Source organism: Psychrobacter muriicola 2pS (assembly GCF_904846535.1).
In the GTDB taxonomy this organism is placed as follows: Bacteria; Pseudomonadota; Gammaproteobacteria; order Pseudomonadales; family Moraxellaceae; genus Psychrobacter; species Psychrobacter aquimaris.
Window position 1 is genome coordinate 1 of sequence record NZ_CAJHBC010000010.1, and the last position, 108,873, is coordinate 108,873.

The window sequence follows — 108,873 nt, forward strand, 5'->3', positions numbered from 1 at the left end:
TTATATATGTTATAATATGAATATATAGCTTAAGTCAACTGTTTTTTGCTTGAATAAGATATTTCGTCGTTTGTTCGGCTGCAAAAAGGGAAGGTGTAAGAACCTGTTAAGCAGGTACTTATATTACGTACGTAGTTGCTTGTGAAGCTGTCAATGCGCAGAGGAATTGCCCTAGTCAGAAACCATTATGGTAGGAGCATTATGCTAAATATTTAATTCGCTGCTTGGGCTTACTCCAAACAGCCGTTTATATTCACGGCTAAATTGGCTGGGACTTTCATAGCCTACTTGCATGGCGATTTGCGATACTTGTGCCTCACCGAGTTGAATAAGCTGCCGCGCTTTCATCAATCGTAGGCTTTTTTGATATTGAAGCGGGCTTAGTTGAGTGATTTCTTTAAAATGTTGATGAAATCCCGAAACACTCATCCCGCATCGACTGGCCAAATTTTCTATGATGACTGGCTCATTTAAATGTGCTTTTAGCCAATCGGTGGCTTGGGAAATACGGTGAGTGTGACTGCCGTTAACCACCAGTTGCCGAAGCTTATGACCTTGTTGTGCTGAGAGCAAACGATAATAAATCTCTTGCTGAATTAAAGGTGATAAGAAGTCTATATCATTTGGATAATTAAGCAAGTCTATCAGTCGTTCGAATGCGGTTAATATGGTGTCTTCTAACGGCCATTTTATACCTTGATGCTCATAATCGGCATTTTTCTGAGGTGGTATTTTTGCCATGACCTCACGAATAAATGCTAAATTTAATTTCATAGATAATACAATGACAGGCTTCTCTACAGTGGCATGTTTGATATGCATGCTTATAGGAATGTTGACAGGGCAGAACATCAGGCTGCTGTCATCAAATCTCTGGCAATCTGAACCTAAGTAAATTTCACGCGTGCCTTGTAAGACGATACATATACTAGGTTCTTGGATATAGCTGACAGTCTTTCTTGGTCTGTCGGCACAATAAAAAAACAAGCCTGAAATGTCTGATTCGATGGTTTGGTTTTTGGGTAATATACTAAGTAGCTGCTCAACCGTTTTTGTTTTCATGATTTATGCTTATTTTATAATTTGCCTAATCATATAAATATTTATAGGATTAGGCAAGTATTCTGTAGTAATGCTCTACCAGATTAGCGTGTTCACTTCTATAATGATGGCATCAAAACGCAGCAAGATTGATTTGCAGCGTATTGCACAATACCAATAACAAGCCAATCCATAAGGAATATATGATGAAAATTTTCTATAAAACGCGAGCAACGGCAACGGGTGGTCGTTCTGGTCATACAGGTCTTGACGATGGTTCGCTAGGTTTTGATCTGGTCTCTTTTCAAGAAACAGACAAGGAAGGTGTTAATCCAGAGCAGCTTTTTGCAATGGGTTACGCGGCTTGTTTTGATAGTGCTTTAAACCTGACTGCCCAGCAAATGAAATTGCCAATCACTGCCTCAAAAACCTCGACCCAAGTGGGTATTGGTATGAAAGCTGATGGTAGCTATAACCTAGATATAGATTTGTATGTTGAAGTGTCTGGCATTGATGAAGCTCAAGCGCAAACCCTGGTCGAAACGGCTCATCAAGTTTGCCCATACTCTAATGCCACACGCGGCAATGTCGATGCACGTTTGCATGTGACTGTGATTTAACGGTCAGGAGTGGTTAACACCTAACAACTGATTCAATAGCTGCTCTAATAACTATAAACAAATATAAAAACGACATGACTTTCAACTGCTTGGGTACATAAAGTATTCAAGCAGTTTTTTATTGAGTGATTCAATGTTGATCATTAAGATCAAATTATCAAGCACAAAAAGTCAAGCACAAAAAAGAGCCAGTAGTTTGACTATTGGCTCTTTCGTTTTAAATAAATTTGAATAAAAACATGGAGTTTATTCAAATAACTACCACGTATTATTTATGTGTGTTTCTATGATTATTATAGTTGGCAGTTCACTCGGTATTCTTGACCATTATCTGATTTGATGGTTATGATGCCGTAATCCGCTTTGGTGTGCCAATCGTAAGTGGTTTTAGGGTTAACATTATTCACATAACGAGCGCCAGAACCGGATACCGCTTGCTCCATAGTGATTTTTGCGTTGGTTAAGCCAACTTTAGGCAAGGTCACGTTTAGGTTAGCAGTTTGACCATTGGCAGTGTAGGCAGCAGTGAGTTGACCGTTGTCTTCACAAGTGAATGATTGGACGACTGGCTGAGTATTGGTCTCTGGGGTCGTAGTAATTGGTGCATTAGTGGCGCAGGCAGACAATAATAGAGCAAAAGGTGCTACGGCTAATAATTTTTTCATAATATGCCTCAAAAGTATCGGTAAAAGCAGGTTGTTACTTCAAGCAACATGATACCGTAGAGAATGTAACTTCATGTTGTTTTTGAGGGCTATGGTAGTAATCTTATCTGTCTTTTTTATCACTAAGCCTCTATTAGCCTATTTATTTTAAATAACGAATGAGTATATTTCACGTAGGGGCTTTTTCTCTATTTAAAATAAATACCAATACTGCACCCAAGATAACTGAGCTTGCTATAACGAATGGCAATGTCAATTGCTCAGATAAAAATACCACGCCTAATATCGCAGCGAGTATAGGTACACACAGTTGTACAACTGCTGCTTGGGTGTTTTTTAACAAAGGCATGGCCATATACCATATACTGTAGCCCATACCAGATGCGATCGCTCCTGATGCACAGGCCAAAAGTACTCCTTTTATAGTAATATCACCTAGATTGATGTTTTCCAAGCCTATATTGTCTAGATAAGTCATGCTTATCACTAACAGTATGGGCGCTGCTATCAGACTCCGAATGAAATTAAAACCTGTGGCTCGCAGCGGTGACACGCATGATTTGCCGCGTATGCTATATATACCCCAAGCAGCACCACTGATTGCCATAAGCACCGCTGCTAGTAACGAAGGCACCGCTGCTGACGGTAGCATCAAATAGACAAACCCTGCTACCGCTACGATAAATGCTAGCCATTGTAAGCCGCTCAATTGCTCTTTTTTATAGATGCCCCAACCAATCATCGTCAGCTGAACCGCTGAAAATAGAATCAGCGCTCCTGTACCAGTATCCAACTCTACATAAGCAATCGAAAAGCATAGCGCATAAATCACTAAGCTCACGCTACTTAACCAGCTGCCTTTGTCGTTTAAAATAGCAGCGTGAGCAATACTATCAGGCTCTCGCACGTGCTGTCGTAACCGATAAGCATGAATGGTCATGATAATACCTAGGCAGACAGCAGCGCTCAGAAGGCGCAAGATGGTAAAGCTCCAAGCATCTATATGACCTTCTGCTAACGCCATACGGCAAAAGAGAGAGTTTGCAGCAAAGGCGATTAATGCAATAACGGTGTACAAGGTGGCTTTCAAAAATAATTCCTACAATAAAGAAGCTGGTTTTTTAATAAAATAGGCAAATTCGACTTTTAGGGATGTTGTTATTACCGCTTTTTTACCAGCAAAAATACTGGAAAAAGTGCCAAAAATTAGTTACTAGTTACTAGTTACTAGTTACTAGTTGCTAGTTGGGAGGTTTCTCACAACAGACCATATTTTATTGCACTTGCGGGCAAAAGTATTTTTTAAATTGGACTGATGATAGTTGAATTAACAATAAAGGCCGACTGCAAAAGTGATGTGATGTGGGTCAAGCGCATATTCAGAACGATTGCTTAAATGAATTGTCATAAATCAAAAAAAAACAATAGATAGGAAAAAGTAATATGGATTGGGCAAGTATCTTTATTCATGACACCACTTGGGCATTTGCGCTTGAGATATTGGTGCGTGTCAGCGTCATGTTTGTGCTGATTATCTCGTTTTTGCGTTTGACGGGCAAACGCGGCGTCCGTCAGCTGTCAATCTTTGAGTTGACCATTATTTTATCATTGGGTTCTATCGCAGGTGACCCTATGTTTAACGAGGATTTGCCGATTATTCAGGCGGTGTTGGTCATGAGCGCCGTTATCCTGCTTTATCGATTGTGCACGTGGATCATGATGGAATTCCAACCTTTTGAAGATTTATTAGAAGGGAAATCGCTCTATATTGTAGAAGACGGAATGCTGGTACTCGATAAGATTAAAAAGGGTAAAATGTCTCATGATGAGTTTTTTACTGAAATGCGCCAACAAGGGGTCGAGCATTTGGGTCAAGTGCGTACAGGCCTGCTAGAGACAGACGGTAATTTTAGTATATTGTTATATCCGCCTGAAAACACTGGCTATGGTATGCCGCTTTTCCCTAAGCAGTATCAACCTGTCGAAGAGATAGAGTCAGAAACATATTACGCATGTATGCATTGCGGCTATGTCGATCACATATCTGACCCCAATCAGCTCTGTGAACGCTGTGAGAATGGATGTCGAGACTGGGCGAAGGCCCTGAATAGTGAGATCATTAGATGATAATGAATGAGATGATAGCTATATTGAATTATTTATGAGTAGATCGAGCGGTCTTATGTTGGCAGTTTTAGCCAATTATACCAACGTAAGACCGCCCTACACTAAACGTTTTTAATATGCCCTAACTGAGTTAGGCAATTTTATACCAATCAATTTTACGCGTCATGACCATCACGCAAGCGAGTAGGACAAAACAGAAGACAGCACCAAGCAATAAATTCATATCTTCGGTGGTTAATATACCGAAAAACGACGCATACAATCCTGCCAGTGTGAAAGTAAAAATCGCCGCTCGCTTGACGCCGCCCAGTACATAATAAGCATACCAACCAATGAGTCCAACACACGCGCTGGCAGCAATGGCATATGCTTTCCAAAAGACAATTTGCTCAGCAAGTGGTAATAGTAAGACATAAAAAACCAACAGCGCACAACCGACCAACAGATATTGAATAGGGTGGATGCGGCTAGATTTAATGACTTCGAATAAGAAGAAAGTGCCGAATGATACTAAGATTAATAATAAGGCATATTTCATCGTTCGTTCAGTTTGTAAATACACGTCATTAGGCTCAGCAAAACTCACACCAAAGCTGTTCAGGCGCACGTTTCGATAGCTATCAGGTATGGCATTACCTTCTGCTGTGGCAGCGCCTTCTATTGCTGTAATCACATCATCAGAAGCCATTGACTGGCTATTGCTATCGAGACTGGCTTGACTGGTGACAATACATCGGTTGTTAGCGAGGCTGACACACTGCGACAAATCTTGATTGTTGGCTATTGTTAAATACTGATTTTGCCAACTGGCTTCAAAACCTTTAGCAGTGAGTTTTTTGGCATTGGGAAGTGCCTTGCCAATAAAGTTTGGCGCATGCCAATTACTGCGCATCGTTAAGTTAAAGTTTTGTCCAGTCGGCACGGTGTTTACATTGCTAATACCAGCTAACGGTAAATCAATGATGATTTCTGTACTGGTTAGTGACTCGCTAGCACTGTTCGTAGCAAGGATGGTATTGCCATTCTGCTGGCTCGTTATGTTTTTTACTGAACGCTGTAATATATCTTGCGGAATAGCTACTTCTACATAGGTCAGATTTTTCAGCAGCGCTGTCTGAGGGTAGGTCGCTTTTATCGGTTTTTTATCAATGGTCACCGTTGGCAGAGTCGCAACGCCGCGCAGATCTGATACTGGAATAATCAATTTTGCTGCATTCCAGTGAATGATGGTTTTTTCTGGCTGTGTGTTATTTTTATTGGCGGGTGTACTGACAGAACCTTGTGTGTCACTAGTCATGCTCGTATTGCCATACAAGCTACTGATGGCTTGATCAAATGTATAGCGTTGGTCAAATGTCAACGCACCATCATAACTGGTCGCATGATAGATGCCACGTTTGTAGGTATCAGTGCTTACTTCAAGATCTTGTATGGCTTGGGTCTGACTGGCGAAGACAATTTCATTTTTTGAGTAGGATGGTGCACACTTACTGGTTGTTTCAGGTGCTGCAACCTGACATTCAGGCGTAATTGTGGTAGGAATGATGATAAATGGAGTGATGACTTCTTGCGGATTGACGTGCTGCTGGGCAATTTCTTTGACCACCGACGCGGCATAATTTTGTCGTTCGTAGATGACCGAGCCAATCATACCGAGACCGATGGCAAAAATAATACAAAGCCCGGCGATGATGGACAATTTAGTCAATAGTGTTTTTTGCATGAAAGCTCCTCATATGAATCTTTAGTCCAAAACTGTACCTATAACAGTCAGTAGGTTCAAAGAAGAGCATAGAGGAGGAATGAAGAAAAAATATGTAAGAACGATGGAGAGTATGTGGAAAAATAAGCCTTAGTATTTTCTGGTATCAGTGTTTTTTAGTATCGCCAACCACTTTATCCATAATAGCAAATAATAAGCCAGACAATACAAAAGTCATATGAATAATGACTTTCCACATGAGTTTGTCCGCTTCACCATCACTCAATTCATTAGGAATATCCATAAATGATTTTAAAAGATCAATCGCAGAAATAGCGACGATAGCACCGATGACTTTTAGTTTTAGACCAGAAAAATCTACTTTTCCCATCCAACTAGGTCGATCAACGTGATCACCAGTGTCAATTTTTGAGACAAATATTTCATAGCCACTAAATATGATAATTAATAATAAACTGGCTACTAAGGAGAGATCGACTAACACCAATATATTAACAATGACGTCTGATACAGAAGCGCTAAATACAGTATTAAACATCATGACTGTTTTTTGAATGAATTTTATAAATAATAAAATAATCCCTAAGACCAGCCCTAAATAAAAAGGCGCTAATATCCAGCGGCTGTTAAAGATGGTTTTTTCTAAGTAGCGTTCAAGGTTTTTTAGCATGGACATCTCTTAAGGTTCTGAAAGGTTGTAGGTCACTTACTTATAACGTGGTATAGGGTGAATTTAAGACAGCCATTCGAGCACTTGTTGTACCCGCTCGTCTCTATCACCACCTATGCGATGAAACGGCTTTTGGTGACGGGTCAGCTGACTTTCAAAATAAGCACTGATCTCTTCGCGTTGATGGGGGCTATCTCGTAAGTCATCGGCGACCCATGGGATATCAACTTCGGTTAATAGAATCAAATCATAATGATGTGCTAACGCCGCATTGGTGAGCGCTTTAGGGCAATCGCCATAATACCAGTTGGCATAAACCATTAATTCAAACAGACTGGTATCACAAAATAAATAATGGTTGTGATCGGTTTGAGCTGCTTGCTCAGCAAATTTGTTTTCTAACTCAATTTGACCTTGCGCAATAGGGAGTAAATCCTCCCAAGTGCAAGTCAAGTGTTCTTTATCCCATTTCGTTTGTAGATAGGTGCGCATGTATTCTGGCACCCAAGGGCAGCCGAAATGCGCTGCCAAGTCGCGACATAGTGTGGTCTTACCAGTGCTCTCTGCCCCTAGGATAGCGACATTGATGACCGATTTAGGCGTATGCTGCTTTAGGTTGCAAGCGGTAACGTCGTTGCCATTCATAGTAAGCCCAAATTGCGATAAGAGTGAAGACTACGTATTGTAGCGCAGTAAAAGTGAGACCTTTATAAAAGTACAGTGGGACTGAAATAGCATCGGCGATTATCCAGAGTATCCAATGCTCAATTTTGCGCCGCGCCATCAGCCACATCGCCATCAAAAACAGCGCGGTGGTCAGCATATCGGTGTAATCGACCCACGTAAATAAATGCAGACCTAATACTGCACCATCAAAACTAAAGTTATTATTAATGATTGGTCTGAAGTAATATACCAATGCGACAAAGGCAATAGTCGCTGTGGCCAGTAATGCCAGTATTGGCAAATCTTTTTTATCTAGATGTTCTACGTCAATAGCATTTTGGGCAGTGGTGCCTGCTAACGATTTATTTTGCTGCTGGCCAGTAGGGTTGATATAATCCTGCTGCTTTTTTATTGCTGTGTTTTTTTTATTCTGTGTCCAATTGATCCAGCCATACAGACTCATCACCGTATAATAGGCATTGATAAACATATCGCCAAATAACTGCCATTTCCACAGCAGATAGACAAATATAGCGGTGCTGACTAGCCCTATTGGGAATACCAGAATATTGGTTCTGCTGGCGAGCAAGACACTTGCTACCCCAAATATGACGGCAACCAATTCAAGAGCAATAAAGACAGTGGGATAGTCAGCGTATTGTCCAAATAACCAGTTAAAAATTTCTACCATGAGTATTACCAAGTATGAGCGGGTTTATGTCTCGCAGTTTTATGCGCTCTAATTGTGAACGTGTCGCTACCAAAGTGCGCCAATTATAACGTAGCTGCTCCAAAATGAAGGCAAACTTTGCTTATTTTTCGCAACAAACAGATTATTTGTAACAAAGTATTAGAAAAATAATTATATTCAGGCATAATAAAGGCTCTGATTTTAAGTTTACAGTTATTCACTGAAATCAAACGACTGTTATTTTTCCACTTTTATGCTTATCCCAAGCCCTATAGTAGTAGACAAGGAAGCTTATCATGACGACTTGTATCACAGGCACTGGCCTGTATATTCCGCCTTATAGCATCAGTAATGAAGAGCTAGTAGATTCATTTAATAAGTATGTTGAGAATTATAATGCAAAGCATGCTGACGAGATAGCAGCAGGAACTTTGACTGCCCTAGAGCCTTCTTCAGCAGCCTTTATCGAAAAAGTATCTGGTATCAAATCACGTTATGTGATGGAAAAGGATGGTATTTTAGATCCTGAAATCATGGCACCAGTGATTCCTTATCGTCATTTAGGTGAAGAGCTGTCTATTATGGCAGAAATGGGTACTGCAGCTTTGAAAGACGCGCTAGCAGATGCGGGTCTTGAAGCGAATGATCTAGATGGTATCATCCTTGCCTGTTCAAACTTTCAGCGTACTTATCCTGCGGTCGCTATCGAGATTCAAAATGCAATCGGTATGATTGGCGGTTTTGCTTATGATATGAACGTTGCTTGTAGTGCCGCGACTTTTGGTCTGTCGCAAGCACACGGTTCTATCGTTTCTGGTCTGGCTAAGCGCATCGCTGTGGTCAACGTTGAGATTACTTCAGCGCATCTGAACTGGCGTAACCGTGACAGCCACTTTATCTTTGGTGATGTCGCAACAGCATCTATCGTCGAAGAGCTAGATACGCCAAAAGGTTATGAGATTCTTAACTCTAAGCTATTTACCCAGTTTTCGACCAATATCAAAAACGAATACGGCTTTATGGATCGCTCAGAATTCTTAGCGGCACAGACTGAGATGTATCCAGACATCAAAGAGCCAGTCACCGACAAGCTCTTCTTACAAAATGGTCGGAAAGTGTTCCGTGAAGTCTGTCCAAAGGTTTCAGAAGTCATCAGCGCGCATTTACAAGAAAACGATATCCCAACATCTGACGTTAAGATGATGTGGTTGCACCAAGCCAACGCCAATATGTTGGATTTAATCCTACGTACTGTCATTGGTAAAGACGCCGATAAAGCCATCGTGCCAAGTGTCATTGCTGAATTTGCTAACACCAGTTCAGCCAGTCCGATGATTGTTTTCCATCGCTATAAAGATGAGCTAGCATCAGGTGATTTGGGTGTTATTTGTTCATTTGGCGCTGGTTACTCTATCGGTTCAGTATTGGTACGTAAGGTTTAATTTCTAAAGTAAAATCTGTTACTAGGTCGTGTCCTCAATTCAATCGATTATTGTCTAAATGGGCTAAAAATGGCTAAATTTTGCCAAACATTGTCAAATAACTAGGTAATATCTCGATATTATCTGCGCTATTTTCCTTGTTTGACTGCTATTTATCTCATTTTTATCACCATTTTTAAAATGAGGATACGCCCTAATAAAAAATAGCTAAGAGCAATCTTAGCTATTTTTTTGTCTGTTATTTTTGTTATGAACACTCAATCGCACTATTTGAGCAATATATTATTCAAGAATGAAGCGCTATTTGAGAATATAACGGGCAGAATGCTTAGAATATCGACAAGAATGCTTAGAGGTTTTAATTTACCCCGAAAAATTTGCTATAATCACGGTCTTATTCCTCTCATCCAATTAAAAGTCCTTTTATGAAAGAATCCTTACGCCTGCGTTTAGACCAGATGGTAGACCGTTATGAAGAGGTCACCGCCTTATTATCAGATCCTAGTGTCATCAGCGATAATAATAAATTCCGTGAACTGTCTGTCGAGCACAGCGACTTGATGGATATCACTACTTTATGGCAGAACTATGTGCGTGCAGAGACGGATCAGGCTGATGCCGAGGCGATGTTAAAAGAAGCCTCAGATCCTGACATGAAAGAGATGATGCAAGAAGAGATTGATAACGCCCGCGAGACCATCGTAGAGATGGAAGAGGCGCTCAATGTCATGATGCTACCAAAAGATCCGAATGATAAAGTGCCTGCTTTCTTGGAAATTCGAGCGGGTACAGGTGGCGATGAAGCCGCAATTTTCTCTGGTGACTTGTTCCGAATGTACCAAAAGTACGCGCAGACACAAGGCTGGACAGTGGAAGTGCTGTCGGCAAGCGAAGGCGAGCATGGCGGTTATAAAGAAATCATCACTCGCGTATCAGGCAATAGCGTGTATGGTCGCTTAAAGTTTGAATCAGGCGTACACCGTGTGCAGCGCGTGCCTGAAACCGAAAGCCAAGGTCGCGTGCATACGTCAGCTTGTACCGTTGCGGTCATGCCTGAGGTTGAGATTGATGATACAGTGGATCTAAATCCAGCTGATATCCGCTTTGATACCTTCCGTTCAAGTGGTGCCGGTGGTCAGCACGTTAACACCACTGACTCAGCAGTACGTTTGACACACATTCCAACGGGTACCGTGGTAGAGTGTCAACAAGAGCGTAGCCAGCACAAAAACCGTGCGCAAGCGATGAAAATGCTGATTTCAAAGATTCAGCAAGTCAAAGTACAGGCTCAAGTTGATGCAGCAGATACTATCCGTAGAGACTTGGTGGGTAGTGGCGATCGTTCAGAACGCATTCGCACTTATAATTTCCCACAAGGTCGTATGACCGATCACCGTATCAACCTGACGTTATACAAGCTTGATGCCATTATGGAAGGCGACTTGGATGAGATTCTTGATGCACTGTTACGTGAGCATCAAGCTGATTTGATGGCCAGTATTGGTGGTGGTGATTAGCAACCATCAGTATATTAATGACCAGAGGCTCAATAACTGGTCGTGAATCATTAATTCATAAAAGCGTGACACTGTCTATATGACAGTGTCTGTTTGTTTATAGCTGTTTTTTTACGGCTATCGACTATGATAATAAGTATAGATTTAATTTTGCAGTTTTCGTTTATTCTTTTAATTACCTAATAATATTGAGAGTGTTATGTCAAAGCACAATAATCAGAACCAAGACCAAACCCCAGTTGTAGAAGACGCTAACGAGCTGATTGCGCAGTTACAAGCCAAGCTAGACGATATCAGTGCTTCAGGCAAACAGCCGTATCCAAATACGTTTAAACGTACTGATTATGCGCAAGACTTGCAAACAGCCTTTGACGGCGTCTCAAAACAAGAAATTGAAGAAAAAGCGGCGAATGGCGAAAAAACACAGGTCAACGTGGCAGGTCGCGTCATGCTGAACCGTGGTGCCTTTATTGTTATTCAAGACATGACGGGTCGCATTCAGTTATATGTTGCACGCAAAGAGTTGGACCCAGAGACGTTGGCGACTATTAAATCACTAGATTTGGGTGATATTGTTGGCGTATCAGGCTATATCGGTCGCTCAGGCAAAGGCGATTTATATGTGCATATCGAAGAGTTTCAGTTGTTGACTAAAGCGCTACGTCCAATGCCAAACAAGTTTCATGGCTTAGCCGATGTGGAAGCGCGCTATCGTAATCGTCATCTTGATTTGATGACCAATGAGACGACTCGTGATACCTTTATGATTCGCAGTCAAGTCATTAGCGGTATTCGCAAGTTTATGTTAAATGAGCGCTTCATGGAAGTTGAGACGCCGATGATGCATCCTATCCCAGGTGGTGCGGTGGCGCGTCCATTTGTGACCCATCATAACGCTCTAGATATGCCTTTATATTTGCGTATCGCGCCTGAGCTTTACTTGAAGCGCTTAGTCGTTGGTGGTTTTGAAAGAGTGTTTGAGATTAACCGCAGCTTCCGTAACGAAGGCGTATCAACTCGCCATAATCCTGAATTTACCATGATTGAGTTTTATCAAGCGTATGCTGATTATCATGACTTGATGGATTTGACCGAACGCTTATTTAATGAATTGGCGATGGATATTTTGGGCACGACTGAGATTACTTATCAAGAAGAAGCCATCAGTTTGAAAGCGCCATTCATACGTTTATCTATGTCTGATGCGATTGCAAAATATGCCGAAAATTTCGATATGACACGTATCAATGACCGTGAGTATCTGGCAGAGTACGCCTCGACGACGCTTAAACAGCAAGTGAAAGATGTGTTTGGGGTGGGTAAACTACAGACCATTATCTTTGAAGAAACTGCTGAGCACCAATTGCGTCAGCCAACTTTTATCACTGAATATCCAGCTGAAACTTCACCACTGGCACGCCGTAGTGATGACAATCCTGAAATTACCGATCGTTTTGAGCTGTTCATCGGTGGTCGTGAACTGGCCAACGGTTTTAGTGAGCTTAATGATCCCGCTGATCAGGCAGAACGCTTCCGTGGGCAAGTCGCTGAAAAAGACGCTGGTGATGATGAAGCCATGCATTTTGATGAAGAGTATATCGAAGCCTTGTCTTACGGCTTACCACCAACCGCAGGTGAAGGTATCGGTATTGACCGTTTAGTGATGTTGTTTACCGATTCGGCTAGTATCCGTGATGTGATTTTATTCCCGCATATGCGCCGTAAAGTTGACTAATGACTCATTAGTACTTAATCAAAGTCGCTTATCGAATCAGTAAGAAGCCAGACGAATGCGCTGGCTTTTTGCTATAATAAATATCGAAAAATAGTATTCAAAATAAGCACTCTAACTACTTGGCACAATGGATAGCTATGTCGCAGCAATATCAAGTTTTAGCTCGCAAATACCGCCCCAAAAACTTTCATGAGTTGATTGGGCAAACGCATGTTTCTCAAGCATTGATTAATGCGATTGATTATAACCGTCTGCATCACGCTTACCTCTTTACGGGCACACGCGGTGTGGGTAAGACGACGATTGCGCGTATCTTATCTAAATGTTTGAACTGCGATACAGGTATCACTAGTACGCCTTGTGGCGTGTGTGATAACTGCGTGGCTATCGATCAAGGGCGATTCATCGATCTTATCGAGATTGATGCGGCATCCCGTACCAAAGTAGAAGACACCCGCGAGTTGCTGGATAACGTGCCTTATGCGCCAAGCCAAGGGCGTTATAAAGTGTACCTGATTGATGAAGTGCATATGTTGTCCACACACAGTTTTAATGCGCTTCTTAAAACTTTGGAAGAACCACCTGAGCATGTAAAATTCTTACTTGCCACGACTGATCCACAAAAATTGCCGATTACCATTATTTCGCGCTGTTTACAGTTCGTACTACGTCCATTGCCGCAAACGCTACTCAGCGAGCATCTAGCAAATATCCTGACCCAAGAGAAAGTAGGCTATACGCAGCCTGCACTCTGGCAGTTGGCTAGTGCTGCGAAAGGTTCAGTACGTGATGCGTTGTCACTGACAGATCAGGCCATTGCTTTTGGTCAAGGTGCGCTCGATGATGTCACTGTAAACGCCATGCTTGGCTTGATTGATGCGGCTGATTTGGTCAGTTTAATTACTGATATATATAATCATGATAAGCCTGCTGTCGCGGCTCATATAGAGCAGATGCGCGCGCAAATGGTTGATGCGACGAGTATGTTTGATGGTCTTACTGAGTTACTGCATCAATTGGCATTGACCCAGCTGCTGCCTGAAGTGGCATTAAATGTGAATGAGGCACAGGCACAAGATATTAACACGCTTGCGCAGCATATGAGCCCAGACGTCCTGCAACTGTATTATGAAATTGTCGTGCAAGCACGTGAAGGTGTTAAGCTTGCCAGCACACCGATGCAGGCGCTGGAAATGTGCATTTTACGCCTGCTGGCATTTCGTCCGTTGTCAGTCGATGAGATATTAAATCATACTTATGCTGGCTCTGTATCATCTGAAATGCCAGCTATAGAAGATGTGACCGCTACACGTTCTACACAGTCATCAACTAGCCACTCGGCTTCCGCACCACCATTACAGTCTTATGATGTTGATTATCAAGCACGAGATAATGATCATTTGCAAGTCGAGAGCTATAACAATATTGAATCAAGTTTGGCTCAAAATGATGAGAAAAATTATGATGTCTTAGTTACTAACCCTGAACCAGTTGTTGAGCCTGAACCAGTTGTTGAGCCTGAACCAGTTGTTGAGCCTGAACCAGTTGTTGAGCCTGAACCAGTTGTTGAGCCTGAACCAGTTGTTGAGCCTGAACCAGTTGTTGAGCCTGATGCAAATAATTCTCAGTTAACAACGCAACTTGATGATCCACGTACTTTACTGCGTTGCCCACCGCAAGAACTGCTGGGTGAGTGGACACCAGAAAAATGGGACTATTGGTTACAAACGGCTCGCGAAGCGGAGATCTTGGCTCAAGACGAATTGGCACTTGCCCGTCAAGGCATGATGACGGGCTCATGTGATGGCAAGGCAATATTTATAACCAGTGTAGATAGTCGGCATTTACAAACTACGTTTCAGCAATTGGCGGCTAAACTGCAACAGCAGTTCACCCAAGCAGAAATTGACTTACAAATCGATGGCAGCGTCATGCAAGCAGAGGATAAGACGCCTGAGCGTCGCCAACAAAAGCGCTTGGTGCAAGCGAAAACGGTTGCAGAAGCAAGACTGCTTGCTACGCCTGTGATGCAGTATTTGAATGAGCGCGGTGAAGGAAAAATGGGTAAGATTCAGTTGTATTAAACAGTCAGAAAAACTGTTGTTAAAATTATTTAAAAGTCTATATAGTTGTTAAACGCAAATTTTATATAAGATATCAAGGCGATGTTGTACTATCGCCTTGATATTTTTGTTTTTATTGCAGATTAAATGGGCTTTCTCAAACACGAGAGAAATATTTAATAACGATAAGATGAATCAAGATTCGTTATAATGGTTAAGTTATATTAAAAACTGAAATGAAGTTTAGGTGAGAATATGTTGGATAATTTACGCGGTATGGCTGTGTTCGCCAGTGTGGTTGGACATGGCTCTTTTAGTGGTTCTGCTCGTGAGCTTGGCATTACAACCAGTGCAGTCAGTCAGCAAATCCGCTCATTAGAAAATGAGCTGGGCGTCGTGCTATTACACCGCTCAACTCGTAAGCTGAGCTTAACAGAAGCTGGCGAAAGCTTTTATGAAGCCGCAAAGGATGTGGTAAGTGCTGCTGAACAAGGCCGGATTAAGGTCAATCAGTTGCGTGATGAGTTGGCAGGAAGCTTACGAGTGGCGACAACACCAGAGCTTGGCGTTAATCATATTTTGCCTGCACTCTCTACGTGGATGGCGGCACATGATGATCTTAGCATTACCTATCTGGCAGACAACCACTATATTGACATGATTGATGAGCGGATCGATATTGCGATTCGTATGAGTCCATCGATTAATGACTCGAGCCTAAGCAGTCATCCCTTGACTGATGTGCGCCAAATGCTGGTTGCTTCACCGCAGTACCTACGCCAGCATACCAAACTGCAAACACCTAAAGATTTGGCTGATCATCAGCTGATTTGTATTGAAATCATGAAAGATGCCAATCAAATTGATCTCGTTCAGACAGAAACGGGTAAAAAAACGCGCACGAAAATGAATTCACGCATTTATACCAATAATGTCTTTATGGCGACCACCTTGGCAAAAGAAGGTCATGGCTTGGTTAGAGTGATGGAAATGGACATTAAAAAAGAGCTTGAAAATGGTGATTTGGTCGAAGTGTTGACTGGTTATCAATTGCCAAGTTTTGTACTATATGCGGTTACCTTAAATCGTGATCAACAGCCAGCCAAAATCACACGTTGTTTAGAAGTGTTAAAAAAGTACTTTCATGCCAATTAGGGCTTATCATCAATTAAGCCCGCCCATGCAAGAAATCAGATGAATTGCCTAATGCATCTGTACGAGGAGATATGTTAGTTGTCGGCCCATCTTTACTGAGATCGATAGCTTGTTCCCTTTTTTTCTTCTCAATCGTCAAAACGGTTGAGAAGAAAAAACGATTATGGACATTTTAGATATTATGATCTTATTGACTAATAATCTAACAAATAGTCTTCTGACGCATCGTTCATTATATCTTGATGGTTACCGTCGGTCTTTCTAGCTTTATTTTGGAATCTCGCAGTGATGCTAGTGCGCACGATATTTACACCGATAGTGGGATGATTTGCTACCACGATGGAGCTTAGATAGAAGACCATCTAGGCTAATCCAAATATGAGAAAGCCGACAAATCAAATAAGTGCACTGTTTACCCTAATGCTCAGGTTCAGCTATTTATCGTACATATATTGGCATAGTAACTGGGAAGGCTTAATGCTGCTCTATGGTTATCCTAAAGGTATGACAAAAGTCATTTATATCACTAATACTATTGAGCCTTTAAGTAACGTTATCCGTACTATGGTGAACAAGCGTAAGATGTTTCCGTCTGATCAAGCTGCGTTTAAAGTCGTGTACTTAGCAACCTAGCAGGCTTTCAAAACCTGCTCGATGCTAATCCGTAACTGGATGTCTGCTCTGAATCGCTTTATGACAGTTTTTGATGATGGCTTCATCAGGTACTTAATCTCAATGGCAGTTACACAGAATTCAAGATAATTTCCTATGCTGCTACGATTCAAGCTTGAACAGTCCAATCACTTCAACAGTATTAGATAATTAAGATCATCATCTGAAAGCATCGCCAATCTTTGCAAGTTTGCTTTTTGCTCAGCTTTTAAAGACGGCAACGCATTTGCTCTTTAATAACGATAAATATTTATGCCTTTGGCTGTAATAGAAAAGCTCATCAAATCTTCTCCTACAACTAATGGCCCCTTGTAATTCTCTCTAGTTCGTTCAATAAGTTGCTCATTTGGAATCCCAATATATTTTGGTGACGTACCATTCACAATATGACTGTATACTGCCATTTTCGGTTTTGTTTTAGTGAAAATTTCTCCAGCTTGGCGTGGATTGGTATGGTGTGCATATACCTGTGGCAACGCATTGATATCTTCAAACTCTGCTACTTCATGAACCAATAAATCAACGTCTTTACCATATTTAAGTACATTGGGAGTTGGGATAGTATCTCCACTTAATAAAACAGAACGGCCCGCATAGTCAATACGGAAGCCCACAGCTGGCTGTATGGCTCCGCTGTGATCATGCTGAACATCAAAAGCAGTTATGCGCACACCGTTGTTATCAAATACAACGCTATTGGTGTCAAACTCATGAGCCACCATGTTAGTAGTTGCTTCTTTAAGTTCGCCATCAGCGACACGTACTCTGATGTCATCTGCATGAGCCAGTTTTAAACCATCGACTAATGAATGTATGCCTTTAGGTCCATACACGTTAAAACTTCCCTCTCTACCGCCAAAAGCTGGTATATAACCTGTCATCCATAAATCACTTAAGCTATTTACATGATCTGAGTGATAATGGGTGAGAAATACGCCATCAATCTTACCAAGTGGCACACCTGCTTGCGTTAATCGGACTACATTGCCGCGACCAGCATCAAATACAAAGTTATAACCGTTGGCTTGCACAAGCGTTGACATGCCGTAACGGCTTGTACTTGGAACAGGACTTCCAGTACCAAGTAGCGTGACGCGTATTTCATTAGGTGAAGGAGCTAGTCTAGCTGGATGCGTACTAGGTTTATGTAGATAATCTAAATTGGTTGCTAACTTAGTAACTTTGGGTTCAATAGAACTACAGGCTGTTAATAAAGACGCCAATACTATAGTTGATAAAACCGCTTTAACGTTAATACGATTCATGATCCATCCTTACATTCTTGAGTTACTTTCATTAGGGTATGTTGAAAATTTGCTATGAAATAATGAGGTAGGAGTGAACAAGAAGTATTCCTGTCTCCATGATGTCCCTCAAAGCTGGCGGTTTAGTCACTATTATTTAGAATTTAATGAAATTTTATTCACTTTGGAGAATTTAAATAGTTAAACCACTTCAGAGTTAAAATGTATTCAATTGATAGAATAGAAATAAAAGTTACACGATATTTCTATAACTCTACACATATAAACTTAGTTCATACAATTTAACCCAAGGTAAACATTTTAGTTATACGTGTCCAACACCTATTCAGTAATAAACTATACCTTTTAGGTATTATTGGGCTTAATACCAATTAGCACTGTTATAAAAAAAGGGAGCAAGCCATCGGTTATAGTAAAGGTGGGCTGCCAACTAAAATACCTCCTTGTGTAGATACATTAGGAAAATCTCCTAGCTTTTATCTGATGTGTGGTGTAGCTCATGACATCGTGTGATTCATCTGAACCATACGATGTCAGTATTAGCCAAACTTAGCTTGTCCATTTCATAAGGCTTACGATGCTGAGGCCCGTGTCATTGAGATGATTGAATCAGTAAAAGAAATGTAATCCGTCATACCATCGAAGCGTCACCGACTGCAGAGGAGAGACTTTAATAAAGCACGCTATAAAGAACAGCATTTAATCGAGAACTTCTTTGCAAAGATTAAGCAGTACCGTACGATTGCTACTCGTTATGACAAGTTAGCTCGTCATTTGTTCAAGGCATTTCATTTGGTTGCTTGCGCGGGGTGGCGTGATTGATAATACGTTTGAGATGAAATTTACATAACGCGCTATAAAAATTAGGTTAAAGCCTCCGAAAGCAAAAAAGCCTATAGACATATTATCTATAGGCTTTTTTGGTGTTAGCATTTGATTTAAACAATCATTTAAAATGATGGCTTTAGTAAGTCAATCAAACGCTCAGCCACTTGTGTGCTTTCATCACGATTCATATTAAGCGGTGGTAGTAAGCGCACAACATGTCCACCAGTGACATTAATAATTAGCTTTTGCTCATCACGCGCACGATCAACTAGCTGACTACAGTCCATGTTTTCAGGCAAAGCGATACCAATCATCATACCTGCACCACGACTGCTGACGCCGTATTGTCCTAGTGTATCGACTAGCGTTTCTCGAATAAACAGCCCTTCGGTAACGGCATTAGTCATGATATCACTGTTAGCTAATACGTCATATACGCTATGTACCACACGACTGGCCAGCGGCGTACCACCATAAGTAGAGCCATGACTACCTGCACCAAACAGGCCATTAGCACGCCCACGTACCATGCATGCACCTACTGGAAAACCGTTACCCAAGCCCTTAGCTGTCGTCAATACATCAGGACGCGCATTACTATGTTGATAAGCGAAGTATTTACCCGTACGGCCATTACCTGTCTGTACTTCATCCAACATAAATAGCCAGTTATGGGCTTCACACTCTGCCTGTAGTTCTTCAAGATAAGTAAATCCGTTGGCAGCAGTATTCAGACCACCTTCACCTTGGATAGGCTCTACAAAGATGGCACAAATTTCATCATGATCTTGCGCGGCTTGCTGAATCGCGGCAATATCGCCAAAGGGTACACGGATAAAATCCTCATCTAATGTATAAAACCCTTCACGGGCTTTTGGATTGGCGGTGGCTGACAGTGACAGTAACGTACGACCATGGAATGACTGCTCCATAACGATAACTTTTGGGCGTTTAAAACCTTGCTGATGTGCATACAACCGTGCAAGTTTGAGCGCCGCTTCGTTCGCTTCAGCGCCACTATTAGCAAAGAACACACTGTCCATTTGGGCGGCTGTACATAGCACTTCACCCGCACGCTCTTGCCAGTCGATACCGAATAAATTACTGGTATGTATTAAAGTCGCTGCTTGCTGTTGAATGGCGTCAGTCACTTGCGGGTGGCAATGCCCTAAGCCGCATACGGCAATACCAGTCAGTGCATCTAAATAAGGCGTCTCATCTTTGGTGTATAGCCAACTGCCTGAACCGCGTGTAAAGCTGATGGGTTGACGGTTATAAGTGGGCATCAGATAAGTAGCAGACATATAAAACATCCTTAAGATGATAAGTTAGTTAAAAGAGAGTATTGATTATAGCTCGTCAGAAAAAGGTGTGGTTTCAGCAGGCAAGGTATAGTCTTCATTTGCCCATGCACCTAAGTCAATAAGTTTGCATTGACTGCTACAAAACGGTTTGTATTTATTGTCTTGCCATGCTGTTTTAGTGCCACAACGTGGGCAAGGATAGGTTTTAGGAGAAGTGTTGGGGGTAGATTCAGTCATGATAAGGGTGAGAGTATCCTCGATTTATTTGTATGATTAACATCATTAGCGAGCGGCAGTCTGTCATTGTAGCTATTCTCGTCTCGTATGCGCTTGATAGACTACGATAGCGTATTACTCGCTGTCGCTATATTACTATTGAAGTGGATTGGCTATATAATAGCATGCGCCCGAATAATGGCAAAAGACAAATACTTTAAGGATAGTAGATGACGGATAATATTGAGTTTACGCATCAGCAACAGCGTGCATTTCAACCAGAAAAGCTTTCGGCACCACGTGATTTTATTATGCCAAATATCATTCACGACAATAAAAGTAGCATCCCTTTGATATTAGAAATTGGTGCAGGGAAGGGCAAGCATGCGCTTGGTTTTGCCGCAAAAAATACCGATAAGCATTTGATTGCAATTGAACGTACACGTAATAAATTCGACGCTTTTGCGAAACTGGCAGTGCTACAAGATTCACCTAATTTAAATGCCATTCATGCTGATGCGATTGCATGGATTGTGCATGCCATTAAACCCAATAGTGTCAGTAAGATTTTCATTCTGTACCCCAATCCTGAACAGCATAATCCCAACCAGCAATGGTTAAACATGCCTTTCTTCGAGTTTCTATTGTCACGCTTGCACGTAGGTGGAGAGGTGGTACTAGTAACCAACATAGAAGCCTATATGAATAATGCAGAACAGCAAGCAACTGAGACATGGTCGTTACCTAATGAGCGCTATCAAGTGGCTGATGACAGTCAACGCACGCATTTTGAAATAAAGTATTTAGCTCGTGGAGAAGTATGCTGGGAGCTTAATATGCGTAAGCCGGAGGGTTATAAAACCAGATTTGATGAGTGGCAGGCCGATACTGTTAATCAAGTTAAATAGCCTAAGTAATAAATCAAAGTAAATCTTACCGATAATAAGTACTAGTTTGTTTTATATAGAATAGCCTAAGCAAATGATATGCTAAAAAATAAAACCGCCACAAAAAGGCGGTTCAAAAATTACTTACTATTAAAGAAAATTTACTTCAATTAAAACTATAAATAAGGTTTTACTAAAGTATCCGAATCAGTATAAGCATCAAGCACCGTTAGAAAAGTATAAGCACCAATAAATTTTCGACTAATAAACATAAATTCTTTTGGTGGTAAGTTAAACTCAAAAGACTGCATCGCTTTTGTAGCTTGTGTTGAAAGGCGAGAATGAAGTTTACTATTCGCCCAAATATAACGATCATCCTTATCTAGACAGTCGGCAGGAATGTCAGGGTTAGTCGCCGGATCACTAAACGGCTCGGTTGCCAATAAAAATAGTGACGCCATATCAGAGCGTACTTTATCACTCATACTATCAAAGAAATCATAACCCGTCATCGCAAGCATCATCGCCTGATGGTCATGGCGGTAGCCAGCTTTTAGTAAGCCATGCGCAATGGTTAAAAGGTTATTATCAAATTGACGAATAGCACCAAAATCTAGTAATACCAATTTGTCGATATCATCTTCATTTTCACTGACACGAACCAGATAATTACCGAAGTTGGGATCTGTCTGCATTTCACCCCACACAAAAATCTCTTGCATCATGATTTCGATGGCCGCCTGACCAATAGCGTTACGACGCTCATGAGGTAATAATTGTAATGCCTCAGAAACTACGGTAATACCTGGCTCATAAGACATACAGAGTAGGCGCTTTTTGGAATAAGTACGATTAATCTTGGGAACCACATAACGCGGATCTTTACTCAAGCGTTCATAAAAGCGTTCTGTCGTCGCGGCTTCAGCTTCGTAGTCCACCTCATGGTGAAGTAGGTCACGTATTTCTTCAAACCACGCATCGAGTGAACGGGTCTGCGGAACGATATTACTAACTTTTAATAATTGCTTAAATAAAGCAAGATCTGAGTTGATCGCATCAGCAACACCTGGATATTGAATTTTTAGTACAACTTGCTCGCCAGTCGCAATAACTGTGGCGCGATGAACTTGGGCGAGAGACGCAGTACCTATAGGAACCGTATCGATATCCAATTCACTTAATTTTTCGCCCAATAATTGTTGCAGGGTTTGTTGCATGGTTGACCATGATAATGTAGCGGTATCATCATTTAGCGTTTGCAAGGCACGTGTGATTTCTGGTGGCAAAATATGTTCGCCATAAATTGCTAACATTTGACCAATTTTGACAACCGAACCTTTTAGCTTACCTAGCTCTTCTGCGAGGTAGTTTGCTTGGGCCTCCATAAACACTTGGTTACGTGCTGTACGTGCTTCTTTATTTAAGAACATGCCAGACACACTATTACCCGCCCAACGGCGACCAATATTTAAGGAGGTTTTGGCAATCGACATTCGACGATCGAACCCTGAGGTTTTTAAGTTATCGATTGATTGCTTATTGCTAGAAGGTTTAGACGTATCATTTGCCATAAATATAATCATTCATCCAGTTGGTATTGATTTGTGGGTTCAAAACCTACAATACAAGGGAGATGCGATGTACGGGTACAAAATTGTATCATATAAAGCACATTTGGTTGATGAGCCTAAGCTTGCCAATAGCAGCTACTTTGTAAGACGCAGTATATATTCTCAGATTATAATCTTTGTAAAATGGATGTCAAAAAATAAGACCTAGCATGATGCTAGGTCGAATCATATAAGCTAAGAATCATTTGGTGCATTAGACTAAGGCTGGGAACAGCTCTAGCCTAATTTCTATTGGTTTCTAACTGTTTTCACGAGCAATGGCATGATGACCAATATCACGGCGATACTGTGCACCATCAAAACTAATAGCACCCGTTACTGCAAGTGCGGCTTGCTGAGCGTCTGAGATGCTATCTGCAAGAGCCGTCACGCATAAGACACGTCCGCCATTCGTCACCACTTCTTTTTCGCTGTCTATAGCATCGCTGTCAGAAAAGGCTGTGCCAGCATGGAAGACTTTGACAGCGTTGTCATTACTGGCATCTAGCTCTGGCAAGCCAGCAATCACATCACCTTTTGATGATGTTTCAGGATAGCCTTTGGAAGCAATGACAATACCGAGGGCAGGGCGGCTGTCCCATTGCGCATCACTAGGCAAGTGTCCTGCTAGACCTTGTGCAACCAAATCTACCATTGATGATTGTAAACGCATTAAAATAGGCTGAGTTTCTGGATCACCAAAACGGCAGTTAAATTCGATAACATAGGGGTCTCCAGCATCATCAATCATGAGACCTGCATATAAAAATCCCGTATAAGGGTGACCCGCATTATTCATTGCATCAACCACTGGCTGGATGACTTGGGTCATGACTTTTTCATGGACATCTTGAGTGACAACTGGGGCAGGAGAGTAAGCGCCCATACCGCCTGTGTTCGGGCCTGTATCGCCTTCAAAAGCACGTTTATGGTCTTGGCTTGTTGCCATCGGTAAGATGTTTTTACCATCAATCATACAAATAAAACTGGCTTCTTCGCCTTGCAAAAACTGCTCGATCACCACGCGGCTGCCTGCATCACCGAATTTATTGTCGGCAAGCATATCATCAATGGCCTCATGTGCTTGTTCGATAGTTTCCGCAACGATGACTCCTTTACCAGCGGCAAGGCCATCGGCTTTGATAACGATTGGTGCGCCATGTTCATCGATATAAGCTTTGGCAGCCACAGCTTCAGTAAAACCTTTATAGGCTGCTGTAGGGATATTGTTTTGCTCCATAAATTCTTTGGCGAAGGTTTTGGAGCCTTCTAACTGCGCACAGTATGCTGTTGGTCCCCACGCTTTAATACCAGCATCACGGCAGGCATCAACGATACCAGTGACCAAAGGCGCTTCTGGCCCGACGATGACCATATCAATGGCATTGTCTTGGCAAAACGCGATGATTGCACTATGTTCACTAGCATTCTCGTCTGCAGATTCTAAGACGACGTTTTGGCATTTAGGTTCAAGCGCTGTACCAGCATTACCAGGCGCGACGTAGACATTATTGACTTTATCGTCTTTTGCACACTGCCATGCTAGCGCGTGTTCGCGACCACCTGAACCAATCACCAAAATATTCATCATACGTCTTGCCCTTAGCATTAAAGTTAATTATGAGTTAGCCACACACTCTCAAATATACTGGCATATTCTAACAAAAAAGTCGTACCGATTGCCATGAGTATCCACTCGCCAGCAATTAATCGTCAAGAAAGAGTAAAACCTGTCTCATGAGTAAATGTTATCGACATGTTGCTGATTCATGAAATGATGTTGTACGCTTTAGCTGGCGCGCTATGTACGTTACACTTCACTAAATTAATGGTATTAAATCCCAATTGCGACATATTCCTAAAAATAAGGATGAAAAAAGGAGAGAAACTTAAAATATCAAGAAAAAAACAGAATAAATTGCGTAAATGGATATACTGCTCCGCAGCACCAATAATGTTCCATATATTTATGCGGTGCCATTAGTTAGTACGAATTAATAAACTTAAATAAATGATAAATCAAATCTATAAAAAAGGATGAAGGACATGCCAAACTCCCTCAGTATCGCAAAAGAGCGCATCAGCCAGATAAGCGATATTGCTACCAGTTATGTACAAAAAGACAAATCATTATTTGATCATTTTATTCATAGCTATTATCAGCCATTGCACGCAGAAGCAGCTGAGACCATCAGTAATGCTGACCTAGCGGGCATGGCACTACATCATTTTACGTTGCTCCAAGCCTACGATGGTAGCAAGCCACAACTGAAGGTGCTGAACCCCAAAGCAGAAGAGCAGCATTTTCACAGCTCACATACGGTTATTCAAATTGTCGCCTATGACAGACCTTTTTTAGTCGATACGATTTTGATGAGTCTTGAGGCTGAAGGTATCGATGTTCATCGTACTTATAACATCATTGTCAGTGTTGAGCGTGATGATAATGGTCATATTACCCATATTGAAGGTGCACATGAAAGCGCTACTTCGCATCTGTCTTTGATTCATTGTGAAATTGCTTATCAAAATGATGAGGATCTGGCTGCGCTACAGCAAATGTTATTGGCAAAAATTGATACGCTAGATACAGTCGTTGGTGATTGGAAGCAGATGCGTGCACAGCTGACGGATATCAAAGCTGAGCTATCAAAGAAACCATTACCAGAAGTCTTTTACTCGCAGCAAGAGATACAAGCGTTTTTAGATTGGATATTAGACGATCATTTTATATTCTTGGGTTACCGTGAATACCGTTTAGAAGGCGGGCAGGCTGTTGAAGTGAATTCTGAACCTGCTGATTTAGATTTGTTCGCCATTGGTAATAGCGGTCTTGGTCTATTACGCGGCGCTGAAGAAGACAAACTCTCAGAAAGTTTTAGCCAATTGCCAAAAGTATTAAAGCAACTATTGACTGAACCGCGAGTATTGATGTTGTCCAAATCAAGCCGTGTATCGCCTGTGCATCGTCCAGTATATATGGACTTTTTAGGTATTCATAAATTTGATGACAATGGTAAGCTGGTTGGTGAATATCGATTTATTGGTCTATTGACCTCACAAGCGTATCAACTGACTGTGCAACAAATCCCGCTATTACGTGAAAAAGCCAACAAGATTATGGCCATGGCGGAATTGCCACGTGACGGTCATGCGCACCATAAAATGATGCATGTGATTAACACGTTACCGCGTGATGACCTCTTTCAAGCCAGCGTAGAAGAGCTATATCCTATCGTTTCTGGTATTAGCCAGTTACAAGACAAGAAGAGTCTACGCCTATTCAGTCGTATTGATCATTATCAGCGTTTTGTCTCCTGCTTGGTCTATATCCCGCGTGACAAGTTCAACACTGAGCTACGTATCAAAGTACAAAATGTCCTAAAAGAAGCCTACGGTGGCACATCATCAGGTTTTACCACCGAATTTAATGAATCTGCTCACGCTCGTGTTCATGTCCACGTGCGTACGGTGCCAGGTCAGGTAAAAGATGTTAACACTGCTGAGCTTGAAGCCAAGTTGGCTGCGTTAATGCAATCATGGAGCGACAGCTATCAAAAAATGCTATTGGATAATGTGGGTGAGCAGCAAGCCAATGCTTTAAACCGTCGATTTTTGAATTATATCCCTGCCGCTTATCAAGAGCGTTTTGATGCCCGTACTGCGGTTGAAGATACCAAGCGTTTGGCTGTATTGACAGCAGAGCAGCCGATGATTTGGCATTTATACCAGTCAACGGGCGATGCTAGCAACCAACTCCACCTGAAGCTTTATGGTCGTGAACAGCCTGTAATCTTATCCAAAGTCCTACCAATCCTTGAAAATTTTGGTGTGTCTGTCATTTCAGCACAAACCTATGAGTTTGATCTGCCTGAGCAGCCCATTTGGATGCAAGAGTATGAGCTAACGTTAGAACATGTTGATACTGTCAACATGCAAGTGGTGCGTGGTCAGTTTGAAGACAGTCTCAAACAGATTTGGGCAGGACATGTTGAGAGTGATTCATTTAACGAGTTGGTATTGACGACCAATCTAGATACTTATGATGTGGTGGTGCTACGAGCCTTATCACGTTATATGATGCAAGCAAAAGCCCCATTCTCTAGTACGTATATTCAGCAAACTGTGGTAAAAAATAGCGATATTAGTGTGGCGCTAGGCTGCCTGTTTGATGCCCGTATGAATCCTAAGTACAGTACAGATGAGCGTACAGAAAAAACTGCGCAGATCCAACAGCAGATCACTGCTGCGTTGACAGATGTGGATAGCCTAGATGAAGACCGTATCTTGCGTTGGTACTTAGATTTAATTAATGCAATGGTACGCACCAATTTCTATCAAACCGATAGCAATGGTCAGCGTAAAGATCGCTTATCATTTAAATTTTTGGCAGCAGATATTCCTAATCTGCCAAAACCAAAACCGATGTTTGAGATATTCGTGTATTCGCCACGTGTTGAAGCAGTGCATTTGCGTGGTGGTAAAGTTGCCCGAGGTGGTCTGCGTTGGTCAGATCGTATGGAAGATTTCCGTACCGAAGTACTTGGTTTAGTCAAAGCACAGATGGTCAAAAACGCCGTGATCGTTCCGGTTGGTTCAAAAGGCGGCTTTATCGTCAAAACCAAAACCATGGCAGATGGTCGTGACGAATTCCAAGCCGAAGGCATTGCTTGTTATCAAGCATTCCTACGCGGTATGCTCGATGTGACTGATAATATCGTCGATGGAAAAATTGTCCCGCCAGCCAACACCGTGCGCCATGATGAAGATGATCCATACTTAGTGGTCGCAGCTGATAAAGGAACCGCTAGCTTCTCGGATATTGCTAATGCATTGTCTACTGAATATGATTTTTGGCTCGATGATGCCTTTGCTTCAGGCGGCTCGGTTGGTTACGATCACAAAGCCATGGGTATCACCGCACGCGGTGGTTGGGAGTCGGTCAAACGCCACTTCCGTATGCGCGGCATGGACATTCAGAACCATGATAACTTTACCGTGGTTGGTATTGGTGATATGAGTGGTGACGTATTTGGCAATGGGATGCTGCTCTCAACCCATACCCAGCTGGTTGCCGCATTTAACCATCTACATATCTTTATCGATCCTAATCCGGATGCTGCCACTTCATACGCTGAACGTGCCCGCTTATTTGATATGCCACGTTCGACGTGGGATGACTATGAAAAATCGCTCATCAGCCAAGGAGGTGGGGTATTCTCCCGCCAAGATAAGAGCATCACGCTCAGTGCCGAGATGAAACAGCGTTTTGATATCGCTGCAGACAGCCTTGCACCTAATGAGTTAATCAGTGCGCTGTTAAAATCGCCTGTTGATCTTATTTGGAATGGTGGTATTGGTACTTATGTGAAAAGCGTGAATGAGAGTCATGCTGACGTCGGTGACCGTGCCAATGACGCAGTACGGGTCAACGCTAATGAGCTACGTACGGCTATCGTTGGTGAAGGTGGTAACTTAGGCTTTACCCAGCAAGGGCGTATCGAATATGCACAAACGGGTGGTCGCATTTATACCGACGCTATCGATAACTCAGGCGGCGTAAATTGCTCAGATCATGAAGTGAATATCAAAATCTTACTTGGCAAAGTAGTCGAGCAAGGCGATATGACCTTGAAGCAGCGTAATGAATTGCTTGAGAGTATGACCGATAATGTGGCAGAGCTGGTATTGCGCCAAAACTATCTGCAACCACAAGCCATTGAGCTTAGCCACATTCGTGCAGCGGCTAACTTAAGTGATCATCAGCGCTTTATTCAGATGTTAGAAGGTGAAGGACGTCTTGATCGGGCGATTGAATATCTGCCATCAGATGAAGAAATTGCCAAACGTCAAAAATCAGATACTGGCTTGACCAACCCTGAGCTGGCAGTTGTCATGGCTTATGGCAAAATGTGGGTGTATGACAACTTATTATCATCAGACTTGCCAGATGATGTGTACTTTATCAATGAGCTGCGCAAGTACTTCCCTGATGAGCTGGCTACGCGGTTCTTTGATGAGATGACAGAACACCGCTTACATCGCGAAATTATCAGCACGTATTTGACCAATAGCGTGGTCAATCGTTTGGGCATTGAAGCACTGTTCCGCCTTTATGAGGAAACAGACCAATCGCTGGCGACCATCGTGCGTGGTTATGCGATTAGCCGTGATGTCTTCAATGTATCAAAAGCTTGGAAAACACTTGAAGCGCTGGACAATCAAGTCGATGCCAAATTACTGCTAAATCTTGAACTGCGTCTACGTGACGCGCTTGAGCATGGTGTGGTTTGGTTTATCAATGCCTTTGGTCAAGACTTGCAAGTCGCTGACATGATCAGTCGCTTTAGCGATAGTGTTGAGAAATTAACCAAATCAGGTGGCTTTATTGAGCAACAATTTGCAGAATACTTGCAAGAAGACACAACTAGCCTGATGCAGAATGATTTGTCTAATAGTGATGCCGCATTGTTTGCGATGCTGCCTTATCATGTTGATGCACTTGATGCCGCACTGCTCGCTGAGCAATATGAGCGTCCTGTTGATGAGATTGCAACGTTGTACTTTGATGCCTATCACGTCTTGCAGTTAGATTGGATGATGGACAATATCGCCACTTTACCACAGCAAGATTACTGGGATCGCCGCGCGCGCCATGCGTTGATGAACGAGCTGTCACGTAGTCTACGTCTACTGATGGATGCCATATTATCTAAACCAGATGCGAAGCAAGCATTTGGTGAATGGCGTTCACGTCACTTAGATCATTTGGAGTCAGTCACTACAGAGATGAGCAAGTTAGATCAGCTTCATGCTAATGATGCAGACAGTAAAATCAGTCTGTCTACGCTCTCAGTACTAATGAGTGAGCTAAGCGGTTTAGTGACTAAGTAACTATTCATTGAGTGAAAAACAAGATAAACGTCTTTTCAAAAAAACCACCGTTATTAATTAACGGTGGTTTTTTATTGTCTGGCTAAGCGTGAAAGTTCGACTCTTGATGACCGCTTTAACTTACGAGGCTTTTTCATTAGTAATATTGACCACTCGGCGACATCCTTGACCACTGATTTGGCTAAAACCACCGGAGATTTTTTCAACCTTGATTTGAGTCAAGATGCGATCTTTTAACGCCTGTACGTGAGAGATAATGCCAATAAGCTTACCTTCTTGTTGTAAGCTCGTTAAAGTGTCGAGCGCAATATCAAGCGACTCCTCATCAAGCGTACCAAACCCTTCATCCAAAAATAGTGAATCCACGCGAATGTTGTGACTCGCCATCTGCGATAACCCAAGTGCGAGCGCCAAGCTGATAATGAATCCTTCGCCGCCCGATAGATTCTTAGTACTGCGAATATCACCGCCTTGATAGTTATCAATCACATTAAGCTCAAGTGGATTGCTGTCATCATGAATGAGCAAATAGCGGTCACTCATTTTTTGCAATTGCGTATTAGCATGGCTAATCATGACTTCAAACGTTAAGCCTTGAGCAAAGGTACGATATTTTTTGCCATCAGCAGAACCAATTAACGTATGTAGCTGCTGCCAAACTTGTAGTTTTTGTTTTTGTTCATCGATTGCAATCAGCTGTGCAGCTTGTTGCCCTTTTTGGCTGTCGTTATCCTTGAGCTTTTGGTCAATCGCACCAATTTTTTGACTTAACTCATCGATATCTGTCTGTATTTGATGATGCTTGCCAGCAAGTGTTTCTCGGCCTTCATCTGTCATAGGTGTGGCAAGTTTTTGCTCTAATGCTTGCTGAGTATTATTTAACTGCAACTTAGCTTGTTGTAGGGCATTATCAATCGCTAGTTTACGTATATGTAATGCCTCACGCTCTTCTTTAGGCAGACGCGCACTCAAAAAATCCGCCTCATCGACGAAATTTGACTCTGCGAGTAAGTTAATAAAAATGCTGTCCTGTGTATTTACGGTAGTAGTCGCCGACTGTCGTTCTGTGGCTAGCTGTTGCTCTCTGATCTTTAATTGCTCTAAAGACTGCTGTATAGAATCTAGCTGTCTTTGCGCTATGATTTGTTTGGCTTTAGCTTCATCAGCAGCGCTGCGTAACTGGTTTTCTTCATGGTCTGTATCTTTATCTGCGAATAGCTCTTTTCTGGCTTTCTTTAATTGTTCGATATCATCTGTTTTGTTATCAATTAATTTCTCTAATCCTTTGATTGCTGTCTCATCATTGGCGAGCTGTGCTTGCTTACTCTCAATATTCGCAGTCAGGCTGCTCAGAGTATTTGTGAGTTGCTGTTGGCGGCTACTTTGCTCGTGGTGATATTGCTTTAACTGCTTCAAAGCATTACGTTGTGCCCGCAATTGGTCAATATGCTCATCATAATCTGCGCTTGCTAATACTGCTTGCTTATGAATACTTTCAATGAGTAGCTTCAGTACGCCTTGAACGTCAGTCGCTTTGAGCTCTATAGTTAAATGATTCTCGTATTTATCCGTTGGGTACTTACTCACCAAAGATGAAATATTGGTCATCATGGGTATTAGCTCAGAAAAATTAGTGGCAATCTTATCTTCGACACTTTCAATTTTTTGAGTATTTAGCTTGATATCAGTGGTTAGATTATTAATGTCGCGACTAAGTAGCTGTTGCTGCTTTTCATCGACTTCGATGGCAATACTGAGCGTTGCAGCACTTTCAGCTAGGTTGTCATATTTGACTACTATCGTTTTAAGAGACTGTTTATGCTCAGTCAGTTTGTGTTTGATGGTGTCTAATAAGGACAAGCCGTGATCAATATTAATATCAGTATCGTTCTTAATCTGCGCAAGTGGATTGATAATTGCCACAGTCGATTCCGAATAACTATTTTCAGTGTTAAATAGCGAGGAAAGGTTAGACTGAATATCAGCGTTTAAGATTTTAGATTGCTGCTGCAAGGTCGCTAACTGCTGCTGTTGATTATTGATGGCTTCTTTTTTGGTGGCATGGTCGATATGATGTTTAGATAAAGTCTGCTCAAGATTGTCAATAATAGTGTCTAATTCAGCTATGTGCTGCTGAGTTAATTGCGCCTTAGTCTGTTTTATTGTAGACGACTGGTTTTGCTCGGCATTGCCTTTGGAGTTACTATTGTCTAATAGTGGATGATGTTTACCATAAGGATGCTCATGTGCGCCGCAAAGCGGGCAGGGCGACCCATCCTCTAGCTCTACTATATAATCTTCAAGCTTAGCGACCTTTTGTAGTAGATGTAGATGCTCTTGCCTATCTTGTTTTTTGATCTTAGCGTCTTGAATATCGGACTGGTGACTAGCAATCAATCCTTCTAAAGTCTTAAGCTCTTGATTCAGTTTGGGTAACGTTGCGTTGATGTGTTGAATTTGGCTGGTACGCTCAGACAGCTGTTCTAGCTTAATATTGGCTTGCGCAATCTGGGTGCTGATTTGATCAATTTGCTCTTGCTTGCTACGCATATTAGCAATGGGCTGGTTTTGAATGAGTATTGCTTGTTGCTGTTGTACGTTGGCAAGTTGCTCACGCTGTTGTGTTATTAATAACGTATCAGCGTCTTGCTGCTTAGATAATTTATCAAAATCAGCTTGTAGCTGGCGAGCTTGATTGCTATAGGTAAGTTTGTCCGCTGTTAGGTTGGCATTATCTTCCAACAGCGCCATTAATTGGCGACAGCTGTTATCAAAGTTCTCCATATCTTTATCAAGATCATTTAGCTCTTGGTAATCGTGAAAGTGCTTTTCTATACTGCTAAGCTGAGCCTTAGTCTTCTGCTCTATTTGTCCATGGCTGGCTATTTCTTGGCGTAATCGTTTCTTACTATTGACTAATAGGTCTTTACGTTGATTATCATTGAGTAAAGAATAAGATTGCTGCTTTATATCAGCATCCAATGCACGCGTCTTTGCAATGACAGGCAAGGTGGTCTGGAGGTTGTCCCTGGCTTGCTTTGCAATGGTATTGATATTCCCTAAATGGGTTGAAGCTTGTGCCAGTACTTCTTGCTGAGCTGGAATCTTATTAAGCAAATCTTGCTGATCGAGATTCAATCTCTTGACCGTGTCTCGGCTATAGCTAAGCTCTCGAAATTGGCTATCAATCTCTAAGGCTTTATTAGCCACTTCTAAGCGCTGCGCTTCTGGAATAAAGGTTTGCTGTGCCTGCTGCGCCGCTGTAAAATCGGTCTGATAGGTTGAGAGATTTTGCTGTAGCTGCTGAACACTATCCAGCCACTGTAGCTGTTCACTTAGGGTTTTGAATGTTTGGCGCTGTGTGCTCTGCTGCTGGTTAAGGCTCTCTAAATCAGCTTTCAGTAGCTTTTCGTCTTCAATACTTAATAACGATAAGCTATTCACGCCTACCTGTAGCTTGCCAAGTATGTCTTCCTCAAAGCGTTTCTTTTCATGAACGTTTAACGATATCTTGGCATAAATAGCAGTACCCGTTATTTTCTCTAGAATCGCGGCTCTATCACCGATGTCAGACTTTAAAAACGCGGCAAAACTGCCCTGTGCGAGCATGATGGAGCGCGTAAATTGATTAAAATCCATGCCGATGAGGTTTTGTATATAGGCGGAAGTTTTGGACTTTTTCTCTTCTAAAATCTTGCCGGTCTTCACCTCGCTAATCTCATGCTTAATCGGTAATAAATTGCCCTTGGCTTTTTTGTGGGCGCGATGTTGGTACCAGTAGCATTGATAACGCTTGGAATCAATCTCTATAATGACTTCTGCAGAGCATTCGCCCGTACCTTGGGTCATTATTTCGTTCGTTGAACCAGTGATATCGCCCAGTCTTGGCGTCTGGCTATAGAGTGCTAAGCAAATCGCATCCAATATGGTCGTCTTGCCAGCACCCGTTTGCCCAGTAATGGCAAAGATGCCTTCATTAAGAAAAGCAGGGTCACTAAAATCAATGTGCCATTCGCCTTTTAAAGAATTCAAATTTTTAAGTCGTAGTTCAATCAGTCGCATGCGCAGGTCTTATTTTTATAGGTAGTAATAATAAAAGGCAATAATGAGAAATGAAGCCTTTATTCTAGTTAGCTTCGATCAAAAGCGTTTATGATTAAATAATACTATTCAGCCTGAGTGTCTTCATGACGTAAGTTATAAACTATTTGATCATAGGCGTCACGTAAAGATGATTTTTGCTCATCAGGAATATTATGAGCGGCTAGGCAGCGCTCAAACACTTCTTCCTCATTTAAATCTTGTAGCGTCTCAGAGATCTGCTGTTGGTTAAGGACTTTATTATAGGTACGCGTGTTTTTAATTTTTAACACTTCACACGGCAAATTATCTACCATTGCTTGGATATGCTCACGTAACTCGCTGATAATCTCCTCACCCGTATAAATAATTTCTAGCCACACAGACTCTGTTGCGTCAAGAGATTGAATGACTTTATCTATAGCCTGATTAATGCACTCCAAATCACCTGAAACTTGTGCTAACTTTTGAAATTTTGGAATAGGGAGGGAGATTACCTGCATCTGCGTCAAATTATCGCGATGCAGTATTTTGTTGGGAGTATCGAGATTGTTAGGCATTGATTGGTTGTTTTGATCTTGCTGATCAGGGATGTTTTCTATAGCAGCAGTTTTTGTCACCTCATTATTTTCTGATTGCTCGTCAAAACCAAACAAGTCATCCATAAATTCAGTCGTCTGACTGGCTACTTTTTTAGCGGCTTTTTCTACTGATTTTTCAATCGTGGTAACCGTATTGGCAAGCTGCGGCATAATGCTTTCAGCTGTACTATTTGATGCCAATTCTTGATTACTAACATCATTTTCTATTTCACCAAACTGCACCAGCAAAACTTGCTTTTGTTGCTTAGCTTCACCAAATCCCATCGCGATTGGCGAGCCTGAATAGCGAATGGTTTCACGCCCACCGACACGCTGCGGCACGTGCAAATGCCCAAGTGCGACATAGTCAAAACTTTCATCGAACATGTCAGCAGAGATTTTGCCGAGTGAGCCGACATAAAGCTCGCGAACACCATCATCATCGGTGGTAGTACCGCCAGCCGCAAATAGATGCCCTGTAGCAATGATAGGAATGCGATGCTGGTGTAATTCGATTAATTGAGTCTGTTTGGCTTTGGCAATGCTAGCTACTTCATCATAATGGGCACGAATGCCTTTGATGACATTGTTATCTTTGCTATCTGCGGACTCGCCAGCACTACTGCTACGGACATCACGGTCACGCAAATAGGGGACAGCCGCAATAATGCAATGTGGTGTGCCGTCTACATCATCTAACACCATTACCTCATCCTTCAAGTCTTCACAAGCCGTACCAATAACATGAACATTTAAAAACTTGAGTACGTTACTTGGTGCATCTAAAAAAGTAGGGGAATCGTGATTGCCTGCGACGATAACGATATGTTGACAGCATGATTTTGAAACTTTTCCTAAAAATTCATAATATAACGCTTGGGCTCTATTGCTTGGGGTCATGGTGTCAAAAATATCGCCAGCAACGATTAATATATCCACTTTCTGCAGGCTAATGGTGTCTTGCAACCAACCTAAAAATGCTTCAAATTCATCATAACGCATGCGTCCATAAAGCCTGCGTCCCAAATGCCAGTCGGAGGTATGGAGGATAGTGAGAGGTTTGGTAACGGATACAGGCATAATTGAACTTCATAATGAATAAAAGACAGCGATTATTCTAGCAAGAATTGGTGGGTTTTGCTTTGCTATAAACTTACTAGTAAAGCAAAGTAGATAAGAATGAGTAGTGACATTTAGCCATAATTTAAATAAGAATAACTTAAAGCATGATAAATTTTTTTAATGACTTATATTGCTTATAGCAGAAATGACTAGTACGAAAATCACACAGCATTACTTAGTATGCAAATGTATTAACAAGGCATTCATCAGTAATATATAGATTATCAACAAGGGTATGTTATGTCGTTTATCAGATTATGCACATTGGCTTTAATTGCCACTTCCTCTTTGGCTGCTTGCAGCAGTTATGAGCAAGCAAATATGAATAATGAAACCAGTGTAAGTCAAATGAAAGATAGCAACACGTTTATCCATTCGATTAAACCGAGTCATTCTGACGCAATCATTGGTCAGGTGACTGGTGTCATCTCGCAAGACAGAGAGCAGCAAAAAGTTACTATCGTGGCGCAGGATGGACAGATTTATACAACAGACATCAGTAAAGCTAATTTTGCTCAGAAAAATGCCCATCAAATGCAGAAATTAACTATAGGCGATTATGTTGAAGTGATGGGAGAGCAATCGACATCACAATCAGGCTTAGTTAGTAAGCACCAAATTACTGTCCATGCGATGCCTTATGTTTTACGTAAAATCATCATCGCTGACCATCAAGTAGACTGTGTCGGTGTTGCGCCGCAATCATGCTTACTAACTAAGCCTGCTGAACAAGCCATCGCAGACTGGGAGTATCGATATAGCGGTATAGAAGGTTTTGATTTTGAACCTAATTATGAATACATTTTGCTCATTAAAAATACACCTATTAGCAATCCGCCTGCTGACGCATCATCAATTCATAGCACGCTAATAAAAGTCATTGAGAAACAAAAGACCAAATCTTAATTATTAAAAACGAACAGCTCATAAAAGATCAATAGCGTTAAATATAAAAACCTACCAGCAATTAAGGGTAGGTTTTTTTGTGCGAGTTAAAAGCCTTGATTTAACCAATCACTAACTGCTCCAACCCATCATCAGCCGTTGCTAAGTTGGCTACCATAGATAACGCATGAGCTTGCTGGCTAGTATGGTCTGTTTTTGGGGTAGCCGCTGTGCCACCACGTAACCAGTTATTAGCTGTAGTGTCACTATTTTTATTTTTCTGCTGATTTTGCAAGTTATACCAAGCCAAATCATGATGAAGCGCGACCACATCTCCCATGATGAGCAAGGCTGGCGTGGGTAGCTGGTTTTTTTCTTGCAACTCCACGATGTCGGCAAGCGTTCCCGTTAATACTTGCTGATTGGGCATGCTAGCATTAGATACAATAGCAATCGGAGTATCGCTACTACGACCAGCATTAATCAAGCCTTCAGTCAAACGTGCCAGTGAATGCAGTCCCATATAAAATACTACTGTTTCATCAGTATTCAAAAAGTTTTTGAAGTTACTGTTGGGCGCACCCGCTTTTAAAAATCCAGTGACAAAACGTACTGACTGCGAATGGTCACGATGGGTCAGCGGAATGCCAGCATAGCTTGCGGCAGCATTGGCAGCGGTAATACCTGGTACCACTTGATACGGGATACTATGCGCACGTAGGCTTTCAATCTCTTCGCCGCCACGCCCAAAGATAAAGGGGTCGCCGCCTTTTAGACGCACCACACGGCGACCTTCTTTAGCGCTATTGACCAACAACTCATTGATGCCTAATTGCGCTACCGCATGGTTGCTGCGTTTTTTGCCAACAAATACCTTATCAGCATCGCGGCGGCATAAGTCCAAGACTTGCGGCGAGACTAGCGCATCATAGTAAACAATGTCAGCCTGCTGCATGAGACGCAGCGCTTTAAATGTGAGCAGCTCTGGGTCACCTGGGCCTGCACCAACGATATAAACTTCGCCTATTGCATTTTGCATAGTTTGGAGTTCTGTGGGTTTATCTTTTACTGCACTTTTTTCACTGATAGCAGCAGCTGTTTTATCTAAATCGGCTTGTAATTGTGCCGCCGCTTCATCTTCATTACCAGCAAACATCAGCTGACTGACTGAACCTTCAAATGCCTTTTCCCAAAACTGCCTGCGTCCAGTAAGCGTTGGTATTTTAGTTTTCACTTCGCTACGAAAATCACCTGCTAATTTGGCCAATTTTCCGTAGCCTTGTGGAATCAATGTTTCAAGACGGGCACGCAATAGACGGGCGAGCACTGGCGCTTTGCCGTTGGATGAGATTCCAATCACGATTGGATTGCGATCTATAATCGCTGGAAAAATAAAATCACATAAATGCGGGGTGTCGACGACGTTTACGGGAATATTTAGCTCAGTAGCATCTGCGTGAATTTGATGATTAAGCATTTCGTCATCGGTCGCGGCAATGATAACGCGCGCACCTGACATATAAGTTTTATCATAATTTTCATAAATCAGTTGGTGCTTGCTATCACTGAGCAAGGCTTGTAGCTCAACACTGATACTTGGCGCAAGGATAGTGATAACAGCACCCGCACGACTGAGCAAGTCAGCTTTACGTAGTGCCACATCACCGCCGCCAACGATCAGCACTTTTCGGTCTTCTAATTTAAAAAATAATGGGAAGGTGTTCATAGCATGACCAATCATTCAATGGAATATATAAAGCTATTATGAGTTATCAGGCGGGCAGGCTCACGTAGTGAATTGGCATTAGCATATTCGTTTTTGTCATGTTGGTGAGGGTTTTTGGTGGGATGTGGAATAGGTGAGGAGAGATGAAATACAGGATTAAAAAAGCCACAGGCTTACGTCAAAGCTTGTGGCTGTCATTTAGATTAGATTTTTGCATTGGCTATTAGCAATAACTAGATTTGACCACGTACAAGAACCTATTCAAACTCACTCAGCATCTTAGTCATACGGGCATCTTTTTGTTGCCAGATATCCTCTAACCAATCAAACATCATTTTTTTGGTGGTTTCATCACGGTCATAGCCACCGTCCATGATGGCAGAAAATAATTCGTCGGGTATCTTTAAGCGAGTCACATCGACACCCAAACGGCGAATATTACCTTTCCATAAATCGTCATAATCAGGCGCGCCATCTGGATAGACGATGGTCACATCTAAAATAGAATCCAATTCATCGCCTAACGCATTAAGTGCTAATGACAAACCGCCAGCGCGTGGCTTTAATAAATGCTGATAAGGGGATTTTTGCTGGTCGTGTTTTTCTGGGGTAAAACGCGTTCCCTCTAAGTAATTCAATAGGGCAAAGGGTTTGTTTTTCAATTGACGACAAGCACGCTTAGCCTCAAGCAAGTTTTGTTTTTTAAGTTCTGGATTCTTGGCCATCGCTTTGGCAGAAAAGCGCTTCATCATCGGAAAGTCTAAGAAATAAAAGGCTTGACCGATAACAGGAATATAAATCAGATTAAACTTCGTAAAAAACCGTGTCAGCGGCAGCCTGTCTTGGCTGATATATTGCACAATACTGGTATCAACCCACGATTGATGGTTACTCACGAGTAGGTACTGTTTGTCTTCGCTCAGATCGTCAGGCAGGTTAATACGCCAATCTTTATGAGGTAGTGCATGGTCAATGACGGCGTTATTACTATTAATCCAGTATTTAGTAATCGCAATCAGCGCGTCATCCGCAGCTTTCGCTCCTGTCAATACTTTCACCGCGCCCAGCGTCCAAATAGGTAGACCAACCATCGCACTATTGGCAGTAAGGACGCTAGTACCGGTCAAGAAAGACGCTGCTTTGCCTACAGATGGCAGCTTATCGTGCAGTTTTTCATAGAGTGAGTCTATTTTTTTTATAAAGGGCATAACAAATATCCATATTGAGGATGATGGCAAAACCACTACCAAGCTTAAGTGTACAAATGAGCAAAAATAGCCGCAAGAACAGGCAACTTCGTCCATAATTAGTTTTAAAGATTCAGTTTAATGGTCTGCTGCCTTCAAAGATAAGCCATAGGATACCTTAATGTTAGACAATAAGACGTTAAAAAAACGTTATTTATTCAATTGAAACCGTTGTAACAACATCTCGTTTACGTATCAGCCGGCACAATAAGCACAAAAAAGAAGCGATGACTTTGATTTGAAAGTCATCGCTTCTTTTTTTAATACTTATAATCACTCAGTGTGTCATTACTGGCTAAGTACTTACAGCTGCGTGTGCAAACCACACTCACGGCTTTCTTCTACTTTAGTCGGATCAAAGTAATCAAACTCATTTGGCAGATTATGCTCTTCAAGATATACGTCTAAATCCGCATCAGTGTTTTCGAACAATGGCGCTACTTTTAATACGCCGTCTTTTGATAAGCTGAGTACATCCAACCCTTGACGGAACTCGGTTTGATCTTTACGAATGGCATTGAACCAAACATCTGGCTTTAGCTCATCTAACGCACGGCGGAATGGCTCAAGTTTTACTTGGTCAGTGAACTCATCATGTTGTGGATTGTCAATGCCAGGAATACCATTCATCGTTGCATCGCGATAAGCTGCTGTTTGCTTAGGAATATAAGTGATGACGTTTAAGTTTAAGTCACGGATGACTTTATTAGCGAACTGATAGGTCGCATCCGTGTTGTAACCTGAGTCTACCCAAAGTACCGTGATGTCAGGGCGCTGCTTAGCAACCAAGTGCAAAATCGCTGACTCATAAGGACGGAAATTGGTGGTGATGATTGGGTTTTTTGCTTGCGTCAGTGCCCACTCAACGATTTGCTCAGGCGATTTGCCTTGCAAGTCTTGGTTGGCTTGGTCAAGATCTAGGTTTGGATGTAATTGGCTCATGATACGTTCCTTAATGGTTGTTAGTATAAAATTTCGATTAAAAAATTATGGTCAGTGCTAAAGCTGTGCGACTGAGGGTTCTGACTGTTTAGCAAACATCGGTAATGCTGCAGCATTTCTACCGTCATAGCTGCTGGCTAGAGCAGTAAAGGCTTGACTGATATCAGAGATGGACTGCAAGTCATGCTCATTCAGCACAAAGCTGGTGGCACCTGCCCGCAGTAGATAAGCAATTTGATCGCGACCAAAATTACCAGCCATACGAATATCGCCTTCATAGCCAAGCTGACGCAAGGTCTGTGCAAAACTAAAACCGCGACCATCCACAAAGCTTGGGACATGAATCACGATCAAGTTTTGCGTCAATAAAAAGTCTTTAACCTCAGCTAAGGCGTCAGCATCGGTGTTGGAAGTGATCCACACACCCAACCGGCTGCTGTGCTGCTTGAGGATATCAAATACTTGCTCTAGCAAACCGTTTGCTAGTTTGCCATCAGCATTTAATAAATCTGCTAATGGTACGAGTACATCAACTTTTTCTTGTTTGTGCAACAGCTCAAGCAAGGTAAGGTTTGATAACGCGATACCATCAGGCAGCTGCGCTGTCGCTAGTGCTTGCCAAGTATCTTCGCCACTGATGTCTGAGCCATGGCTATCGAGCACATGATGATTAGCCATAGACCTTCTCCTTAAAGGGGGCGATACCAACGCGGTCAATCACGTCACCAAAACCCTCAACATCTTGTTCGTTAGTGCCGCGTATATCCAGATAAACATCTAAAATGGTTTGTAAGGTGCTGGCCACATCATCCGCTGGCACCGCTTTTCCTAAGATTTTGCCCAATTTGGCATCGTCACTAGAATTACCACCAAGACTGATTTGATACCAATGCTCACCTTTTTTGTCCACACCCAAGATACCAATGTCACCTGTGTGATGATGGGCGCAAGCATTCATACAACCTGACATGTTTAGGCGAATATCACCCAAGTCGTATAAGTAGTCCAAATCATCAAACTGCTTTTCGATTTGTTCGGCGATATTGTACGTGGTTGCATTAGCCAGTGAACAGTAGTCCCAACCTGGGCAGACAATCATATCGGTCAAGGTATTGATGTTGGCGCGTGCTAAATGCAGATCTGACAGCTGCTGCCACAATTCATAAAGGTCATTGGTTTGCACATCAGCGAATACCAGATTTTGCTGATACGTACCGCGCAACTCACCAAAGCTATAACGATCAGACAGATCGGCAAGGGCATCCATTTGCAAGTCTGTCAAGTCCCCTGAAGGCACGTAACTACCGTCGACCAGTCCTGCTTTTAAAGAGATCACTACCGCACGGTAACCGTCCACCTTATGTGCGACGGTATTCTGGTTATACCAGTTGGCAAAGTCTTTATCAGTGCTTAGTTGTTGTTGTAGCTCAGACTGTACTGCGAGCGCATCAAATGACTGATAATCAGGCATACTGAAGTAGCTAGCAGCGGTGTCAAAATTGTCATCAGTCAAGGTAAGCGGGCCACCTTTAGTGTGTGCTTCCCATTCAGCATCCACCAATTTGGCAAACTGACTGCCGCCTAAGCTATCTACCAAAATCTTTATGCGGGCTTTGTACTTGTTATCACGGCGACCGTGCAGGTTATAAACGCGTAATATGGCATCGAGATAGCTGAGTAAATGCTCACGAGGTAAAAACTTGCGAATGGTTTTGCCAATAACGGGGGTGCGTCCTAAGCCGCCACCAACGATCACTTCAAAGCCAAGCTCGCCTGCGTCATTGGTAATGACGTGCAGACCCACATCGTGTACTTGCGTTGCAGCGCGATCCGCTTCGGTACCAATCACCGCGATTTTAAATTTACGCGGTAAAAAAGCAAACTCAGGGTGGAAGGTTGACCACTGACGAATGATTTCGCAATAGGGACGTGGATCAGCGATTTCTTCTTTATGGATACCAGCATAAGGATCCGTTGTGGTATTACGGATACAGTTACCTGAGGTTTGGATGGCATGCATCTGTACCGTTGCCAATTCTGCCAAAATATCTGGCACCTCTTCTAGTTTTGGCCAGTTCAGCTGAATATTGGTACGGGTAGTCATGTGCCCATAACCTTTATCATACTTGCGGGTAATCTCTGCCAATTTGCGCAACTGATAGCTGGCAAGTAGACCGTAAGGAATGGCGATACGCAACATCGGCGCATAACGCTGAATATACAGACCGTTTTGCAGCCGTAGTGGCAAAAACTGCTCTTCTGGCAGCTCACCCGCTAGAAATCGCTCGGTTTGGTCGCGAAATTGAGCAACTCGTTCCTCTACCAACGTCTGGTCAGCGTAATTATATTGATACATGACGTAATCTCAGTTTTGTTTTTAGTCTTAAAAGCAGCGATGTAAGCAATCTCATCTGTGTGCTCGTGTGCGATAAACTTTATCACAAATCGCAATATAAACAATTCAGCTATACATCATATAAGCTTGTACTTAGAAACATAAATTCCTTTCAGACATATCCATATCCAAACACAGCATAAATTTTCATAACGAAAGTTAGGTAGCCTATGCTTAACAAATTTAACGCCTGACTGTAGTGCTGTATTTATCGTCTATCGAGGGCTTCCTTACTAGTTTTTTACGCTTAGTAGCTTTTTGCTTTGTTTCTGATTTTCTTCGACCATTCTTTTTTAAGAGGTTTTAATAACTATATGTCTCAGACCCAAATCCAAACCCAGTCAAAACTCGTTCCTCCACATGGTAGTGCAGAGCTTAAGCCGTTATTGTTAAATGATGAAGCACGTGCTCAAGCATTAAAACTTGCCAGCACATTACCATCTATTACCCTCAGCTCACGTGAGCGCGGTGATTTAATCATGTTCGGTATCGGTGGTTTTACCCCATTAAATGGTTTTATGAATCAAGCCAATTGGCAAGGTGTGGTTGATAACATGCGCTTGCAAAGCGGTGATAATGCGGGTTTGTTTTGGCCCATTCCTATCACCTTGTCTGCGCCAAAAGCGACGGCGGATAGTCTGAGTCAAGGCGACAAAGTAGCATTGGTCGCTCAAGATGGCGAAGTCATGGGTATCTTGACGGTAGAAGAGACCTATACCATTGATAAAGAACACGAGTGTCAGCAAGTATTTACGACCACAGACCCAGAACATCCGGGTGTACAGCAAGTATTGAATCAAGAAGAAGTCAATATTGCCGGTAGCGTGGAGGTATTGAGCGAAGGCGAGTTCCCAACGTTATATCCAGAAATCTACAAAACCCCAGCAGAAACGCGTGAAATATTAGATGCTAAGGGCTGGAAAACAGTTGCTGCGTTCCAAACGCGTAACCCAATGCACCGCTCACATGAATACCTTGCCAAAATTGCGATTGAGATCTGTGATGGTGTGTTGATTCATTCCTTATTAGGTGCATTAAAGCCAGGCGATATTCCAGCCGAAGTACGTCAAGAAGCTATTAAAACGCTCATTGATAACTATTTTAGACAAGATACGGTTATTCAAGCGGGTTATCCGTTAGACATGCGCTATGCAGGTCCACGTGAGGCGCTACTACATGCACTATTCCGTCAAAACTATGGCTGTAGCCACCTGATCGTTGGTCGTGATCATGCTGGTGTGGGCGATTACTATGGTGCATTTGATGCGCAAACGATTTTTGAACAGGTTGGCAAGGACGATCTGATCACTCAGCCGCTAAAAATTGGCTGGACGTTCTGGTGTAATGCTTGTAACGCCATGGCTTCTGACAAAACTTGCCCGCATGAAGCGTCTGAGCATGTCAAAGTATCAGGTACTAAACTGCGCAAAGCGCTGTCAGAAGACGAAGAGGTACCAGATAACTTTAGCCGTCCAGAAGTCTTACAGATTTTGCGTGATTATTATGCGGGTATCGCAAAAGAAGAACGTGCTGAAGTGAAATTAGTCGGTGCCTCTGCAGTGTAAATATTATTTTTTAGTTGATGCTTTTTAGTTGATGCGCAAAATTAAAAAATACCCATAAAAAAAGGGGTCAGACAATAAATCTGATCCCTTTTTTTATCTTCCGGAGTATATCTAAATTTCTTTTCAATACTTAAATATTTAATTCAATTCTAGGTTACCTGCTAGCTTTTGATACTCTCCAACGAGCGAACCACCACCTGAGCAAAAATAGTTCAGTGCGTATTTATCTTGACTATCAATAGTCAGTTTATCATCCTTAAACTGAAAGAATGCCATGCTGTCATTGACTTTGCTTTGGAAAATAATACCGTGCGCATCGTCTTGACCCATCAAGGTTGCTTGTCCATCAAACTGACACGTCGGTTTTTTCACATCGCTACGCGCTCGTACTTTAATATTAATTTTATCATTCCCATCTGCTCGTATGATCACCCCAACCCAATCATAGCCTTGCGCGCGCTTTTCATAATCTTCATCAGCATAGTCTCCAACAACTGCTTGCACAGCTGGCGTAACGTCAGCTATCGGCTGTTTTATGGTTTGGTGCTTCAGGCTGGGCGTCACGTTATTACAGCCACTTAGGGCAAACAAAGCAGCAGATGTTGTGAAAAGTACCGCAAAAAAGCGTGAGTGACGAGCGTAACAAGGTGGAGACATGATCATTTAAATACCTTTGATAAAGGAGTGGTTAAGAGGGATGGTCGTTATCTATCTAAACGCAACGCCTGACAAGCATGGATGTCAGATTGTCAGAGATAGTATCGTTTACATAAAGGCTCGTCTATATAGTAAGCAATACCATAACTTACTCAAAAGTGTCTGCTTATCACTATACCGCAAAAATACTTGGAGAAAATAAGCATTGCAGAATAACTAATAACATTACTTATGCCAAGTTAATCACTCGATAAGCGGATTTGTCACTAAGCGTTTGACTCACATGCTGTTAGCATAGTTCTCATTATCTATAGAACTAAATCCAAAGGATTATAAGTATTAATAAGGTTATTAATACTATGGAAAACTGTTCTAACAATCTTATAGAGAGCACTCATGCAACCACATAACAAAAGTATTCAGCAAATATCTCAAAAGCTTCGTTTTGCGAACATACATACACTTATTGAAAATAAAAATACGCCGACACAGCTAACCAATGTCAGTGTTAAAGTGGGTAGCGTACTGGCGTTTGCCATGCTAATGACAGGCTGTAATCCTACCGAAGTCACTCAACAAGACGGAACAAAAGTAGCGAGTGATGAGAAAAATATCAGTCTGTTGAATGTCTCTTATGATGTATCGCGCGATTTTTATAAAGACTATAACGCTTTATTTAGCGCAGATTATCAGCAAAAGCATTCAGACAGTAAGGTCAATATCAATCAATCACATGGTGGCTCAAGCAAACAAGCGCTGTCGGTCGCCAATGGTTTGCAGGCAGATGTGGTCACCTTAAACCAAGAAAGTGATATGAATCTGTTAGTCGAAAAAGGCTTGGTTGCTTCTGATTGGCAGCAAGCATTCCCGAACAATGCCGTTCCTTACACTAGTACGATGGTGCTATTGGTGCGCGATGGTAACCCAAAAAATATCAAAGACTGGTCTGACTTGGCGCGTAATGATATCGATGTCGTGATACCAAACCCAAAAACCAGTGGCACCGCGCGTTATGCCTTTTTGGGTGCCTACGGTTACGGATTACATCAATTTAAAGAAACGGTGCAAAGCCCTGCCAAAACAAATGATTTTATTAAAAAACTGCTGGCAAACGTGGTCACTTATGATAATGGTGCGCGTGCAGCAACGACCAGCTTTACTCAGCGCGGGCTAGGGGATGTACTTATTACGACCGAAAATGAAGCACATTTAGCCGCCCAGCAATTTGCAAAGGGTAAAGTTGACATTGTCTACCCAAGCTACTCTATTGTGATTGCTAACCCAGTAGCGGTTGTAACGGCAGTGACTGACAAAGGTGGCAAGACGGAAGCGGCGAATGCTTACCTAAAAGGCTTATGGGACACCCCAGCACAAGAACTTATGGCACAGATGTATATGCGTCCAAGTAATCCACAAGTGCTGGCAGCTCACAAAGGAACCTTACCTGATATTGAGACTTTTGAGCCGGTAGCAGTATTTGGTTCTTGGGAGCAGATTATGGACACTTTCTTTATCGATGGCGGGCGTTTCGATCAGCTAGCAAGAGTGAAGTAGGGTGCTGTTTATCAAGAGCTCATTAATGGATTGATACATGCTCAAAGCAGTAAGTTTGTACGAGTAGAGGGGTCAGTTGATAGCGTGTCAGCATTATACATTGACGATGATATTTAAGTGATTGATAACCTTATATTTATATTCTTGTTATTCCATTTTGGCAATAACATACGCATATTCATCATTAAACATAATAAGATGGCACTGTTAGCATACTTGCATTACCTAACAGATACCTTTGAGGGATTTATGACATACGCTTTGCGCTATCAACAAAAAAGTAAAAAACGTAACGTCTTGAGCATTGCAGGCGTTGCATTAACCTTGGGGCTGGCTGGCTGTAGCAATAGCGAGACAGAGACGACTGCTAATGCAGATGGCACAGCAGCCGCAGAGGGTCAAAATATTGAGCTGCTGAACGTCTCTTATGATGTGGCACGTGACTTTTATAAAGACTACAACCCATTATTCGTTGAGCACTATAAAGCGGAAAATCCAAACAGCAATATCCTAATCAAGCAGTCACATGGTGGCTCAAGTAAACAAGCACTGTCTGTGGCTAATGGTCTGCAAGCAGATGTCGCTACCATGAACCAAGGCTCAGATATTGAGCTGCTTGAGAAAAAAGGTTTGGTTGAGTCAGATTGGGAAAGCAAATTCCCAGACAATGCCGTTCCTTTTACCAGCACCATCGTATTCTTAGTCCGTAAAGACAACCCAAAAGGCATCAATGACTGGGAAGACTTGACCAAAGAAGGCGTTGAGATTGTCATGGCCAATCCAAAAGTGACGGGTAATGGTCGTTATGCGTTCTTGGGCGCTTATGGTTATGGCTTGCACGCTTTTGATAACAACGAGACTAACGCCAAAAACTATGTAAAAGACATGCTCAAAAATGTCAAAGTTTATGAAAATGGTGGACGTGCCGCGACAACCACTTTCGTTCAGCGCGGTATTGGTGATGTGCTAGTAACTTTTGAAAATGAAGCCAATTTGGCAGCGACTGATTTCGGTGCTGGTAAAGTAGACATCGTTTATCCTAAGTACTCTATTAAATCAGAAAGTCCTGTTGCGATTGTAAAGTCAGTAACAGATAAAAAAGGCACAACGGATGCCGCAAAAGCTTATCTTGACTACTTATGGAGCGAGCCTGCCCAGCAATTGGCAGCCAATCTATATCTACGTCCTAGCGTCAAAAGCGTCCTTGATAAAAATGGTGATAAATTACCACCAATCGAAACATTCCGTCCAAATGATGCCTTTGGCACGTGGGATGAAATTATGGGTACTTATTTCAGTGATGGCGGCGTATTTGATCAGCTAGCCATTAACGCGCCTCAGTAATCGATTGCTAAGCACATAAGAGTAGCTACTGCGCTAGCAAGTGCAGTCAGTCATAGCGTTAGTCATGCAGAACCCCATAAAGGACATGGTCATATACGCTATGTCCTTTATACCGTAAGCAAACTAACAACTACATGACAGCATGGACAGCATCATCGTTAAGTACTTTCTGTTAAGTACTCTCTTTAAGTATCAATATTGAAAACCCACGTTAAGCAATAACAATAAATAGTAATCATCGCTAAGTATGATTGGTTAGGCAATAGGACATCATTATGAGTGCAAAAACATCTCCTGCCAGCAAAGCCCTTGCAAAAAAAGGGTGGCTAACACGTTTGCGCCAACGCAATGTGCTGCCAGGGTTCGGCCTGAGCATGGGTATCACTGTCTTTAGCTTGTCATTATTGGTGGTATTACCGTTTGCCATGATGGCCTATACCACCACACAGATGGGTTGGACAGGCTTTTGGGAGACGATTAGTCAACCGCAAGTCACCGCTGCTATCAAGCTAAGCTTATGGATGTCGTTTTTAGCGATGCTCACTAATATGGTGTTTGGTACATTGGTCGCTTGGGTGCTCGTACGCTACGAGTTTTGGGGTAAGTCGTTGATTAATGCGCTAGTTGATTTGCCATTTGCGTTACCAACAGCGGTCACGGGCATCTCGCTTGCGACCCTTTATGCGCCTAATGGTTTGATTGGACAGTGGTTTGATAAATTTGGCATTCAGGTCGCCTTTACACCCATAGGTATTTGGCTGGCATTGGTCGTGGTCAGCTTTCCTTTTATTGTCCGTGCGGTACAGCCTGTACTCGCTGAGCTATCGGTTGAATTTGAAGAGGCAGCCGCGGTATTGGGCGCCAATCGCTTGACGACGTTTCGCAAAGTAATTTTGCCAGAGCTGTTGCCCGCTTTACTCATGGGTGCTGGCATGATGTTTGCTCGTGCCACTGGTGAGTATGGCTCGGTGATTTTTATCGCTGGTAATATCCCTATGCAATCAGAGATTTTACCGCTCATTATCATTAGTAAATTAGAGCAGTTTGATGTTCAAGGTGCTTCTGCGGTTGCACTGTTTATGCTACTGATCTCATTTGTGATCTTATTGACCATTAACATCATGCAGTGGAAGCTGTCGCGCCGTGTAGGAGCTCGCTAATGCAAATATCTAATAGCTACGACTACCAAAGCAACGCAGCGACTAAAGACACGCCATGGATACGCCGCACCTTTATCGTCATCGCAGTGCTATTTATGGTCGTCATGTTGGTCATTCCGTTGCTGGCTGTGTTCTATGAAGCCTTTAAAGGTGGCTGGCAGCTGTATATTGCCTCGCTGGTCGATCCAGAAGCCTTACAAGCCATTAAACTGACATTAATTACCGCTGCTATTGTCTTGCCCATCAACATGGTGATGGGTATCGCAATTGCATGGTTGGTGACGCGCTATCAGTTTAAAGGTAAGCAGCTGGTAACCACCTTACTTGATTTACCATTTTCCGTATCACCTGTTGTCGCAGGTCTGATGTTTGTTCTATTATTTGGACTCAACTCTACGATCGGTGGCTGGCTTGAAAGCATGGGATTCCAAGTCATTTATGCGGTTCCAGGTATTGTATTAGCGACGCTGTTTGTTACTTTTCCTTTCGTTGCACGTGAGCTAATACCACTGATGCAGACGCAAGGCGACTCTGAGGAGCAAGCGGCATTGACCTTAGGCGCGACAGGCTGGCAGACGTTTTGGCATGTCACACTACCCAATATCAAATGGGCGCTACTCTATGGTTTGATTTTGACCAATGCGCGGGCAATGGGGGAGTTTGGGGCGGTGAGTGTGGTATCTGGTCATATTCGCGGTGAGACCAATACCATGCCACTGCTGGTCGAGATTGCTTATAATGATTATAACTTTACCGCCGCTTTTGCCTTATCAAGCTTACTTGCTGCATTGGCGCTCGTGACGCTGCTTATTCAACAAGTCATGACCAAGCTACAAGAGCGTAAATTTGCTAAGTCCGAGCGGCTGGCTAGTGCGCCTGAGTTACTGGTAAGCGCCAATACTACTGATGCAACGACCGCTGAAAGTTTGAATAAGTAATAAGCAACATTATCTCAACTTGGTCTGAACAAGGGCTGGCATTTAATAAAATAAATGCGGTAACCACCACAAATCTGCCACGATACCAAAGATATAATAAGAGAACCCATTATGAGCATCGAGATTCGCAACGTTAATAAAAAATTCGGTCAGTTTACCGCCTTAGATAATATCAATATCACGGTACCGACTGGCAAGCTCACCACTTTGCTGGGACCGTCAGGCTGTGGCAAAACGACGTTGCTACGCATTATCGCCGGCTTAGAGTATGCTGACTCAGGCCAGATATTGTTTGATGAGATGGACGTAACCAATACACCAGTGCAAAAACGCCATATTGGTTTTATGTTTCAGCATTACGCATTGTTCCGCCATAAAAACATTGCTGATAACGTTGCGTTTGGGCTGACGCTATTACCAAAAAATGAGCGACCCAGTAAAGCAGAGATCAATAAGCGCGTTGCCGAGCTATTGGACTTGGTGCAGTTACCACAAGTGGCCAATGCTTATCCGCATCAATTATCAGGCGGTCAGCGTCAGCGAATTGCGCTGGCACGAGCCTTAGCAGTGAAACCAAAGTTATTGCTATTAGATGAGCCTTTTGGCGCCCTCGATGCCAAGGTACGTAAAGAGTTACGCACTTGGTTAAAGAACATTCACCATGAGCTTGGTATTACCAGTATCATGGTCACTCACGATCAAGAAGAAGCTCGCGCAGTCTCAGATGAGATTGTGGTCATGAACCAAGGGCGGGTAGAGCAGGTAGGCACATCAGAGGAACTGATACACCAGCCTGCCAATGCATTTATCAGCGATTTTTTAGATTTAGCATAGTGGGATTTGCTTCAGTTCGTCTATCATCACCCATAAAAAAAGACCTACAATAAATAGGTCTTTTTTTATGGGTTAAAGCATGACTTAATTTCATTTGGCATCTAGCATTATTGAGATCAAATGTTGATAGCAATAATGCTAGATCGTCATTATACTCCAGCAGGCTTGGATATATCGCTATCTTTGCTAGATATTTGCTTATAAGTAATATCCAAAATCTCTTGGCACCATTCTGGTAAGTCATCAGCGACTTCATACCACATCCAAGTACCATCGCGAACACAGCTTAAGATACCGAGTTTCTTTAAATGGTTCAAATGACGCGATATCGTCGGCTGCGGTTGATCCAGTATTTCTACTAGCTCGCCCACACAGCGTGATTCTTTATTAAATAGAATTTGAAATATTTTTAATCGCGTCGGGTCAGATAAGACTTTAAATAACTCGATAGGTCGTATCGTAAAATTATTATCAGACATAGAACAATTCCAATTGAGCTTTGTTAATAGGGGTTCAATATAACAGTAGTTATCTACAAAATCGATTAAAAAATGAGCTAAATTACAGTTCGTCGTTAATTCACTACCTTTGACAATATTCGGTTACACGCACGCTTATATCCACTTACATCAATTAATCGCGTGTAATATAAGCGTACTTTTATAACGGTGATTTTATCTGCAATAATATATCAAATACTATTGCAAATGATAATAGTTATCGTTATTATATATCAAGCAATAAAAATGCCCGTGAGTATCGAAGCAAACACTCTATTCACCATTTTTATCATCCACGCATTGAATTTATGAGCAATAAAAGTAGTTACCGAATAGCGGTATTCAGAGGAGCCAGTCCATGTACGTATGCATCTGTAATGACGTAAAAGAAAAGCAAATCAAAGCAGCCATTGCTTCAGGTATTGATACCCTTGACGGTCTAAAAGATACCCTCGATGTTGCGACTTGCTGTGGCTGCTGTGAGCCGATGGTTAACGATTACCTAGATGAGCATCACGCTAAACTTGATATCTTGGCTTACGCCGTTTAAGGGTTAGCGATTTAGAGCTTTACTATCCATATATTCCTCACGCTAATATCACTAATGCGCCTCGACACCACATACATTCTATTTCGCACTTATCCTTTGTTCATTATACATAAAGGGTAAGTTGCGAGCGTCCGTATAACTTTACTCATACACCTACTTAAATGATATTGAGCATCATTAGCAGCCATTATTGCGGTAACCAGCGCCAACTAAAGCTAGCTAATTATGATTCTCAATTAGCATCTTATTCTTAGTTCATAACATTACAAGCTGTATAGCGCCTATATGCTACTATATCTGTCTCACGTTGTAAGACGTTTTTTTGATTTTGATCTTTACTGAGCAGTTTACCAATAGTACTATCCTTATATGGATAATTATGAATTTATGGTGGTCTGTAAAATATAAATAGGGGAGTATAGGTTATGATAGGTAGCCCAAAAGTCATTGATTATTTGAATTTTTTGTTAGGCGGTGAGCTGGCAGCGCGTGACCAGTATTTTATTCACTCAGAAATGTATGCTGAGTGGCATTATGGCAAACTGTACGATCGTATCCATCATGAGATGGAAGATGAGACACTACACGCCCAAGCTATCATTCGCCGTATTCTAATGCTGAGCGGTACGCCAAAAATGACGGTCAATGCCATCAATATCGGTGCCACTGTTCCTGAAATGCTGCAACTGGACCTTGAGCTAGAGTATCAAGTACAGCAGCACTTAAAAGACGGTATTGCTCTCTGTGAAGCAGAGCACGATTATGTCACGCGTGAGATGTTGGTAGAGCAACTAAAAGATACTGAAGAAGACCATGCGCATTGGCTTGAGCAACAATTGCGCTTAATTGATATGATCGGTCTGCCCAATTATCTACAAAGCCAAATGGCTGAAGTCACTCCCAATCTTGTCTAATGCCACGACAGATATGAACGGTCATAATATTTAGCTTATACACATATAGTAGGGAGAGAGACATAATGAAAGGGGATAAAGAGGTCATTCGCGCTTTAAACAAAGTGCTCGGACAGTCATTGATTGCCATTAATCAGTACTTTTTACATGCTCGCATTGCGCGTCATTGGGGATTAGAAGCCCTTAATGAAAGCTTTTATAAGCAATCCATCGCTGAGATGAAATGGTCTGATGAGCTGATTGCACGGATTTTATTGCTAGGTGGCTTACCAAATTTGCAAGATTACGGCAAGATGTTCATCGGTGAAGATGTGCCAGAGATTATTGAGTGCAATTTGCGCTTAGAAAAACAAAAATTCGATATCATTACCGATGCCATAGCCCTATGTGAAACTAAGTCTGACTATGTGTCGCGCCAGCTATTAGTGACGCTAAAAGATGGTAATGAAGAGTATCAAGACTGGTTAGAAACGCAGGAAGATCTAATAGAGAGTATTGGGGCTGAGCGCTATATCCAATCACAAATGGATGATGATGCGCCTTAATGGGTTATTATTGTTGCAATGAATCGTAGTATGCTCTAAAAATGCCAGCATGTGAGTGATTATAAACCACACCACACGCTGGCATTTTTATGTCTAATATTTGACAATGCTTGCTATATAAGCGTCTCAGTATAAGCCACGCCCATCTTCAGGCTTAAGTCGCAAAAAGTACAGCCCTGAGAGGATAGTTAACACCCCAAGTATCCAATAGGTGGTTTGAAACGCTGTCAGTGTATCCATTTGTAGGCGTTCACGTAACAGCGTCAGTACCGCTGCCCCAAAGGCAATACCGAAACTAATGGCCAGTTGCTGATTAACCGCCATCAAGCTATTGCCACTACTGGTTTGTGTCCCTTGTAAGTCGCCAATGGTAATCGTATTCATCGCACTGAATTGCATTGAGTTACAAGCGCCCATTATGGTCAAAATAGGGATAAACCACAGCCACTGGGAGGCGTCGTTAAATTGTGCCAATACAAGGATAAGTGAGCCCATAAACAAAGTATTGTAGACCAGAACCTTACGATAGGTATAACGCTGAATAATCTTACTTACCCACGGCTTGATACCGATGGCACCGACCGCGATAGGTGCAAGTAGCCAACCTGCCTGCGACGGTGAGTATTCAAACACCACTTGCAGCAACAGCGGTAACAAGAATGGCACCGCACTGATGCCTAAGCGCGTAAATAAGTTGCCAGTGATGCCAATACGAAAGGTGCGAATGTCAAACAAACTCAAGGGGAATAATGGTGCTTGACGACACTTGGCGTGCCAGACGTAGGCGCCTATTAACAAACTGGCAAGCAAACTAAGTAACAAACCATAAAACCCTCGACCAGCCTGTGAGCCGAATTCTACGGCAAGGGTAAACCCACAAGCCGCTGCCGCAAATAACACAAACCCTGTCCAATCAAGACGCTTAGTATCCTCAAATAATGCAGGCACCAATTTTTTGCCCAAGATAAAACCTGCAATACCCATTGGTATATTGATCAAAAATATCCAGTGCCAGCTGGTGTATTGTACGATATAGCCGCCTAAGACAGGGCCTACTAGCGGTGCTACCAAGGCAGGAATCACCGCAAAATTCATGACGGTCAACAGTTTATTGCGTGGATAGGATTTGACCAATATTAAGCGAGCCACCGGCGTCATCATCGCCCCGCCAATACCTTGGATGACCCGTGAGCCAATCAAAAAATCTAACGTAGGCGACGCGGCACATAGCAGCGAACCAATACAAAAAATAATAATCGCTGCCAAAAATACTCGGCGCGTGCCATATTTATCGGCCAAAAAACCACTGATGGGAATAAATATGGCCAAAGTTAGCGCATAACTAATCACTGCCCACTGCATCTTTAAAGGAGACTCACCCAACGCCTGTGCCATCTGCGGCAATGACGTATTTAATATAGTGGCGTCCAAAATTTGCATAAATAGCGCCACCGCTAGCACATAGGGCAAGTATTTATCTTGTGTCGGGGTTAGCGTTACCATGTAAATCTCATTAGATATCCCATCATAAAACGAGCAAAATAGTCTATTAATGACTAATTCGCTATATAAGTCGAGTAGTATAAGAAAGACTCAATCATAATAAAAGAGAATCAAAGTAACGGCTTGCCGTTGAGGTTATGGAATACTGCGTTTAGAGACAATAGTATTAACATTGCTTACAAGAGAAGACTTTAATACCAAGGCTAGTTATCGTTATAGTAAACCCTCGCTAACGACTGAAGCCAACATAAACAGAAGTAGCAACAACACGATAAAGATAAACTGAGGATATATTATGAGTCAGGAAAACAACAAAGCTTGCAATGATACCGATGGGCAAAGTGATAAATATGTACCGCCCAAAGTTTGGACGCAGGACAAAGATAACGGTGGTAAGTTTGCCAGCATCAATCGTCCAACAGCGGGTGCTCGCCATGATAAAGCGCTGCCGGTAGGTGATGCGCCCTTACAGCTGTATTCATTGAATACACCAAATGGTGTCAAGGTAAATATACTGTTAGAAGAGCTTGCCGAGCTTGGTATTAAAGGTGCGGAATATGATGCCTATAAGATTGATATCTCTCAGGGAGATCAGTTTGGTTCTGGCTTTGTGGCAATAAACCCTAACTCAAAAATTCCAGCCTTGGTTGATCACTCTAGCAGCGAGGAGCCGATCGCGCTCTTTGAGTCTGGCGCTATCTTGATGTATCTTGCAGAGAAATTCGGCCAATTTATGCCTTTATCACTTGGTAAAGCACGGGCAGATTGTTTGTCTTGGGTCATGTGGCAGATGGGCAGTGCGCCTTTCTTAGGTGGAGGCTTCGGACATTTTTATGCTTATGCGCCTGAACCACTGGAGTACCCAATCAACCGCTATACAATGGAAACCAAACGCCAGCTTGATGTATTAGATACCCATCTAAAAGCCAGCACTTATATGTGTGGCAACAACGAAGCTGATTATAATATTGCGGATATGATTATTTGGGCGTGGTATGGACAATTGGTGCTTGGTAAGCTCTATGATGCCGCAGAGTTCCTGCAAGTTGATGACTACAAGCATCTGAAACGCTGGGCACAGGCAATTGCTGAACGTCCAGCTGTTAAGCGTGCTGTAGACTTATCATTGAAGCCTATTGACTAAAGCAACCGATAGCAGATACCTCTATAAAAATAACCAGGCTGATAGGCGATGTGCTTATCAGCCTTGATTTTTTTAGCCATCTTGCTATTCTGTATTCATATATAGTTATATTTAAATAGATATACACTCACCTGTTTACACAATGGTACATTAGTACAACAGATAGAAACATCAGTGCGTTAAGATAGCAGATATTACCTTAATCAGCAGGGATTTACACTGCTGCTTTAATGGATTTAACATCGTTTGGATACCAGTAAGGCGAGTGATAGTGCTACCCAAAGTAGGCTGAGTGAGTCTGCCAGCGTATCCGATTGAATTGAGATGTGGTTGACTATATTGATGGATAACGATTATGAAGAATGATAACCGTAAACGGATCAACTTCTCACTACAGGCAATGACTAACGGTTTAAAAGTTGCCAATACGACACTCAGCGCCATTCAGAACTGTCAACAGATAGACGCTGATCAACATTCAATATTGCAAGACAAACCCGACTTAACCACGCATCCTAAAAAAATAAAAAAGATACTCTTGTTAATGATAAAAAATAAAATACGATTACCTATGTTTGCTGCTATCAGCGCAGCTTTATTTAGCACAGTGACTATGGCCAGCAATGGCGTTGAATTTACCAATCAAGACTGGCAAGTAGTCTGTGATAATACCCGTACATGCCGGCTGGCAGGCTATCAAGCAGAAAATAATAGCGAATTCCCTATATCGGTATTGCTCATACGCCGCGCAGGCGCAAATGCGGGTGTGGATGGCAAAGTAAAGCTTGGCGGTGCTAAAGAAAGCTCGTCTAAGGCCTTGATGCAACTTGGCAGTCGTCACCGTATATCGTTGTTTATCAATGGTAGAGACTATGGTGAGACCAAGCCTTTTTCAGCAGCAGCAGGAAATGCCGAGCTGACCCCAACACAAGTGACAGCGCTACTAGAGGCACTGACTAAATCAAGTAAAATTGAGCTGGTGCTACGTAACTCGCGCTGGCAGCTCTCTGATAAAGGTGCTAGTGCTGTCATGCTAAAAGCAGACGAAGCCCAAGGTCGAGTAGGGACATCATCTGCCTTTATCAATACTGATAGTGCCGCCAAACCAAATAGCACTGTATTGCCACCCAAGTCCGCACCAAAACTGCGCTTCGTAACGCCTAATCCGAAAGCCGTCTCTAGCGATAATAAAAAGTTTGTCATGAAATCGTCGCAGCTAGCTGCGCTGATGAAAGGCACCATGAAAGATGCAGATAGTGACTGTCCCAATCTATCAGATAAATCACCATGGCGTGTGAGTCGACTAAATGGCTCACAATTATTAGCACAACACGATTGCTGGACGGGTGCGTATAATGCAGGTGCAGGCATGTGGGTCATTAATGACAGTAAGCCTTATAAGCCAATCTTGGTAACCACCAACGCCACTGGCTACGATAAGGGCAAAATCACTTCCATACAAAGAGGTCGCGGCATCGGTGACTGCTTAAGCAAGACGGATTGGATATGGACAGGCAAAGCGTTTGAGAAAAGTCATGAAAGCACTACAGGGCTTTGTCGCATGATTGAAGCGGGCGGTGCTTGGCAGCTGCCAACGTATGTCACTGAAGTTAATATGGTGCGTTAGCCGCATTGCTAAGCTTATTGAATGCGCATATTTATAAGCAAATTTGCTTTATTTACCTATAATTTGAATAAATAGCTACATATAATATTTTATTGTGCTATACTGCGTCGCCACGTTAGCTTAGGCTTTCGTGAATTATGAGATTGATAACATCGCCTGCGATTTTGGGTCTAGGATGACCATAAGTAATTGTTGCCGATGATTTTGTGTACTTAAATAGCCTGTAATGAAAATATCAGTTATTTTTGACTCATATCTTATCTACCGAACCATAAATATGGTTTAAATTGGTTGTTATTCGCGATTATCTGCTTTGGACAAAGCATCAATAATACGCTTATATCAAACAAGGATGAGACACTCGGCACTACCACCAAAATACGTCAGACAGCACGAACGCATTTATTGTAGAGGCTCTAAGCTTTATTGGCTTGGCTTCTGATTATCGACACTTACATGTGGTCCGATAATTCTTTAATAAAGGCAGCGTGGTGAACGGTTATCAGTGGTATGCATCAAGCTTGCTGAATTTACAGCAACTTATACTTACCAAGGATTCTCATGACTGATATTTTATCTGCAATCGCCGCTGAAAACGGCATCATCGAAAACACTGACACTCCAAATACTGATACTAATAATCAAGCGGCTACTACTGACGCTGTTGACGAAAACCAAGTTACTTTTACTGATCTTGGCATCGCTAAGCCTATTCTAACTGCACTTGATCGCAGTGGTTACACCAACCCAACGCCTATCCAAGCACAAGCGATTCCTTTTGCTCTAGCAGGTCGTGACCTTTTGTTGTCAGCGCAAACGGGTAGTGGTAAAACAGCCGCATTCGTTATCCCAGTACTTGACCGTTTGAGCCGTGCTACTAGCTTTGACAAACTAACCAAAGCACTTATCCTAACGCCAACGCGTGAGCTTGCTCAGCAAGTACATGATAGCGTACGTACATACTCTAAAGACATGCGCGGTTTGTTCTGTGTGCCACTAGTTGGCGGCGCACCATACAATGGTCAGATCACTGCTCTAAAAAAAGGCGTTCAAGTTATCGTTGCGACCCCTGGTCGTCTACTTGACCATATCAATGCAGGCCGCGTTGACTTGTCAAACCTAGAAGTATTGGTACTTGACGAAGCTGACCGCATGCTAGACATGGGTTTTGCTGATGACATCAGTGACATCTTGCGTGCTGCTCCTACTGATCGTCAAACCATCATGTGTTCAGCAACTTGGGATGGCCCAGTAGGTAAAATTGCTGCCAGCTTCACTAAGAACCCTGAGCGCGTATCTATCAAAGTAGAATCTGCACACATCGAAGAAAAAGTGTACTACTGTGATGATTTCGAACATAAGAACCGTTTACTTGACAAAATCGTTTGCCAGCAAGATATGGAACAGATCATTATCTTTGCTGCTACCAAACGTAGCACTGAAAAACTGGCCAAACAGCTACAAGAAGCCGGTCATAAAGCCAGCTTCCTACATGGCGACTTGCCACAAAGCAAGCGTAACCGTATCGTTCAAGACTTGCGTAATGGCAAAGTAAAAATCCTGGTAGCGACTGACGTTGCTGCTCGTGGTCTAGACATTCCAGCTATCTCGCACGTTATTAACTATGATCTTCCGCGTCAAACGGAAGACTACGTCCATCGTATCGGTCGTTGTGGTCGTGCTGGTCGTACTGGTGTGGCTATCAGCTTATGTAGCATGGATGATCGTCCACAGCTAAACGCTATTAACCGTTATTTAGATCGCAAAATGGAAGTATGTATCATCGAAGGCATGGAGCCTAAGAAAACTTATGTACCTAGCGAAAACAAAGGTAATGGTCGTGGTCGCGGCCGTGGTCGCTCTAATGGTGGCGGTAATGGTCAAGGCCGTGGTCGCTCAAGCGGTGGCTATCAAGGCAATCCTGCTAATGCTCGTGGTCGCTCAAGTGACAGCAGCGCTGCAACTGGTCAACGTGCTAGCAATGACAGCGGTTATCAAGGTAAGCCACGTGACACGTCAGGCAAACCAAATGAGCGTTCAGGTGGCAAGCCTTATCAAGGTAAGCGCACTGGTGGTCCAAGTCGTGGCGACAGCACTGGCGTTCCACGTGGTGAGCGTGCTGCAACTGGTCGTGGTCGTCCAAGTGGCAGCCAAGGCCGTCCAGCTGGTCGTTCTGACAGCCGTGGCCAAGGTCGTCCAAACGGCGGAAACCGTGGTAACAACTCGTAATACGGTTATATTTGGCGATTAAAATTATTGATTCATTAATCGTCTAAAAATAGCACTAAAAAAGCCAGATACTTGCTATCTGGCTTTTTTGTGTTTACAGGTTTGATATTAATAACGATATAAAATGACGAAGACAGTCAAAGTATCTGCAAATAGTTATAATTTTAACCTCACTGAAACCTTGCATGATATGCTCAGCCTCGTATTTATGATTGATTGCTTTGCACCTACACAAATACTTAAAATCGAGTAGGGGATAATAGGGAGTTGCTTGCGTGTCTTTTTTGCCTTGTCTATACTAACAAGCTTTTATTCATCGTGTGCTGCGGAGTCAGTTGATGCCCAACATTTCCCATTTAACTATTGATAGTTTGCCATTAGCCTTTGGCATCATTATGGCTATTATCGGTTTGGTTTTTTATACCCAAGGATTACCGGGTAAATTCTGGCGGCGCTTTTATGCGGTATTGCCCGGTATTGTACTGTGTTGCTTTATACCTGCGACGCTGAATAGCTTAGGCATCTTCGCTGACGGTATTGGCTCACAGATTTATGGCTTTACCGCCACTTATTTATTGCCAGCAAGTTTGCTGTTGATGACCTTGTCTATGGACGTACCAAAGATACTCGGTTTAGGTTGGAAGGCGATTGCAATGTTTTTCGCTGCCAGTATAGCTATCATCATCAGTGGCCCCATTAGCTTAGGTATCGCTAAGTGGATATCGCCTGAAATGTTTGTCGATGATACATTGTGGCGAGGATTTTCTGCCGTAGCGGGCAGTTGGATAGGCGGCGCGGCCAACCAAGCAGCGATGAAGGAGCTGTTTGGCGTCAGTGATGATTTATTTGGCATGATGATTTTGGTCGATACCACCAACGCTTCATTATGGTTATTGGCTATCTTGGTATTGGCTAAGCATGGCGATAAGATAGATCGGCTATTGAGGGCGGATACTAGTAGTATTGATAAAGTGATTAAAGCAGTTGAGAATTATGAGCGTGATAATGCTCGTCCAGCGACTTTAAATGACTTGATGGTGATGTTTGGTTTGTGCTTTGCCATGGTAGGGGTCGCACACTTTGTTGGTGGGCAAATTGCAGGTTTTTTTGCCCCATACAAATGGGCAGTACAATATAGTTTTGCCAGTTCATTCTTTTGGATGGTGGTGATTATTACTTTGATAGGTGTTATCTTTTCTTTCACCAAAATTCGTCGTCTTGATCATGTGGGCGCATCCAAAATTGGTACGGTATTTATCTTTGTATTAATCGCAGCGATTGGTATGCAGATCAATTTGGCGGGTATCGTCTCTCAGTGGCGGCTATTGCTCATCGGCTTTTTATGGATGAGTATTCACGTCGTCATTATTTTTGCTGTGGCTAGGATGATTCGTGCGCCGTTTTTCTTTTTGGCAGTGGGTTCCAATGCCAATACTGGTGGCGCGTCATCAGCTCCGATTGTCGCGACGGCCTTTCATCCATCACTTGCACCTGTTGGGGTATTTTTGGGTATTTTAGGTTATGCAGTAGGGACATTTGGCGGTTATATCAGTACCCAATTGATGCGCTTAGTGGTGTCTTAATCTCTAAGTCACCATTATCCTAACAATACTTTATTGCTAAAAAAACCCGCATTGATGTGGGTTTTTTTTATTATTGATTATTGGGTGACTTAAGTTATTGTTTTGTCTGTCTATGATATTGATACGTAAGCCTCGCCATGGCCTTGCATAAGTACGTGTTAACATTTCTCCCAATTGTATAAATACCCCAGACTCGTTGGAAAGAAACGACGACTCAATAGGAAAAATAGCATTATGGCGAACCGAAAAAAATTAGAAGAAAAAGTGAATAAGACAAGCCCAGTGAAGAATGCTCTTTATAACCCCGACCAGGAAAGCATTCAGGTCAGAGGTGCGCGCGTTCACAATCTAAAAAACGTTGATATTGATTTACCTCGTAATGCGCTAGTGGTCTTTACTGGTATATCTGGATCAGGGAAGTCTTCTTTGGCATTCGGTACATTGTTTGCCGAGTCACAGCGCCGCTATCTTGATTCAGTATCGCCTTATGCGAGACGACTGATTGATCAAGTTGATGAGCCAGATGTCGATACCATAGAAGGATTGCCACCAGCAGTCGCCTTACAGCAGCAGCGCGGTACGCCCTCAGTACGCTCTTCCGTCGGTAGTGTGACGACGATATCTAATGGTCTGCGTATGCTGTACTCACGAGCAGGAGAGTATCCAGAAAATCAAGAAATGCTATATGCCGATGCGTTCTCTCCGAATACACCAGACGGTGCTTGTCCGACTTGTTCAGGTATCGGTCGCGTGTTTGAAGTCACTGAAGAACTGCTAGTACCAGATAGCACCAAGAGCATACGTGATCGTGCGATTGCGGCATGGCCACCAGCGTGGCAAGGTCAAAATCTCAGTCGCATCTTAACCACACTGGGTTATGATATCGATAAGCCTTGGCACACACTCCCGAAAAAAACCCGCGACTGGATTTTATTTACGAATGAAACGCCAACGGTGCCTGTCTATCCTGAATATAATATTGAGCAAACGCGTGATGCGATTGAGAAGGGCGAAAAGCCAAACTATATGGGTACTTTTACCAGTGCCAAAAACTTTATTCTGCATTCTTTTGCAACTACTCAAAGTCCGCGTACTAAAAAACGTGTCTCGCAATTTATGCAGATATCTGAGTGCCCAGAATGCCATGGCAAAAAACTAAAAAAAGAATCGCTATCGGTTAAGTTTGCAGGACTCGATATCGGAGAGCTATCACAGCTAACGCTAACTGAAATGGCACAAAAACTGGAAAAAACAGCGCGTACTAAGGTAGCTGATGAGACACCAAACCGTGAAAAAGCGATTGTTGCCCAGCGTATTGCCAGTGATATTCTCTCTCGTGTTGAGGCACTGACAAGGCTTGGTTTGGGCTATCTTTCGCTTGAGCGCACCACACCAACACTATCTCCTGGTGAGTTGCAGCGACTACGACTGGCAACCCAGATTCGCTCACAGCTTTTTGGTGTGGTCTATGTCCTTGATGAGCCATCGGCAGGGCTGCATCCTGCCGATACTCAAGCGCTGTTAGGAGCGCTGGATGAGCTAATCGCGTCTGGCAACTCGGTGTTTGTCGTTGAGCATGATGTCAGTGTCATTAGGCATGCAGACTGGGTAGTCGATGTCGGGCCAAAGGCAGGCACGCATGGTGGCGAGATTGTCTATAGTGGACCTGTAGATGGACTGCGTGACGTTGCGCAGTCGCATACTGGTCAATATCTCTTTGCCAACGATACGGCTAATGCTCAGTCAAAATCTAACACAAGACAGCCGACAGCATGGCTCAAGCTTGCAAACATCGAGCGCAACAATATAGCAGGGTTAGACGTTGCGTTTCCGCTTGGGGTGATGACAAGTGTCACCGGTGTTTCGGGCTCAGGAAAATCGAGCCTCGTCAGCCAAGCGTTGGTAGAGCTCATCAATGAAGCATTGGGTCAAAAAACAGTCGCGGAAGCACCCGTAGGTGAGGCAGACTTGCTTGAGCAGGAGCTTGAAGCAGACACAGGTGGTGAAATCGTCACTGGCATGGCGCACATCCGTCGTCTTATTAATATCAACCAAAAAGCGATTGGACGTACGCCGCGATCGAATCTGGCAACGTATACTGGATTATTCGATGACGTGCGTAAGCTGTTTGCTGCAACCAAGCAAGCAAAAGCATCTGGTTATGATGCTGGTCGTTTCTCGTTTAATACGACAAAAGGCCGCTGCCCAAATTGCGAAGGCTTAGGGTTTGTCAGTGTTGAGCTGTTGTTTTTGCCAAGCGTCTATGCGCCTTGTCAGGTATGTCACGGTCAACGCTATGATGAAGAAACGCTAGCAATCACTTATCGAGATAAAAACATTGCGGAGGTCTTGAACTTAACGGTTGAAGCAGCTCATGAGTTTTTTGTTGATGAAGCGCCTATTTTGCGGGCGCTAGACGCGTTGCTACAAGTTGGACTTGGTTACTTACGCTTGGGTCAGCCCGCCACTGAACTGTCGGGCGGTGAAGCACAACGTATTAAGCTTGCCACTGAGTTACAGCGCACACAACGAGGCGACACACTTTACATATTAGATGAGCCAACCACAGGTCTACATCCTGCTGATGTGTCCATGCTAATGGCGCAATTAAATGGTCTCGTCGATGCTGGTAACACCGTCATTATGGTTGAGCATGATATGCAAGTGGCTAGCAATAGCGACTGGATTATTGATATTGGGCCAGGGGCAGGGAATGCGGGCGGGTTAATTGTCGCTCAAGGTATACCACATGACGTGGCTCAGTCAAAAAACAGTCGTACTGCACCGTTCTTATTGGTGTAATGAAAATATATTTTTGCGCTAATATACCTCGCTGAGATAAGCATGAGTATTAGAAATGGAATTTTTCTAATACTCATTTTTGATAAATACAAACAAATATTTATGCAGGTGTCTCTTGTTGCACTTGCAAACGCTCAATTCTATCTAGATAGATATGTCCCAGCTCTGGCTCTGCTGAAGCTATCCAAGCAGCATATCCTGACAAGGTGTTAAAGGTTTCATCTGCGCGCAATTGTCCGCCTGCCTCTAGGTTATGTACGGCTGCACGCAACATTTTTTTGATTTGACGAGATACTCTTGGCACACCTTGTCCATTGACGACCATACCTGTTACTTGTTGTTGACTGCCTTTACGAATCACACGTGTTTTATCATTATTCAACGCAAAACCTTCTTCACGTAATATTTTATGGACTGAGCCGAGCAGCTGTCCGATCATCTTGTTGTGCTGCATATCAGCTTGTTTTTTTACGGTGCTGGCCGTCGCTTTAGTGCTAGATTTAGGTTGTGCGTCGTCAATTGCGGGCACACTAAAGGTCAAATCATCGGCATAACGACTATAACGTAGGCCTAATTTTTCTGCCAGTCCCGTTAAGCGGCGATCTAGATTTAAGCAAACGATGTTCGTTAATGCCGGACTGGTAGGCGCGCCCTGTGGCAAAGCTCTATCGCCCAATGCCACATAGTAGGTAACGCCATCTTGTTGCACCACTTGTCTGGGCGACTCTGTACATAGTAGTGCCAATAATGTGGCAATTTGCTCTGGGTAACCAGCATGACGAAAGACCCCCTTGACACGGCGCCAGCTCACGCTAGGGAAAAAATCTTTAACATCTAACTTGATAAGTAGTTCGCTATTGCTATGTACTGCCGCGTTAGTCACGATAGATTTACCACGTACAAACCCGTGCGCGGCACCATGCGTCGTTAAATTGTTCAAAATATTATGCAATACCCAGCGCTGCACAAACTTCAAACGCGGTATGGGTGACCAGATTTGACGCGCTGTGCCATTACGTTTGGCAATCGTGAAATGCGAATAAGATAAATTGGTGGCGACCTCTCTTTGATAGCATAGACCTTTTAACTGCGGGATGGTAAGGTTCACCGCTTCTGCCAGCTCATTATGTTTACGCAGCAGCGGCAGTTTGTTTTCAATCAGCCGATTGGCCGCATCTTTTACATCCCACTTATCGGTACTGGTATCGTCTGACCAATATACATGACGGCCAAGATGAACCATGTGATGCGCTTTGTATGCTTGCCAAGCTGATTTTTTGAGGATTCTCTCTTCTGCAGCCTCCTTTTTTAAGGCTTTTTTATAGCGCTCACGTTCTTTCGGACTCATGTTGTCGACAGGTTGACGATCGACCATAAAGCCTTGACTGACCAGCTGCTGTTGCACGTATTGGTAACGTCCGCCTGCCAGCTCGATATCTTGCCATAATTGTCGCCACTGACGCTCAAAAGGGGTTGATACTGGCTCAGGACTTATGTAATCGTTATTATTGGCTGTTTGTGTGGTCATACATTACATCCCTTGGTTTTCGATAAAGCCTTTGGCTTCAAATCTAGCAATATGTTGTAAAAAAGCGGCTTTGGCTTGGGCTGGTTGATTAAACACCAGTTGCTGGCGCGTATCCTTGTCACCTATTGTTTGTTCAATCGTAATCTTCTTATGAGCAATGGTGATGTAAACATAAGCAATAGAGGTCTCTTGTGCGGTTAACGTTTGTATCTTATCGTTTGCAGTCGCTTGCGAGTGAGCAGCTGGTTGGGCTAAGGCCGTCAAATCAAGCATCGTTTCAGAAGGCAATGTCATCAACGAGCTATTGGCTGCTTTTACTTGTACGCTTTCTTGATTATTTTTAGGCTGATTAAAGCGCTTAATTGGTACGCGTTTACTTAAGACACGAGTGTCATGCCAGCTTTCATTACCTGTGTTATTAGGGTCGTATTGGTTGTACCTAAGACGCAGCGCGATAAGATGCGCACACACACCATGAGTGAGACGATGCTGCAAGTACTGCGGGCAGCTACATTCTGCTTTGGTCACCAGTCCTTCGTCGCCTAATTGCAGCTGGCTGTGATAAGTACGTCTGTCTTCTTCGACATGAATATCTGCACGGATGGTGATACCTTTGACAGCGACAGTCTCAACGGAGAATTTCTGCACAGCATCCGTACGGCTAATCAAATCAAAAGCCTGCTTTTCTGCCTCATTGTGATAAGCGAACTGTGCCATATCAAGCGGCACTTGGGTCAAAGGTCTGTAGTGATACAGCTGCGTCGCCATCTCATAGCGAACCAATCCTTGCTGAGTGCCTGACAGTAACCATTGCTGGATTTGTTGGTGAGAAACAGGCACAGATGTTAATGAAGCATCTGCTGATAGCAACTTTACCAAATCTTCTAGAGTACTAGGAGTGTTAGCCAGTGTTTTAATTAATATAGACAAGCCATCATTGTCGTTACTATCATCATCGCTGTCATTTAAAGTTGCTTTACCACTGTCTGATAAGTCTTCACTAGCAGCTAATGTATTGTGTAATGGACGCTTGGGTAGCAGTAAGTCAAAGTTCAATGACTGCGACCAGTTGGCTTGGCTAAAGCCTGTCATGGCAAAGGTGAAATGAAAGCCCTTGCCTTTTAGTGTCCAATAGCTTGGCATGCCTTGCCCAAGTAGCGATACCGAAACGCTGTCAGTATGTGGTAACAGACGTTTTAATAGGCTGAGACGACGGCGACCCCATAAGCGAATCAGCTTCGCTTGTTGACCTTGATAGGGCTTTTGCTGTTGGCTAACTTGGCTTGTGACAGTGATATCAAAAGGCTCTAATATAATCACTGGCAGCTGCTGAGGTCTAAGCTCAATCAACAATCCGCGGCGTTTACCTTTGATATCAGCATGCATGCGCAGCTCAAACAGCACGTTGTATAGCGCGATTGGATCAAGATGAATGGTGTCTTGTGGCAATTGACCTGCAGATTGTACTTGTAACAGTGCTCTGATCCAGCTTTTAGGCACATTGATGCGCTTTTCTATGATCTGTTTTTTTACGGTGGGTTTAGTTACTGCACTATCAGTACTTGTACTGTTTACCTCACCATTATCCGTATCTGGTGTGGTTTCAAGTAACTGTAAGCAGACCGCTTCGTGACCAATGTCTAATATTGTTTGTTGGTGGTCGCGAATTTTCTCAATACCGTTAAATAAAGCCGCACTATAATCAATACTCGTAGTGCCAAGGGTGGGTTTAGCACTTTTCTCAAAAATCTCATTCGTCAATGTCAGCTGAGCATAGCAGCCTTCATCACGGCTAAATACCTCAAAGCTGACACCTTGCTCATGCACTTGAATAAGAGGGTCTAAAATACAGAAGGCCAGTGGGTCATTGTTGAACAACCACGTGAAATAATCACGCTGCGCAGTAAATAGGTTTTTGTTGCTGCTGGCACGGCGCATCTGCATAAATACCGTATACGCTGAGCGGTCTTTTGGCACATAGCGATAATCACTACTCACCACATCAAATAGTGCTAGCAAACTGTCACGAAAGACAAGGGGAGACTTGATCTTGCCGTGGAAGTTAACCTCCGGTCGATTCAGCTGAGCAAATAGTGCCACATGCTGAGTGTGTTCGGCTGTTTGCTCCTCCGACAGTGAACCTGAAGATTCATTAACGTGACTGATCTGGCTGGGTGCGGCGTAGTCCAACTGCATCATCACGCCATCAGTGTTTGCTACTTCTTCTGACGCTTGATCTAATTGGTTATCTGTAGTCATTGACTGTCTCCTTCATCCTGATTGCTTTTTTGACTGCTGTCCTGACTATTTTGTGCTGCGATGGTCGAGCTAGATTGCGACTCCATATTGCCAGATGACAACGGACGCTTTTGTTGTGCTCGTATCATGGCACGCTGCCAGCGGCGCAGTACTTTATAAGCAAGCTTTTGAATGTCTGAATTTTCATGTGCCATGAGTGTCGTCAGCCATTGTTCAATATTTGGATCATGTAGCTGCCCAAGCGCTTCTATGGCACGGATACGAACCGTCATCTCCATGTTGTCATTACTCGCACAATGATAGAGTGCATCAGAATCTTTTGCTCTGATCCACTGTAGCAGCTGTTGATTGATTGGTATCTCGGTAGACGAGCCCTTATGTTTTAGCGCATTGTTTTTCAGAGCATTCTTTACTACAGTTATTATGGATTTTTGGGTAGATGTACCGCTTTTTTCAATACGAGTTAGTAGCGTTGATAGTAAGGTTTGGTTGTCATAAGTGAGCTGCGATTGAGTTGCTTCTGATACAGCGCTCAACGTTGGCACGATGCTTGATAGCATATTATCTTCAGCGACTGGTCTGGCCAGCAATGCTAACAGCGCTTGCTGCCACCAATCACTGACGGTAGTAGAGAGTAATGGAACGGAGGTGATAGTCAGTGGTTGACGCGCATCATTGAGCCAATCAAGCATTGCCGCGATCTGCTTAGTAGCTGCTTTGTCGACAGCTCCTTTGGCTGTCGTGATGGAGACATGACGCATGATTAGCCAAACCAGTTGTTTGATGGTGCCACGCACTTGCTCAACCATATCAATCCACTGACTATTATTGATGGTCGTTGGACTGCGGTTGATGGTGTCGATAAGCGTATGCCATTGCTCGCTTGCAGTACCAAAACGCTGCTGCAACGTCGCAACCATCTCTTTATCAAGATAGTGGGTAGGATACTGGATCAGATAGCATAGTCCAATATGCTGTGTCAGAGCATTATTACTGTTAATCAATGCGGTCAGCTGCGATGTTGGCATGTCTTGCTTGGCCATAATGGCATTTTGCAGTGCCATCAAGGTATCGGCTGGCAAGTGTGCGCCATGCTGTGTAATGAATGTTGCTAGCTCATCGATGCTGCTATTATCAATGATACGTTTTAAACTCAAATGCTCTGTGTCTTCTATAAAGTCATTATTATGGCTTTGGATGGCTGCCCAATCATAAGGATAAATCTGCGCCGCGAGACTGCCCCAAGTTTTCTGTGCAGCCGTATAAGCCGCCATGAGCACAGCACGGTCTAAGTTTTTTTGCTTTAAGATATCTAAGATTAATGCTTTATTGGCATCGTTATCATTCATCTGCAGTAACCATACCGCATGTCTTTGTGGACGGAAAAATATGGCTTTATCAAGATGAATACGTATATAGCTGCGGATTTGTTCCCAAGCAGGCATTGTATCGAGCCAGCGCAGTCCATTTAACCAATGAATAATGGCTGGGTTGGTTGTTGTCAATGTTGGGTCTGACAGATGTGATTTTAGTAGCTCAAAAATATGTAGACTGTGCTCGAAGTCGCCACCTTGTGCAAGACGGCCCAATGCTTCACTGGCCACATCTTGCAGGTAATGCTCGTCATCTTCAGCCAATTTGATTAACTTATCATAGGCTTTGTATAAGATATGAACCTGTAAGTTTTTATCTACATTTTCCGCAGGTGAGTGGGTATTTTTAGCATTTTTATTTTGGTTATTATTGCCCAGCAGCTCGCCAATGGCTAACACACTACGGCTGCGTAATTGAGCATCAGGATTATAATCTATCGTGGCCATCAATATATTGATACCATCGGTATGACCGCATTTAGCCAGTCCTTCAGCCGCGACAAATTGCACATCGGCGTCTTTATTACGCAGGGCATTTTGTAATGAAGCAATGCTGCTATGTCGTCTTTCAGCACGATAGGCTAGTGCCTCGACCAATTTAAAGGTATGGTTAGCTGGCATCTGCTCGTAAGCTAGCGCTAAAGCAGCATCAATGCGCGAGGATAAATCGTTGCCGCTTGACTTCACCCATGCAAGTGACGGTAACAGCTGCGCGGCATGAGCATAATCACTGTGATTCATAAGGGTGGTAAACAATGACAACAATACTTGCGGGTCTCTTGGATATTGACATTGTAACCAACGAGTGTCTTCACACTCGTCCAAATAATCCTCAATTTTTTGGTCGTAACCACTGATTTTTACTAAGGTATCAAATAGATGTTGACGCTCCTCTTTATGCTTTTCTGGTGCGCGCTCAAACAGGTTCTCTAAACGCTGTAGTAACGGCGCAACCAAATACGTATTACGCAGGTCAGCGATATCGGAATAAATAACCTGTTTAGGTTTGTTGATATGTGGATCATCAAGTAAGGCTAATAGTCGTGAGTGTGCTTCATTGGCAACCTGTTCAGCAGCGACAATATCAAAGCTGCTCTCTAAATGACCATCTAAAGTGTTCTTATTGATGAATTGGTACGACGTGAGTGCCTCAACGAGTAAGTTCCAACTACGATATTTCTCATTGCTTGCCTGAGCGTCTTCAGCAAAATCAAACAAGTTATTAAATAGCGTGCTGTCTGCAAAGAGTACGTCATAAAACTCAACCAGTTGACTAAGTGCTTGATACTTTGCATTCCAGTCATCACTCTTGATAGCGTGCAACAAAAACGTCAGTTTGTCTTGACGTTGCGCTAAAGGCGATTGACTATTTTCAAAGGGCGTGACAATGACTTGTTTCCATTCGGCTACGATCTGAGACAGTAGCGACTGACAATAGGTTTGTAGTCCAAGTAGGCTGGCAGGCAGATGACCTAATCGACCTTTAAGCAGCTGATAAGCCTCTTCTGCTAAAGTGTGATTATTGGTTTTTAATAAATCAATGAGTTGTTGGTTTGCGCTACTAGTGACGGTGGCCGTGTCCATCGTTTCACTCTGCTGCTGTACAGCATCGTTCTTTGTGGTATCTAGCAATAAATCCAAGCCGCGTTTTACCATATCTCGATAGAGTGTACTCATGGCATAGTCAGCCAGCTTTTTGGCAGGCATGTTTAGCTTGTACAAGCATTCCCAAGCCAATTCACGAGTGTCAAAACTGTTATGGTTCAATAATGGCAATAACACGCGACTGGTACTGTCTCGCCAGTCCTCATCGTTATTAGCATCAAGCTGCGATGATTGAGTAGCAAGCCACATCAACCCTCGAATGGCTTGGTCTGTGGTACTGCTATTAGAGTAATAATCATCACCTGCGCGTATGACGCCAATCCAAGCACCAAAGGCAAGAGACTGGTATGGATAATGCACCTCAGAACTGTCTTGTTTGCCAGTAGGAGAGCTACCAGCTGCTTGCGTATCGCCTGCTACATCATTAACGATGGCCGTAACTGGGTGAGCACTTAACAATACCTGCAAACTGCGTTGCCATTTTTGTAATGTCTCAAAAATATCGTCCTCATCGTCATAGTAGTCATGGGCGAGTAATTCAGATAAGTTGCAGATAACGTCAATAGTTTGTGCGCGTACCAATGGCTGCTGATGTCGACTGAGGTTGGCGAGCTGTTGTAAGTTTTCGGTACTGACGGTTGTCAGGACACTTGCTCGGATAGAAGCCGTATTATGCGGTTTTTCTTTAGCGCTGCTTTTATCTGCCGTGTTTGGCATGGCATCCATCATCATCGTGATGACTTCAGAATGAGACGATAAAACACCGCCTAATTGACGTGATAAGTAATCACTCAGATACTGCCACGCTGACGATAGGGCTTGCTGGTTATTAGGGTGTTGTACGTCATTGGGGTAACGAGCGAGTATATTGGCATAGACTATTGCCGTGTCATTATCGGCAAAGCTTAATGCTTCTATCAGTCGGCTGGGTCTGACAGTATAAATAACGTCTGTTTCAGAAGCTTGCCTACCACCTTGTAAGTCATTGAATATCAATAATAGTCTGGCTGCTACTGCATAAGACTCTGACTTAAACAAAGGCTGTAATTGCCGTGCATGTGTAATACCTAAACCATGTTGCGCTTGTAGCCAATGAGTAGGCGTCATCGGTGCAACAAGCGTACTAAGGTTGTCTGTTTCGCCTTTCATGTCATGAGTGAGGAAGTATTGTCCTCTTGCATCACCTAAAATAGCCAAACACAAACTGGCAGATTGACTGATGATAGCGCGTTCATCTTTTTGCCATTTGACCAGTCGATCAATGTCCTCAAAAGAGACTATTTGCGTGAGTTTTGGTGCAAGTGATTTAAAATCGGCATCGGGATGATGTAAGTATTTAGTGTACCAACCCAGCGCATCATGCCTTGATGGGTATGCTAATTTAGACAAACCAAGCAGTGCTTGGCTTACCTCACTGTGCCACTGGGTATAGCGGTCATGAGGGGGCATAGGCAGTTCTAGATAGTGCTGGAATACGTGGTACGCTTGCTCATCACTCCGCTTTGCCTGTTCTTCGTTAGCATATAAGCGAGATTGGCTGGCCAGTAGTTGAGCTATTGTTAGCTGGATATCAGGATAAGGGCTATTTAAGGCTGCAGTGATTAAGGCATCGTGATGACTTGATTGATCATCGGTGCTATTTTGATCAGCTAAAATAGTCGGCTGTAAGTCAGTCAGCGCCAAAGCGACCGTCAAAGCTTGTTTGCGCAGCTCAACACTGTCATCAGCGAGCATAGCCACTAGCGCTGGCATCAGTTGTGTCAACTGACTAGTATTGGCGCGGGCTTGCACTGTCGTCAGAGCCAGTTGCTTGGTATCCGCATAAGGGCTGGCAAGCGCATTTAACATGACGTCAGTAAACCCTAAATGCTTGCTTTGCTTAAGTGCTATGTCAAAGGCTTGCTTACGGATAGCGGCAAACGTATCTGCGAAAAACAAGGTCAAAACGGCTTGATTAGTCTTTTGGTGATTAGTTTCTTCAGTGTTATTGGATTTATGTTTCGATGTCATCGACAGCAACATACGTTGCCATTCTTCTATCGCAACTTGATGCACGTCTTCAAAGAGGCTTTGCTGTAATAGTTCGATGATGTCAACGATAGCGCTGTCAGAAGCATTTTTAGAAACATTGTCAGATGACTGCTCGAATTGGCGGTTTAACAAAACTTTAACCACTTCTAACCGAATACTGGTAAAAGGGTTGTTTAACGCTTGTAGCAGTATGTCTGTCATCTCTGACGACATCTGAGCGCTTTTATCATTACTATTACGGCTACTGGAGCTATCCGGTGCGACATGCTTTAAAAACAGCGCTAAAGACTGCTCGTGAATATCTTGATGCTTAGAGGCAAAACCCGTCGCTGCCCAAGACAATGCATTGTCTGCCAATTTACCATAGGCTTGCATGGCCACTTGGCGCACGCCAGCGTCCTTATCGTCTAGTAATGTCGGTAGGACTGCTTTGGCGTCTTCTATATTTAAATGACCAAGCGCGGTGGCGACACCAGCACGGATGCTGCCGTTGTCCTCAAGGCTCATTAGACTAATCAGGGTGCCAAACGCACGTTTGTCTTGCAGACAAGCCAGCGCATAAGCCGCTCGGAAACTGATGTCTTCGTGACTATTGCTTAAGCTTTGTAATAAAGGCTCTAACGTGTCATTGCTTAGCTTTATAGATTCAGTCGGTTTAGCCTTACTCTTACTCTTACTCTTAGACTTAGGTGATTGGGTGTCATCTGCTTGTGAGATAAAATCTTGCGTGGATAAGGTTAAACGGATCGCCTCATCGGATTCTGATTGTTTAACACTCTTATTATTTTCCTCTGTGCTGTTAGCATTATCTAGTAGCGTGCCACGTAGTAAGCGAAAGTCATCAAAATCAGTTAGGGTACGTAATGTTTGGGTGTCACCTTGCTGTTTCAACGCCTCTATTAACTTGGGCTGAGACAGTAATGAGACGTAAAACGCCGTTTGCCTAATCTCTGTATCACGATGGTTTTGTAGTAGCATCAGCTGACGCGAGACTTCAAGGTGGCTTAGCATACCGCGTTGATACAGACGAATTAGACCTGATTGGACAATGTCTGATTGATGGCTGTCTAGAGCCATCAAATCTGCTCGAGGGCTATCGTCTGGCAATAGTATCTCAAGCGAGGCCAATGCTTGCTTGCGAATATTTGCAAAACTGTGTGACAACGCTTCTCTTAAGATAGGTAAAATGCGGCGCTGGCTCGAGGCATCCTTCATTGCGATCTTTAGATACCCTTGTAAAGCAGAAGCCACCACCTCTTCGTAGTAACGGTTTTTAAAGGCTTCTTCTAGATAATGCAGCGGGCGCTTCGTCGTGTCTGAGCGGTCGGCCAAGGCATGAAAAGCAGCAAGACGTACTTTTGCACTGTGCGCCGAGCTTAGTTGCTGCTCTAATACATGAGCGGTTTTATCCAGTTTGGTTGTCGCAATCCACTGTACCAATTGCAATGCTTGGTTGGCCGTGAGCGTGTCGCTATCAGTAAGTAATTTTTCAACCAGCTCTAATGTTTGGTCGTCTGCTTGCGCTTGTAGCAGCGCCAAACCTTCTTTAAACGAAACATCATTATTGTTTGAAGTATCTGTCAGTAATTGGCTGATTCTCTGATAGCCATCTTTGATGATATAAGCGACTGGTAGCAGCTTGCTATTTTGTGATGTACTTTGAGTATGGTCAATAGGTATGAAACGTAAGCTCTGATCGGCACTGACTACGATGAGCGTTAGTTGTTCAGCGTAAGAAGATACGACGATCTGTCGAGCTTTGGTTAGATCCTCTTTACAGCTATTTGGCTGACCCTTATCAAATGCCCATGACTTAACACTCTTGTCATCGGCGGCAGTAAACAACCGAGTGTCTGAGACACAAAGCGTCGTGATCATTTCGCTGTGTTGGCTAGACTTGGCTCTATTAACAGGATGCAGATCGCCTTGGACATGAGTACGGTACAAGCACTTATCTGTGCCGGCTGAGAAAAAGTACTGACCGACTGGCTCAAAACACAGCGCGTTTACTTTACCTTGATGGAGTTTTTTGCGGCTACTTAGATTGAGCTGGGTTTCATCTGAGGTCCATTGATAGCTACTAACATCTCCTGTTTTATCTGCTACCACTAGCCATGAGCCATCGTTGGAGGTTGCTAGCGCTGTTAATACGGACTCCTTACTTGATGCTGCTATAGAAGATGAATAAGGCTCGATGATGACAGTACTGCTGGCTTGACTGTCCTGATAAGGCCATACCACGATGTGTTTTGGATATAAAATAGCCAGCGCATCTTGCAGTGGCGCCATTGCTACGGCACGGCCTATAGCAGATTGTACATTACTATCACTGATATTATTGTCAGGCAGATTAACTGGTGTATCGAGCAAGGATTTAGTACTGGCCTTCTTAACTTTCTTTGCTTGCCAATCCATTTGATAAAGATGGCCATCATCACCAATCATTACCACCGTATTGTCATCTATCACGGTGATGGCTTGCATCGCACAAGGTAGCGCAGTTGTCGATAAGCTAAATTGCTCACCTTGTTGATCAAGGACGTATAAGAACGTGGCAGATGCTTGCTGCTGGCAGGTAATAAAAAAACTGCGCCCATCCTGCTTGGTTGCCTTTTGAGTTGCCGCTTGGGTACTGTTGGCCTTACTGACTAAGCCAATGATTTGACCCCAATAGGGGAGTGTTATTGTTTTCATGGTGTTATCTCAGTTGAGGTGACGTCATATTTTTTAAGTATCTTTTATCTATATCTGTTTGCCAAAGCCGTTAAGCAGATGCAACTGGCTGCAGGTTATTAGATAGTTCAGGATAGCGATGCAATAACCGTGTGACGGCAACCAAACACGCATGACGCTCCATCTTGCCTGCCGAGTGCGTAAAGGTGAACAGTGTGGGCATAATGAGCGCCGCAAAGGTGCTGTCAGCCAACGCTACATCACGAAAAGTCTCAATCAAGGCCAATTTGGCACGACTCGCAGATATGGGTTTTAGCGTGATGTTGCTATCTGACTCAGATGTCTCTACTGAGTTTTTATCTGAATAGCGTTGATGTTTTTGCTTATTACTGTCACTAGCACTTGGCTCTTGCGAACTGCCTAGACGACCAGGTGGTAACTCGAATAGACCACGACGTAGTAGCATTAGTAGCTGATCGATTTCTGCAGGTAAGCTTGCCAAATGTCTATCTGACTGCTCTGTTATGAGTGGTTGAGCGCTGCTGTCTTTATCTTTAATAGCATCTTTATCGGTACTGGTTGGCTGCCAGTTTGGGGATACGTGACGCGCCTTGTAGTGTTTCCATAGCATGGTCACGGCGGCATAACGTACTTCACGGTCTGTGCTTTGGGTCAATCGATATAAAGACTGCACATCTTGGAAATTGGCATGACGCTGCAGCAAGGTGATGCCGATTTGGCGAGCGAATCGCGCTTTGCTTTCAATCAATGCATTCAACATGTCAGCATTCAATTGTGCTGACTGGACGTGGTAGCGACGATTGGCAACAGATGGCTTGTCCAATAGCGCACGCTTTAGCAGTTGAGTGATATCCGTATAGGGAGATTCTGCCATCATCAGCCATAGGGCTGGCGTCGGTTGCCACGTCGTCATCTCATACTCACTCAGTAATAAGCCAAATTCTCGCAGCTGGCTGTTACGGTGTTGCAGTAAAGGAATGACACGCTCCGCATCAAAAAATGAAGAAGGGATAATCGCATCGGGATCGACTGGTCTGTCTGTCAATGCCATGCAGATCTGTTCATGATGATGACTGAGGTAGCTGATCGCAAGCTCACTGATAGGTGCAGTAGCGTCATCTGTTGCCATATGCCACAGTGCATTGGCACCTGCAAAAGTATCATCTTCAGATACCTCTCTCGATTGACCACTTAGCATCTGCAAAAATGCGGTTTCGGAAATAATCTTTAGAGGCGCACCATCGGCGATTAAGCTTTCGGCTTTAACTTGCTTGCTACCTTTACGGCCATTACCGTATAACGGTGAACCATCATCACCGATGACCAAGTAATCTAACTTGCCGTTGACAGCACCACTGATGGCACCATTAGCTGCTTTCACAACTTTTTCGGCCTCGCCACGAGTCATGCTTTGCATTTTGCCTGTAAATAAATAGCGTTGGCCGGTTAAATCTACTTCAGTAGTAGCATCGCTATTTGAGTCTTTATTGTCAGTGCTATTACTGGAAGCGTTGTCAGTAGAGTCGTCTTCATTGCTGTCGAGATATGCGATAAAGTCAGCAGGCAAGAATCCTTTGTTAATGCGTTCAATCGCAAATTCACGATAGAGTGCTTGTTCGCTATGCGCAAGATTCATAAGCCAGTCGAAACCTAAATCTATCGGCGCAAACCGACGCACATCAGACAGCCAATCCCTCACGTTTTCTGCTAAGTACTCATCAAAGGCCAAGTGCTTTTGCCAGTTTTTAATAGGAGTTTCAGCAGATTTTAATTGTTCAATATATTCACTCACTTGCCAATTAGGCTCATAGGCAAGTGCATGCCAATAGCTCATATCAAGCGTCGCCGCTGACAGTACATCTTCATCAAACCAATCGGTAATAGTCGCTTGCGATAGTGGATGTAATAGCAGCATTTGCCACACGGCAGCGTTTACTTGGCTCAAATCCAAACGTCTGAGCTGATCCAACGCAAAGTCCATGCAGTAGCTGTCGTTATGAGCAGAGAAGTCCTGTTGCTCTAGTATATCTAACTGCTGGGCAACGCGAATAAAGTATTCAGTCCCTAGCTCTTTGGCGCTATAAAGCTCAGGCAGTTTTTTTATGGCAAATTTTACGCTGTGTGTTCTGCCGCTAGTCAATCGTTCAAAGAACCACTCAGGGGTTAAATCGCGCCTCGTAAAGTGTTTGCTAAGTTGTTTGCTCGCGGTTTGATGGTGATGCTCTGTATCTAACAGTTGCCCCCAGCCATTGACACCAATATCCGCAATAGGGTCACGACTTAAGATATTGTTGATTGCAAATATTCTAACAGGCTCATAATCTGACATGGCCAGTAGCATCAGCTCAGTAAGCGATAAGTCTTGGGCATAGCTTTTGGCATAGCCAATCGCATACTGATAGGCAGCAGGATAGTGTGAATGGAGTAGCTGTAGTACCACTTGATGCAAGCCTAACGCTTGAAATTTAGACTTTTCAAAATGTGGTGAATTCTCTAATAGCCAAACAATCATCTCATCACGCGCTTTACTATGCACCTGTCCGGCAGATAGATATTGCAGCGTCTCACTACTCACGTCACGTAGCTGGGTCTTAAAGTCATGCTTTAGGCTATCGGTTGCGAACTGTCTGATCGCCTCGTTTTTAGCGATAGCCAGTAGCTGAATAAGTGGCTCAGCATCTCGTTGCCACGCATCGAAGAAAGCGCGGCCTTTAGCATCGAAGAGCTTGCGAGGTGAACGACTGCTAAAACGATTTACACCATAATCAAGGCTGTTGTGGAAGCAGATATGATTGAGCACCCAGCTTCTCATTTGTTCAGGGCTGCCTGCCATCATGGTTTCGTCATAGCTGGCGAGTACAGAGACGGCAGCATCAATATAGCCGATAGGCATTTGCTGACCTAGCTGCCGCAGATATCGCCATGCTCTGAGGCTCATATAGGTTTTGGTGGCAAGACTAACTGGTGAGCTAACAGTTTGGTCGAATCGCTGCAAATCAACTTTGGCGGCAATTTGTCCGAATATCTCATAATCTTGAGAAAATTCTGCTTGCTTATAAATACGCTTCAAGCCTTTCCACACACCATAGCTGACTGGTAAAGCTGTGATGGCTTGTTTTAAAATGGTTCTAGAGTATGCGCTGCCATCTTCCCACAGTGCAGTTAATATTAAATGGATTTTGTAGCGATCAGGTAGAGGGGAAACGCCTTCGTCTACCTCAAGTTTGGCAATCATTGCCACACGCTCTGCAAACTGTACGTCGGGGTGTTGCTCCCGAAACTGATGGCTAAATATCTTATCTAAAAACCGATCAAAAGTCAGTTCATGTTCGGGGATAGGTGTCTCAGGAATGGCTTCAGCTTGAGTTGCCAATGTACATAATTTATCGACCAAGCTGGGATCTTGGACTTGCCAAGCTTGTTGAATTTGTGAGAATGACAGACTCATAGAAATTTGCCTTAATTTTTATTTTGTCAGAACGCGCAATTTTGTAGCAACATAAAAGCGCGTTTCAGAGAAAATATCAAGGACTTTTGTAAGGGAATATATAGCCTGCGACACATAGTGTCGTGTGGGATTTGATTTTGTAATTATGTATTGACAGTATTAATCGTTATGAGGCAAACTTAGTCCGTTGTGAGATTTAGCGTTTCGCCGTTTACGGTGAGGGGCGACGTTGCGTCGTCCACGAGTCAAGCCATTACATTTTACCCAAGGAAGACTGTTTCAGTCCTGCTAATACCTAGATAACGTCCCTAGTGTCATTAGCTCGCTGGCGCAATCACGCAATCATGATTGAGCTAATGCACTAGGGACGTTATCTAGGTGCAGTCCAGTGAGTCTTCCATGTACCAGGTCATGAGGTAGATTACACAACACTGAATGCGATATCGTTATGATGGCATTCAAGGACGTTAAACGAAACCGGAGTAGGGCTGTTTATTCAGCGCTACTCCGGTTTTTTATTGGTTGTTGTAATACACTGTAGATCATGTATAGCTCAGGTGGCTGCCCTTTAATCTGACCACCCAATACAAACGAGCTGGTAAACGTCCCGTTATTGTTATCATTAGCGACTTTTCTATAGACCGTAAAGGTCATACCTTTGCGAGACGTATCCTTGTTAACGTTTATACTTTATGATGAATAACACTGTCTATGCTAAGCAGAGTAACACTTGTATTGCACCCAACAGGTAGTCTATCTCCTGTATTAACTATACAACGGTTGCTGAGTAATATATAACAAGCGTTTAATCATAGGCTTTTAGCAATCTAAACTAAATTCTGATAAATTTAACTCAATGGGTGTGGGGAATAGGAAAAGAGCAGACATGGAGATACGTAGTAAGTTTTTGGTGCTAGCTAGTCTAGGATTGGTAGCGACTATCAGTATGACAGGGTGTGGTAGTAAGCCACAACACGACACCTTGCCAGCTGGTAGTACAGTGGTTGCACTCGGCGACTCACTGACTTATGGCTATGGCGCTAGCACAGATACTGCCTATCCTGCGGTACTTGCTGATTTGAGTAAATGGAAAGTTATTAATGCAGGTGTCAATGGAGATACATCTGCCGATGTGCTGGATCGAGTGGTTGACATCACCAAACAAGCACCTGATTTAGTACTACTTGGCGTGGGTGGCAACGATGTCTTACAGCGCGTTCAGCCTGATACGACGCGTGCCAATATCACTGCGACTATCGATATCTTAAAATCTGCAAACATCGACGTTGTTCTTATTGCTGAGCCATATTTAAGTGCCAGTGCATTGTTTGGTAAAGTCAGTGACAATCCGTTGTATGAAGATATTGCTGAAACTAAAGATATACCTATCTATTCGAGTGGCTGGTCAGCGGTATTGTCGGATGACACGCTAAAGTCCGATCGGATTCATGCCAATGCTGCAGGATATCGTCAGTTTGCAGAAGGGTTGCATGAGTATTTACAAGAGGAAGGCATGGCACGATGAGAAATAGCCATTGATCCATATCATCAATGTATGCATAGAGGTTCTATAGATGGAAGTTACTGAAAGAACGGCTACTGAAAATAATGACAACTCGACCATTGAGATCTATGAAAGTGCTGATGGAAAGGCGCAAGTAGACGTACGTTTTGAGCAAGAGACCGTTTGGCTATCGCAAGCACAAATGACTGAGCTATTTGGTCGCGATCAATCAGTGATTTCACGTCATATTGCCAATGCTATAAACGATGAAGAAGTGTCCGAAAAAAGCAATATGCAAAAAATGCATATTGCAAATTCCGATCGACCCGTGACCTTTTATGACTTAGATGTGGTTATTTCGGTGGGCTATCGGATCAAATCACCTCAAGGTGTTCAGTTTAGACGTTGGGCAACCCAGCGCTTACGCGAATACTTGGTACAAGGATATACGCTTAACCAACAGCGCCTTGATAAAAACTCTGCTGAGTTACAACAAGCGTTAAATTTAATAAAAAAAACAGCACAAAGTCCTGAGCTCAATACCGATGAAGGTCGCGGTTTAATTGAGATAATCAGTCGTTATACACAGACGTTTTTATGGCTACAACGCTATGATGAAGGGTTGTTAGATGACCCATCAGGGCAGGAAGGCGGTGTATTACCCAGCCCGGCTGAGGCGATGGCAGCACTCAATAATTTAAAATCGCAGCTGATAGAAAGGGGCGAGGCGACTGAGTTATTTGCTAAGCCTCGTGGTGACGGTTTGGGTAGTGTACTTGGTAACTTAGAGCAAACCGTGTTTGGTGAGCCTGCATACCCGACTATCGAAAGTAAGGCGGCGCACCTGCTGTACTTTATGGTGAAAAACCATCCTTTTACCGATGGCAATAAACGCAGCGGCGCTTTTTTGTTCGTGGATTTTTTGCATCGGAATAATCGACTGCTGAATGATAAAGGTGATATGGTCATCAATAACACAGGGCTTGCGGCATTAACGCTACTGGTCGCTGAATCTAACCCCAATCAAAAAGACACTCTGATTAAATTAATTATGAATATGTTGTCGTTAGAGGCCTGATAAACTGTTTTATCGTCAGTGTCTAACCACAAAACCCAAGGATAACAACCATGTTTAGCCTGATAAAAGACTGGCGCGAGCAGCGTATACTGGACAATAGTGAATTTACTCATGCTGACTGGATGCAAGCGGCCAAGCGGATCGTGATACTTGATCGGCTAAACGAGGACGAGCTAAACCGTTTGTTTGAACTGGCGACGTTGTTTTTGGCAGATAAATCCATAACAGGTGCACAAGGTTTTGAGATTACTGATGCTGTCAGGCAATCGATTGCACTGCAAGCTTGCCTGCCGATCTTAAATCTCAGCCTTGAATGGTATGCTGGCTGGTCAGCCATTATCATTTATCCTGGTTCCTACAAGAGCGAAACCACCACTGTCGATGAACTGGGCATCGTCCATGAGGGCAGTCAGCACCGTAGCGGTGAGGCGTGGCTGCGCGGCCCCGTTATTCTGTCATGGAAAGATGCGAGGCACTCAGGCGAGCGCGATGGTCATAACGTTGTCATCCACGAATTTGTGCATAAACTTGATATGTTAAATGGCCGTGCCAATGGCTTTCCACCACTGCAACCCGATATGGATCCTGCGCGCTGGACTGAGATTATGACACGTGACTTTGAAGACTTTCAGACTCATCGTAAGGCAGGACTAGATCGTTATGGCGCTACCAATCCTGCGGAGTTTTTTGCGGTTCTGAGCGAAGTGTTTTTTGAAACACCGCAAAAATTGGTGGATGCTTATCCAGATATCTATGAGATTATGGTGAAGTTTTTTCGCCAAACGCCACTTTAATAAGATCATTAGTATTTAACATTTATGTTGAATTCTGAATATACAGGCGGAAAAATAATAAAAAGGGCAGTGTATGGCTTCGGTGACACTGCCTTTTTTATTACTCATTCTTTATTTAAATACATGTTTTATAGATAAAAATTATTTAAACTGTCCATTGCTCATTCACAATAGCGACCAAATAGCGTTTGCCTTGATATTCTTCAAACACTAAGCGCATGATGCGCCAATCCATACCAGCGTATTCCTCTGAGCCTTTATGATAAAACTCGACAACTTCTGAATTGGGATAAATCTTCTTTAGGTTATTAATCATATTGCCGCTGTGTTGGAATTCATTAATACTAATACTAGCATTGTTAAATTTTCTAGCATCAATCCATGTGTCTAAATATATAGGTAGTGGCGTGACTAGTAGATCGCCAGTACCGTCTTTTTCACCCCAAGTAAAGCGCACTTTGGACTGTTGTAAATATTGCGCGAATTGTTCACGGCTAAAGACTTTATCAGTCTCAGGACGCACATAGGCATACATCGAAAAACGAACGCCACGGGTTGGATGAATGTCATTGGTGATGCGAGCAAAGTCTTGATTCGCAAGCGCGCGCTGAATACGTACGGCTTGCTGCTTAAGGGTTTGTTGACTGATGTCGGAGACTGTGGGCGTTGATGAGTGGCCATTAGATTGATTGGTAATAGCTGTATTGGATTCAGCAGAAGATTGACAGCCCGTTGCTGTTAGCACCAAAGCCAATGCGCCGCCAATGGTTAATTTAGACGAGCGGTCTTTAAAAGTAGATAATATCGTCATAAAGCATCCTTAATGAGCAAGTTTTACAAAGTTACTATGTAAAAATTATTATGTAATAGATTATTTCTAGTAGATAAACCGGAATGATACGATAATACAGCAGAGTCATAATATGGTTATGATGTAATGGTTTATAACACTTATATCATTGAAGCTCGTAGAGAACGCTATGCCAACACATTACTCATTGACGCTGCTAATCATAGGACTGATAGCAACCAATTCTGCTATAGCGAATATAGTAGAGTCGACTCAGACCTATGCAGCCATAAAAATAGCGACCATTAGCGACATGTATCAGCAAGACGTCAGCAATCAAGGCATGGATAATCCAATCGTATTGCAACAGTATGCCGACCCAGATTTACAAGCAGCGATGCAAATTGAGCAGGATTATTTTGATAGAGAGCAAATATCTTGTCATGTTGGTTATGACGTATTGTGGGATTCGCAAGATCCTGATTATGCACAAGACAAACGGTTTTCAATGACTAACCAAGGATTGGTACAAGTAAGTTTGGCACATGGCAGCAATGTTTATTATGAGTTGTCATGTAGTGGCATCGATGACGATGCTAGTTGCCGAGTGGCGGATGTGATTTTAAATGAGGATAGCAAGTCCTTACGAAAGCATTTACTAGAAACCTGTCGCTAGCCAGTGATGAGTGTTATTTTTATTGATATCTACATATGATGTAAAAAGGTTATAAATTTTTAATAAAAGTCATAGAGATAACCATGGAAGTTTCTAAATGGAGCTGTATAAATATTATGAGTCTACTCTCCAAAGCTATTGGTTTGTTTTCGCATAATGTATATTATGTTAAATGAAGTCTATATGCTATTAAGTTCATAGTACAGGCTGGGATCCTTGTATATCAAGTACGTAAGAACGGAATACACTATCGCTTATATTAGTTCAGGATCATACTGCTCAGTCCTTGCAAGCTTGCATTGATTAGCTTTGTTATGCTAGTTAGATAAGGTGATGCCAAGCTGCTTTGCAGTGGCTAAAATATTGCCGTTATTATCTACTAGCTTCTTGACGGCTTCGGCTTTAAATTAGGCGCTATAAGTTCTTACTTTCTTGGTCATGGTAAACTTCGGTTAATACGCTTAGTTTACCAAGTTTAGTTGTACGGTTTCTTCAGCATAGCTCAGAAACCTGATTTTAAATCCATAGATCGAGTTTTATGTTGTATGGCGTTTTGCCATATATTTACCCAGTAAGGGCAAGCAAAATGCTGGTAATTGAAAAGCACCCAGTAACGGTAGAAATACCGCACCCATAAAGGGCACAGTTATGGTGTAAGCAAGTAATACATTGCGCCCGCCACACACCAGCGCCGCGACAATGGCGTTTTCATAGCCAAAACGCCGATAGATGATATAAGCGGTAAAATAAAACACCAAGGCCAATACAGAGCTTAGCACTAGCAATAATAACGCTTGCCACGGATTATGGTCAAAGGTAGTACGAAACCCTGCCATCAGTCCCAGTGGAAACAACATCAGTAGTAAAATATTAAACTGTCCAATTTTGGGATAATAACGTGTCAAAATAGCAGGTGAAACGAACCGACGCACCCCCACAGCCAGCACCATTGGCATAACAATGTAAACCAACAAGCGTTTGATATAAAGACCAACGTCTAAATGCGCGTTTCCATCGCCTAATAGCCACAGTACGCCTAATAATGTACATGGCATAACGAGCGTAGCAGCTATAGTTTTTGCCGTCGCCAGTTGTGCATCAAACCCCACCGCATTGACCAACGCACCACTACCAAACAATGGAGCGGTGGCACCAAGACCTGCAATAGCCAGTAGCCAATCGCCACGTACACCGAGTGCATAGGCAATTAATATTAAAACCAGACTCATACCCCCGCTTTGTAGCAAGGCAAAAACCCACACATAGCTTGTCGCTATACGCTTTAACAGCGCATACTGATCGATGCCCAGTAAAGTAAAAAACATCAAGAAGAACAGTATTTGGGGTAAATATACCAATACCGCATTGGATAAGTTTGGAAAAACAAAACCCACAATGGCGCAAACTGGCATAATTAATGTGCTATGACGCGCAATAAAACGAAGAAACATGACCTTTCCTAATAAAAAACATTCATAAAAAAGCAGGTATTACCTCCCTCCCCCTTTTTTTTACCATCCGTTATGCAAATAATCCCCACATGATACTCTTTTAGTATTTTAATTATCTAATCATTCCACTGTTACGGTTTACTGCCTTTTTAAGGCTGTACCGTTTTTTCACTAAAAAGATGCCGCATATTTTATGGTTTATACTGGGGTTTGCAGTAATATTTTTATGCTCTCTAGGTTTGCGACATTATCAATATCATATTGGGCAGATAAATACCATAAAAAGTCTTTCTTTGATGCGTCTGCTGAACCACGCTGGGATTGTTTGAGGTTCAAAAATCTTAGAGAGTATGAAAATTCCTAGGTGTCTCATCCATCTACCACATCGATGCCTATATAACGCACCGACCCAATTTAATGAGTTGATAATTGCTAAACTGATTAAATAAGTTTAGTTCCCTAGTGAGGACTTGAATATTAGGCTGTAGGCTAATGGTATAAACGTTTTAACTTGCTGAGATAGTCACAGTGTACTTCATGGTGTACAAAACGATAGCTTATCAAGCTTAAGATTAGCTATCACCAGTAATCCTGCTCAGCTTTAGTAAGCCATTCATTAAAATTCTCGAATATCATGAATGAAGGCAAATAAGTAAGATCAACTACTATTACTCTTGGATCACCTGAACAATCATCGCCATCAAAGTAAGCCATCCATTCGCTGTTTTGAGCGAATGGAACTAAGTTAAAATCCTTAATTTTATTGTTTCTAAGACTATATGATAGTTTCGCTCCTTCAGTTGTAGAGTCTAAGAACCACCATTGAGAATACTCATCAGACTTGACTGTTTCTGTATGTTTTGTCAATTGGATGTAAGCAGCAGGATAAACGAATCCTACTGGTAATATTTCTGATGAATAAGGTTTAAAACTTTTTTGTTTGATCATTACTTTATTACCTCTGGGTCATATAGATCGATGCGCTATACAGGCATCGATCTATAGAATATAGGCTCATAGCCTGTTATTGCTAATCAATGCGTACCAGTTGCTAAAGTATTAAAAAATACTGCTATAGGAAAATTATGTTTAGATTAGATGAGCAAGTACTTGAAGACTTATGGCTAAATGAAAAGTCTGTTGCATATTTTGTTTGCAATAATATGAGCTACTGGGTTTTAGATTATAAATACCACTATCAATTAGATGAAGAGGTAGAGGCTAAAGCTTTACTTGATAAAGGACATATTACCTTAGAAACGTTTTATAGTGGCTTAAAAAACTCAAGAGGTGGTATATCTAAATTAAAGAAAGAAAATTTTGCTAAGTATTTAGAATTAGATGAAACGATTGTTTTAAGTACTTCTAATTTAGAGCACATAATTTTTTATGGTTTTTCTCAAGAAAGTCTAGATAAATTATATTCTTCTATTGAATATAATTTATCTAGTGGGCATGAACTAGAAGGTAATTTTCTTGATGCTATTAATCAAATAAAATCGAGGCTACCAAGATACTATATAAATTTTGATAGACAGATTTACTTACATACTGATTATGATTATTCTCCCGAAAGCTCTGTTTCGTATAAGGGGTGGGTTGCTTCAGTTGGTGATTTTAGCTATTACATTCCCGATTCCAAAAATTATTGGATATCAAACGAGAAAAATTTCTGGAAAACTATGTACCTCTAAAGACCAATATCATGACTAAATGATTTTAGAGAAGTTAGTTTAGAATAATTTTATTAGGGTATACCCTAAGGGAACCAGGAATTTCTCCCTTCAAACCTATTAATAGACTACTTAAAACAGACCGCCATAAGGGAACTAATCAAAATAGACTGAATTCATTCGAACATAAAATACTAAATTAACTATCCAGATTGTATTCAAAAATATCTGAGCTAGATATCAGCTTATCAGACTTATTATCTATACCGATAAATGAGAAATATAAAGTAAAGAGCCTCTTAGAACTAAAAGTATCAGCAGGTTTGATTGCAACTTGGCGATATGCACAGTTATTTGTCCAAAACTTACATAATGGATATTATCGCCTATTCGCTAAGTTATGAAATACTAAGTTTAGGTTTATGAAGTGGAGTGATCAAAATCGTGGATTAGTGCCAAAAAACTGCGATTTTCGAATAGTTCATGAATCAAATTTTTTTAATTTCTAAAAAAATAGATATTATATTTATATTTAACAAGGGTTTATGTTTATATTTTTTATATGAATAAAGCTTTAGATAAACATAAATCCAATGAAGTCTATGTAGTATTAAGTTCATGGGATTATGTTTATATCATAAATAACTAGTCAGTTTAGTTAATAGCCGCTCAAATGTAATGTACATTTGATGTCCAAGTAATCATTACAATCTTCACTATGGTAAACATTAACTGAATCTGTTTGCTATACATATAATTAGTATGGCTTATATCAGAATAAGCCATACTAATTGATGACACGGCCTAATATAAAAATGGCCATACTGAGCAAAACCAGTATGGCCATCAAATTTATCATTTTTTATAAGCTACTCACAGCAGTAATATTAAACTTATTCTAAGTGATGAACTTCTTGCAAACCATAAACTGGGGTCTCTATACCCTCCATTCTGGCTTTAAGCTGCAGCGACAAGTATTGAGAATAATGTCGAGACTGATGTAAGTTACCACCATGGAACCATAATGCCTGTTGTTGCGTTGGTTTCCACATATTTCTTAATTCACCTTCCCAAGGGCCTGGGTCTTTAGCTGTATCTGAGCCCATGCCCCAACACTTACCGACTTTATCGGCTACTTCTTGTGAAATTATTTTGGCTGCCCAACCATTCATGGAGCCATATCCAGTGGCATATACAATTAGATCAGCTTCTAGTTCTGTGCCATCAGTTAGTACCACTGAATGAGATTTAATATGATCAATACCTACTTTGGGTTTAAGCTTTATCTTACCTTCTGCGACAAGTTCAGAAGCACCTACATCGATATAGTAACCAGAGCCTCGGCGTAAGTATTTCATAAAAAGACCAGTATGATCTTCCCCAAAGTCGAGCATGAAGCCTGCATCGGTTAGTCTTTTATAAAAATCAGCATCTAAATCGGCGACTTTACGATAAACAGGCTCATGAAATTGCGGCATAATTTTGAAAGGAATAGAACCAAAAGTCAGATCTGCTTTATAGGTGGTTATTCCGTTTTCAACGGCTTCTTCTGAGTACAAACCCCCTAACACTTCATCCATCAACGTATCTGATTTAATAATATGAGTCGATGATCGTTGTATCATAGTGACATCTGCACCGTTTTCCCAAAGGGCGGCACAAATATCATGCGCTGAGTTATTGGCACCTAACACAACACATTTCTTATCTCGATAAGCTTCACCGCCTGGGTGTTGGCTAGAGTGCTGTTGCTCTCCAGCAAAGTCTTCCATACCAGGAATTTCAGGGACGTTTGGTAATCCTGACATACCAGTAGCTAAAACTAACTGTTTAGGATGTAAGACTAAACGTTCACCTGCTCTATTAACCTCTACATTCCACTGCTGTAATTCTTCATCAAAAGTAGCACTGATACACTCAGTTGACCCCCAGTAGTTTAACTCCATAATTTTAGTGTACATTTCTAGCCAATCACCAACCTTGTCTTTTGGCGTGAATACTGGCCAGTTTTCAGGAAAAGGAATATATGGCATGTGGTCGTACCATACAGGATCATGTAAACATAACGATTTATAACGGTTACGCCACGTATCACCAGGCCTCGGTTGTTTATCAATGACAATTGTAGGAACCTCAAGTTGTCGTAAGCGCGCTCCTAGACCTATACCACCCTGTCCGCCACCAATAACCAAGCAATAAGGTTGATCGCTGTAGCCAAGATTTTTCTCTTCAAGCTCACGTTTTTCCTGCCATGTTAAACGATCAGGGTTAACACCATGCTCAGCACCCTTTGAGCGTAATTTTTTGCGTTTTTCAGGGAATTCTTTGAGTTCGATCATAGTGGTTAATAATGTCCAAGCTTTGTTATTACGTAAACGTAAATGTCCATAGCCTTTTGATACTTTGGTATTAAAGCTTATCCAAGCTTCTAGTACACCATCATTTTCCACTGCTTCTCCATCAAGCTGCCATTCATACGGCTCAGTAGTTTCCAAGGTATGTGAAAGCATATCTTTAATGTCATCTTGCCCCTCTAACGTTTTTATATTCCAAGTAAATGAGACTAAATCACGCCAGTAACCTTCTGTTTCAAAACACTCAACTGCTTTGTCTATATTTTTCGTCTTCAAAGCTTGATCAAAATCTTGCAGCCAATTAGTGACTTGTTGGCTTGCAGACAACTCATTGTCTAATTTTTGAGTATTCATAAAACCCCTCTCCTTGGTTGTTTTTGTTTGACTATATTGCTGAATTCCATTTGCAGCATTAAAATATCGCTAAGCACCAAATAGGTTGCTTTCCGAAGTGAATTAGAAAGCATCATCTATTTATATAAATAAATATTTTAAAAAATAAAATTAATATATTAAAGGAAAATTATAGTTTTTACAGTTAATAACTCGATAATCATACTAACTATAAGACCTCTAATAAATAAAATAAATCGAATACTTACCAATTTTTACAACGACTTCTTCATTATAGAGCAATCTATATACGCACTAATAACATATATATATTTTAGGACCAAGTGAACATAAGAAGATATTGCATTATCCAAATTTCCAGTATTTTGATTGCTCTTTAATTACTGCTTGAACTGCATCTTCTTCATGAGGAAATAACGTCTCAACTGGACAACCGAAGCCTTCCATGAATGGATCTTCTACATCTGTTTTTATTCCGCTTATTGCTTCTACAATAGCCAATGAGCAGAAAGGAACGTATGCAGCGCTGTATCCTCCTTCATGACACAATACTAGACGGCCATCACAATGTTTTTCAGCAAGATTTTTCATAAAATTTGCAAAGCGTCCGAAACCGTCTGCTGTCACCATCATTCGCGCTAATGGATCGAAGAAGTTTGGATCTTGTCCTGCGGATACTATGATAAGCTCAGGTTTAAATTGATCAACAATTGGACCAACAATCTTCTCAAATGCATTCATATACCCAGCGTTCCCAGTACCAGCTGGCAATGGAATATTGATATTATAGCCCTCACCTTTGCCTTCACCAGTGTGCTCAACATAACCACGCTCGGCAGGGAATAAGCGATCTTGATGTAGTGAGATGAATAATGTGCTGTCATCCTCGTAGAATGCCTGTTCTGTACCATTACCATGGTGGACATCCCAATCAAGTACAAGAATACGCTCTAAATTATATTTTCGTTTAGCATGCTTTGCTGCGATTGCTACATTATTAAATAAGCAAAATCCCATGCCTTCTTGTGCTTCAGCATGATGGCCTGGTGGTCTTGTTAATGCGTAAACGTTTTGCACATTCCCATCCATGACAGAATCTACAGCAGTCATTGCTCCACCTGCAGATAGGAGAGCAATTTCATAAGAGCCTCTACCTACAATAGCAATTTGTCCTGCATCACCACCGTTTGCGTCACTCAATTCTTTCACTTTATCAATATAGCTTGGCAGGTGAAATAGTTCAATATCTTCTCTTGTAGCGCGTTCCGGAGCTATCGACTCCAACTGAGGAGTCAAACCACAGATATCCATCAAGTTTTTAAAACGTCTTTTCGTTTCAGGATCTTCTCCGTATACGTGACTTTGTACGTAACCACCTGACGCTAAATGCAATGCACCTGAGCCATTATCGTGCCAGAAATAGCTTTCATCGTAAATAAAACCTGTTGTCTTCATTTGACTTCCTTGTCTTAAGCTCTGTAGCATGAATGTTGAAACCTATCATTCCAAATTATCAAGCTACTGTATATTACCTAAAAGGATAATTTTAAAAGATAGTTTTTTAGCTCTTTTGCACTGGAAGCATCGATATTAACGAGCAAACTTGTATCCTTAGAACAAGATGTGAGGATGAATTATGAATTTAAAGAAAGCAGATTATCGGAACATCATACATTTTATTAATGGCTCTCTCTCCGATCACAAGCAGATTCAACCGTTATTTTCTGAGCTTTTTCAATTCCATCATTCCTTACTTTGGCATGCAGACGAAAAGTGTGATATGCATAGCTTGAAGTTCTATAATTTCAGCGAACAACTGATTCTTGACTATAAAGAGACTCACAACATGAATGATGTGATGCATCCTAAAAAGCATTTGTCCAATTTAGGAGGTAGCAAAGAGTCTGTATACCTAATAGGAGAGATGGCAACGCCAAAACAGCTGTTAAGCTCCTCTTATCATAAGTTTATCGAGCGTCATGAAATTATTGATCAGATGGTTATGTATCTTTCTACCGCAACTGCTATTTATGCAGGAATAGGATTTGTCAGATTTAAAGGAGAAAGGGTTTTTACGAGAAATGATAAAGCAGTTCTACAGACACTATCTACACATATGCAGCACTTAGTTATAAATTCGATGCGCATCAAAGAAATTGCCACTGTTAATGTGCTAGTTAATTCGGACGCGGAACCTAAAACCATACTTTCTAACAGAGAGTTGGAGATTTATCGGTTGATTGTAAAAGGACACTCGAATATAGAAATTGCAAATCAGTTATTTATTACTATTAATACTGTAAAGAAACACTTGAGAAATATGTATGAGAAAAAGCAAGTTAATAATCGTACGGGTTTAATTTATAAATTAAATAATTCGGCGAGATAAGTAGTTACACAGTTTTTAGGAAAGGCTCACTCTGATTGTTCTAATGTTTGATAAAAATCAAATACCAGCTCTAAAACCACAATGAACCGTAGTTTTTTTCATTTCTTGAATTTAAATAATCAAATAAAACCTTTGATTACCACTTGTCGTATTGGTGTCCAAACTGGTTTTATATAAATAGTCCCATTATACCGGTCTATTTTGAGTGGTTTATTAGTCTATTATTGAGTCTAATTAGAAGTTCAGTGAGCATATGTACTCAAAATGTGTTACAATATACATACATATTTTGGTATATAGTTTCAGATTGTATATAGTTTGTTATAGGCTATGTATAAATTATTATCCTTAAGTGGATACACTATGCCAGTGAGTTCTAAGTTGCCAGAAGATGTGATTTTAGCTTTATAGCATGATGAAGTTCAGTGTTCATCTGCGTGTTGGACTTCACATGATCGAAACACTAATAAATCTAACCCTTGGAGCTTTACCATGCAATTTAAAAAATCTTTAATGACCGCTACATTAATTACTATTGGTGGATTCACTGCTATGTCTGCGAATGCTTCTGGCACAAAGACATCTGAGTTTGGAATCACGACGACCATTACTTCAGTTTGCGCTATAGACGCTGCTGCCGCTGCTATTAGTTTTACTGACATTGCTGCCGGTACTGCATTGGCAGATGGGACAATTTCAAATAAAAAATCTGCTGGAGATATTTCAGTAATGTGCTCTACTGACGCACCTTACGTCATTAACCTAACAACGAAGGGCAAACCATTAAGCACTACCGGTGAAGGTCTTATGACCGGGCTTTTAGGCGACACTATTGCATATCAGTTGCACTCTACTTTAGCGGGTGACAAAGTTTGGGGTAATGCAGGAACTCTTGAATTAACTGGTAACGGTGTTGCGGGTATAGGAACTGGCGTAGCCACGCCTATCACACATTCTGTATTTGCCACAATAACGGGCAGCACCGATGTTAAGCAAGATACATATTCGGATACTATTACCGCTTCTGTAATCTACTGATATCTATGTTAAGTCTCTGGTTACGCCGTGTTGCGAGACCCGCTGTTGTCTCTAGCTTATTATTATTGGGTAGTGGAGCGATGGCAAGTGGCCTACAGGTCTCTCCCATCTCCTTAAGCTTACAAGCTAGAGAAAACGCCAGTGGCCTGACCCTTAGTAATACTGCTGACACTATGATAAACGCGCAAGTGCGCGTTTATCAGTGGTCGCAGGGCGAAACAGGCGATCAGCTCACACCCTCACGAGGATTATTGGCCAGTCCGCCAATGATTAAGCTTAACCCCGGCGAGAGCCAACTTATCCGAATTATTCGCGCTAAGGCACCGCCACAAGGCGCTGGAGCGGTGGAAGACAGCTACCGAATTTTGGTTAACGAGCTGCCTGTTAAATCTCTTGAACAGAAGAAGGGATTACAATTTGCGCTCAGCTACTCTTTACCTGTATTTTTGCAGCCTGTTGGTGTTGTTAAGACCAGCCCACAGTTGCAATGGCGCTATAGTTTGCAACCCGATGATGAGCAGATTAAATTGCGCGTTAGTAATAGCGGCAATGGTCATGCCCAATTAGCTAGAGTGGGTATTGTAGATTCTGCTGGTAATAGTATTAATCTAAATCAAGGTTTACTGGGTTATGTTTTACCAGGCGCCACCATGAACTGGACACTGAAAGTACCCCCTTCTACCCTGATAACAGGTGGTAAATTCAAGGTAATGATCAATGGCACTGAGACGATGCAGGACGCCATACTGGACAATAGTATTCGCTAGAGCATTTTTGCTGCAGAGTGTGGCAGTATCTGTCAGCCACGCTATCGAACCCAACGAGTTTGCCCCTTCTGCTAAAAATATTGCCTCTCAAGACATTATGTCTACAATCATTGATGATAGTAGACTTGCCCAGCTCGACCTAGACAGTTACAGCAGTGATAATGAAGCTGGTCTCGATCTATATCTGGACGTCACGCTTAACCAAACCAGCTCTGGTTTGGTGCATTTCGTTTACCGCGAAGACCAACTTTGGGCCAACGCTAATGTGTTGCAACAGCTTGGCTTTATTATACCGTCTGATAACATCGAACCTATACCGTTAAATAGCCTGCCTGACCTCAAGGTTGATTATGATGCACGGCGGCAAACGCTGAGCCTTATCGCACCGCTAAGTTTGCTCAATCTAGATACCACTGTACGTAACACACGCAGTAATCAGCGCCCACAACCCACTACATCGCCAGGCATGTTATTAAACTACAATATTTATGGCAGCCAAACTCAGAACAGTGCTAAAAATCTCAGTGCTTTTACAGAGCTGCGTGCGTTTAGTACTCTTGGTGTACTAAGTTCTACGGCATTGACCACAGCCACTCACTCTGCTGGCAATAGTAATAATGACAAAGATTGGGATGGACGCACTGTGCGTTTGGATACCAATTGGAGTAAATCATTCCCTGATAAGCTGCTTACGGTTCGTGCTGGTGACATCCTCACAGGCGCACTGTCATGGACACGCTCTACGCGCTTAGGTGGTCTACAGCTTGGTACTAATTTTGATTTACAGCCTTATATGACAACCACTCCATTGCCTTCATTTTTTGGTTCTGCCACTTTGCCCTCAGCAGTAGAGCTGTATGTGAATGGCCTGAAGCAATATAGCGGTGACGTACCAACCGGACCATTTGAGCTACAGACGGCACCTAGCTTTAGTGGCGCAGGCAATGCTCAGTTGGTAGTTACCGATGCATTAGGGCAAAGCACTACGCTTGAGTTCTCTTTATATGACGCCCATCGTTTGCTACAGCCTGGGCTTTCCGACTGGTCGGTAGAGCTGGGTGCCGTTCGCGAAAACTATGGTAGTAAGTCCTTTGATTACGGTAATAATATTGCTGCCAGCGGCACTTGGCGTTATGGGGTGAGTAAACGCTTTACTGCAGAAACCCATGCCGAAGTAACCAATGGTCTGAGTAATGCCGGAATCGGCGGTACTTGGTTATTAGGCCGCGCAGGCGGTGTTTTATTTGCCTCGTTAGCGGGCAGTGAGAGTCAAGGGCAAAATGGCGCCCAATACAGCACAAGCTACACATGGAATAACAGTCGCTTTAATATCGGCGCCAGTGCCACAGGCACGAAAGGGACTTACCGTGACGTAGGTAGTCAGTACGGATCTGCCCCCGCTCGCCGCAGTGAGCAGATATCGTCAGGTTATAGTACTCAATCTTTAGGTAGTTTTGGCATGAGCTATAACCAAGTGTCACTTGCTGATCAGGAAACCACACAGTTCGCCAGTGCCTATTGGAGTAAGTCCTTTGGTCGACGTCTAAGCTTGAGCGCTAATCTTAATCAAGACCTCAATGACTCTGCTAATAGCAGTGCTTCTATAGGCGCTTCATTCTCTTTAGATCGTAATGTTTCAATGAATAGCAGTATTCAGCACACAGACGAGCGTGATGTATTTGTGGCTGATATTTCACATTCAGCACCAAATTCAGGCGGCATAAACTGGCGCGGGCAAGCAAGACACATTATAGACAATAGCTTAGATAGTAATTCCAGTAGAAGTGACAGTAACGATGGATTGGCAGAATTAAGTTACCTTGGTCGCTATGGCCGAGTACAAGCGGGTGTCAGCGTCAATGATGACAGTTACGCTACATATGCCAGTGGCACAGGCTCATTAGTAATGATGGGCGGAGGAGTCTTTCCTACTCGTCAAATTAATAGTGGTTTTGCCGTAGTCTCTACTGACGGTATCGCTAATGTGCCCGTACTCCTACAAAACAGTCCAATCGGTACTACCAATAGCCGTGGCTTGTTACTGGTGTCGCCACTGAATGCTTACCAAAGCAATAAAATCGGTATTAATCCTATGGATTTGCCTGCTGACTTGCGGATTGACAAAGTGAATATTGAAGCCACACCAACTGACCGCGCTGGTACCTTGGTAAAATTTGCTATTACACCAGTACGCTCTGCTTCCATTATTCTCATAGACAGTAGTAATCAGCCTCTGCCATTAGGCAGTCAAGTACGACAGCTCACCAACATGGCTGTGCCACCGACTATCATTGGTTTTGATGGTGAGGTATATCTGGATACGCTGGATGAGCATAATGTGCTAGAGATAATTAATCCCTCTGGTGACATCTGTACTGTCAGCTTTGACTATCAAAAGCAGGGTGATGAGATTCCATTACTCGGCCCTCTCAACTGCCAGAAGGTACAAAACTAATGCAACGATTGCAAATAAAGACATTCCAATGGCGTTACAGTTTACTTTTTATGTTGATTGCATTGTGGTTAATGACGGGAACAGTGCAGGCAGCGCCAATCGTCACATGCTCAGCATCCATAAGCAATATCGAATTTGGTTCTATTGACCTCCTCACTAGTAATACTTTCTCAACGACAGGTACAGTAAGTTACTCCTGCAAAAATACAGGAGACGCCCCACAGTCCCTGACACTCTGCTTAAACATTGGTAGTGCAGGAATCAATCCGAGGGCGCTGCCACTGCTACCGAATATATCGCCAGGTGACTCTACAAATCTCCCTTTCCAGCTTTATAAAGATAGCGGATATAGTAATATTTGGGGGTCTATGGCAAACGGATCAACTCCAGTACCAGCTAGCATCAACGTTACAGTGGTCGCTGGTGCTACACAGGCAGATACGCTAACGATTTATGCGGCTATTCCTCCAAACCAGAGCGGAAAGAGCGCTGGATATTATAAACTCAACTTTAATATTAACGATACACTTGTGACGTCTGTTGCAGATATAAATGGTAATTGTGCCTCATCAACAGGATCAGGTCCTGGCGTTACTCCCAATCAACGTATGAATACCTTCTATGTTCAGGCCAAGGCCCCTACCAACTGCTTGATTAATTCCAAAAGTAATATAGATTTTGGTAATACGCCATCCAGTGCTAATAATATTGAGAGCAAAGGTACTAACCCTATTAATTTAACTTGTACAAATGGTACGGTATACAATATTGGCTTGGCGCCTTCCAATGGTAATAAAGATGGGGCGGGTGTTATGAAAGGAAGTGGTGGTAACTCAGATCTGGTTCGTTATCAACTGCGTTCTACCCCTGGTCTTAGTGGAACGCCATGGGGAAACACTGCTACCTCTACAAACTTGGGAAATGGAGTAACGGGTACTGGAACTGGTACCGCTCAAAACAAAAGCGTCTACGCTACTGTTCCTAGCGCTGACTTCAAGCCTGATACCTACTCTGACATAGTTACTATTAGTGTGAATTACTAATGAAGTCTGTTGCTTTATTGGTGATCAAATCCTTATCTGCGTAACATGTCACATGAAGAAGTGTACCGGAAATTGCTCATCTCTATTAATTCTTGAACCTAGCCTTAGGTACGCATATGTTAAATGGAGTCTATAAATGATTTTTGACTTTATTCGTCAGCGCTTATTAATGGCTAATCACTTTTATTCTCTCTACCAAAAAGTCTACGGCCGCTTTTATTTTGGGTACTGAGTAACGCTGTTTTTGATATAACAGATACACCGCCATATCTGCGTGTTGCGTTATCGCTAATCTATGCTCAAACGTCAGCTCTTGCAAAGCGCCTGACTCAAGATATCCTGCCAATGCCCACCGCGTGGACATCAATATACCTTCACCCGCGCAGGCTTTTTTTGCCAGCCACGACCCATTGTTTGAGATGGCGACCGCTGAGCCTGAGACATCCTGCCATTGACCATCGATATGACATAACCAAGGCGTGATTCCTGTTGGTGTCTTAAAATATAGCCCCATGTGCTCTCTTAACTCTGACACATGGTTCGGTGTGCCATGGGTTGCCAGATAGCTCGGTGACGCGACAGGGATAAAGCTATTGTCCATCAGCCGTATGGCAAGCACACGCTCATTTGGCGCATAGCCACCGCGAATGGCAATATCGACATCATCGCGGCCAAGGGTGGATAGCTCATCACTTAAACTGACATCTAGAACAATTTGGGGATACAGCGCACTAAATTCGTCTAATAAAGGCAGCAATATCTTCTCACCAAAACCCACCATCGAGCTGATGCGTAGTCGCCCCATAGGCGTTGTTTGGTAGCTACGTACCGTCTCTTCGCTTTGCTCAAGCTGATTCAATATGTGTTGCACATCGTTGTAGTAGATCTGCCCTACTTCTGTCAGTTTGACGATTCGAGTCGAACGTTTTAACAATGTCGCGCCCAAACTCTTTTCTAAATCAGAAACTCGTCTTGATAATGAGGATGGTGGCACACCAAATACCTTCGCCGCTTTGCTAAAACTGCCTGTCTCGACCACTTTACTAAAATATCGTATCGCCCGTAGCTGATCCAAAACCTATCTCCATTCACTAAATAGTCAATTTTCCAACATATCTGTATCAATTGCTAAGTATTTTGACTTTATTATTGTCTTAAAAGCAATAGTGATTCGCGATTTACCCTATATATCACCTTATTAAAAACAGTAATAATATGTTTAGCTTAAGCATGACAACTAAAAATAATACTCACATCCATAATGGAACAATAACTTATGATTACTTTGCATGGTTTTCCCGCAAGCAACTATTACAACATCATCAAACATGCGCTGTTATACAAAGAAATACCCTTTAAAGAACATCTTATCTTCACTGACAACGACAAGTTACTGACTGTCAGTCCTGTGGGTAAAGTGCCCGCTATCACAACAGATGAAGGCGTGACGCTTTCAGAGTCGAGTGTCATTTGCGACTTTATCGAAGAGACCTACCCTGACACACCGTTATATCCTGAGTCAGCAACTGAGCGTGCGATCGTTCGTCAAATTATGAAAATAGCAGAGCTGTATTTTGAATTGCCAAGCCGCCGCCTCATTCCTTACGTGTTTTCAGGCACCGAAGCTCCTGACGCTGTCAAACAAGAAGTACGTCAAGTGCTCGCCCGCGGGATTCCTGCCTTAAACCAGTTGTGCCAGTTTTCACCTTGGATTGCTGGTAAAGAGCTCACGATGGCTGACATCTATATGTACTATGTAAATGTCGTCGTCAAAGCCTGCGCCTCAACCCAGCTTGACTGGGACGTGCTGGCAGAGATACCCGGTATGAAAGAATGGAACGAGACCATGAGTCAATCTGACATTGCACAAAAAATAGAGGCCGATCGCGTCGCCAATCTGCCTGAATTTATGACACACATAAAAGCTTACATACAAGCAGCCCAGTCTAAATAATGGCTTTTAGAATGAAGTAACACCCATACGATAACAATAGTGAGTGATGCCAAACATCATTCATAGGAGAAAAAATCATGACCGATAAAAATAAACAACTGGTTTCGACCATCAGTGATGACAACAAATTAACCTTGTCTTTAAAAGACATCGAGATACCGAAGCCCGGTGCTGACGAAGTTGTCGTGCGCATGGAAGCTATGCCATTGAACCCGTCTGACTTTGGCGTAATGTTCAGTGCTGCTGACATGTCAACTGCCGTACAGTCAGGCACTGATGACAGCCCAATCATTACTGCTGATGTGCCTGCGAAAGTCATGCCAGCGCTCAAAACTCGGGTGAATAAAGACACGCCTGTCGGTAATGAAGGCGCTGGTACAGTCGTCGCCGCAGGCTCATCAGAAGCCGTGCAAGCACTCATGGGCAAAATGGTTGCTGTGATTGGTGGCGGAACGTATCGTCAGTATCACTGTGTCAATGTGAGAAGCTGTATAGAGATGCAAGACGGCACGACAGCCACCGAGGCGGCGTCATCTTTTGTGAACCCGCTCACCTCACTTGCGATGGTCGAAACCATGCGCGCTGAAGGTCACAAAGCCATCATTCATGCTGCAGCAGCGTCTAGCCTTGGGCAAATGCTCAACCGCATCTGTATGGCCGATGGGATTGATTTAATCAATATCGTGCGTAAAGAAGAGCAAGAAAAGCTATTGCGTGACATGGGCGCAAAATATGTGGTCAACTCAAGCAGTGATACGTTTATTGCTGACTTAACTGCAGCGATTGTCGAAACAGGTGCTACCATTTCATTTGATCCCATCGGCGGCGGTCAATTAACCAGCGATATCCTAAACTGTATGGAAGCTGCTATCACCCGTGATGTAGAAGAGTACAGCGTCTATGGCTCAGACACGTTCAAACAAGCCTATATTTATGGTGCCTTAGACCGTGGCCCAATCACCCTAAACCGTAACTTTGGTTTTGCTTGGGGTGTGAATGGCTTCTTGCTGTTCAATGCTCTCGGCAAGCTGGGTGCTGAAACGGTTAAGTCAATGCGCAAGCGCGTGGCAGAAGAAATCACCACCACATTTGCCAGTCACTATACGCACGAAGTTACGCTAGAAGAAGCGTTGCAATTAGCGTCTATAAAAGCTTATGGCAAACAAGCGACTGGTGAAAAGTACTTGATTACACCGCAGGGCTAATGGTTATTTGAAGAATAATTTAGAAATAAAAAAGCAGATATCGATGATGTCTGTTTTTTTTGTGTGCCAATGATATGCAATATTTTAATATCAAGTGATTTTTCAAAATCAGTAGAAATATACAGGCATAACAACGGTAATCATCTTAACTCTACCGCAGAACGATGTTTCCAATCAAAATTTGGCAGACGAATTCTTTTTTCAACCGTCCCATCCCATTCTAAGACAAACCCTGCTTGCTCTAGCTCTTGTTGGATCTTCGTGGCAACTTTGATTTTATCAGGTACGTCTCCAGCGATATGATCGTAAGCAAGTGTCAATCCCTCACCTATAACAGCACGCTCGACATCTTGTCCATGATAAAAGCAATAACCAAAAAACTGACCATTCGCGTGCTTACTTAATGCAGTATCTGCATCCTCATGACCATCAGACATCGTGTATCCTGCATTATGCAAGCACAGAATACCGTCATTACTAAGAGTTTGAAAGGTTTGGTCTAACTTATCGAAATCAGTAATATCAGGCCAAGATTGTTCAGCCTTGTACTTTTCCTTAAATTCAATATCGACAGAATCTCGAAGCATTCTCTCATCAGCGCCATTTTCTAGTAAATCAGAAATCAAGTCTTGAATGTCTTCATAATCATTAAACCCACTCCAAACCTGAATCTTAATGGCATTTAAAATGTATTTATCGATATCGTTCATATTCTATTCCTTTTAAATTTTTTGTTATACGTTATTGGCTAACTATATCTGATGGATTTTTATGCTTCCTAGTTAGTTAGTGGAAAGATTCATTAATTTTTTAAATTTCAAAACTTTCTCATAATGCAGATTGCGTACTGCCAGTAGTTGATACCATTATATTTAACTTCGATACAAAATGGTTATAACTAAGAATATCTTATAAAATGACCAAACTTAAAACTTGCACAGAACCCTACCATTACCCTATCTAACCAATTCTATGCGCGTACGCGAGCATAATTTTTATAAAAAATACGCTTAATCTCACAATCCATAAGACATATAGACGATATTCACTCTAATTATCTGACCGTATAAAAGGTCATTAGTCGGTTTAACCCACTTATTTAGCCTGAAACAGTTCCAAGTAAGCGCATTGCCCACTTAATATTGCTCCTTATGCTACAATCATCCCCAAGTGAACCTTGGGGATTATTATCACCATAAACCTTACATTTAGAAGCTTTTAGTTATTTACGCTATAATTTAGGTGTCCATTTTAGTGTCCAATCACTTTGTATGTTTTGTATAAGACGCTTTTTTAGAAGCAATAAGACCTACGCAAGGTTCTTTCTCAACTTAAGCAAAAATCAATAACGCTCGTTCTCCTTATTTATCATCATTTATAATAGTTAGGGATATATATCATGGCTGTCGACACTGCATATGACATCAATAAGCTTGAATGCCGAGATAAGGACTACTCAGTAAGTGTGTCCGGTGTGGCAGGTTTGAGTATCCGTGTCTACCCAAACGGTAAAAAAGAGTACTACCTACGGTATTCTCATCCGCATATTGACGGTAAGCGGCCTAGAATGATGCTGGGTAAGGTAGATGATATCAGTCTATCTGAGGTGAAGTACCAAGCAGAGACGATACTTGCTATGGTCGCCAAAGGATCTGACCCCAAAGCGATTCAGCAAAAAGAGCAAGTAAATAAGTATGCGCACCTAAAAAACGCCACGTTTTCCGAGATTGCACAAGCGTGGCGAGACCATAAAACGTCAGGCCGTCATCACAGCAAATCTAAAAAGGCTGCGTTTAGCGAGTCGACTCTTAAATTTTGGGATTTGTGTTTGGGCTACATGTGCCATGATATTGGCAACTTAAGAATAAACGATATCACCAGCGAGATGATATTAAGTGTGTGCGAGGCGATTCAAAACAATAAAAACCAAGCCGCCTTTGTTGGTGCCAGTACGCGGCTGTATACCGAAAAAGTATTTTCATTTGCTGTCGCACGTGGATTGTGTGATAGAAATGTGGCAATTGATACACGCGGCGAGCTGGCACCTGCCAATTCAGGCAATCACTTGCCAGCCATCACCAAACCGGATCAATTTGCAACGCTTTTGAGGGATATGTCTGACTTCAAAGGCGCAAGCAAAATGACTCTAGAGGCGATGAATTTACTGCCGTATGTGTTCGTGCGTAGTATTGATTTACGCTCGATGCGCTGGCAGGACATCGACTGGGACAATAAACTATGGGCGTTCTCCCCTACCAAAGGCGAAGGGCGTGACGATATGGTCTCGCATTTGGTTGTGCCCTTAGCTACGCAAGTGATTGCGCGCTTACGACACATTCAGTCCATCACTGGTCATAACGAATACGTCTTTGCATCGACGCGCGCCTCAAGCAATTCTTATATCAGTAAAGCAGCACTGGTGCAGGTGTTTCATCGGCTCGGCTACAAAGATGTGCAATGTGCGCATGGCTTTCGAGCTTCCGCTAAAACTTTACTTATGGAGCAGCCTGAGCTGCGTTATTCAGACATCGTCACAGAGCTACAGCTGGGTCATAGAATCAAAGACACGCATGGTGGCGCTTACAATAGACTTGATGAGATAGATATCAGGATAAAAATGATGCAAGACTGGGCAGATTATATAGATACGCTTCGGAGTCGTTTTAAGGCTAAGCAAGTACTATAATCAGTGCGTTATTGAATCAATGCTTTGTGATAAATTATTCTTTAACTACAACAAACAATAAAACAAACTGTTGATGATACGGAGTTCTTAGATGCAACAGATCAAAAGATTGCCCACCAAAGACGGTCAGCTTGGCTGGTTCGAGTCTGTTTCTTTCCAACGACCAATGCCAGTACAGCAAGCTAAAAAAAATGAGAATTTTGACATTATTATCGTCGGTGCTGGCTTCACAGGCCTAGCCACCGCTGGTCGTTTGGCTGAACTGCGGCCAGAAGCTAGCATCGCCCTTATTGATGCTATGGAGGTTGGCCAAGGTGCCTCTGGTCGCAATGCTGGGTTTATTATTGACCTACCTCACAACTTAGATCCAACAGAACCCGACGTGGAAGCAAATACCAAGGTTCGAGATTTAAACGGTTTTGCTATCCAGCGTTTAAAGCGTATCCAGGAGCAGCAAGGGTTTGACGTTTGTTGGCATGAGGCTGGTAAATACTTAGCAGCTCACGAAGAAAAACATTTATCTGGTTTAACCGATTTTGTGAACACATTAGAGGCCATAGGAGAACCGTACGAAATCCTGAATGATGATGCTCTAGCAGAGAGATTGGGTACTCATTACTATAAGCGAGCTGTCTACACACCGGGCAATATACTGGTCAATCCAGCGGCCTTGGCTATCTCTGTGGCCAGTGCATTGCCAAGCAATGTCACATTGCTAGAAAATACCGCAGTACATGAAATAGACTTAGCGAATAAGGTCATCCAGACAGAAAAAGCGCGCCTCAGCGCCGATATTATAGTATTGGCCACCAATGCATTTACTGAAAAATTTGGTGTATCCCCTAACAGAGTAACACCGATATTCACCTATGCCAGTTTGACTCGCCCGCTAAATGATAGTGAAATGAAGGCTTTTCAAGGTATTTCACCTTGGGGACTTACCTCTGCTCACCCTGCTGGCACCACGGTCAGATTGACATCGGATAAGCGGATTTTTATACGCAATACATTGAACTATCAGCCAGCTCTCTCCAGCACCGAAGCGTCACTTGATAAGGCAAAAATGAAGCATCGCCAGTCTTATTTGGCACGTTTTCCACAAGTGCCAGATGTTCCATTTGAGTACACGTGGGGTGGTATGATTTGTGTCACCATGAACCATGAACCTGTTTTTAAAGAACATGTGCCTAACGTGTATGTGATTGCTGCTATGAATGGCGTTGGCGTGGCAAAAGGCACTTATCTAGGTAACTATATGGCAGAGTATATCTGCGGTAAGCAGAGTCCAGAGTTGGATTTTATTCTTGAGCATTCAGCGCCGAGCTGGATACCGCCCGACCCACTCCGTAGCGTTGGTGCACATATTCGGCTCTCTTATGAAGAGCATATGGCTAGAGGTGAGGTTTAGTGTTCAAAAACCTAAAAATATAAAATATACGGTGGTATTCGTTAAGATATGTGCAGAAATATACTATGCATGGTTTATCGTTTATTGATTTGCCAATATCCATATTATGTAGACCATCGATCTTGATGGTCTACAATTGAAGGTATTTTTAGTAATTAGTCATCTGTTTCACGATATAAGGTACTCTGTGATTCTTCTCTAAAATCTTCGTACGTAATGGCTGCATCAGCTGCTGGCTTAGTCGTTGGCACTTCAGTAGCTTCTACTCTATTAATAACAGTATCTGAATTTCCATTGGCTGATTCATCTGGTTGCGATATCACTGTCGATTTGTCTACTACACCTGTATTAGCAGAAGACTGATTATCATCCGTAACCACCGTTTTTCCAGTGCTGACAGCTGGTGCTGTATCTGTTGTTGTTTTCGTCTCCACCCTATCGTTAACACTTGTCTCTGTACTAACCGTTTTCGTTGAGGTCGAAAGCACACCAGTAAAAATTAGTGTTGCTACAATAACGGCAATGAACAGTGAGCCAAAAATCATACCGATAATAAGAGGTTTTTTGCTACCTGCTTGTTTATTGGGTGACTTAACTGTTTTTGACGTTCCTTCCTTGACGGCTTCTTTTTTTACTAATTTTTCTGAGTTCTTAGCGGCTAAGTCATTATTAGAAGTGTTTTTTTCATTTGTATTTGAATGATTGTCTAGGGATTTATTAATACTGGTTATCGCAGTACGATCTGTAATCAACACCTCATTTTCATCTGAAAAATCTAAACTAATGCTCCCGATTGAACCATCAGATACTTGTAGGTTGGCAAAACCCTCTAACTCTACTGCGCTTAAAGGCTCATATGCAGAAAGTTTATTGGCATCTCCTAACTTTTTTAGGTCATCAGTATCAGTGTTGGCGTTATCATCATCTTCAGTATTCTGAACACGACTGATAAAACGTTCATAGATATTGTTATTGGTACGAGTACGCGATTTTTTATTGGCAATTTCAGCCAATTTCTCTTCAAAATCTGTACCAATATCGGTTTTTTTGTTGCTCATAAAACAATACCAAACCAGTTTATGCTACTGGTATTAAATGACTGCTAGAATGAAATTATGATATTTCTTGCTAAAGTGTAACAATATCGTTAGTAAACAATATAGTTGCTCACTTCATTATCTTCAAGCACAATTTATTTGATAGCGACGATATTTGTAAAATATAGAGACAGTATAATAAATAATAGGTTTAAGCACATGGACTTAAAACAGCTTAATGCGTTTATTGCTATCGCAGATTCACGTAGCTTTAGTGCCGCAGCGACTAAAACTGGATTGTCACAGCCAAGCTTGAGTCGTCTACTTAAACAGCTTGAGACGGATATGGGTGTGGAGTTGGTCGATCGCTACCATAGACCGCTACATCTCACCGAAGCTGGCACATTCTTTTACGACAAAATCAGTGCCATATTGACAGAGATTGATACCGTCACCAGCATGACCCAGCGGCTATCTACGCCAAGCAGCATGCTAAACATTGGCTTTGTCCCGTCCGTGCTTTATGGGTTGCTTCCTGAAATTATTGCCATGCTAAAGCAATTCAATCCTGATATCGAAGTAAATCTCAAAGATATCAGCTCATATCAGCAAATAGAGGCACTAAAATCTGGTGAGATAGATATCGGTTTTGGGCGTTTTCCCCATCAAGACCCATGGATTCAGCAAATACTGCTGCGTCATGAGCGTTATGTCGTCGCCTTGCCAAAAGCACATCCCTTAGCCCATATACAAGAGCAGCGATTGATAGACTTAGCAAATAATCGCTTAATTCTCTACCATCAAACGCATTTGCCAATAGCGACGACCGTAAGTTCAACCAGCGTAAAGCCAAATAATAATACAAAATCCAGAAGCGCTGAGCCATCCGCACTCAGTGCGCCTATTACTGAGCCGTTGCTACACTTATTCGCACAATACGGTATTTCGCCTTTTATGACTACGACGGTGAGTGACTTGCAAGTAGCGCTAGGCTTAGTGGCGGCTGGTGAAGGCATTACGCTGGTGCCTGCCAGCTTAAAGACTGTGCGTACTGACCAAATCAATTATCAACGTCTGGTACACGAAAACGTCACCTCCCCTATTTATCTACATACTCTTAAAGATTTCGTTCACCCCAGCATTTCTGATTTACTGAGCGCTATCTATCAAGTATATGAACAGCGCGGAATCACTTATCGACAGCAAAAATTTGTGTCACAGCCTTAAATTGTCAGATATTGGATGGATATTGTGTTATAAAGAACCGCCAAAAAATAATTAGCCTTAATACTTGATATTAACGGATGATTATGCTAACTAACAAGAATAGTGATGCAAACAAATAGTAATAATAACTAGAATAATCATTCTCCTGAGTAGCTTTGGTGTGCTAAAGTCGATTCAAGATGAATCGTTTTATATTTCAGTAGGTTATAAAACCATTCTCTAACGATCATTGGCAAGCTGACACAGGTAAGTGATAATTTGCCGTTTTAACCATTTCGAGGTATTCATGACCACACAACCACTCAATAATCCAAGTATCACTGACGATACCCCGCAGCAAGAGGGCTTTAGCTGGCGCATCTTTGGCCCAGGAATTTTGATGGCAACCGCTGCTATCGGTGGCTCACATTTGATTTCATCGACACAGGCTGGTGCTATCTACGGCTGGCAACTGGCCATCATGATTATTTTGGCCAATGTTTTTAAGTATCCATTTTTTCGCTTTGCCACCGACTACGTTTACGATACTGGTGAGAGCTTGATTGCAGGCTACGCCAAACGCTCAAAGGTGTATCTTTGGGTATATTTTATTCTCTCCATTCTATCAGCCGTCATTAGTACTGGTGCAGTCTCGCTGATCGCTGCGGTGATATTAGGCTTTATGTTGCCCGCCTCACTTGGGCTATCGACGATGGCGTTGTCTCTAATTATCGTCGCAGTATCTTGGTTCTTTTTGATAGCAGGGCACTATAAGCTGCTCGATGGCGTGACTAAGTGGATTATGATTGCACTGACTACTGCAACTGTCGCGGCTGTGGTTATTGCCGCTGGCAAGCCAACGGTTATGGCAGCGGATTTTATTGCCGTATCACCTTGGAATTTAGCGACATTGGGTTTCATCGTCGCATTGATGGGCTGGATGCCAGCACCGCTTGAGTTTGCCGCGATTACTTCTATGTGGACGTCTGCCAAAGTCAAAGCCGATCACACTACGCACAAGCAAGGCTTGTTGGATTTTAACGTCGGTTACGCCGTCTCAGCGATTTTGGCCTTATTTTTCTTATCGCTTGGTGTGTTTGTCCAGTATGGTTCAGGTCAAGAGATTGAGCTGGTCGGTGGTGCTTATATCAATCAACTAATCAATATGTATACGGCAACCATCGGTGAATGGTCACGTCTATTGGTCGCTTTTGTTGCCTTCATGTGTATGTTTGGGACGACGATTACCTGTGCAGACGGTTATGGCCGTGCCAATGCTGAGTGTTGGCGCTTGCTAAAAGGTGAGAGCGAAATCAACAAAAAGCAGATCGCTTTTTGGACGACCTATGCTATCGGTGGCGGGCTAGTGATTATCACGTTCTTCACTGGACAACTAGGCGCTATGCTCAAGTTTGCCATGATATCAGCGTTTGTCTCAGCACCTATCTTTGGCTGGTTAAACTACTCATTGGTCACAAAGCATAAAAAACTGTCAGTGGGTATGAATGCGCTCTCTATCGCAGGCTTAATATTCTTGGCGGGTTTTGCATTATTATTTTTGGCAAACCTTGCTGGGCTACTTGGCTAAACGTTAATTTAAAAAATATCTTCCTACCATAAAAGCCCTTTTAGCTTAGCTACTAGGGCTTTTTTATACGCTTAAATCGCTAATCGACATAAATAGGCGCAACAGCTATTGTAAATAAATGTAAATAACGCGCTGTACATGTCGTTGCAAATTGAGCAATATGAATAATAGTTTGAGTAAACCACTACTTTTCAGATAATGCTATTCATATAATAAATAATGTTAATTTTTATAAATATTATGTTTAAATTTATTAATTAATATCAC

At 42.5% G+C, this 108,873-nt stretch carries 73 protein-coding genes and 3 pseudogenes; 41 read left to right on the forward strand and 35 right to left on the reverse strand.

Annotated features, from left to right (window positions below; translation table 11 throughout):
• Positions 1-204: 204 nt before the first annotated feature.
• Positions 205-1,062, reverse strand: a complete 858-nt coding sequence (locus tag JMX93_RS12415; protein ID WP_499204894.1) for an AraC family transcriptional regulator — start codon at positions 1,060-1,062, stop codon at positions 205-207.
• A 185-nt stretch (positions 1,063-1,247) separates the two neighbouring features.
• Between JMX93_RS12415 and JMX93_RS12420 the strand changes: the two genes are divergently transcribed.
• On the forward strand, positions 1,248-1,661 hold the full coding sequence (locus JMX93_RS12420; protein WP_198331579.1) for an organic hydroperoxide resistance protein: 414 nt from the start codon (positions 1,248-1,250) through the stop codon (positions 1,659-1,661).
• 293 nt (positions 1,662-1,954) lie between these two features.
• Here JMX93_RS12420 and JMX93_RS12425 read toward each other — a convergent pair whose 3' ends face one another.
• Together JMX93_RS12425 and JMX93_RS12430 are read right to left on the reverse strand one after the other, a co-directional pair.
• Positions 1,955-2,326, reverse strand: coding sequence for an MliC family protein (locus JMX93_RS12425; RefSeq protein WP_499204895.1), 372 nt, complete (start codon positions 2,324-2,326; stop codon positions 1,955-1,957).
• Between the two features lie 169 nt (positions 2,327-2,495).
• Positions 2,496-3,416 carry a DMT family transporter gene (locus JMX93_RS12430; RefSeq protein ID WP_499204896.1) on the reverse strand — a complete coding sequence of 307 codons (921 nt, stop codon included), beginning with the start codon at positions 3,414-3,416 and terminating at the stop codon, positions 2,496-2,498.
• 353 nt (positions 3,417-3,769) lie between these two features.
• Here JMX93_RS12430 and JMX93_RS12435 point away from each other — a divergent pair, with 353 nt between their 5' ends.
• Positions 3,770-4,453: a DUF421 domain-containing protein gene (locus JMX93_RS12435; RefSeq protein WP_045447424.1), complete on the forward strand. Its 684-nt coding sequence runs from the start codon at positions 3,770-3,772 to the stop codon at positions 4,451-4,453.
• A gap of 130 nt (positions 4,454-4,583) precedes the next feature.
• Here the strand turns inward: JMX93_RS12435 and creD are convergent, their stop codons facing one another.
• The 4 genes from creD to pnuC form a co-directional block, all read right to left on the reverse strand.
• Positions 4,584-6,176, reverse strand: coding sequence for a cell envelope integrity protein CreD (gene creD, locus JMX93_RS12440; RefSeq protein WP_499204897.1), 1,593 nt, complete (start codon positions 6,174-6,176; stop codon positions 4,584-4,586).
• A gap of 145 nt (positions 6,177-6,321) precedes the next feature.
• A complete protein-coding gene (locus JMX93_RS12445; protein ID WP_198331584.1) occupies positions 6,322-6,846 on the reverse strand; it encodes a TIGR00645 family protein in 525 nt (174 codons plus the stop codon).
• A gap of 63 nt (positions 6,847-6,909) precedes the next feature.
• On the reverse strand, positions 6,910-7,491 hold the full coding sequence (locus JMX93_RS12450) for an AAA family ATPase (RefSeq protein WP_499204898.1): 582 nt from the start codon (positions 7,489-7,491) through the stop codon (positions 6,910-6,912).
• The gene (gene pnuC, locus JMX93_RS12455) at positions 7,442-8,203 is read right to left on the reverse strand and encodes a nicotinamide riboside transporter PnuC (RefSeq protein WP_499204899.1); all 762 of its coding nucleotides are present in this window, start codon (positions 8,201-8,203) and stop codon (positions 7,442-7,444) included. Before pnuC ends, JMX93_RS12450 begins: the two co-directional genes overlap by 50 nt.
• Before the next feature lie 296 nt (positions 8,204-8,499).
• On the opposite strand from pnuC, the gene JMX93_RS12460 reads away from it, so the two are divergent.
• The 6 genes and pseudogenes from JMX93_RS12460 to JMX93_RS12485 form a co-directional block, all read left to right on the forward strand.
• A complete protein-coding gene (locus JMX93_RS12460) occupies positions 8,500-9,645 on the forward strand; it encodes a beta-ketoacyl-ACP synthase III (RefSeq protein ID WP_499204900.1) in 1,146 nt (381 codons plus the stop codon).
• Between the two features lie 425 nt (positions 9,646-10,070).
• Complete coding sequence (gene prfA, locus JMX93_RS12465) at positions 10,071-11,162, forward strand: peptide chain release factor 1 (RefSeq protein ID WP_193013082.1); 1,092 nt, start codon at positions 10,071-10,073, stop codon at positions 11,160-11,162.
• A 199-nt stretch (positions 11,163-11,361) separates the two neighbouring features.
• Positions 11,362-12,897 (forward strand): lysine--tRNA ligase, encoded by a 1,536-nt coding sequence (gene lysS / locus JMX93_RS12470; protein ID WP_499204901.1) that lies wholly within the window; start codon positions 11,362-11,364, stop codon positions 12,895-12,897.
• A gap of 137 nt (positions 12,898-13,034) precedes the next feature.
• Positions 13,035-14,981: a DNA polymerase III subunit gamma/tau gene (gene dnaX / locus JMX93_RS12475; RefSeq protein ID WP_499204902.1), complete on the forward strand. Its 1,947-nt coding sequence runs from the start codon at positions 13,035-13,037 to the stop codon at positions 14,979-14,981.
• A gap of 234 nt (positions 14,982-15,215) precedes the next feature.
• On the forward strand, positions 15,216-16,115 hold the full coding sequence (locus JMX93_RS12480; protein ID WP_193013084.1) for a LysR family transcriptional regulator: 900 nt from the start codon (positions 15,216-15,218) through the stop codon (positions 16,113-16,115).
• 453 nt (positions 16,116-16,568) lie between these two features.
• A pseudogene (locus JMX93_RS12485) lies at positions 16,569-16,877 on the forward strand (transposase); the annotation flags it as partial.
• 143 nt (positions 16,878-17,020) lie between these two features.
• On the opposite strand, the gene JMX93_RS12490 reads toward JMX93_RS12485, so the two are convergent.
• From JMX93_RS12490 to JMX93_RS12500, 3 genes are all read right to left on the reverse strand, one after another.
• Positions 17,021-18,052: an MBL fold metallo-hydrolase gene (locus JMX93_RS12490; protein ID WP_499204903.1), complete on the reverse strand. Its 1,032-nt coding sequence runs from the start codon at positions 18,050-18,052 to the stop codon at positions 17,021-17,023.
• Positions 18,053-19,002: 950 nt separating this feature from the next.
• A complete protein-coding gene (locus tag JMX93_RS12495; protein ID WP_499204904.1) occupies positions 19,003-20,184 on the reverse strand; it encodes an aspartate aminotransferase family protein in 1,182 nt (393 codons plus the stop codon).
• A gap of 45 nt (positions 20,185-20,229) precedes the next feature.
• Positions 20,230-20,421, reverse strand: a complete 192-nt coding sequence (locus tag JMX93_RS12500) for a DNA gyrase inhibitor YacG (protein WP_193013089.1) — start codon at positions 20,419-20,421, stop codon at positions 20,230-20,232.
• 209 nt (positions 20,422-20,630) lie between these two features.
• On the opposite strand from JMX93_RS12500, the gene JMX93_RS12505 reads away from it, so the two are divergent.
• The gene (locus JMX93_RS12505) at positions 20,631-21,308 is read left to right on the forward strand and encodes a class I SAM-dependent methyltransferase (protein WP_499204905.1); all 678 of its coding nucleotides are present in this window, start codon (positions 20,631-20,633) and stop codon (positions 21,306-21,308) included.
• 155 nt (positions 21,309-21,463) lie between these two features.
• Here JMX93_RS12505 and JMX93_RS12510 read toward each other — a convergent pair whose 3' ends face one another.
• Together JMX93_RS12510 and purD are read right to left on the reverse strand one after the other, a co-directional pair.
• On the reverse strand, positions 21,464-22,858 hold the full coding sequence (locus JMX93_RS12510) for an ABC1 kinase family protein (RefSeq protein WP_499204906.1): 1,395 nt from the start codon (positions 22,856-22,858) through the stop codon (positions 21,464-21,466).
• Positions 22,859-23,156: 298 nt separating this feature from the next.
• Entirely contained in the window at positions 23,157-24,485 is a 1,329-nt protein-coding gene (purD, locus tag JMX93_RS12515; RefSeq protein ID WP_499204950.1) for a phosphoribosylamine--glycine ligase, read from the reverse strand.
• A gap of 458 nt (positions 24,486-24,943) precedes the next feature.
• On the opposite strand from purD, the gene JMX93_RS12520 reads away from it, so the two are divergent.
• Positions 24,944-29,791, forward strand: coding sequence for an NAD-glutamate dehydrogenase (locus tag JMX93_RS12520; protein WP_499204907.1), 4,848 nt, complete (start codon positions 24,944-24,946; stop codon positions 29,789-29,791).
• 120 nt (positions 29,792-29,911) lie between these two features.
• On the opposite strand, the gene JMX93_RS12525 is transcribed toward JMX93_RS12520, so the two are convergent.
• Both JMX93_RS12525 and JMX93_RS12530 read right to left on the reverse strand, forming a co-directional pair.
• Positions 29,912-33,853 (reverse strand): AAA family ATPase, encoded by a 3,942-nt coding sequence (locus tag JMX93_RS12525; protein ID WP_499204908.1) that lies wholly within the window; start codon positions 33,851-33,853, stop codon positions 29,912-29,914.
• Between the two features lie 104 nt (positions 33,854-33,957).
• Positions 33,958-35,532: an exonuclease SbcCD subunit D C-terminal domain-containing protein gene (locus JMX93_RS12530; protein ID WP_499204909.1), complete on the reverse strand. Its 1,575-nt coding sequence runs from the start codon at positions 35,530-35,532 to the stop codon at positions 33,958-33,960.
• Positions 35,533-35,814: 282 nt separating this feature from the next.
• Between JMX93_RS12530 and JMX93_RS12535 the strand changes: the two genes are divergently transcribed.
• The gene (locus JMX93_RS12535; RefSeq protein WP_499204910.1) at positions 35,815-36,480 is read left to right on the forward strand and encodes a DUF4377 domain-containing protein; all 666 of its coding nucleotides are present in this window, start codon (positions 35,815-35,817) and stop codon (positions 36,478-36,480) included.
• Between the two features lie 100 nt (positions 36,481-36,580).
• Here the strand turns inward: JMX93_RS12535 and cysG are convergent, their stop codons facing one another.
• The 5 genes from cysG to JMX93_RS12560 form a co-directional block, all read right to left on the reverse strand.
• Entirely contained in the window at positions 36,581-38,185 is a 1,605-nt protein-coding gene (cysG, locus tag JMX93_RS12540; protein WP_499204911.1) for a siroheme synthase CysG, read from the reverse strand.
• 257 nt (positions 38,186-38,442) lie between these two features.
• Positions 38,443-39,393 carry a 1-acylglycerol-3-phosphate O-acyltransferase, YihG family gene (gene yihG, locus JMX93_RS12545; protein ID WP_499204912.1) on the reverse strand — a complete coding sequence of 317 codons (951 nt, stop codon included), beginning with the start codon at positions 39,391-39,393 and terminating at the stop codon, positions 38,443-38,445.
• A gap of 342 nt (positions 39,394-39,735) precedes the next feature.
• Entirely contained in the window at positions 39,736-40,374 is a 639-nt protein-coding gene (locus tag JMX93_RS12550; RefSeq protein WP_499204913.1) for a phosphoadenosine phosphosulfate reductase domain-containing protein, read from the reverse strand.
• A gap of 57 nt (positions 40,375-40,431) precedes the next feature.
• A complete protein-coding gene (locus JMX93_RS12555; protein WP_499204914.1) occupies positions 40,432-41,052 on the reverse strand; it encodes a DUF934 domain-containing protein in 621 nt (206 codons plus the stop codon).
• Positions 41,045-42,730: a nitrite/sulfite reductase gene (locus JMX93_RS12560; protein WP_499204915.1), complete on the reverse strand. Its 1,686-nt coding sequence runs from the start codon at positions 42,728-42,730 to the stop codon at positions 41,045-41,047. The genes JMX93_RS12555 and JMX93_RS12560 overlap by 8 nt, the downstream gene beginning before the upstream one ends.
• A gap of 353 nt (positions 42,731-43,083) precedes the next feature.
• Between JMX93_RS12560 and sat the strand changes: the two genes are divergently transcribed.
• On the forward strand, positions 43,084-44,334 hold the full coding sequence (sat, locus tag JMX93_RS12565) for a sulfate adenylyltransferase (RefSeq protein WP_499204916.1): 1,251 nt from the start codon (positions 43,084-43,086) through the stop codon (positions 44,332-44,334).
• A 138-nt stretch (positions 44,335-44,472) separates the two neighbouring features.
• Here the strand turns inward: sat and JMX93_RS12570 are convergent, their stop codons facing one another.
• Positions 44,473-44,997, reverse strand: a complete 525-nt coding sequence (locus JMX93_RS12570) for a hypothetical protein (RefSeq protein WP_499204917.1) — start codon at positions 44,995-44,997, stop codon at positions 44,473-44,475.
• 390 nt (positions 44,998-45,387) lie between these two features.
• Between JMX93_RS12570 and JMX93_RS12575 the strand changes: the two genes are divergently transcribed.
• From JMX93_RS12575 to JMX93_RS12595, 5 genes and pseudogenes are all read left to right on the forward strand, one after another.
• A complete protein-coding gene (locus JMX93_RS12575; protein ID WP_499204918.1) occupies positions 45,388-46,545 on the forward strand; it encodes a sulfate ABC transporter substrate-binding protein in 1,158 nt (385 codons plus the stop codon).
• Positions 46,546-46,794: 249 nt separating this feature from the next.
• A complete protein-coding gene (locus JMX93_RS12580) occupies positions 46,795-47,889 on the forward strand; it encodes a sulfate ABC transporter substrate-binding protein (protein WP_499204919.1) in 1,095 nt (364 codons plus the stop codon).
• 275 nt (positions 47,890-48,164) lie between these two features.
• On the forward strand, positions 48,165-49,049 hold the full coding sequence (gene cysT / locus JMX93_RS12585; RefSeq protein ID WP_193011486.1) for a sulfate ABC transporter permease subunit CysT: 885 nt from the start codon (positions 48,165-48,167) through the stop codon (positions 49,047-49,049).
• On the forward strand, positions 49,049-49,987 hold the full coding sequence (gene cysW, locus JMX93_RS12590) for a sulfate ABC transporter permease subunit CysW (protein ID WP_443557319.1): 939 nt from the start codon (positions 49,049-49,051) through the stop codon (positions 49,985-49,987). The genes cysT and cysW overlap by 1 nt, the downstream gene beginning before the upstream one ends.
• 111 nt (positions 49,988-50,098) lie before the next feature.
• A pseudogene (locus JMX93_RS12595) lies at positions 50,099-50,818 on the forward strand (sulfate/molybdate ABC transporter ATP-binding protein); the annotation flags it as partial.
• 152 nt (positions 50,819-50,970) lie between these two features.
• Here JMX93_RS12595 and JMX93_RS12600 read toward each other — a convergent pair.
• Complete coding sequence (locus JMX93_RS12600; protein ID WP_193011483.1) at positions 50,971-51,300, reverse strand: ArsR/SmtB family transcription factor; 330 nt, start codon at positions 51,298-51,300, stop codon at positions 50,971-50,973.
• 379 nt (positions 51,301-51,679) lie between these two features.
• Here JMX93_RS12600 and JMX93_RS12605 point away from each other — a divergent pair, with 379 nt between their 5' ends.
• The 3 genes from JMX93_RS12605 to bfr (JMX93_RS12615) all read left to right on the forward strand — a co-directional run bounded on the left by JMX93_RS12605 (position 51,680) and on the right by bfr (JMX93_RS12615) (position 53,330).
• The gene (locus JMX93_RS12605) at positions 51,680-51,871 is read left to right on the forward strand and encodes a (2Fe-2S)-binding protein (protein ID WP_193011482.1); all 192 of its coding nucleotides are present in this window, start codon (positions 51,680-51,682) and stop codon (positions 51,869-51,871) included.
• Positions 51,872-52,296: 425 nt separating this feature from the next.
• Positions 52,297-52,785 carry a bacterioferritin gene (gene bfr, locus JMX93_RS12610; protein WP_499204920.1) on the forward strand — a complete coding sequence of 163 codons (489 nt, stop codon included), beginning with the start codon at positions 52,297-52,299 and terminating at the stop codon, positions 52,783-52,785.
• 65 nt (positions 52,786-52,850) lie between these two features.
• Positions 52,851-53,330: a bacterioferritin gene (bfr, locus tag JMX93_RS12615; RefSeq protein WP_193011480.1), complete on the forward strand. Its 480-nt coding sequence runs from the start codon at positions 52,851-52,853 to the stop codon at positions 53,328-53,330.
• Between the two features lie 126 nt (positions 53,331-53,456).
• On the opposite strand, the gene JMX93_RS12620 is transcribed toward bfr (JMX93_RS12615), so the two are convergent.
• Entirely contained in the window at positions 53,457-54,833 is a 1,377-nt protein-coding gene (locus tag JMX93_RS12620) for a DHA2 family efflux MFS transporter permease subunit (protein ID WP_499204921.1), read from the reverse strand.
• A gap of 295 nt (positions 54,834-55,128) precedes the next feature.
• On the opposite strand from JMX93_RS12620, the gene yghU reads away from it, so the two are divergent.
• From yghU to uvrA, 5 genes are all read left to right on the forward strand, one after another.
• Positions 55,129-55,977 carry a glutathione-dependent disulfide-bond oxidoreductase gene (gene yghU, locus JMX93_RS12625; RefSeq protein WP_443540896.1) on the forward strand — a complete coding sequence of 283 codons (849 nt, stop codon included), beginning with the start codon at positions 55,129-55,131 and terminating at the stop codon, positions 55,975-55,977.
• Positions 55,978-56,332: 355 nt separating this feature from the next.
• Complete coding sequence (locus tag JMX93_RS12630; RefSeq protein WP_499204922.1) at positions 56,333-57,604, forward strand: DUF1176 domain-containing protein; 1,272 nt, start codon at positions 56,333-56,335, stop codon at positions 57,602-57,604.
• 561 nt (positions 57,605-58,165) lie between these two features.
• Positions 58,166-59,833, forward strand: coding sequence for a DEAD/DEAH box helicase CsdA (csdA, locus tag JMX93_RS12635; protein WP_193007387.1), 1,668 nt, complete (start codon positions 58,166-58,168; stop codon positions 59,831-59,833).
• 338 nt (positions 59,834-60,171) lie between these two features.
• Positions 60,172-61,416, forward strand: a complete 1,245-nt coding sequence (locus JMX93_RS12640) for a DUF819 family protein (RefSeq protein WP_499204923.1) — start codon at positions 60,172-60,174, stop codon at positions 61,414-61,416.
• 234 nt (positions 61,417-61,650) lie between these two features.
• Positions 61,651-64,218: an excinuclease ABC subunit UvrA gene (uvrA, locus tag JMX93_RS12645; protein ID WP_499204924.1), complete on the forward strand. Its 2,568-nt coding sequence runs from the start codon at positions 61,651-61,653 to the stop codon at positions 64,216-64,218.
• A 100-nt stretch (positions 64,219-64,318) separates the two neighbouring features.
• Here uvrA and JMX93_RS12650 read toward each other — a convergent pair whose 3' ends face one another.
• From JMX93_RS12650 to JMX93_RS12665, 4 genes are all read right to left on the reverse strand, one after another.
• Entirely contained in the window at positions 64,319-65,746 is a 1,428-nt protein-coding gene (locus JMX93_RS12650) for a reverse transcriptase family protein (RefSeq protein WP_499204925.1), read from the reverse strand.
• Positions 65,747-65,749: 3 nt separating this feature from the next.
• Positions 65,750-68,005 carry a hypothetical protein gene (locus tag JMX93_RS12655; protein ID WP_499204926.1) on the reverse strand — a complete coding sequence of 752 codons (2,256 nt, stop codon included), beginning with the start codon at positions 68,003-68,005 and terminating at the stop codon, positions 65,750-65,752.
• Positions 68,002-75,708 carry a HEAT repeat domain-containing protein gene (locus tag JMX93_RS12660; protein WP_499204927.1) on the reverse strand — a complete coding sequence of 2,569 codons (7,707 nt, stop codon included), beginning with the start codon at positions 75,706-75,708 and terminating at the stop codon, positions 68,002-68,004. Before JMX93_RS12660 ends, JMX93_RS12655 begins: the two co-directional genes overlap by 4 nt.
• A 70-nt stretch (positions 75,709-75,778) precedes the next feature.
• Positions 75,779-79,156 carry a BRCT domain-containing protein gene (locus JMX93_RS12665; RefSeq protein WP_499204928.1) on the reverse strand — a complete coding sequence of 1,126 codons (3,378 nt, stop codon included), beginning with the start codon at positions 79,154-79,156 and terminating at the stop codon, positions 75,779-75,781.
• Between the two features lie 886 nt (positions 79,157-80,042).
• Between JMX93_RS12665 and JMX93_RS12670 the strand changes: the two genes are divergently transcribed.
• Genes JMX93_RS12670 through JMX93_RS12680 form a run of 3 tightly spaced genes read left to right on the forward strand, consistent with a single transcriptional unit; the run spans position 80,043 to position 82,532 of the window.
• A complete protein-coding gene (locus JMX93_RS12670; RefSeq protein ID WP_499204929.1) occupies positions 80,043-80,681 on the forward strand; it encodes a GDSL-type esterase/lipase family protein in 639 nt (212 codons plus the stop codon).
• 49 nt (positions 80,682-80,730) lie between these two features.
• Entirely contained in the window at positions 80,731-81,738 is a 1,008-nt protein-coding gene (locus JMX93_RS12675) for a virulence RhuM family protein/type II toxin-antitoxin system death-on-curing family toxin (protein WP_193011471.1), read from the forward strand.
• A gap of 50 nt (positions 81,739-81,788) precedes the next feature.
• Entirely contained in the window at positions 81,789-82,532 is a 744-nt protein-coding gene (locus tag JMX93_RS12680) for a M90 family metallopeptidase (protein WP_499204930.1), read from the forward strand.
• Between the two features lie 145 nt (positions 82,533-82,677).
• Here the strand turns inward: JMX93_RS12680 and JMX93_RS12685 are convergent, their stop codons facing one another.
• Complete coding sequence (locus JMX93_RS12685) at positions 82,678-83,343, reverse strand: hypothetical protein (RefSeq protein ID WP_499204931.1); 666 nt, start codon at positions 83,341-83,343, stop codon at positions 82,678-82,680.
• A gap of 169 nt (positions 83,344-83,512) precedes the next feature.
• Here JMX93_RS12685 and JMX93_RS12690 point away from each other — a divergent pair, with 169 nt between their 5' ends.
• A complete protein-coding gene (locus JMX93_RS12690) occupies positions 83,513-83,998 on the forward strand; it encodes a hypothetical protein (RefSeq protein ID WP_499204932.1) in 486 nt (161 codons plus the stop codon).
• Between the two features lie 257 nt (positions 83,999-84,255).
• Here JMX93_RS12690 and JMX93_RS12695 read toward each other — a convergent pair.
• The 3 genes and pseudogenes from JMX93_RS12695 to JMX93_RS12705 form a co-directional block, all read right to left on the reverse strand.
• A pseudogene (locus JMX93_RS12695) lies at positions 84,256-84,438 on the reverse strand (transposase); the annotation flags it as partial.
• A 96-nt stretch (positions 84,439-84,534) separates the two neighbouring features.
• Positions 84,535-85,449, reverse strand: a complete 915-nt coding sequence (locus JMX93_RS12700; protein WP_193013101.1) for a lantibiotic ABC transporter permease — start codon at positions 85,447-85,449, stop codon at positions 84,535-84,537.
• A gap of 579 nt (positions 85,450-86,028) precedes the next feature.
• Positions 86,029-86,397: a hypothetical protein gene (locus JMX93_RS12705; RefSeq protein ID WP_499204933.1), complete on the reverse strand. Its 369-nt coding sequence runs from the start codon at positions 86,395-86,397 to the stop codon at positions 86,029-86,031.
• 137 nt (positions 86,398-86,534) lie between these two features.
• Here JMX93_RS12705 and JMX93_RS12710 point away from each other — a divergent pair, with 137 nt between their 5' ends.
• On the forward strand, positions 86,535-87,143 hold the full coding sequence (locus tag JMX93_RS12710; RefSeq protein ID WP_499204934.1) for a hypothetical protein: 609 nt from the start codon (positions 86,535-86,537) through the stop codon (positions 87,141-87,143).
• 872 nt (positions 87,144-88,015) lie between these two features.
• On the opposite strand, the gene JMX93_RS12715 is transcribed toward JMX93_RS12710, so the two are convergent.
• Both JMX93_RS12715 and JMX93_RS12720 read right to left on the reverse strand, forming a co-directional pair.
• Entirely contained in the window at positions 88,016-89,830 is a 1,815-nt protein-coding gene (locus JMX93_RS12715) for a flavin-containing monooxygenase (RefSeq protein ID WP_499204935.1), read from the reverse strand.
• Positions 89,831-90,175: 345 nt separating this feature from the next.
• Positions 90,176-91,285, reverse strand: a complete 1,110-nt coding sequence (locus tag JMX93_RS12720; RefSeq protein ID WP_499204936.1) for a class II histone deacetylase — start codon at positions 91,283-91,285, stop codon at positions 90,176-90,178.
• A 181-nt stretch (positions 91,286-91,466) separates the two neighbouring features.
• Between JMX93_RS12720 and JMX93_RS12725 the strand changes: the two genes are divergently transcribed.
• From JMX93_RS12725 to JMX93_RS12745, 5 genes are all read left to right on the forward strand, one after another.
• Positions 91,467-92,219, forward strand: coding sequence for a helix-turn-helix transcriptional regulator (locus JMX93_RS12725; RefSeq protein ID WP_499204937.1), 753 nt, complete (start codon positions 91,467-91,469; stop codon positions 92,217-92,219).
• Between the two features lie 492 nt (positions 92,220-92,711).
• Entirely contained in the window at positions 92,712-93,257 is a 546-nt protein-coding gene (locus JMX93_RS12730; protein ID WP_499204938.1) for a spore coat protein U domain-containing protein, read from the forward strand.
• Positions 93,258-93,262: 5 nt separating this feature from the next.
• Complete coding sequence (locus JMX93_RS12735; RefSeq protein ID WP_499204939.1) at positions 93,263-94,024, forward strand: fimbrial biogenesis chaperone; 762 nt, start codon at positions 93,263-93,265, stop codon at positions 94,022-94,024.
• A gap of 19 nt (positions 94,025-94,043) precedes the next feature.
• A complete protein-coding gene (locus JMX93_RS12740) occupies positions 94,044-96,479 on the forward strand; it encodes a fimbria/pilus outer membrane usher protein (protein WP_499204940.1) in 2,436 nt (811 codons plus the stop codon).
• Positions 96,479-97,522 (forward strand): Csu type fimbrial protein, encoded by a 1,044-nt coding sequence (locus JMX93_RS12745; protein ID WP_499204941.1) that lies wholly within the window; start codon positions 96,479-96,481, stop codon positions 97,520-97,522. Before JMX93_RS12740 ends, JMX93_RS12745 begins: the two co-directional genes overlap by 1 nt.
• A gap of 166 nt (positions 97,523-97,688) precedes the next feature.
• Here the strand turns inward: JMX93_RS12745 and JMX93_RS12750 are convergent, their stop codons facing one another.
• Positions 97,689-98,597, reverse strand: coding sequence for a LysR family transcriptional regulator (locus JMX93_RS12750; RefSeq protein ID WP_499204942.1), 909 nt, complete (start codon positions 98,595-98,597; stop codon positions 97,689-97,691).
• 201 nt (positions 98,598-98,798) lie between these two features.
• Here JMX93_RS12750 and JMX93_RS12755 point away from each other — a divergent pair, with 201 nt between their 5' ends.
• Both JMX93_RS12755 and JMX93_RS12760 read left to right on the forward strand, forming a co-directional pair.
• Positions 98,799-99,476 carry a glutathione S-transferase family protein gene (locus JMX93_RS12755; RefSeq protein WP_499204943.1) on the forward strand — a complete coding sequence of 226 codons (678 nt, stop codon included), beginning with the start codon at positions 98,799-98,801 and terminating at the stop codon, positions 99,474-99,476.
• A gap of 77 nt (positions 99,477-99,553) precedes the next feature.
• Positions 99,554-100,681 carry a zinc-binding dehydrogenase gene (locus JMX93_RS12760; protein WP_499204944.1) on the forward strand — a complete coding sequence of 376 codons (1,128 nt, stop codon included), beginning with the start codon at positions 99,554-99,556 and terminating at the stop codon, positions 100,679-100,681.
• A gap of 140 nt (positions 100,682-100,821) precedes the next feature.
• Here JMX93_RS12760 and JMX93_RS12765 read toward each other — a convergent pair whose 3' ends face one another.
• Positions 100,822-101,391: a DUF6891 domain-containing protein gene (locus JMX93_RS12765; protein WP_499204945.1), complete on the reverse strand. Its 570-nt coding sequence runs from the start codon at positions 101,389-101,391 to the stop codon at positions 100,822-100,824.
• Between the two features lie 689 nt (positions 101,392-102,080).
• On the opposite strand from JMX93_RS12765, the gene JMX93_RS12770 reads away from it, so the two are divergent.
• Positions 102,081-103,367 carry a tyrosine-type recombinase/integrase gene (locus tag JMX93_RS12770; protein ID WP_499204946.1) on the forward strand — a complete coding sequence of 429 codons (1,287 nt, stop codon included), beginning with the start codon at positions 102,081-102,083 and terminating at the stop codon, positions 103,365-103,367.
• Between the two features lie 91 nt (positions 103,368-103,458).
• A complete protein-coding gene (locus tag JMX93_RS12775; protein ID WP_499204947.1) occupies positions 103,459-104,775 on the forward strand; it encodes an NAD(P)/FAD-dependent oxidoreductase in 1,317 nt (438 codons plus the stop codon).
• 155 nt (positions 104,776-104,930) lie between these two features.
• Here JMX93_RS12775 and JMX93_RS12780 read toward each other — a convergent pair whose 3' ends face one another.
• Positions 104,931-105,833 (reverse strand): hypothetical protein, encoded by a 903-nt coding sequence (locus JMX93_RS12780; protein WP_499204948.1) that lies wholly within the window; start codon positions 105,831-105,833, stop codon positions 104,931-104,933.
• Positions 105,834-106,031: 198 nt separating this feature from the next.
• On the opposite strand from JMX93_RS12780, the gene JMX93_RS12785 reads away from it, so the two are divergent.
• Positions 106,032-107,039 (forward strand): LysR family transcriptional regulator, encoded by a 1,008-nt coding sequence (locus JMX93_RS12785; protein ID WP_499204949.1) that lies wholly within the window; start codon positions 106,032-106,034, stop codon positions 107,037-107,039.
• A 286-nt stretch (positions 107,040-107,325) separates the two neighbouring features.
• Positions 107,326-108,606, forward strand: coding sequence for an NRAMP family divalent metal transporter (locus tag JMX93_RS12790; RefSeq protein WP_193011360.1), 1,281 nt, complete (start codon positions 107,326-107,328; stop codon positions 108,604-108,606).
• Positions 108,607-108,873 lie beyond the last annotated feature (267 nt).

What these genes read in the sequence shown, in the direction of transcription:
- JMX93_RS12785 (WP_499204949.1), top strand. Translation starts at nt 106,032, where the DNA reads ATGGACTTAAAACAGCTTAATGCGTTTATTGCTATCGCAGATTCACGT.
- JMX93_RS12570 (WP_499204917.1), bottom strand. Translation starts at nt 44,997, where the DNA reads ATGATCATGTCTCCACCTTGTTACGCTCGTCACTCACGCTTTTTTGCG.
- purD (WP_499204950.1), bottom strand. Translation starts at nt 24,485, where the DNA reads ATGAATATTTTGGTGATTGGTTCAGGTGGTCGCGAACACGCGCTAGCA.
- JMX93_RS12730 (WP_499204938.1), top strand. Translation starts at nt 92,712, where the DNA reads ATGCAATTTAAAAAATCTTTAATGACCGCTACATTAATTACTATTGGT.
- JMX93_RS12760 (WP_499204944.1), top strand. Translation starts at nt 99,554, where the DNA reads ATGACCGATAAAAATAAACAACTGGTTTCGACCATCAGTGATGACAAC.
- JMX93_RS12655 (WP_499204926.1), bottom strand. Translation starts at nt 68,005, where the DNA reads ATGACTACAGATAACCAATTAGATCAAGCGTCAGAAGAAGTAGCAAAC.
- JMX93_RS12560 (WP_499204915.1), bottom strand. Translation starts at nt 42,730, where the DNA reads ATGTATCAATATAATTACGCTGACCAGACGTTGGTAGAGGAACGAGTT.
- lysS (WP_499204901.1), top strand. Translation starts at nt 11,362, where the DNA reads ATGTCAAAGCACAATAATCAGAACCAAGACCAAACCCCAGTTGTAGAA.
- JMX93_RS12450 (WP_499204898.1), bottom strand. Translation starts at nt 7,491, where the DNA reads ATGAATGGCAACGACGTTACCGCTTGCAACCTAAAGCAGCATACGCCT.
- JMX93_RS12420 (WP_198331579.1), top strand. Translation starts at nt 1,248, where the DNA reads ATGAAAATTTTCTATAAAACGCGAGCAACGGCAACGGGTGGTCGTTCT.
- JMX93_RS12490 (WP_499204903.1), bottom strand. Translation starts at nt 18,052, where the DNA reads ATGAATCGTATTAACGTTAAAGCGGTTTTATCAACTATAGTATTGGCG.
- JMX93_RS12530 (WP_499204909.1), bottom strand. Translation starts at nt 35,532, where the DNA reads ATGCCTGTATCCGTTACCAAACCTCTCACTATCCTCCATACCTCCGAC.
- JMX93_RS12460 (WP_499204900.1), top strand. Translation starts at nt 8,500, where the DNA reads ATGACGACTTGTATCACAGGCACTGGCCTGTATATTCCGCCTTATAGC.
- JMX93_RS12710 (WP_499204934.1), top strand. Translation starts at nt 86,535, where the DNA reads ATGTTTAGATTAGATGAGCAAGTACTTGAAGACTTATGGCTAAATGAA.
- dnaX (WP_499204902.1), top strand. Translation starts at nt 13,035, where the DNA reads ATGTCGCAGCAATATCAAGTTTTAGCTCGCAAATACCGCCCCAAAAAC.
- JMX93_RS12670 (WP_499204929.1), top strand. Translation starts at nt 80,043, where the DNA reads ATGGAGATACGTAGTAAGTTTTTGGTGCTAGCTAGTCTAGGATTGGTA.
- JMX93_RS12505 (WP_499204905.1), top strand. Translation starts at nt 20,631, where the DNA reads ATGACGGATAATATTGAGTTTACGCATCAGCAACAGCGTGCATTTCAA.
- JMX93_RS12535 (WP_499204910.1), top strand. Translation starts at nt 35,815, where the DNA reads ATGTCGTTTATCAGATTATGCACATTGGCTTTAATTGCCACTTCCTCT.
- JMX93_RS12665 (WP_499204928.1), bottom strand. Translation starts at nt 79,156, where the DNA reads ATGAGTCTGTCATTCTCACAAATTCAACAAGCTTGGCAAGTCCAAGAT.
- JMX93_RS12705 (WP_499204933.1), bottom strand. Translation starts at nt 86,397, where the DNA reads ATGATCAAACAAAAAAGTTTTAAACCTTATTCATCAGAAATATTACCA.
- JMX93_RS12700 (WP_193013101.1), bottom strand. Translation starts at nt 85,449, where the DNA reads ATGTTTCTTCGTTTTATTGCGCGTCATAGCACATTAATTATGCCAGTT.
- JMX93_RS12675 (WP_193011471.1), top strand. Translation starts at nt 80,731, where the DNA reads ATGGAAGTTACTGAAAGAACGGCTACTGAAAATAATGACAACTCGACC.
- creD (WP_499204897.1), bottom strand. Translation starts at nt 6,176, where the DNA reads ATGCAAAAAACACTATTGACTAAATTGTCCATCATCGCCGGGCTTTGT.
- JMX93_RS12580 (WP_499204919.1), top strand. Translation starts at nt 46,795, where the DNA reads ATGACATACGCTTTGCGCTATCAACAAAAAAGTAAAAAACGTAACGTC.
- JMX93_RS12600 (WP_193011483.1), bottom strand. Translation starts at nt 51,300, where the DNA reads ATGTCTGATAATAATTTTACGATACGACCTATCGAGTTATTTAAAGTC.
- JMX93_RS12725 (WP_499204937.1), top strand. Translation starts at nt 91,467, where the DNA reads ATGAATTTAAAGAAAGCAGATTATCGGAACATCATACATTTTATTAAT.
- bfr (WP_499204920.1), top strand. Translation starts at nt 52,297, where the DNA reads ATGATAGGTAGCCCAAAAGTCATTGATTATTTGAATTTTTTGTTAGGC.
- JMX93_RS12555 (WP_499204914.1), bottom strand. Translation starts at nt 41,052, where the DNA reads ATGGCTAATCATCATGTGCTCGATAGCCATGGCTCAGACATCAGTGGC.
- JMX93_RS12575 (WP_499204918.1), top strand. Translation starts at nt 45,388, where the DNA reads ATGCAACCACATAACAAAAGTATTCAGCAAATATCTCAAAAGCTTCGT.
- JMX93_RS12445 (WP_198331584.1), bottom strand. Translation starts at nt 6,846, where the DNA reads ATGCTAAAAAACCTTGAACGCTACTTAGAAAAAACCATCTTTAACAGC.
- cysG (WP_499204911.1), bottom strand. Translation starts at nt 38,185, where the DNA reads ATGAACACCTTCCCATTATTTTTTAAATTAGAAGACCGAAAAGTGCTG.
- JMX93_RS12415 (WP_499204894.1), bottom strand. Translation starts at nt 1,062, where the DNA reads ATGAAAACAAAAACGGTTGAGCAGCTACTTAGTATATTACCCAAAAAC.
- pnuC (WP_499204899.1), bottom strand. Translation starts at nt 8,203, where the DNA reads ATGGTAGAAATTTTTAACTGGTTATTTGGACAATACGCTGACTATCCC.
- JMX93_RS12720 (WP_499204936.1), bottom strand. Translation starts at nt 91,285, where the DNA reads ATGAAGACAACAGGTTTTATTTACGATGAAAGCTATTTCTGGCACGAT.
- prfA (WP_193013082.1), top strand. Translation starts at nt 10,071, where the DNA reads ATGAAAGAATCCTTACGCCTGCGTTTAGACCAGATGGTAGACCGTTAT.
- JMX93_RS12550 (WP_499204913.1), bottom strand. Translation starts at nt 40,374, where the DNA reads ATGAGCCAATTACATCCAAACCTAGATCTTGACCAAGCCAACCAAGAC.
- JMX93_RS12765 (WP_499204945.1), bottom strand. Translation starts at nt 101,391, where the DNA reads ATGAACGATATCGATAAATACATTTTAAATGCCATTAAGATTCAGGTT.
- JMX93_RS12685 (WP_499204931.1), bottom strand. Translation starts at nt 83,343, where the DNA reads ATGACGATATTATCTACTTTTAAAGACCGCTCGTCTAAATTAACCATT.
- JMX93_RS12435 (WP_045447424.1), top strand. Translation starts at nt 3,770, where the DNA reads ATGGATTGGGCAAGTATCTTTATTCATGACACCACTTGGGCATTTGCG.
- JMX93_RS12715 (WP_499204935.1), bottom strand. Translation starts at nt 89,830, where the DNA reads ATGAATACTCAAAAATTAGACAATGAGTTGTCTGCAAGCCAACAAGTC.
- JMX93_RS12660 (WP_499204927.1), bottom strand. Translation starts at nt 75,708, where the DNA reads ATGAAAACAATAACACTCCCCTATTGGGGTCAAATCATTGGCTTAGTC.
- JMX93_RS12680 (WP_499204930.1), top strand. Translation starts at nt 81,789, where the DNA reads ATGTTTAGCCTGATAAAAGACTGGCGCGAGCAGCGTATACTGGACAAT.
- yghU (WP_443540896.1), top strand. Translation starts at nt 55,129, where the DNA reads ATGAGTCAGGAAAACAACAAAGCTTGCAATGATACCGATGGGCAAAGT.
- JMX93_RS12500 (WP_193013089.1), bottom strand. Translation starts at nt 20,421, where the DNA reads ATGACTGAATCTACCCCCAACACTTCTCCTAAAACCTATCCTTGCCCA.
- JMX93_RS12690 (WP_499204932.1), top strand. Translation starts at nt 83,513, where the DNA reads ATGCCAACACATTACTCATTGACGCTGCTAATCATAGGACTGATAGCA.
- JMX93_RS12735 (WP_499204939.1), top strand. Translation starts at nt 93,263, where the DNA reads ATGTTAAGTCTCTGGTTACGCCGTGTTGCGAGACCCGCTGTTGTCTCT.
- JMX93_RS12480 (WP_193013084.1), top strand. Translation starts at nt 15,216, where the DNA reads ATGTTGGATAATTTACGCGGTATGGCTGTGTTCGCCAGTGTGGTTGGA.
- bfr (WP_193011480.1), top strand. Translation starts at nt 52,851, where the DNA reads ATGAAAGGGGATAAAGAGGTCATTCGCGCTTTAAACAAAGTGCTCGGA.
- JMX93_RS12650 (WP_499204925.1), bottom strand. Translation starts at nt 65,746, where the DNA reads ATGACCACACAAACAGCCAATAATAACGATTACATAAGTCCTGAGCCA.
- JMX93_RS12790 (WP_193011360.1), top strand. Translation starts at nt 107,326, where the DNA reads ATGACCACACAACCACTCAATAATCCAAGTATCACTGACGATACCCCG.
- yihG (WP_499204912.1), bottom strand. Translation starts at nt 39,393, where the DNA reads ATGCCCTTTATAAAAAAAATAGACTCACTCTATGAAAAACTGCACGAT.
- cysT (WP_193011486.1), top strand. Translation starts at nt 48,165, where the DNA reads ATGAGTGCAAAAACATCTCCTGCCAGCAAAGCCCTTGCAAAAAAAGGG.
- JMX93_RS12620 (WP_499204921.1), bottom strand. Translation starts at nt 54,833, where the DNA reads ATGGTAACGCTAACCCCGACACAAGATAAATACTTGCCCTATGTGCTA.
- JMX93_RS12605 (WP_193011482.1), top strand. Translation starts at nt 51,680, where the DNA reads ATGTACGTATGCATCTGTAATGACGTAAAAGAAAAGCAAATCAAAGCA.
- JMX93_RS12755 (WP_499204943.1), top strand. Translation starts at nt 98,799, where the DNA reads ATGATTACTTTGCATGGTTTTCCCGCAAGCAACTATTACAACATCATC.
- sat (WP_499204916.1), top strand. Translation starts at nt 43,084, where the DNA reads ATGTCTCAGACCCAAATCCAAACCCAGTCAAAACTCGTTCCTCCACAT.
- cysW (WP_443557319.1), top strand. Translation starts at nt 49,049, where the DNA reads ATGCAAATATCTAATAGCTACGACTACCAAAGCAACGCAGCGACTAAA.
- uvrA (WP_499204924.1), top strand. Translation starts at nt 61,651, where the DNA reads ATGGCGAACCGAAAAAAATTAGAAGAAAAAGTGAATAAGACAAGCCCA.
- JMX93_RS12640 (WP_499204923.1), top strand. Translation starts at nt 60,172, where the DNA reads ATGCCCAACATTTCCCATTTAACTATTGATAGTTTGCCATTAGCCTTT.
- JMX93_RS12770 (WP_499204946.1), top strand. Translation starts at nt 102,081, where the DNA reads ATGGCTGTCGACACTGCATATGACATCAATAAGCTTGAATGCCGAGAT.
- JMX93_RS12495 (WP_499204904.1), bottom strand. Translation starts at nt 20,184, where the DNA reads ATGTCTGCTACTTATCTGATGCCCACTTATAACCGTCAACCCATCAGC.
- csdA (WP_193007387.1), top strand. Translation starts at nt 58,166, where the DNA reads ATGACTGATATTTTATCTGCAATCGCCGCTGAAAACGGCATCATCGAA.
- JMX93_RS12630 (WP_499204922.1), top strand. Translation starts at nt 56,333, where the DNA reads ATGAAGAATGATAACCGTAAACGGATCAACTTCTCACTACAGGCAATG.
- JMX93_RS12520 (WP_499204907.1), top strand. Translation starts at nt 24,944, where the DNA reads ATGCCAAACTCCCTCAGTATCGCAAAAGAGCGCATCAGCCAGATAAGC.
- JMX93_RS12425 (WP_499204895.1), bottom strand. Translation starts at nt 2,326, where the DNA reads ATGAAAAAATTATTAGCCGTAGCACCTTTTGCTCTATTATTGTCTGCC.
- JMX93_RS12510 (WP_499204906.1), bottom strand. Translation starts at nt 22,858, where the DNA reads ATGGCAAATGATACGTCTAAACCTTCTAGCAATAAGCAATCAATCGAT.
- JMX93_RS12745 (WP_499204941.1), top strand. Translation starts at nt 96,479, where the DNA reads ATGCAACGATTGCAAATAAAGACATTCCAATGGCGTTACAGTTTACTT.
- JMX93_RS12525 (WP_499204908.1), bottom strand. Translation starts at nt 33,853, where the DNA reads ATGCGACTGATTGAACTACGACTTAAAAATTTGAATTCTTTAAAAGGC.
- JMX93_RS12775 (WP_499204947.1), top strand. Translation starts at nt 103,459, where the DNA reads ATGCAACAGATCAAAAGATTGCCCACCAAAGACGGTCAGCTTGGCTGG.
- JMX93_RS12780 (WP_499204948.1), bottom strand. Translation starts at nt 105,833, where the DNA reads ATGAGCAACAAAAAAACCGATATTGGTACAGATTTTGAAGAGAAATTG.